This is a genomic window from Kribbella monticola (genome assembly GCF_003261635.1).
GTDB classification, from domain to species: domain Bacteria; phylum Actinomycetota; class Actinomycetes; order Propionibacteriales; family Kribbellaceae; genus Kribbella; species Kribbella monticola.
Genome location: NZ_QFXK01000003.1, coordinates 113,444 through 226,528, shown reverse-complemented (window position 1 = coordinate 226,528; position 113,085 = coordinate 113,444). Strand labels below are relative to the sequence as shown.

The following is a 113,085-nucleotide window of genomic DNA, read 5'->3' as shown; positions in this document are numbered from 1 at the left end:
GAGCGCCCGCGGTTGTGGTCGCCGGACTGCTGCTGGCCGGTCTCGGCGTCGCACCGCTGTACCCGTTGACCATCGCCGAGCTCGTCGCAACGCCTGGCATTCGGCCCGTACGGCTGGCCGCGTTAGGCGCGTTGGCCTCTGCGACAGCGATCTTGGCCGCGCCCACCATCCTGGCCGCCTTGGCGACCGTCGTGGAACTCAGCAAGGCCTTCCTGATCACGCTGCCGCTGCTGCTCGTGCTGTTCCTGATCAGCGGGCCACTGCGGCCCGGGCGACCGCAGACCGCTGTACGGCGTCAGGCGGAGGTCGGGAGTCCGTAGCGAGACAGCAGTTTGCGCAGGGCGTCCGTGCCGTTGGCCAGGTCGTAGTGCTCGGCGTGCAGACCGGCGCTCAGGGCGCCCTTCACGTTGCCCTCGTTGTCGTCGATGAAGAGCACTGACGACCCCTGCTTGCCCACCTTCGCCAGGATGGCGTGGAAGTACGCCGGGTCCGGCTTCGCGAGGCCGAGGTCGCAGGAGTAGAAGGTCTGGTCGAACCAGTCGCCGTAGTGCCGTTCGTCCTGCATGATCGCCCGCCGGTAGGCCTGCTGATTGGTCGCCAGGTGGCACCCGATACCCGCCGTACGAAGCTGCTGGATCACCTCGACCACGACCGGGTCGGCCTCGAACCAGTGCCAGGGCTGCATCGCGTCGTCGACAGAGGTTGCCGACTCCCACCGGGCCAGTACTTCGGCGACGGCCTCGCGGAAGTCGCCTTGCCCGCGCAGCGACGGCTGTTCCGAGGTCATCAGGTCTGCGATGAACTCCTCCGCCGACTGGTCCGGGCGGATGAACGTCGCCAGCGTGGAGCGCCAGTCGATGGTGGGCCGCTGGATCACTCCATCGGCGTCGAACAGGACGGTGTCGATCGCGGTGGTCGGCATGCGCCCATCCAACCAGCCGCGACCCGCCCCGAGGCGGGGTGGTCCGGATCTGGACCACCCGGCGGATGAGCCCTTGACCGGTTCAGTTGGTATGCGCTTACCTTAGCGATGTCTGAACATTTGTCGACAACTTCTCGCGCAAACAAACATCGAAAATCGTCGAAAAGTGCCCCTCCCGGTAGCGATGCGAAGGTGTAGGTGAGGCAGTCCATGGCAGTGACCAGACGGAGGTTCCTGGGCCTCGGCGCAGGAGGTGTGGCGGCGGCTGCCGGACTGACCGGATGCGGCTCGCGCAGCTCGCTCGGCGGCCGCGACGAGCTGAGCATGTGGTGCTGGACCGGTTCGGTGAACGACTCCCTGATCGCCACCGCGGAGAAGGGGATCGCGGGAACGGACAAGAAGCTCGCGATGACCCGGATCGGTGGCGACTACAAGACCAAGGTGCTGACGTCGCTGGCCGGCAAGTCGCTGGTGCCGGACATCATCGGGATCAACGACGACGTCGCCACCTACTTCCCGAACGCCGACCAGTTCCATGACCTGCGCGAACTCGGCGCCGACAAGGTCGAGGCCGACTACCTGCCGTGGAAGTGGAAGCTCGGCATCACGCCCGAGAACAAGATGATGGCCTTCCCGATGGACACCGGCCCGACCGCGCTGTTCTACCGGCGGGACGTGTTCGAGAAGGCCGGCGTACCGACCGAGCCCGCCGACGTGGCTGCGGCGGCCCCGGACTGGGACAGCTACATCCAGCTCGGCAAGAAGGTGAAGGCGGCGGTGCCGGGCTCGGCCATCACCGACAACATCACCTCGATCTTCAGCTACGCCTTGGCGCAGATGCCGAAGCGCTACATGACCGCGGAAGGCCAGTACATCGGCGACGGCGACCACATCCGCAACGCCTGGGACCTGGCCGTCCGGGTGGTCAAAGAAGGGCTGTCGGCCAACGCCCAGTCGGGCAGTACCGATGCCAATGCCGTTGTCACCAACGGCCGGCTCGTTGCCTTCATCGGGGCGGTCTGGTGGGCCCAGCTGGGTCCGAAGAACGCGGCGCCGAAGACCAAGGGCCTGTGGCGGGTCACCCCGTCGCCCGGCGGTCCCGGCAACCGCGGCGGTTCCTTCCTCGGAATCACCAAGTACTGCAAGGATCCCGAGGCGGCCTTCGCCTTCATCACCTGGCTGGAGTCGGCGAAGAACCAGGCCCAGTCGTTCCTCGACCCGGTGCTCTTCCCGTCCACGCCGGCCAGCTACACCGATTCCCGGTTGACCGCGCCCGACCCGTTCTTCGGCGGCCAGCGGATCGTCGACGTCTTCGCCGACTCCGCCAAGAAGTACCCCGGCGCCTACTTCAGCCCGTACGACACGATCATCGGTACGCCGCTGTCGGCCGAACTGGTCAATGTCGAGATCGGCAGCAAGTCGTCCGACCAGGCCTGGAAGGACGCACAGCACCAGATCAACCGCGAACTCACCCGGGCGGGGGCGATCTGAGATGGCCGTCAGCGAAACAGTGCGTGGACGAGCCGCGGATGTGAGCGCGAACAGTCCCGACGGGCCGCCGAACCGGTTCCGGCAGGCGATACCGCAGTACGCCGCCGTCTCGCCGTTCTTCATCCTGTTCGCGATCTTCGGCGCGTTCCCGGTGTTGTTCTCGATCTGGTTGTCGTTCCATTCCTGGGACGGGATCGGGACGATGAAATGGGTCGGGATCGAGCAGTACAGCTACCTTCTCACCGACCCGAGTTTCTGGAAGTCGATCACCAACACGCTGATCATCTGGGTGATCTCGACGGTGCCGATGCTGGCGCTGGCACTGGTGATCGCGAACGCGCTGCACAACGCGACCCGGTTCCGCACCTTCTACCGGATCGCCTACTTCATCCCGAACATCACCTCGGTGGTCGCCGTCACGATGGTGTTCGGCTCGATCTTCAGCAACAACTTCGGCCTGCTGAACGCGTTCCTGCAATCGGTCGGGCTGGACAAGATCGAATGGCTCAGCCAGCCGTGGGGGATCAAGGTCGCGATCGCCAGCATCGTCGCCTGGCGATGGACCGGTTACAACGCGATCATCTTCCTGGCCGGCCTGCAGGCGATCTCCTCCGACATTTACGAGGCAGCGCGGGTCGACGGCGCGTCGCCGCGGCAGATGTTCTGGCGGATCACCGTGCCGTTGCTGCGCCCGGTGATCCTGTTCACCGCGGTCACCTCGACGATCGGCGGCCTGCAGATCTTCACCGAGTCGCAGGTGCTGTTCGGCAGCAGCGGGGCGATCGGCGGTCCCGGTGACGGCGGTCTGACGATCGTGTCCTACCTGTACGACAGTGCCTTCGGGAAGAACCAGTTCGGCTACGGCGCCGCGATCGGCTGGGCGCTGTTCATCCTGATCGTGTTGTTCTCGGTGATCAACTGGCGATTGATCGGCGGCAACGACGACGAGCGGCTCACCAGTCGGGCCGCCCGGAGGGTGCAGCGCAAGATCGCTGCCGAGAGAGCCGGTGCGGGGCAGGCCGATGCCGACGCGGGGAAGGAGCACGCCGATGCGCACTGAACGAATCCGGACCGTCGTCGGTCACGTCGTCCTGATGCTCGGGGTGGTCGTCTCGATCTTCCCGTTCTACTGGATGCTGGTGATGGCCTCGAACACCACACCTGACATCTTCGCCTACCCGCCGAAGCTGGTGATCGGCTCGCACCTGTTCGAGAACATGGGCCACGTCCTGGACAACATCGACTTCTTCGGCGCGATGCTGCTCACGCTGGTCGCCTCGCTGGGGGTCACCGTGCTGGTGCTGTTCTTCGACTCGCTGGCCGCGTTCGCGTTCGCCAAGTACGAATTCCCCGGCCGGGACCTGCTCTTCGGGTTGCTGTTGGCAACTTTCATGATCCCGACCCAGCTCGCCTTGGTGCCGCAGTTCGTGACGCTGGCGGAGTTCGGCTGGATCGGGTCGCTGAAGGCGCTGATCATCCCGGGAGCCGCGAACGCGTTCGGCATCTTCTGGATGCGCCAGTACGCCAAGGGCGCGATCCCCGACGAACTGATCTCCGCCGCCAAGGTCGACGGCGCCGGTTTCTTCCGCCAGTACCTGACGGTCGGCCTGCCCGTACTGCGGCCCGGCCTGGCGTTCCTGGGCATCTTCACCTTCATCAATGTCTGGAACGACTACCTGTGGCCGTTGATCGTGATGACGGACCCGAACAAGCTCACCCTGCAGGTCGCCCTGCAGCAGCTGAACGGTGTGTACGGCACCGACTACAGCATGGTGATGGCGGGCGCGCTGATGAGCGTGATTCCCTTGATCGGTGTCTTCATCATCGGCGGCCGCCACTTCATCGCCGACATCGCCGCCGGCGCCATGAAGTTCTGATACCCGATATCCCGACTCTGTTTCCGAGGGGAATCTTTTGCCTTCCAACAAGCTCCGCTGGGGAATTCTCGGCACCGGCAACATCGCCTCCCGCTTCGCCAGTCAGGTGCCCTCGTCGGCCACCAACGAGGTCGTCGCGGTCGGCAGCCGTAGTACGGAATCGGCCGAGGCCTTCGCCGACAAGTTCGGTATCGCGAACCGGCACGGGTCGTACGACGAACTGCTGGCCGACGAGTCCGTCGACGCGGTCTACATCGCCACCCCGCACCCGCTGCACCCGGAGTGGGCGATCAAGGCCGCCGAGGCGGGCAAGCACGTGCTGTGCGAGAAGCCGCTCGCGATCAACCGGGCCTGGGCCGCCGCGATCATCGAGGCCGCGGTGCGCAACGACGTCTTCCTGATGGAGGCGTTCATGTACCGCTGCCTGCCGCAGACCAAGCTGGTCGGCCAGCTGATCCGCGACGGCGCGATCGGCAAGGTGCACCAGATCCAGGCGTCGTTCGCGTTCCAGGCATCGTTCAACGCGGAGAGCCGGATCTTCGCCAACGACCTGGCCGGCGGCGGCATCCTCGACGTCGGCGGCTATCCGGTGTCGTACGCGCGGCTGATCGCCGGCGCGGCCATCGGAGCGCCGTACGCCGATCCGGCGGCGGTGACCGCGGTCGGTCACGTCGGCGAGACCGGCGTGGACGAATGGGCCGCCGCGACCCTGTTCTTCGACTCGGGACTGACCGCGCACGTCAGCACCGGGGTCCGGCTGAACGACGAGAACCGGGTGCGCGTGCTCGGCAGCGAGGGGTACCTCGTGGTCGAGGACCCGTGGTTCGGCGGCGACGGCAAGCCGACCCACGTCACCGTGCACAAGGTGGGGGAGGAGCCGCGCGACGTCTCCGCGGAGCCTGCCTTCATCTACCAGGCCGAGGCGGAGGCGGTCGCGGCCGCTGTGGAGGCTCGGCAGGCGCCGGAGATGAGCTGGGAGGACTCGCTGGGGAACCTGGTCGTGCTGGACAAGTGGCGCGAGGCGATCGGTCAGCAGTACGAGGCCGAGCGGGACGACGTACTGATCCCGACCGCGACCGGGCGGCCGCTCGCGAAGCGCGCCGACGCGCCGATGACGTACGGCGAGGTGCCCGGGCTGGCCAAGCCGGTGTCGCGGCTGGTGATGGGCGTCGACAACCAGCCGACGCTGCCGCACGCCGCGATGATCTTCGACGACTTCTTCGAGCGCGGCGGGACCACCTTCGACACGGCGTACATCTACAGCGGTGGACGCGGCGAGAAGCTGCTCGGCCAGTGGATGAAGTCGCGCGGGAACCGCGACGACGTCGTGGTCATCGGCAAGGGCGCGCACACCCCGCACTGCGACCCGGAGTCGATCACCCGGCAGCTCGGCGAATCGCTCGACCGGCTGCAGACCGACCACGTCGACCTCTACCTGATGCACCGCGACAACGAGGAGATCCCGGTCGGCGAGTTCGTCGACGTGATGGACTCGCACTTCCGGGCCGGCCGGATCAAGGCGTACGGCGGGTCGAACTGGTCGCTGGAGCGGTTCGACGAGGCCAACGCGTACGCCGCGGCGCACGGGAAGCAGCCGTTGACGCTGCTCAGCAACCACCTCAGCCTCGCGCGGGCGTACGACGTACCCTGGGCTGGTTGCCGGCACGTCAGCGACGACGAGTCGCAGGCGTGGCTCCGGGAGCGGCAGGTCGCGTTGTTCCCGTGGTCGAGTCAGGCCCGCGGGTTCTTCACCGGCCGGGCGAAGCCGGAGGACCGCTCCGACGAGGAACTGGTGCGCTGCTTCTACTCGGACGAGAACTTCGAGCGCCTGCGGCGGGCGCGTGAACTGGCGTCCAAGCATGGTGTCGAGCCGACGGCGATCGCGCTGGCCTGGCTGCTGCACCAGCCGTACCCGGTGTTCCCGCTGATCGGGCCGCGGCAGATCTCGGAGACGCGGACCTCGACGCCGGGACTGTCGGTGGCGCTGTCGGCCGACGAAGTGGCGTGGCTTACACAGGTGTAGTCCACGGTTGGACCGAATTGGTGGAGGCTCAGACCGCTGTGTAACATGGTCTGTCGGTGTCTCGACCCTAAACACGGAGAATCATGTCTAAGAAGTGCGATGTTTGTGACAAGAAGCCGACGTTCGGCAACAGTGTTGCGCGGCTGGGTAAGGGCGCGATGATCCGTCGGGTCAAGAAGCGCACGGCCCGTCGGTTCGACCCGAATATCCAGACCATCCGGGCGACCATCAAGGGAACCCCCACCAAGCTCAAGGTCTGCACGTCCTGCATCAAGGCAGGCAAGGTCCAGCGCGTCGTCGGCTAGGACCGTCTGCCCCGATCGGGGCACAACTCCGTGTAGGGCCTGACCAGGCGCCCGGGAACCTCCCGGGCGCCTCGTCGCGTTTGCCCGTTCGTCGTCCCGCGCCGCCTGGCGCTCGGCCTGGTGTTGGCGGCTAGGGGCATTCGGCGATGACGGTGATTTCTTGGCGGTTGTGGTGGAGTTGGCGGGCGTGGAGTACGTCGTACTGTTTGCTGAGGACGTCGATGCCGCGGCGGGCTGCGTCGAGGGGGTTCTTGCCGCCGCCCTTGAGGGTGACGATCGCGAGGGCGCCGCGGCGTAGATGCGGTACGGCGTCGAGCATCACCCGGGCGCTCATCACCTGCTCCATCCGCATGTCGTTGACGACGACGTCGAAGCGGACCCGGTTGTGCCGGAAGAACTCCCCGGCGGTCGTCGCCACATGGTGCACCTGCCGATCGGCCGTCACGCGTGGATCCAGCGCACCGGGATCGACCGACCACATCTCCTGACCGTGCTGCCGCAGGATCCGCGTCCAGCCGCCCGGACTCGCACCGAGATCGAGCCCCTTCCCACCGGCCGGCAGCTCGAGCCCGAAGGTCTGGATCGCCTCCTCGAGCTTGAACTCCGACCGCGAAACCCGCTCCTCCGACCGAGCCAGCCGCATCCGCCCACCCGGCCAGTCAGACAGGCTGTACTCGAGCCTGTTCCGTCCGAAGACCACGGTCTTGCCCGAGACGAAGCACGACACCACCACGTCCTGCCCGGCCCGGCTCACCGCGATCCCGCGATCGCCCAGGGCAGCTTCGAGCAGGTGGTAGAAGGACCCGCCGCTCCCGGCCCCATCGGTCCACGTCTGCACCGCCAGCGCTTGCGGGTGCCTCGGCAACCCTTCCAGCACCAGCTCGGCCAACTCGTGCGCCGGCGGAACCTCGTCCGGCCTGAAACTCGCCAACTCCACGGTCAGATGCCGGACGAAGATGATCCGCCCCCGGTCACACGCCGCCGCCAGCTCCTCGACCGACGGCCCGCCCCCGACGATCCGCCCCAGATCCGCACTGACCCGCTCGATCCTGACCCCGCCCCCGAACTCTCCCCGGATCTCCCGCACCGCCAGGTCGTAACTGTCGGTCGCCACCGAGAACAAGATCTCCACACCCCACCCTAAGCCGCCCACCCCACCGCCCCCGATTCCCGCCGCTCACCGGCGTCCTTGTGCCTCACCCGAGCATTCCGCCCCTCCGAATCCACTCAACCCAGGCACAAGGTCGCCGTACTGCGTGGCTACGGCGCCTGCGGCCATGACGGTGGTCTGCAACAACGTGCAAATCCCTCTCCTCCCGACCGCCGTTGTTGCTACGCTCCGGCGGCTCGACCCGCCCAACGAGAGGTACACACGGTGATCACGTCACGTTTCCGGCGCCGGCTGGCGGCAACCCTGGTGGCGGTGGCAGTCGTCTTCGGGACCACCCAGGCCGCGCTGGCCGCTCCCGCCGCGACGACGGCCGCGACCGCGGCCAGTGCTGCTGCCGAGGACTGCGCCGAGTTGGCGCTGGCGCCGTTCGGAGATCCTGGCGACGCGGTGGCCCGCGGTCATCTGGACGCGTCCGGTACCACTTGCCGCTCGGTCACCCTGACGCCTGGCAGGTATTCGCTCCGGTGGTCCGCGGGCGACATCTACGGCGGTCTCTCGAACGCCGCCGGGGCGTTCATCTGCTCAGGCGGGTCGCAAGATTGTGTGGTCGACACCGCGGGCGTGTACACCGTGCGCCTGACGCACAGCGACTTCGGTTCCGACGACTACGAGCTCTCGGTGGTGTCCCTGACCGGAGTGAATGGTTGCGCACCGGAGGTCGGCACCAGCTGGGATCTCCCGGTCCTCACCCGGACGACGAGTTCGAGTCTCCAGCTGGACTGTCAGCCGATCCGGGCCGAGTCCGGTGAACGCCTGCTCGTCCGGTCCTCCGCGACGATGCTCGGCAGTGGCCATCTGACCGTCGTGGACAAGTTCGGGGTCGACGCCTGCCCGAGAGTGGGCTCGGACGTCGGCTGCGTGCTGGAAGGTACCGGACCGTACCGGGTCCTGTCCGAGGTGCCGATGCGCACCGTAGGGACCAGCTACACACTGGATCTGGGCCGGCTGTCCAACTCGGTGGGATGTACTCCCGTTCCGATGTCGAAGTTCGGCGCGACGCCGACTGCTCCGGCCGGTAGCCGCTGCCGTCTGGTCACCACGACGACACCGGGTACCTACATCATCGGCCAGGGTCTCGGCGATCAGTGGGACGGTGAGTCCTGGAGCAACGGCCTCTTCCGATCCACCGATGGGACGCTCGCCTGCCCGCTCAAGTATCGGTGTCAGCTACCCGACCCGGGTTCCTATGCTCTGATCGCGCCCGTGGGTGAGCCGTCCACCGTCTATCCGATGACGTCGTCCGAGGGGTGTGTTCTCCAGACCGCCGACACCTTGGTCGCCTACAGCGGCGCGATTCCGCGGCCGCAGTACAACTGCGTGGGACTGTCCGCGCCGGTGGGCGGCCTGGTGAAGCCGGTCAGCCCGATCGACGACCCCACCGGGACGGTCGGCTTCGTCGCCGACGCGACCGGTCAGGTTCTTTGTGAATGGGGCGGCGTCGCCGGTACGCCGTGCAAGCTGTCGGGGCAGGCGCCGTTCCGGGCTGTCTACCGGGGGACGAACACCACCTACAAGCTTTCGGTGCCGAGGATCGATGGGCCCGGCTGCGCCGCGTTCCCGCAGGGCGACTTCACCACGCCGGGCGGCGTGACGGCATCGCTGCGACCGGACCGATTCGCCGCCTGCTACCAGATTCCGGCCGGCGCGCACACTGCGGCCGAACTGGTTCAGGTGTCGCCTGCGGCGTTCGACGAAGGACAGCTCAGACTGCTCGATACGGACGGGCACGACGTCTGCTACGTCAACAGCTTCAACCACGGTCGCGAGATCTGCCGTGTCGCCGGCACGAAGAGCTACACCGCCTTGCTGACCGGTAAGGATGAAACCGCGTCCTACCAGTTGACCAGGCGAGACGTCACCTCGACTGCCAAGGGATGTACCGCGATAACGTCCAGCGTGATCGGGGCCACCGCCGGAACTGGGACGCTGGCCGACAATTCGACGGTCCGCTGCCACAAGATCACTGCCGCGGCCACCGACCAGTACCTGATCGCGTCCCGCGACCAGCGTCAGACCAGTCATGTGCTGACCGCCGGGTCGAGCGGCCAGACCGTGTGCGAGAGCTCCCGGGAGTCGCGGTGCCGCGCGACCGGCTCGACGGCGTACCAGGTGCTCGTCTGGAACGACCCGTCGCTTGGCGCGGCTGGGCCGTACACACTGGACGCGCCACGCATCGCCACCGCGGCCGGACCGGCACCCGAGTGCGTTCGGGTGTCCTCGGCCTACGGACTGGGTCCGTTGACCGGCGAGCTGACCACCGCGAAGAACACCGCCTGTTTCGTGTTCTCCTTGGCCACCGACGAGTCGATGAGCGGAACGGCCGGCAATCAGGTCGCGGGCGGGCCGGACCCCGTCGTCGCCGGAACGGCCGGCGGCTTCCCGACCTGTCTGGAACATGCGTTCGGCGGCTTCGACTGCGGCTATTCCTCGCATCCGGCCGGCAACCAGTTGCTGCTGGTGAGCCTGCCCGAGAACCAGACCACTGCCCTGAAGTACCGGATCGTGGCTGGATGTGCCAAGCCGTTGTGTGGCGGGCAGGTGTTCTCGGTCGGCAGCATCTCGCCGAAGACGGCTGTGACCGGTACGACGGTGAAGGTGACGATCAAGGGGACCGCGTTGCATCACCAGGACGTGGTGAAGTTGACCGTGGCCGGGAGGCCTGCCGTGACCGGTGTGATGCAGGCGGTCAGCTGGGATCGGACCACCTCGGTGTACTCCTTCAACCTCACCGGTGTCGCGGCGGGAGTGCGCGACTTCGTCGTGACATCGAAGTCCGGGCCGACCAAGACCTTGGCCAAGGCGTTCACCGTGGCTGCCAAGAGCTAGGCGGCTACGGTCCCCGGATGAGTGTTGTGGGTGGGCGGACCGGTTAGCCTTCCGGGCGTGGGAGAGTTGACGGTGGGGGTGCTGCGGAGCTGGGCTCGTGTTGCGTTGACGGAGTTGCGGCGGGCTCGGGCGGAGATCGACGAGCTCAACGTGTATCCGGTGCCGGACGGTGACACGGGCACCAATCTGTACCTGACCTGGGAAGCCGCGTGTGACGCGCTGCCGGACGGGGAGCTGACCTTTGCGGAGGCGGTCCAGGCGTTCGGGCGGGGCGCTTTGCTGGGCGCTCGTGGGAACTCGGGTGTGATCACCTCTCAGCTGGTCCGTGCCTGCGGTCTGCGCCTCGCCGAGAACCTGCCGCGGGACCAGGAGGCAGAGGCTGGTTCGGTCCTCGCCGATCCGCGGATGAGCGAGGCGGCTGCGTTCGCCGACGCGCTCGCGTTCGCGGCGGACGCGGCGTACGGCGCGGTCGCGCAGCCCGTCGAGGGCACGATGCTCACCGTCGCCCGGAAGGCCGCCGACAGCGCGCTCGCTGCTGCCAACGAGGGCAAGACGCTGGCCGAGGTCTGCCTGGCCGCGGCCGCCGGAGCGCGGCTGGCGTTGACGAAAACCACAGAACAGTTGGACGTACTACGACGAGCCGGCGTGGTGGACGCAGGCGGCGCCGGGCTCGTGGTGATCCTCGGCGCGATGGAGTCGGTGTTGTCGGGGAGGCCGCCCGGCAAGAGCACCGGGGTTCCGCGCAGGCTGACCGCCGCAGCAGGTCCTGGTGCGGCCGAAGCGGACGAGGCAGGAGGAACTAAAGGCGTGATCCAGGCGCCCGAGAGCGACCTCGGTGCCGACGGACCGGCGTACGAGGTCATGTACTTGCTGGATGCGCCCGATGAGCGGATCGGGGACTTTCGGCGGGCGCTGGCCGGGCTGGGGGACTCGGTGGTGGTGGTCGGTGGTGACGAGTTGTGGAACGTGCACGTCCACACCGACGACGTCGGGGCGGCGATCGAGCAGGGGATCGCGATCGGGCGTCCGCATCGGATCCGGGTGACGCACTTCGCGGATCTGCCTCCGCACGCCCCGATCGCGAGTCGCGCGGTGATCGCCGTGGCGGCCGGGGACGGATTGGCGAAGTTGTTCGTGGAAGCGGGTGCCGTGGTGGTGAAGGGCGGCCCGGGCAGGCGCTGCTCGACCGGTGAACTGCTGACCGCGATCGAACAGTCGGGCACCCCCGAGATCGTCATCCTGCCCAACGACAAGGATTCCATCGCGGTCGCCGAGGCCGCCGCGACCGCGGCCCGCCAGAACGGCATCCGGGTCGCCGTGATCCGCACACGCGCGCAGGTCCAGGGACTGGCCGCGATCGCCGTACACGATGCCGGGCTCAGCTTCGACGACGCCGTCGTACAGCTCTCCGCGGCGGCGGGGCAGACCCGGCACGGAGCGGTGACGATCGCGGTCAAGGACGCCTGGACGATGGCCGGAACCTGCCGGATCGGCGACGCGCTGGGCGTGGTGGACGGCGATTTCGCCTTGATCACCGAGGATCTCGTCGCGGCCGCGACCGGGGTGGCCGACCGGCTGCTCGGTGGCGGCGGTGAGCTGATGACCGTGGTCCGCGGCGCCAACGCGAGCCCCGACCTGGTCGACGCGCTGGTGCGGCACGTACGCCGGAACCGCAAAGATGTCGATGTCGTGGTGTACGACGGTGGTCAGGAGAGGTACCCGTTGCTGATCGGGGTGGAATGAAGACGGACATCGACCGGAAGCTTCGCGACTTCGTCGGCGCGAAGACGGCCAAGACCTTCGCCGACGTGCTCGGCATCGAGACCGTCGGGGAACTGCTGCGGCACTACCCGCGGCGGTACCTGAAGAAGGGCGAGCTGACCCCGTTCGACGAGCTGAAGGTCGGCGACCAGGCCACCGTCAGCGGGCGGGTCAAGAAGGTCACCGTCCGGTCGCTGGACTCCAAGATGGAGATCAAGCCGGAGGACGTGAACCGGTTCCGCCGGCACAAGACGATCACCAAGGTCGTCGTCAGCGACGGCCGCAACGACCTCGAGCTCGCCTTCTTCAACCAGCCCTGGCTGGCCAACAAGCTGACCGTCGGGACGGCCGCGCTGTTCTGGGGCGAGGTGACGATGTTCCGCGACATCATGCAGCTCAAGGGACCGGGCACCGAGATCCTCGACGAGGAGGACCTGAGCGAGGCCGAGATCGAGCGCCGGGCCCGCCCGTTCCGGCCGCTGTACCCGGCGACCGCGAAGCTGCCGACCGCGACGATCGAGCGCAGCATCAAGATCGTGCTGGACAACCTCGACGACGTCGAGGATCCGATCCCGGACCTGATCCTGCGCGAGGAGAAGCTGCTCGGCTTGCGCGAGGCCCTGCAGAAGATCCACCTGCCGGACACCGAGCAGGACTGGGTGACCGCGCAGAAGCGGTTCCGGTTCGAGGAAGCCCTGGTGATGCAGACGATCCTGGCCCAGCGCCGGGCCGTCACCGACGCGCTGAAGGCGATCCCACGGGCCCGCATCGACGGCGGCCTGCTGACCGACTTCGACGCCCGGCTGCCGTTCCAGCTCACCGCCGGGCAGGCCGAGGTCGGCGAGGAGATCTTCGCGGACCTGGCCCGGCCGCATCCGATGCACCGACTCCTGCAGGGCGAGGTCGGCTCCGGTAAGACGATCGTGGCGCTCCGGGCGATGCTCGCGGTCGTGGATGCCGGCGGCCAGGCGGTCCTGCTGGCCCCGACCGAGGTGCTCGCGACCCAGCACCACAAGACCCTGACGAAGATGCTCGGCGAGCTGGCCGAGGCGGGCATGCTGGGCGGCGCCGAGCGCGCGACCCGGGTGGGACTGCTCACCGGCTCGCTGAACGCGGCAGCCCGGCGTACGGCGATGTTGGACGCGGCCAGTGGTGCCGCCGGGATCGTGGTGGGGACGCACGCGTTGCTCGAGGACAAGGTGCAGTTCGCGGACCTCGGCCTGGTCGTGGTCGACGAGCAGCACCGGTTCGGGGTGGAGCAGCGGGCGGCGCTGAGCCAGAAGTCCGGCGAGAACACCCCGCATGTGCTGGTGATGACCGCGACCCCGATTCCGCGGACCGTGGCGATGACGGTCTTCGGCGACCTCTCGGTCTCCACACTCACCGAGTTGCCGGCCGGGCGGTCGCCGATCACGAGTTCGGTGGTCCCCGCCGCGGAGAAGCCGGCCTGGCTGGAGCGTGCCTGGCAGCGGGTCCGCGAAGAGGTGGGCAAGGGCCATCAGGTGTACGTCGTATGCCCGCGGATCGGTGACGAGGTGAAGAACGCCGCCGACGAGGAGGCCGACTTCGCCGAGCCGGAGCCGGAACCGGACAGCGACGGCAAGCCGGGGAAGAAGGAGCAACGCCCGCCGCTGTCGGTACTGTTCATCGCCGAGAAGCTGGCCGAGATCCTGGCCGGGCTGCGGATGGAGATCCTGCACGGGCGGCTGCCGGCCGACGAGAAGGATTCGGTGATGACCCGGTTCGCGGCGGGCGAGGTCGACGTACTGATCGCGACCACCGTGATCGAGGTCGGTGTCGACGTACCGAACGCCTCGACGATGGTCGTGATGGACGCCGACCGCTTCGGCATCTCCCAGTTGCACCAGTTGCGGGGCCGGGTCGGCCGTGGCACGGTCCCGGGCCTCTGCCTGCTCGTGACGGACAGCTGGGCGGGCAGCAAGTCCCGCGAACGCCTGGATGCGGTCGCCGCGACCACGGACGGCTTCGAGCTGTCCCGGATCGACCTGGAGACCCGCAAGGAGGGCGACGTCCTCGGCGTCGCGCAGTCGGGTGTCCGGAGCAGCCTGAAGCTGCTCAGCGTGCTTCGGGACGAGGACATCATCCTGGCCGCCCGGCACGTGGCCAAGTCGATCGTCTCGGTCGATCCCGAGCTGCTGACCTACCCGTCGTTGCGCTCGACCGTGGCGAGCGCGCTGGCGTCCGAGGCGACCGACTACCTGGAGAAGACGTGACCCGGATCATCGGCGGCGCCTCCGGCGGCCGGCGCATCGCAGTACCGGCCGGAAGTGGGACGCGGCCGACCGCGGACCGGGTGCGCGAGGCGATGTTCTCGTCGCTGGAGACCGAGTTCGGCAGCTTCCTCGGCCTCGCCGTCCTCGACCTGTACGCCGGCAGCGGCGCGCTCGGGCTGGAGGCGTTGTCCCGCGGCGCGGCTCGGGTGGTGCTGGTGGAGTCCGACCGGAAGGCCGCCGAGGTGATCGCCGCCAACGTCAAGGTGGTCGGGCTGCCCGGTGCGACGGTGCTCACCCGGCCGGCCGAGAAGGTTGCCTCGGGCGACAATCCGGCCGGGCCCTTCGACCTGGTCTGCGCCGACCCGCCGTACAAGCTGGAAACGCTGGAGCTGCAGGAGGTGCTGACCTCGTTGCGGGACAACGGCTGGCTGGCCGAGGACGCCGTCGTGGTGGTCGAGCGGGGGAAGCGGGAGCCGTGGGAGTGGCCGGACGGGTTCGCCGCGCTGCGCGATCGCAAGTACGGCGAGGCCCGGCTTTGGTACGGTCACCGCCATGACCAAGGCGGGGAGTCGGCATGACTAAGGCGGTCTTCGCGGGCACTTTCGATCCGCCCACGAACGGGCACCTCGACGTCATCGCCCGGGCTGCTGCCGCCTTCGACGAGGTGATCGTCGCGGCCGGGGTGAACCAGTCCAAGCAGCGCCTGTTCAGCGTCGAGGAGCGGGTCGCGATGCTGACCGAGCTGGTCGAGCCGTTCGGCAACGTCCGGATCGGCACCTTCGACGGCCTGGTCGTCGACTACTGCCGGGCCGAGGGCGCCGCGATGATCGTCAAGGGGCTGCGCTCCGGGGGCGACTACGACTACGAGCTGCAGATGGCGCAGATGAACCGGAAGCTGGCCGGTGTCGATACGCTCTTCCTGCCGGCCGCGCCGGAGAACGGCTACGTCTCGTCCAGCCTGGTCAAGGAGATCGCCAAGCTCGGCGGCGAGGTGGCGGACTTCCTGCCGCCGTCGGTCCACGCGGTGCTGCTGGCCAAGGTCGGCCGCGGGAACGACTGAGACACGACGGTCTGCCCCGGATTGGGCGACCGGCCGGTAAGTTGGTAATGTTGTCCACTGGTCTCGACGAGACCGAGATTCTGCCTGCCCCACGCCTGAAAGGGATGTTCTGAGCGCCTTGGACCCGCGGTCCCCACTCGTGATCGATACCCACGAGCTGTCTCGCCGCGCCGGGTCCCAGCGCGAAGTCTCCTTCACGGCACCGGCACCGGCCGATCTCGGAATCGACGTGATCGGCGTCCCCGAGGGCGACCCGATCCAGTTCGATCTGCGACTGGAAGCGGTGGTCGAAGGGGTGCTCGTGACCGGTTCGGCCACTGGCCGGCTGGTCGGGGAGTGCGCGCGGTGCCTGGTCGATGTCGAGGACGAGTTCCTCGCCGACGTCCAGGAGCTGTATGTCTACCCGGAGAGCGATGCCGAGCCTGACGAGGCCAGCCGGATGGAGGGCGATCTGATCGACCTCGAGCCGGCGTTGAGGGACCAGGTGGTGCTCGCGCTGCCGTTCCAGCCTTTGTGTGCGGACGACTGTCCGGGTCTGTGCCCCGAGTGCGGGGTGCGCCTGGTCGAGGAGCCCGGACACAAGCACGAGGACCGGGGCGACCCGCGCTGGTCCGCACTGAGTGGCCTGCTTCCGCAGGATGAAAAACCGTAAGATCGCACAGCCAATTTCCAGCCAGCCGGCCGGGTCGCAAGCCCCCGGCCGAACCGAGGAGTCATAACCGTGGCCGTTCCGAAGCGGAAGATGTCGCGCAGCAACACCCGGAGCCGCCGGGCGCAGTGGAAGGCGACTGCCGCCGCGCTGGTCACCTGCGTGAACCCCGCCTGCCGCGCCAAGCACCTGCAGCACACCGTCTGCCCGACCTGCGGCCAGTACGGCGCCAAGGGCGAGCGTCGCCAGGTCGTCGAGAGCTAAACGGCAACCCCCCAGTGAACTCTGCCAACGAAACGGGGCTCTACGCCGAGCTGAACCAACGGCTCGGCGTATCGCTGGCTGACGCATTACTGGAGCACGCCTTCACCCACCGTTCGTTCGCGTACGAGAACGGTGGGTTGCCGACCAACGAGCGGCTGGAGTTCCTCGGGGACTCCGTGCTCGGCGTCATCGTCACGGAGTCGCTGTTCCGCAACCATCCGGACCTGTCCGAGGGCCGGCTGGCCAAGCTGCGCGCGGCGGTGGTCAACATGCGTGCCCTCGCCGGTGTCGCCCGTGACCTCAAGCTGGGCAAGTACCTGCGGCTCGGCCGCGGCGAGGAAGCCACCGGTGGCCGGGACAAGTCCTCGATCCTCGCGGACTGCGTGGAGGCGCTGATCGGCGCCGTCTACCTGGACCGCGGGTTCGAGGTGGCCGGCCGGGTGGTGCACACGCTGTTCGACGAGCTGATGGAGTCGTCGGCGCGGCTCGGAGCCGGCCTGGACTGGAAGACGAGCTTGCAGGAGCTCGTCGCCCAGCTCGGGGTCGGCGTACCGGAGTACGTGATCGCCGAGTCCGGTCCGGACCACGCCAAGACGTTCGAGGCGCGGGTGCGGATCGGCGCGGACACCTACGGGCACGGCATCGGCCGGAGCAAGAAGGAAGCCGAGCAGCAGGCCGCCGAGACCGCCTGGAAGGCTCTGCGCGCGGCGCATCCCGACAGCATCGACCCCTCCCAGCAGCCGTAAGCAGTGCCCGAGCTTCCTGAGGTAGAGGTCGTTCGCCGCGGGCTCGCGGAATTCACCACCGGCAGGACCATCGACGCCGTCGAGGTCCTGCACCCGCGCCCGCTGCGCCGGCACCTGCTCGGGCCGGACGACTTCTCCTCCCGGCTGAAGGGCCAGGTCTTCGCCACGCCCGCGCGGCGCGGCAAGTACCTGTGGCTCCCGCTGGCCTCCGGCGACGCCGTACTGACCCATCTGGGCATGAGCGGCCAGTTCCGGGTCCAGCCGGTCGGCGCGGAGGACGAGAAGCATCTGCGGGTCAGATTCCGGTTCGCCGACGACCGCGGAGAGGTCCGTTTTGTGGACCAGCGGATGTTCGGTGGTCTGTCGTACTCCGAAGGTGGCGCCGAGCTGCCCGCGGAGATCGCGCACATCGCCCGCGACCCGTTCGACCCGCTGTTCGACGACGACCTCTTCGTGGCCTCGATCCGGCGCCGCAAGACTGGTCTGAAGCGGGCGCTGCTGGACCAGACGCTGATCAGCGGAGTCGGGAACATCTATGCCGACGAGGCTTTGTGGCGCGCCAAGCTGCACTACGCCAAGGCCACCGAGACCCTGAAACCCTTACAGGCAAGGGAAATCCTCAGCCACGCCCGCGAGGTGATGGGTGCCGCGCTGGACGTCGGCGGGACCAGCTTCGATGCCCTGTATGTCAACGTGAACGGGGAATCCGGCTATTTCGAGCGGGGTCTCGCGGTCTACGGGCAGGAGGGTTCGCCGTGCCCACGGGACGGCCGCCCGATCCGTCGCGAGCCGTTCATGAACCGTTCCTCGTTCCGTTGCCCGAAGTGTCAGCCGGTGCCGCGACACGCCCGGTGGTGAGCGAGATATCGTTAATTGACGTACCTCAGGTTGACCCATGGCTCAGCCGGTGTCACCCTAAAAGACGGCACACTTTTATGCGCTCCGCGCCACTTCAGGGCTCAGGGGCGCCAAACTGCCAGAACCCTTCCGGAGGACAGCACAATGGCCAAGGCTCTTCTAGGGCACCTTGGAGGCACTGACCCGCGCATGCTCGAGCAGGTTCGTCTGCTCAACCGGCGTGTCGCCGATCTGGAGGCGCACGTGATGCGCTTGCAGGCAGAGAACGATCATCTGGTCGCAGCCGTTCACGAGGAACGACTGCTCACCGTCGACGAGGCTCTGCGCGCCCCCGCTTCGGTCTGAGTTCGGCCGAAGCCGCACCACATCACCGTCCGCACCACCCACGGCGGCGGCCCCCGTCCGGGCCTCCGCCGGTTTCATGTCCGCAGTAGGTACAGTGAAGTGCGGAACTACTTCCCCGGGTAGCGGCACTGTCACCGTCTGTGCGGTGGCCGATGCAAGTTATGACGGTTCCTTTAGGTATCGTCTGTCCTTTCACGGGTTGGGAGCCTCGCTTTGTACCTCAAGAGCATGACGCTCCGAGGATTCAAGTCGTTCGCGTCGGCCACGACGATGAACTTCGAGCCGGGGATCACCTGCATCGTCGGCCCGAACGGTTCCGGGAAGTCCAACGTCGTCGACGGTCTCGCCTGGGTGATGGGCGAGCAGGGCGTGAAGTCCCTGCGCGGCGGCAAGATGGAAGACGTCATCTTCGCCGGTACGTCGGGGCGCGCGCCGCTGGGCCGCGCCGAGGTCGTGCTGACCATCGACAACTCCGACGGCGCCCTCCCGATCGACTACGCCGAGGTCACCATCTCGCGGACGATGTTCCGCAACGGTGGCTCCGACTACCAGATCAACGGCCAGAACTGCCGGTTGCTCGACGTCCAGGAACTGCTCAGCGACTCCGGTATCGGCCGGGAGATGCACGTCATCGTCGGCCAGGGCCAGCTCGACTCGATCCTGCGGGCCACGCCGGAAGGCCGCCGCGGCTTCGTCGAGGAGGCGGCCGGCGTCCTCAAGCACCGCAAGCGCAAGGAGAAAGCGCTGCGGAAGCTGGAGTCGACCGAGGGCAACGTGCACCGGCTCGGCGACCTGATCGCCGAGATCCGCCGCCAGTTGAAGCCGCTCGGGCGCCAGGCGGAGGTGGCGCGGCGGGCGGTGACGATCCAGGCCGAGGTTCGCGACGGGCGCTCCCGGCTGCTCGCCGACGACATCGTCCAGGCACAGTCCGCGCTGGAGGCCGAGCTCAAGGACGAGGCGGCGCTGACCGAGAAGCGCGCCCAGATCGAGGCGGCGCTGCGCGAGGCCCGCGATCTCGAGGCCACGCTCGAAGACGCCCTGCGGACGGATGCCCCGGCGCTGCAGGCCGCGCAGGACACGTGGTACCAGCTGTCCGGGTTCAGCGAGAAGATCAAGGGTACGGCGCGGATCGCCGCGGACCGGATCCGGTCGCTCAACGACGAGGCCGACGAGCCGCGCGCCGGGCGCGATCCCGAAGAGCTCGAGCTGGAGGCCGCGCGCGTTCGCGAGACCGAGGCGCAGATCGAGGCCGAGGTCGAGGCCCACTCCGAACTGCTGGCCGCCGCGATCGAGCGACGCCAGGATCTCGAGGCGCAGCACGCCGAGGAAGAGCGCCGGATCGCCGCGCTGGTCCGGGCCGCTGCCGACCGCCGCGAAGGGCTCGCCCGGCTGACCGGTCAGGTGAATGCGCTGAAGAGCCGCGCGGCCGCCGCCGAGTCCGAGATCGGCCGGCTGGCCGCCAACCAGCGCGAGGCCGAGCAGCGGGCCGCCAAGGCCCAGCACGACTTCACCGCTCTGGAGACCCAGGTCGCCGGCCTCGATGCCGGCGAGAAGGGTCTGGACGACCAGTACGAGGCCGCGCAGAGCGTGCTCGACGAGCTCGAGGAGCGGCTCACCAAGCTTCGCGCCGAGGAACGCGACGCCGAGCGGGAGCGGACCGGCCTGGCCGCCCGCAAGGAGGCCCTGGAGATCGGGCTGAACCGCAAGGACGGCGCGGGCGCGCTGCTGGCCGCCTCGGAGCAGGTGACCGGCCTGATGGGTTCCGTCGCCGCCCTGCTGAGCGTGCGCCCGGGATACGAGACTGCGATCGCCGCCGCGCTGGGTGAGGCCGCCGACGCCGTCGCGGTCACGCACACCTCCGCCGCCATCGAGGCGGTCGGGCACCTGAAGGAGCACGATCTCGGCCGCGCCGGGATGCTGCTCGGCGACGCGCCCGCCGAGGACTACTCGTCCTGGCCGCAGTTGCCGGGCGGCGCGACGTATGCCGTGGATGTCGTCGACTGCCCCGAGACGCTGCGGCCGGCCTTGCGCCGCCTGCTCCGCAAGGTCGCCGTGGTCGAGGACATTCCCGCGGCACGGTCCCTGATCCAGCACCTGCCCGACATCACCGCGACCACTCGCGCCGGCGACGTACTGGGTGCGCACTTCGCGTACGGCGGGTCGGACGCCGCGCCGAGCCTGATCGAGGTGCAGTCCGCGGTCGACGAGGCTTCGGAGAAGCTGATCGAGGCCACTGCGCGCAGCGAGCGGCTGCGGTTCGAGCTGGCGGCGCTGGAGCGCGAGCGGGAGCAGCAGAAGCAGTCCGTCGAGATCACCCTGGCCCGGCTGCACGAGTCGGACGCGGCGATGGCGGCGGTGGCCGAGCAGCTGGCTCAGTTCGGGTCGCTGGCGAAGGCGTCGCGCGGTGAGGCCCAGCGGATGGCCGAGGCGATCGCGGCCGCGGAGGAGGAGCGCGACCGGAACCTGTCCGGCCTCGCGGACCTCGAGCAGCGGCTGAAGGACGTCGAGCAGTACGGCGACGACGAAGGCGACGAGCCCGACTCGGACGAGCGCGACCGGCTGGCCGAAGCGGCCAAGGCCGGGCGGGCCGCCGAGATGGAGGCGCGGCTGGCGCTGCGGACCACCGAGGAGCGCGCTCGGGCGTTGTCCGGGCGAGCCGACTCGCTGGAGCGCGCGGCCCGGCAGGAGCGCGAGGCACGGGCGCGAGCGATCGCCCGCGCGGCGCGGCGAGCCCGGCAGTCCGAGGCCGCGCAAGCCGTGCACCTGGCGGCTGGACATGTGCTGGCCCGCCTGGAGAACTCCCTGCAGTTGGCGGCCGCCGAGCGGGCGGCGATCCAGGCTGAGCGCGCCGACCGCGAGCAGAGTCTGGCGCAGGCGCGTTCGGCCACGCGGAACCTGAGCAGTGAGCTGGAGCAGCTGACCAACACCGTGCACCGGGACGCGCTGGCTCGCGCGGAGCAGAAGATGCGGCTCGAGGCCTTGTACGAGAAGGCGCTCAGCGAGCTCGGTACCGAGGTGGAGACGCTGATCGCGGAGTACGGGCCTGATCAGTTGGTGCCTCCGTTGCCGTCCGCGGATGCCGACGCCGACCAGCCGGCGCTGGAGGTCGAGGGGGAGCCCTTCGACCGGGCCAAGGTGGCGAAGCGACTGAAGGCTGCCGAGCGCGCACTCGGCCAGCTGGGGCGGATCAACCCGCTCGCGCTGGAGGAGTTCGACGCGATGGAGGAGCGGCACCGGTTCCTGTCGGAGCAGCTCGAGGACCTGAAGAAGTCCCGGCGCGACCTGATGGACATCGTCAAGGAGGTCGACGACCGGGTCGAACAGGTCTTCACCGAGGCGTACCGCGATGTCGAGGTCGCCTTCGAGCACGTGTTCAGCCGGCTGTTCCCCGGCGGTGAGGGCCGGCTCGTGCTGACGGACCCGAGCGACATGCTGAGCACCGGTATCGACGTCGAGGCGCGGCCGCCGGGCAAGAAGGTCAAGCGGCTGTCGCTGCTGTCCGGTGGTGAGCGCTCGCTGGTCGCGGTCGCCTTCCTGGTCGCCCTTTTCAAGGCCCGCCCGTCGCCCTTCTACATCCTCGACGAGGTCGAGGCCGCCCTGGACGACACCAACCTCGGCCGCCTGCTGGAGATCTACGAGGAGCTCCGCGAGAACAGCCAGCTCCTGGTCATCACTCACCAGAAGCGCACCATGGAGGTCGCCGACGCCCTCTACGGCGTCACCATGCGCGGCGACGGCGTCTCAGCCGTCATCTCCCAACGAATCAGAGAACCCGAACCAGCCTGATCGGTTGTCGGGGCGAGCTGTCCCGACGGACAGGTAGTGCCGGCCGGCAACTAGTGCACTTGAGCGGGACCCGCTGCCATGCGTACGCCGTACGGAGGTGCACTACCTGTCCGTCGGGACAGAGACGCGATTTCGCGCAGCCGGCCGGAGTTGGGGACCGAGCTCAGGCGGTGATGGTCATCGAGGTGATCTGGTCGTCGGCTGTCTCGAAGGTGAAGTGGGAGGGGCCGTTGTAGCCGTTGCCGCCTACCTGGGTGGTGATGGTCAGGGGGTTGCCGGGGGTGGAGACCTCGGTGCCGGTGAAGGTGGCTTGTTTGCCGATGAGTTCGTTGTCGCTCCAGGAGCGGATGGCGGCGTGGCCCTTGAACTGGCGGCCCCAGTCGTCGACGTAGCCGTCGGGGGCGAAGGCGGCGACGAACGCGTCGTTGTCCTGGGCGTCGATGGCCGCCAGAGCGCGCTGGACCGGCTCCGGGATTCCCGCTGGTGTGGTCATAACGAGACGATAAACGGTGAACCGATCGGCCGGATCGCCCGTGTGGATGGTGTCGAACAACCGACCTCGTCCAGCCAGGGAGATCCACCATGAAGCGCTTCGCCATCGCGGCCGGGACGGCCGTCCTCGGGCTGGCCGCCCTCACCGCCTGCGGTGGCGGGAACGGCGGCTACGGCAGCAAGCCGGCGCCCGCGCAGAGCAGCACCAGCCAGCCCGCCGGCGGTCAGGCAGCCGACGCCAAGCTCGCCACGGCCGACGTCGCCAACCTCGGCAAAGTAGTTGTCGACGGCAACGGCCGGACGCTGTACGTGTTCGGCAAGGACACCACCAGCCCGCCCAAGTCCAACTGCGACGGCGCCTGTGCCGCGATGTGGCCGCCGGCGATCGCCGGTGACGGTACGCCGAAGCTGGACGGCGTGGACGCCTCGCTGGTCGGCACGGTGACCCGCACGGACGGCAGCAAGCAGCTCACGCTGGCCGGGCAGCCGCTCTACCGGTACTCCCAGGACAGCAAGGCCGGTGACGCCAACGGCCAGGCCTTCGGTGAGCTGTGGTGGGCGGTCGGCGCTGACGGCAAGAAGAACACCACGCAGGACTCCGACACCGGCAACGCCGGCTACTGAGCCTCGATGAACTCGGCCGGCTTCCTTCTGCAGGGTCCCCACCGGGGCCCTGCAGTGTGTCGTGCCGTTGACACATCGCCTATGGTACGAACGACCGTGACGATCGAGGCCGGGAGGACTGCGGTGGGTGACGTGGACCGCCGGCCCGAGTCTGCCGAGGCGCTGGTCCGTTCGCTGTACGCCGAACACGGGCGCAGCCTGCTCGCCTACGCGACCCGGTTGACCGGTGACCGGGCGGCCGCCGAGGACGTCGTACAGGAGACGCTGGTACGGGCGTGGAAGCATGCCGACGACCTCACCAGCGGCAAGGGCTCCGTTCGCGGCTGGTTGCTGACAGTCGCCCGCAACATCGTCACCGACCGGGCCAGGGCGCGAGCCGTCCGGCCGGCCGAGGTGGCGGAGATCGCGGACCGGCCGCCGGTCGAGGGCGACCACTCCGAGGCAGTCGTGAACAGCATGGTCGTGCTGGACGCGCTCGACCAGGTGTCGCCCGAGCATCGCGAAGTACTGGTGGAGCTGTACTACCGCGGCCGATCGGTGACCGAGGCGGCCAAGGAACTGGGTGTTCCGCCCGGTACCGTGAAATCGAGATCGTATTACGCCCTCCGTGCACTGCGTACGGTGATGGGACCCGGAGCGGAGGTGGCCAGATGAGCGAGCACGATCCCTCGCAGCTGGGCGCCTACGTCCTGGGCGCGCTGGAGCCGGACGAGGTCCGCGAGGTCGACGAGCACCTGGCCGGCTGCGCCGAGTGCAGGACCGAGCTGGTCGAGCTGGAGGAGATGAAGGAGTTCCTGGGCGAGGTTCCGCCCGAGGCGTTCCTGGACGGGCCGCCGACCGACGGCGACCTCCTGCTGCAGCGGACTCTGCGCGAAGTGCGTGCCGCCTCTGCGCCGCAAGAGGCTCCAGTGGTCGCTGCAGCTGCTGCGCCCAAGAAGCGCACCCGGTGGCTGGCAGTAGCCGCGGCTGTGGTCGTGCTGGCCGGAGCTGTCGGCGGCGGCGTACTGATCGGACGGCAGACGACCGACAACGCGCCGGTGGCCACCGAGACCGTCCCGGCTGGGTCGAAGCAGGTCATGGTGAGCGACGCCGGCACCGGTACGACGATGGCCGCCACCGTCGAGCCGCGAGCCGGGTGGAGCTGGGTCACCGTGACCATCGCGGGTCTGAAGGCCGGGGCCGAGTGCCAGATGTTCGTCACCGACAAGACCGGCAAGACGTATGTCGCCGGTAGCTGGGTCGTCTCCCCGAAGGCCGCGCAGGAGGGCAGCCGGTTCGGTGGGGGCGTGCTGGTGCCGACCGACCAGGTCCGGTCGGTGGAGATCAAGACCGTGCAGGGCAAGCACGTGGTGACTGCGGCGGTCTGACGCCAATTTCGGTTGCGTGGGACGAGAGGATGGTCCCGTGGCGACTACTACTGCTTCCGAAGATCTCAGGGCCCGGCGCAAGGCAGCCGGCCTCGCCTGCACGCGCTGGCTGTACGGCCGCAAGGTGCCGGCCTCAGCCGTACTGCGGACGCTCGCCGACAGCGCCGTGGACGACTGGGACGGGTACGGCAGCGGTGGTGAGGTCGAGCTGCTGGAGAAGGAGGTCGCCGAGCTGCTGGGCAAGCCCGCGGCTGTATTCGTACCCACCGGGATCCTTGCACAGCAAAGCGTGCTGCGCGTCTACGCCGACCGCGCAGGCACGCAGCGGGTCGCTCTGCACGGCCTGGCGCACTTCCTGCACCACGAGCTGAACGCCCTGGAGGAAGTGCATCACCTCCGCATCGAGCGGATGACGTCTGAGCCGCGGCAACCCCGGCCGGACGAGCTTGCGGCGATCCCCGGTCACCTGGCCGCTGTGGCACTGGAGTTGCCGCTGCGCGACGGCGGCTACGTCCTGCCGACGTGGGACGAGCTGGTGCTGTTCTCGGAGGCCTGTGCGGAGCGCGGCGTACCGCTGCATCTTGATGGCGCCCGGTTGTGGGAGAGCACGCCGTACCTCGAACACAGCCTGGCCGAGGTGGCTGAGCTGGCTTCGACTGTCTACGTGTCGTTCTACAAGGGCCTTGGTGGTCTGAGCGGTGCAGCGCTGGCCGGACCTGAGGACATCGTCGCCGAAGTACGCCGATGGCAGCGGCGACTCGGCGGCAATCCGTACACGATCTTCCCGTACGCCGCGTCGGCGCGCGCCGGTCTCCGCGACGTACTGCCGTTGATGGGGGACCTTCACCAGCGCGCGGTGGAGCTGGCCGCCGTGCTGCAGACCGCTGGGTACCGCGCGTTCCCCGAGGTGCCGCACACCAATTCGTTCCGGGTCTTCGCGCCGCGGCCGGTCGAGGAGATCGAGGTGGCCGCGATCCGCCGGATGGAGGCGACGCGCGAGTACCTCAGCTACACCTGGCAGCCGGCCGACGTACCGGGCTGGTCGTGGATCGAACTCGTGGTGACTCCGGACACCTTGCAGTGGGACGTCGACGAGGTTGGTAAAGCGTTCGCGGAACTTCTGGGAGAATAAGGGCGTTCAGAAGGCGTAGCACTGGCATGAAGCTTGTGTGGGGCAACAATCGGGGAGAAGTAAGCTGTGCTGACGTTCGTCATCACCATGATCATCCTGCTGGTTCTGTCAGGACTCGTCCTGCTCGCGGTCGCCCGGGGCGAGGGCAAGAATTTCGGCTAGCTGCCAGAGGCACGCGCGGGAGGCACTAGCCCAGGGCGTGGACGACGGCCTTCACGATCGGTGCCGCGACCGTGAAGGTCGGCACGACCAGGAGCAACACCGCGGCGGTGTAGGTGGCCGCGGATTGCAGCGGATAGCGCGGCTCGGGGTCGCCCAGTCGTTGAACGCGGAGCACCGTCGACGACTTGGCCGCGGCCATCGCCGCTTCGGGGGCGGGGGAGCCGGCCAGTGCGACCAGCGCGCGGGCAAGCGGCAGCGGACCGTTGCGCCGGCGTGCGTCGTCGTCGGCGAGCAGTTCGACCAGTGTGCGAGCCTGCTCCAGCGCAACGTCGCTGCGGACCCACCTGGGGAAGGCAGTGTGCAACGCGGTGAAGGCTTCGAGGACGAGGTCGTGCCGGGCTCGTAGGTGCGCTTGCTCATGGGCCAGTACGGCGCGCAGCTCGCCGTCGTCCAACCGGTCGAGTGCACCGACCGACACCACGACCCGCGACCCACGCAGCGCGGGCAGGCAGTAGGCCAGCGGCGTTTGCTCAGCCAGCACGCGCAGACCTGGGATCAGTCCGTCCGGTGTCGCCAGGACGTCCACCAGGTCGCGGTGTCTCTTCCGCCGTGCCCTGGTGCCGACAGCAACGCGCCCCGCTGCCCAGAGCAGCCTGACACCGACTAATGCGGTCAGTGCGAGCACTGCGGCCGCAGCGAGGTCCCGTGACGACGACGGGTCGAACCGTGGCTCCCCGGGCTGCCCAGCGGTCGAGTACGACAACGCGATCCCAGCCCCGAAAGCAGCCAGTACTGCGGCCAGCGCGACCGATTGCCACAGAGCGACCGCTGCCCGGGGGATCCGGTAGGGCCAGTCGGCGCGAGCCAGAAGCGCCGGAACCGGTCCGGCGAGCACCAGAGCGAGCGCGGCGAGCAGGATCGGGGTGATCACCCGTCCCGAGCCTCCAGCCGAGCCAGCGCGTCGCGGAGCAGTGCCGCCTCCTCGTCGCTGACCTGACCCACGAACCGGACCAGGGCCTCGCGCCGGTCGCCGGCCCGGTCGAGCGCATCTCGCATCAGGTCGGCCGCCAGCTCCTCACGGGGCGCGGCGGCCTTGTAGCGCCACGCCTTCCCGTCGCGCTCGCGCTCGGTCAGCTTCTTCTTCGCCAGCCGGTCCAGCACGGTCATCACCGTCGTGTAGGCGAGATCCCGGGTCTCCGCGAGCCGCTCGTGCACTTCGCGCACGGTCAGCGCGGCTTCGGCCGACCAGAGCTGCTCCATCACCAGCCGCTCGAGATCACCGAGCGGGCGCGGGCCCTTCGGCGTACCTGCGGCGATCTCTTCTGCGGTCACGTGACCAGTATAACTACGCGTTGTAGTAGATCGGCGCTAGGATCTACTACGTAACGTCGTAGATGCCCGGCAAGCATGTTCGGAAGGCGCTGATGGACACCCTGGATCTGGCCCGCTGGCAGTTCGCGATCACCACCGTCTACCACTTCTTCTTCGTGCCGGTGACGATCTCGCTGGTCGCGATCACGGCCGGCCTGCAGACCGCGTGGTACCGGACCGGCAAGGACAAGTACCTGCGGCTGACCAAGTTCTACGGCAAGTTGTTCCTGATCAACATCGCGATGGGCGTCGTCACCGGACTGGTCCAGGAATTCCAGTTCGGGATGAACTGGAGCGACTACTCACGCTTCGTCGGCGACGTCTTCGGCGCTCCGCTGGCACTGGAGGGGCTGCTCGCCTTCTTCCTGGAGTCCACCTTCATCGGGCTGTGGATCTTCGGCTGGGACCGGCTGCCGAAGAAGGTGCACCTGGCCTGTATCTGGATGGTGGTGCTCGGCACGCAGTTGTCGGCGTACTTCATCCTGGCCGCGAACTCGTGGATGCAGAACCCGGTCGGCTTCCGCTACAACGCCGAGCGCGGCCGGGCCGAGCTGACCGACATCTGGGCGGTGCTCACCAACAAGGTCGTCCTGGTCACCTACCCGCACACGATCTTCGCGGCGTTCATGGTCGGCGGCGCGTTTGTCGCCGGCGTCGCGATCTGGCACCTGGTCCGCCGGCCCGGCGTCGACACCGGCGCTTTCCGTACTGCGCTTCGCCTCGGCGCCGTCATTGTGATCGCGGCCGGTGCCGGGGTTGCCGTCAGCGGCGACCAGCAGGGCAAGGTGATGACCGAGGTGCAGCCGATGAAGATGGCGGCGGCCGAGGCGCTGTACGAGTCCGAGAAGCCGGCGTCGTTCTCGATCCTCACCGTCGGCACGCTCGACGGTTCGCGAGAGCTTTACTCGGTCAAGGTTCCGTACCTGCTCTCCTTCCTCGCCACGGGACACTTCCAAGGCGAGGTGCAGGGCATCAACCCCCTGCAGCAGTCCTACGAGAAGCTCTACGGACCGGGCTCGTACAAGCCGAACATCCCGCTGACCTACTGGACGTTCCGGCTGATGATCGGCGTCGGGATGACGTCGGCCGCACTCGCGGTGTTGTTGCTATGGGCAACCAGGAGGGGCCGGGCGCCGAACCGGCTGCTGGTGTGGCTCGCGCTGCCGCTGCCCCTGCTGCCGCTGTTCGCGAACGTCTTCGGCTGGGTCTTCACCGAGACCGGCCGGCAACCGTGGCTGGTGTTCGGCCTGCTGCCGACCTCGGCCGGCGTCTCGCCCGGCACCACATCGGGCGAGGTACTGACCTCGCTGATCGGTTTCACGCTCCTGTACGGCGTACTCGCGCTCGTGGAGACCAAGTTGATGTTCCGCACGATCCGGGGCGGCCTCGCGGGCACCTCGCCCGAGCCGGACGAGCCGGATGCCGCCGGCAAGCCGCTGTCGTTCGCGTACTGAGGTAGGGGATCGAGATGGAACTGACGACGGTCTGGTTCGTGCTCATCGCGGGCCTGTGGATCGGGTACTTCGTGTTGGAGGGCTTCGACTTCGGTGTCGGGATCCTGGTCCGGGTCCTCGGCCGGGACGAGCCGGAGCGACGGGCCGTGATCACCACGATCGGGCCGGTCTGGGACGGGAACGAGGTCTGGCTCATCGTCGCCGGGGCGATGACGTTCGCGGCCTTCCCCGAGTGGTACGCGACCTTGTTCAGCGGTTTCTACCTGCCCCTGTTCGGGATCCTGGTGGCGCTGATCCTGCGAGGAGTGGCGATCGAGTACCGCGGCAAGCGCGACGACCTGCAGTGGCGCTCGCGGATGGACTGGCTGATCACTATCGGCTCGGTGCTACCGGCCGTGCTGTGGGGCCTCGTCTTCGCGAACCTGGTCCGCGGCGTACCGCTGGATGCTTCACATGAGTTCGTCGGGACAGTGGGATCGCTGTTGAACCCGTTTGCCCTGTTGGGCGCAGCGACCGTCACGGTGTTGTTCGTGGCGCACGGCGCGATCTTCTTGGCTCTGAAGACGACCGGTGACTTGCGGCGCCGCGCGAACCGTCTGGCTTCCCGCTGTGGCCTAGCGGCTGCTTTACTCGCTGTCGGCTTCCTCGGCTGGACACAGGGCATCCGTGGTGACGCTGCTTCGGCAGTAGTCGCTGGTGGAGCCGCTGTGGCGCTGCTGGCAGGACTGCTCGCGAACAGGCGCGGCCGAGAGGGCTGGGCGTTCGTAGGTACCGCTGCAGCGGTCGCGCTCGCGGTGACATCCCTGTTCCTGGCGCTGTTCCCGTTGGTGACCCCTTCGAGCCTCGACCCGGCTTGGAGCCTCACGACGGTCAACGCGGCCTCGACGGCGTACACGCTGAAGCTGCTCACCGTGATCGCGGCGATCTTCACGCCACTCGTGATGCTGTACCAGGGCTGGACCTACTGGGTCTTCCGCAAGCGGGTGACGGTTTCGTGAAGCCGGTGGACCCCCGGCTACTACGCAGAGCCAAGGCCGCTCGCACGTTCCTGGCGGGGTCGGTGCTGATCGGCGTCGCCACCGGCCTGCTGATCGTCGTACAGGCCGTCCTGCTGGCCACGGCGATCGCCGATGTCGTACTGCGGGGTGAGCTGGCTGCGGTGATCGTCTGGTCGCTGGTGGCGGTGATCGCCGGACGAGCCTTGTTGTCGTGGTTGCAGGAGGTGGTCGCCCAGCGGGCAGCGGCCGCCGTGAAGTCCACGCTGCGTCGGCAGGTGCTGGAGCACTCGCTGAAGCTGGGACCTGCCTGGTTGAGCGGTGAACGGAGCAGTGCGCTCACGACGCTGCTGACGAAAGGCCTTGACGACCTGGATCCGTACTTCGCGCGGTACCTGCCGCAATTGGTCCTCGCCTCGACCGTACCCGCTGGCGTGATCGCCTGGATGGCGACCGGCGATCTGCTCGCTGCGGGAACTGTGCTGGTCACCCTGCCGCTGATCCCGATCTTCATGGCGCTGATCGGCTGGGCCACTCAGACCTACAGCAGGCGCCGGCAGCACGCTCTGGCGTTGCTGGCTCACCACTTCGCGGATGTTGTGTCCGGGCTGCCGACGCTCAAGCTGTTCGGTCGGGCCAAAGCGCAGGCGGTCGCCGTGGAGCGTGTGACCGAGCGGCACCGGATGGAGTCGATGAAGAGCCTGCGGTTGGCGTTCCTGTCGTCGCTCGTCCTGGAACTGCTGGCCAGCATCTCGGTGGCGCTGGTCGCGGTCGGTGTCGGGCTGCGACTGGTCGAGGGAAAGCTGGGGCTGGAGACCGCGTTGCTGGTCCTCATCCTGGCTCCGGAGGCCTACCTGCCGCTGCGGCAGGTCGGTGCTCAGTTCCACGCGAGCGCTGACGGGGTTGCAGCGTCCGAAGAGGTGTTCCGGGTGCTGGAGACGCCTCTGCCGGTGCAGGGCGAGCGAACCGACGTCCCGGACCTGCGAGTGACTCCGCTGCACCTGCACGACGTGACAGTGACGTACGCCGGCCGGTCGACGCCGGCCGTGGAGGGCTTCGACCTGGAGCTGTGGCCGGGCGAAGTGGTTGCGCTCACCGGGCCCAGTGGGGCAGGCAAGTCGACTGTGCTGGCGGCGCTGCTCGGGTTCGTCGTACCGGAGCGCGGGGTGGTTGTCGCGGCTGGGAGTGCGGCGGACGAGTTCGACCCGGTGTTGTGGCGACAGCAGTTCGCGTGGGTGCCACAGCGGCCGGGGCTGTTGGTGGGCAGCATCGCCGACAACGTCCGGCTCGGTCGGCCTGACGCGTCGGACGCCGAGGTACGACGGGCGCTGGATGCGGCCGGGGCCGCCGAGCTGCAGTTGGACACGGCGGTGGGGGAGCAGGGGGAGTTGCTGTCGGGCGGTCAGCGGCGGCGGGTGGCGTTGGCGCGGGCGCTGGTGACGCGTGCGCCGGTGCTGTTGCTGGATGAACCGACCGCCGGCCTGGATGCGGACGCCGAGGCTGCTGTGGTCGCGAACCTCCGAGCGACCGGGCGAACCGTACTGCTGGTCGCGCACCGGCCGGCGCTGATCGCCGCGGCCGACCGCGTGGTTGAGGTGGGCACGAAGGAGTTGGTGAGCGTATGAGCAGCCTTCAAGTCGGCCGGACGGTGATGAAGGTGGCAGGCGACCGGCGACTGGGCATGGCTGTCGTCGATCGGCTGCTGGCCGGACGGCTGGTGCTTGCGGTGATCGCCGGAGTGCTGGCCTCCGGGTCGGCCGTGGCGTTGCTGGCGACCTCTGCGTGGCTGATCACCACCGCGGCCGCTCAACCGCCGGTGTTGACGTTGATGGTGGCGATCGTGGCCGTCCGGGCCTTCGGCGTCGGCCGCGGAGTCTTCCGGTACGTCGAGCGGCTGGCCGGCCACGACGCGGCGTACCGGGTGCTGGGTGGCGTGCGGGCTCGAGTTGCCGGGCGACTCGAGGAGCTGGCGCCCGCTGGCTTGTCGCTGCGGACCGGAGACTTGCTGACCCGGCTCGTGCTCGATGTCGACGCAGTACTCGATCTCTGGTTGCGGGTGGTCCTGCCGGTGCTGGTGGCAGCGGTGACGGCGACTGCGACCGTGGCTCTGCTGGTGATCCTGCTGCCAACTGCAGGCGCCGCGGCCGCAGTGGCTGTCGTGGTGGCCTGCGCCGTGGTGCCATGGGTGACCACCGCCACGGCCCGACGGGCGGAGCGGACGATCGCCGGCGCTCGTGGTGCTGTCGCTGCCGGCGCGACTGAGGCTCTGCTGACTGCAGCCGATGTCGTTGCCTTCAACGCGGTCGACAACGTACTGGCCGGATTCAGTGCTGCCGATGCTCGGCTGGCCCAAGCAGAGCGTCGATCAGCTTGGAGTACTGGGCTCGGGAACGCACTGCTCGTGCTGTGTGTCGGCGGAGCGAGTGTTGCGGGTCTCGTACTCGGCAGCCAGTCAGACGTGTCCGGCCCGGTCCTCGCAGTACTGGTCCTGACTCCGCTCGCCCTCGCCGACGTGCTGGGCGGACTACCGGTCGCGGCCCAGCTGGCGATCCGGGTGCGGGCTTCGCTCAGTCGCTTGCAGGAGGTGATGGCCCTGCCTACGCCAGTGGCTGAGCCATCGTGTGCGGTTGACCTGCCGACTGGGCGTGACTTGGAGATCCGCGGCCTCCGGGTCGGGTACGGCGAGGCAGACGTTCTGAGCGGGCTGGATTTGGACCTTCCGGCCGGGAGTCGTGTGGTCGTGACGGGACCCAGCGGTTCGGGAAAGAGCACGCTGGCCGCAGTACTGCTGCGCTTCCTGGATCCGCGGGGTGGAGACGTGCTGCTCGACGGGGTGGACCTGCGGCAGCTGCAAGGCGACCAGGTGCGGTCCGTCATCGGGCTTCTGACCCAGGAGAGCCACGTCTTCGACACCAGCATCCGGGAGAACCTCCTGCTGGCCAGACCCGGCTCAAGCGACCTGCGGCTGTGGAAGGCCTTGTACCGCGCGCGGCTCGGCAAGTTCGTCGAGAGCCTGCCGGAGGGGCTGGACACGATGGTGGGCGAGCACGGCGCTCGCCTGTCGGGTGGAGAGCGACAGCGGCTCGCCTTTGCCCGGCTGCTCCTCGCCGACCACGACGTACTGGTGCTGGACGAGCCCACCGAGCACCTGGACGAAGAGACGGCCAAGGCGCTCCTGGCCGACCTGTACGCGGCGGCCGGCCGGCGGACCGTAGTACTGCTCACCCACCGCCCGGAACTGGCTCCCTACACAACGCAACCGGTCGCGGACCTGACGTGAGCGATGCCTGCCGAGGGCCTGGCGTCTGCCAAGATGGGGAATCGTGTCGAACCCTCAGCTAGTCACCCTGCTCACCGACCAGGCCCTGATCGCCATCATCGCGGTGATCGCCATCGTGCTGATCGGCGGTACCACCGGCCTCGTCGTCTCCCGTCGCCGCAAGGCGGAGCTGCCGGCCGCCAAGCCGGCCCCTGAGCTCACCGAGCCCAAGATCGGCGACGACGCGGAAGAGCCGCGGGACACGCCCACCCGGACACTCGAGGACACCGAGCTGCCCGAGGCCGGCGCCACCGCGACGATCGAGAAGCCGGAGTCCGCCCAAGGCCGGCTGGTCCGCCTGCGCGCTCGGCTGGCCCGCTCGCAGGGCTCGCTCGGTAAGGGCCTGCTCGCGCTGCTGTCCCGGGACACCCTCGACGAAGAGGCGTGGGAGGACATCGAGACCACGCTGATCACCGCCGACGTCGGCGTCGCGCCGACCCAGGAGCTGGTCGAGAAGCTCCGGACCCGGGTCCGCGTCGAGGGCGTGTCCGGTGACCAGGCGCGGACCATCCTGCGCGAGGAGCTGATCGCGCTGGTCAATCCCGGGCTGGACCGCACGCTGAAGGTGCAGGGCAAGGAAGATCAGCCTGCTGTCGTCCTGGTCGTGGGTGTGAACGGCACCGGCAAGACGACCACGGTCGGCAAGCTGGCCCGGGTTCTGGTCGCGGAGGACAAGCACGTGGTGCTCGGCGCGGCCGACACCTTCCGGGCCGCGGCGGCGGACCAGTTGCAGACCTGGGGCGAACGTGTCGGCGTACGGACCGTGCGCGGGCCTGAAGGCGGCGACCCGGCGAGTATCGCGTTCGACGCGGTCAAGCAGGGGATCGAGGAGAAGGCGGACGTGGTCCTGGTCGACACGGCCGGCCGGCTGCACACCAAGACCGGGCTGATGGACGAGCTCGGCAAGGTGAAGCGGGTGATCGAGAAGGCCGCCGAGGTGGACGAGGTACTGCTCGTCATCGACGCCACCACCGGCCAGAACGGGCTCACGCAGGCCCGCGTGTTCGCCGAGGTGATCAACGTGACCGGCCTGGTGCTGACCAAGCTGGACGGTACAGCGAAGGGCGGCATCGTGATCGCCGTCCAGCGAGAGCTCGGCGTACCGGTCAAGCTGGTCGGGCTCGGCGAAGGCGCCGACGACCTGGCTCCGTTCGACGCGGAGCAGTTCGTCGACGCCCTGCTCGACTGATACTGCTTGACTACGGCACTAGGGACCGCCGTGCCTGGCCGGTGCCGGGTGAGGTTGATCGACCGGGCCGGCCGAGAGGTCCGTCCACCACTCGACCTCTCCGGTGTCGGCCGGCGGCGTGTCGCCGGCCTTGTCCTGCGGGAAGTGGCCGAGACGTTCCACCTGCTCTGCAAGGGCGTCCAGCACCGAGCGCAGCTGCACATGGGCCACCTGGGTGAACGTGCGGACGTACTCGAGCTCCGCGGCCTGTGCATCCGACCGTGGCAAGTGCTTGACCGCTGATTCCACCGAGTCGTGTGCCTGCTGCAGTACGTCGCGCTGCTGGTGGCGGGCCGATTCGACCAGATCCTTGGCGTACTGCTCGGCCTCGGCGACCAGATTGTCGGCAATCTGCTGTGCCTGGCTCAGTAGCCCGACGGCGTGCGCCGTGATGTGTGCGCGCTGGTCTGCGTCCGGTGTACTGGCCCGGAGCCGCTCCAGCTCGGCCCTGAGCTCCGCGCGGTCCGCGTCGGCGTACTCGATCTGCTCCGCCAGATCGCTCAGGTAGCCCAGCACCTCGGCCGGATCCAGTCCCTTCCGCCGGGTGGGGAAGGTCTGATGCCGGATCGCGTACGGCGACTGGGCGGGTCGCCGGGCGAACGGGTCTTCGGGCGTCACTGCTGGCCCCCTGCTGAGGTTGTGGTCCCGAAGGACTCGGTGCGGATGTCAGCCGCCGGCGTACCGGCTCCGGTCAGCTCGTCGATGGTGTGCGCCACCATGGCGGGCGACCCGCAGACCAGAGCGATGTGCCCCGGCCAGGGCCCGTGCTGCGCGGCCACGGTGCCGACCAGGCCGCGCGGGCCGGGGTAGGACCCGTCGTCGGAGACCACGGGCGTGTAGCTGAACCAGGGCCGCTGGGTGAGCCGGGTGAGCTGCTTGTGTTCGTACAGGTTCCACGGCATCCGGGCGCCGTGGAACAGATGCACGTTGGGCACCGGCTGCTGGCTGCGGTCGAGCTGTTCGAGCATGGCCCGCAGTGGAGCGAGCCCGGTGCCGCCGGCCACCATCAGGAGGTTCTTGCGCTCCTTCGGCAGTTGCAGGGTGTCGCCCACCGGCGAACCGAGCCGTACGGCGTCGCCCTTGCGCAGCGAGCGCACGGCGGCGCCGCTGACCTGGCCTCCGGCGATCAGCTGGATGTGCAGCTCGATCGACCCGTCGCTCCGCGGCGCGTTGGCCGGGCTGAAGTAGCGCCAGCGCCTCGGCCGGTAGGGGATCTCCAACGCGACCGACTGGCCTGGTTGGTAATGCAGCGGCTGCTCGGGTCGCAGCTGCACGATGGTGATGTCCATCGTGCGCCGGTCCACGCCGAGCACCTCCGCCGGCCACCAAGCCGGGCTGTCCTCGGCGGATTCCTCGGCGGCCTGGACCATGACGGTCGCGACCAAGCCGTACGCCTCTGCCCAGTCGGCAGCGAGCTGCGACGTCCAGGCTGCGCCGAGGAAATGCTGCAGGGTGGCCAGCAGCGATGCACCGACGGCCGAGTAGTGCTCCGCTATCACCGAGAACCGCCGGTGGTCGCGGCCGAGCTGTTGCAGGAAGGGGACCACTTCGTCGAGCTGAGCCGCGTTGCTGACAACAGCGCCGAGGGCGCCGACCAACTTGTCCCGCTGGGCGGCCATCGAGACCGGGAACATCTCCCGGACTTCCGGATGGGACAGGAACAGGTGGGAGTAGAAGAACAGCGGTACCTCGTCGCCGGACTTGGCGACGACGGCCCAGCTGCTCTTCAGTGCGGCCGGGTCCATCCCCGGCTCAGGGCGCGGTGACGATGTCGCCCTGGGTGGCGCCGAGCGCCTGCACGACCCGGTCGGTGATGTCCTGCGGCACGCTGTGCGCCTCCAGAGCCTTGATCAGGTGCGCCACCACCAGACCGAAGTCCTCGTCGGTGATCCCGCGGCCGCGGTGCGCGGCGGCCAGGTCGGCGCCCTCGTAGGACACCGGTCCGCCCATCACCTGCGAGACGAGCTGCACCTGGTGACGCTTCAGCCGGGTCAGGTCGGTGTCGGCGAAGTAACCGGCCAGCTGCGGGTCGGCCAGAACGCTTTGGTAGAACAAATCCACCACCGAAGCGACGGCGGCACCACCCCCGACCGCGGCGTAGTCACTGGTCTTTTCGCTGCCGGCCTGTACGTGCTCAACCACGGAGCAACCACTCCCAAGAGTCTCGAACCGATCCCCGAGCGGACACCGATCCGATCACTTCGCCACGGTGCAGGTCAAGTCATCGGAAGAGATTCGAAACGTAACGTCCGTTGTTCGTTCGAGGCGTTGACAACCCTTGTCCAGATAGGGAATCTTGGCTCCGCCCCCTCTCCTCGTACTGTTGCCTGGAGCAACAGATCCGAAAAGACATCTCCCGCTGGCATCGATGCCAGCCCAGAACCGGTTCAGCTCGCGACCGGCCCGGCGGTGTGGTTCAGTGGTGCTGCGCGAAGGCCGCGGCGATCTCCTCCGGGCCCTCGTTAGTTGCCAGCAGCAACCGTAGGAGGAGCCGGGCTTTGTACGGGTCGAGGAAGCCGCCGTCGATCAGGCCGCGCCGCAGCAGGTCGGACTCGGAGCCGATCGAGCTGTAGGTGTTCCGCAGTACGGAGCCGGCGCCCGTCCGCGAGGTCAGGACGACCGGGATGCGCCGGGCGAGCTCGCCGAGCACAGGTGCGAGCGCGGACGGCACATGGCCGACCCCGTATCCCGCCACGACCAGGCCCTGGTACTTGTCGGCCAGTCCGTCGAGCAGCAAACCGTCGTCGTCCAGCGTGACGGTGTAGAGGGCCACCTTGTTGGCTTCGAGATCCTCCGGCTCCGGATGCCCCTGTACGCCGTCCTGCCGGGCTGGGCGCGTCAGGATCCGCACCTGGTCCTCGACCAGGTGCCCGATCGGCCCTGTGTTGGGGGACGCGAAGGCCGCAGTACTGGTGCTGTGCGTCTTTCGCACCCAGCGTGCCGCGTGGATCTGGTCGTTGAAGACCACCAGTGCGCCGAGGTCGCGTGCGGCGGGGGAGCAGGCGACCCGCGCGGCGGCCAGCAGGTTCGCCGGGCCGTCGGGGCCTGCCAGGGTCGGGTTCCGCATCGCGCCGGTGAGGACGAACGGGTTCGGATGCGGCCAGATCTGGTCCACCAGGAAGGCGGTCTCCTCGAGGGTGTCGGAGCCCTGCAGGACGACGACTCCGGTCGCGCCGTTGCTGATCGCCTTGGAGGCGGCGTCGACCACCTCGAGCATCTTGGCGACCGTCAGGTTCGCACTGGGCACCGCCTCGATGTCCTGGACCTCCACCGGACGTCCCAGCTCTGCAAGCCCTGGTACTGCGGCGGCCAGCTCGGCTCCGGTCAACCGGGCGGTGGTGGGTCCCGCCATGCCGATCGTGCCGCCGAGGGTGAACAGTGCGACGCTCACGGGCCGTCCTCTCCTTCGCTGACAAGCCCGGGAAGGCTACTACTTACTTGGATCGCGCGCGGACGTGCATGCGCTCGCCCTGCGGGCCGAAGAGGCAGAGCATCTCGGCCGGGCCTGGACCGGGGTTGCTGAACCAGTGCGGGATCCGGGTGTCGAACTCCGCGACCTCCCCTTCGGCCAGCACGATGTCCTTGTCGCCCAGCAGCACACGGATCCGGCCGGACAGCACGTAGAGCCAGTCGTAGCCCTCATGCGTCCGCTGGTCGGGCTCGCCGCCCGGCCAGCCCGCCTGCACGATCTGCTTGTACGCCTGCAGTCCACCGGGCCGCCGGGTCAGCGGGATCATCACCGCGCCGTCCTTCCGCTTCACCGGTCGCGCATGAATCCGTGGGTCACCTGTCGGTGGAGCATCGACCAGTTCGTCCAGCTGGACCTGGTGCGCCCGCGCCAGGGGAAGCAGCAACTCCAGCGTCGGGCGGCGCTGGCCGGCCTCCAGCCGCGACAAGGTGCTGACCGAGATCCCCGTCGCGGCCGCGAGCTCGGCCAGCGTCGTACCGCGTTCCTGGCGGAGCGCCCGCAGTCGCGTTCCGACACCTTCCAGCACACCCTCGAAATCGTCCATGTTGCCATCTTGGCAAACTTTCTTGTCGTTTTGGCGATTCCGGCCGAGGCTCGGAACCAAGCTTTCGAGAGGAGTCGACGATGAACGAGTACGACGTGGTGGTGATCGGCGGGGGAGCGGCCGGGCTCGGCGGCGCGCTGGCGCTGGTGCGGTCGCGCCGATCGGTGCTGGTGATCGACGAGGGCACGCCCCGCAACGCACCGGCCGAGCACGTCCACAACTACCTGACCCGGGACGGGGTGCCGCCTGCTGAGCTCTACGCACTCGGCCGCACCGAAGTGACCGGCTATGGCGGCGAGGTGCGCACCGGCACGGTCACGGCAGTCACACCGGCCCAGGACGGCTTCGAGGTCCTGACAGCCGACGGTACTGCGGTGCGCGCCCGCCGGCTGCTGGTGACGACGGGCCTGGCGGACCAGTTGCCCGACGTACAGGGGCTTGCTGAGCGGTTCGGGCGGGACGTGCTGCACTGCCCTTATTGCCATGGCTGGGAGGTACGCGACCAGGCGATCGGCGTACTGGCTACAGGTGCGATGGCGATTCACCAGGCGATGCTGTTCCGGCAGTTGAGCAACGACGTCACGCTGTATCTCAATGATGGTCCGGAGCCCACGGAGCAGCAGTGGGAGGAGTTGGCTGCCCGCGACATCTCCGTAGTACTGGGGAAGGTGACCGCGGTCGAGGTGGCGGACGACAAGCTGTCCGGCGTACGGCTGGACAGCGGCAGGGTCATCGCGTGTCAGGCGCTGGTGGTGCAGCCGTACGCCGCTGCCCGTGCTGCGTTCCTCGAAGGCCTCGGGCTGAAGCCGGCCGAAGTCGAGGTCAACGGAGTCTCCATGGGCACTGCTGTCCCGTCCGAGCCCGGTGGCAAGACCGCCGTGCCCGGAGTGTGGGTGGCAGGCAACGTGGCTGATCCGCGGGCTCAGGTGATCAGCTCGGCGGCGGCCGGCCTGGCAGCGGCGGCGGCCATCAACTACGACCTGATCGAAGAAGAGACCCGGCTGGCAGTGGCCGCGCGGAGTAGTTGAGGAGTTCAATAGGGGCGGGAGGGTGGATGCGCGACACTGTCGACCCAGAATTCGCCTCGTACGTCGATGCGCGGCAAGGAAAATGGCTCCGGGCGGCCTACCTGGTGTACGCCGACCTGGATCGGGCCGAGGAGCAACTTCGGCACGCCTTCACCCGGCTGGCACTGCGCTGGGGCAAGGTCGACGATCCGGACGTCTTCGTCCAGCGGATCCTCTACGACCCGGCCCTGTCGCGGTGGTCCCGGGCCAAGGCACAGCCGGTCGATGACGACGAACATCCGGTCCGGGTCGCACTGGCCGGCCTCAGCCCGGTTCAGCGTGCGGTGTTCGTGCTGCTGCATCTCGAGGAGCTCACCGAGTTCGAGGTCGCCGATGTCCTCAATCTGTCCCACACCACCGTGCACGGCCACGGGCTGAGCGCCCTGAACCAGTTCCGGTCGGCGCTCGGCGCGGGCGACCAGCGCGATACCAGGCGGAGGGACTGGCGGTGAGGCGGGAGGACGTCCGTCCCCTGCTGTCGCAGGCAGCCGACGGCACACCTGAGCCGGACCTCGCCGACGCCGCGTGGACCGCGGCGGTCGCGATCCGGCGCCGACGTAGGCGCAGTGTCGTCATCGCCCTCGTCGCGGTCCTGGTGATCGGTGCGGCGGCTGCACTGGTCGCCGCACTCGGCGGCGGCAAGGCAGCGATCACGCCGCCGACCACACCACCTTCCGGACCGCCTGGCTTCGTGCGACCGGCTGGACAGATCGCCGGCATCGACTTCTGGATCGCTCCACCCAGTGGCAGCGAGCGGTACCTGGATCCGCTCGACACTCCACTGGGGGAGACGCTGAAGCTCCCGGACGATCCGAAGAGTCTGCAGGAGGCGCCCATCGAGCGGATCGCGGCAGTCGTGCTCGGGAACCACAGCGGGGCGTACGAGCCGCTGCTGCTGGGCAACGACGGGCACTGGGCACGCGCCGAGGTACGGCTCAGTGCGATCAGTACCGGCGCTCCCCTCAGTTCGGGAGCCGTGTCGCCCAGTGGGGAGCTCGTGGCCTTCCCGCAACCGGGTGCCGTGCAGGTGCTCAGTGTCGTCAGCTCGCAAGCCCGGGAGATCAGCTTGCCGACGCAGGACCTGCGCAGTGTGAGCTGGTTGCCTGATGACAACCGGATCATTGTCAGCGGACCGGATGCCGCCTATCGCGTGCTGCTCGCCGACGGTAGCAAGGGGGAGCGCGGGGTGACCCCGGTGGAGCCCAGTGGCGACCCGGAGGAGGAGACCTCGCCGTACCGGCTGAGCGGTAGTGGCGGGCGGGTGGCGCTTGCGGGCTACTCGATCGCCAACGGCTGGACCTCCCACACCGCGGTACAGCTACCGGTGGAGTCCTGGGTCGGGCAGACCCTCGCCGGTGGCGGCACGGCCGCCCGGCTCTTCATCTCCGGTCAGCTGTCCGAGTTGCCCACCGCGGACCTCCAGCCGCAGGTCGTTGCGGCCATCTCCCTGCAGGGGGCCGAGCAGAGCCGGCTGCTGGTGCTGGGGTCCTCCCCACCACCCACGGCGGGAACAGTCGCTCCCGCCGTCGACCGGCCGCCCGGCTGCTGCCTGGTCCTCGGCTGGTACGACGACAACACCGTGCTGGTCCAGGTGCAGGGCTGGGTGATCTCCTGGGGCGTCCTGACCGGCCAGGTACGCCGGGTCACCGAGCTCGAGGTGAGCGGCGTCGCCCTCGGGCCCGGTGTCCGCGGCTGACTACTGCATGATGCCGTGCATCGTCATACCGACCAGGTGGTCGGCGTCGGTCACCGCCGGCATCGCCTCACCGGTCAGCGCTCGAAGGATCAGTACGCCGGCCAGCCACTCCACCATCAAGACGGGGTCGGCACCCGCCCGAATCGGTTCACCTCGTTCCCGGGCCCGCTCCAGGGTGGCCGCCGTCAACGCGATCCGCCGATCCAGGAAGCTGCGGTAGAGCACCGCGAACCGCTCGTCGCGGTTCAGCTCCGAGACCGCCAGCCGGACCCAGGCAAGGCCCTCCTTCGTACTGACGAACTGCAACGCCGCGGTGTAGACCTGTCGCAGGTCGCCCTCGATCGAGCCGGTGTCGGCATCGGGAATCTCGATGTCGAACAGCTCGGTCATCGCGTCGTTGGCCAGCTCCTCCTTGCTGGCCCAGCGGCGGTAGATCGTGGCCTTGCCGACGCCCGCCGCCTCCGCGACGTCGTCCACCGTCATCCCGTCGAACCCGCGCTCCAGCAGCAGCTGTACGGCGTACCGGCGGATCCTCGGCTCGGCGTCCGGGTCCCGCGGCCTGCCGCGGCGCGGCCTTTCCCCGCTTGTAGTCCCCATTTCTTCGTCCCCAGCTAGGACAGGCGCAGTGGCGCGGCTGCGGCCTGTGTGGTCAGGCCAGAGTGCCACACGTCGGCCGATGTCACGCCGATGTCACTTAAGAAGGCGCTTTGTCACATGCCTGAAACATCCCGACCGATCGGCTGAAACGGCGCGCCGACACCGTTTGCGGTGTGGCCGTGCGTGGGCTTCCCGGCGTTGTGGAGTTCCCCCTTGATGAGGACGCGGGCCACCCCCCAGATCGATGGAAGGGATGACGTTGATGGAGATCAACGCCGGCGATACCGCCTGGGTCTTGGTAAGTGCCGCGCTGGTGTTCTTGATGACACCGGGCCTGGCTTTCTTCTACGGCGGCATGGTGCGCGTCAAGAGCGTGCTGAACATGATGATGATGAGTGCCATCACCATCGCCGTGGTCACCATCTTGTGGGTGGTGGTCGGCTTCTCGCTGACCTTCACCGGTGACAACGGGCACGTGATCGGTGACTTCTCGGCGGCCGGGCTGAAGGGCCTGATCGCGCCGGACGCGGTCAGCGGAACGATTCCGACGCTCGCTTTCGTCGCCTTCCAGTTGATGTTCGCGATCATCACCCCGGCGCTGATCTCGGGCGCCATCGCGGACCGGGCCACCTTCCGTGGCTGGATCGCGTTCGTGGCGGGCTGGACCTGCCTGGTGTACTTCCCGGTCGCGCACTCGGTGTGGTTCCTCGACGACGGCAAGGGCGGCTGGATCGGCGACAAGCTGAAGGCGATCGACTTCGCCGGTGGTACCGCGGTGCACGTGAACGCCGGTGCGGCAGCGCTCGCACTGGCCCTCGTGCTCGGCCGCCGGGTCGGCTGGCGCAAGGACCCGATGCGGCCGCACAGCCTGCCGCTGGTCATCCTCGGCGCCGGGCTGCTGTGGTTCGGCTGGTTCGGCTTCAACGCGGGCTCCGCGCTGAGCGCCGGCACCACCGCCGCGGTCACCTTCGTGAACACCCAGGTCGCCACCGCCGCCGCCGTGATCGGCTGGCTGATCGTGGAGCGGATCCGGCACGGCAAGGCCACCACGCTCGGCATGGCCTCCGGCGCGGTCGCCGGTCTGGTCGCGATCACCCCGTCCTGTGGTGCGGTCACGCCGGTCGGCGCGATAATCCTCGGCGTGCTGGCCGGTGCGATCTGCGCCTTCGCGGTCTCGCTGAAGTACAAGCTCGGTTTCGACGACTCCCTCGACGTGGTCGGCGTGCACCTGGTCGGCGGTCTGTTCGGCTCGCTGGCGATCGGCTTCCTGGGTTCGGCGGCCGCCCCGTCGGCGGTGGACGGCCTGTTCTACGGTGGTGGCGCCGGCCAGCTCGGCCGGCAGGCGCTGGCGAACCTGGCGGTCGGGGTCTACTCCTTCGTGGTCGCCTTCGGGCTGGGCAAGCTGATCGACAAGACGATCGGCTTCCGCCTGACCGAGGACGACGAGGTCACCGGTGTCGACCAGGTGGAGCACGCCGAGACGGCGTACGACTTCCTGGGCGCGTCCGGCCTGCGCGGTCACAACCCGCTGGCCCGTACGACGGTCCCGGCCCCCGTTGAGGATGCACCCGCAGACACGAAGGAAGGTGCGAACGCATGAAGCTGATCACCGCTGTGGTCAAGCCGCACAAGCTGGAAGACGTCCGGGCCGCGCTGGAGACGTTCGGGGTGACCGGCATGACGGTCACCGAGGCGAGCGGCTACGGCCGGCAGAAGGGCCACACCGAGGTCTACCGCGGCGCGGAGTACGAGGTGGACCTGGTCCCGAAGGTCCGGCTCGAGGTCGTCGTCGAGGACGGTGACGGCGCCGATGTGGTGGACGTGATCGTCAAGGCGGCACAGACCGGCAAGATCGGCGACGGCAAGGTCTGGGTGACCCCGGTCGAGTCGATCGTCCGGGTCCGGACCGGCGAAGTCGACGGAGACGCCCTCTAGATGGTGAACCGGGCAGAGCAGCGGCGCGTTCGGGCCGACGAGGCGGACGCGCTGCTGCACCTGCTCCTCTCGAAAGCCTGCGACGCCCTCGGCCAGTCCGCCGAGGGCGTCGCGCTGGTCGCCGTCGGCGGCTACGGCCGGGAGGAGCTTTCGCCGTACAGCGACCTGGACGTGATGCTGCTGCACACTGCCGGGTACCCACGGATCGACGAACTGGCCGCACAGATCTGGTATCCGCTGTGGGATTCGAGGACCAAGCTCGACCACAGCGTCCGGACCGTCGAGGAAGCCCAGGCTGCCGCCGCGGACGACGTACGGGTCGCTTTGGGCCTGCTGGACGCGCGGCACGTTGCTGGGGATTCTCATCTCACGCTGCAGCTGCGATCGGTGCTGATGGCCGACTGGCGCCGTACTGCGAAGACGCGGCTGCCCGCGCTCGCCGCTGCTTGCCGGGACCGCGCCAACACGGTCGGCGAGCTGGCGCACTTGGCCGAGCCGGATCTGAAGGAGGCGTACGGCGGTCTGCGGGACGCCGTCGTACTACGGGCGCTCGTGGCGTCCTGGCTGGTCGACGTACCGCATCCCGTGGTGGAGCGGGCGCGCCTCGACCTGCTGAACATCCGCGACGAGCTGCACAACGTCGCAGGGCGCGCTACCGACCGGTTGGTCGCGGACGTCGCCGGTGAGGTCGCTGCTGGGCTGGGAATGGCAGACCGCGACGAACTGCTGCGACACGTCTACGCGACCGGGCGCACCTTGGCGCACGTGTGCGACGTGTCCTGGCGACGAGTCGAGAGCCTCGTGGCGCGACCGCCTCGCTCACGGCGGCGTGGGCGTACTGGTGGTCCACTACTGCTGGCCCTGGACGAGGGAGTCGGGCAGCACGAGGGTGAAGTCGTCCTGATGCCTGACGCGCGGCCGGAGCGTGACCCGGTGCTTGGGCTGCGCGCTGCGGCCGTGGCTGCGGACCGCTCGCTCGTACTGTCTCCTGCTGTGTGTGCGCGGTTGGCTGCTGCCTCGGCTCCGCTGCCGACGCCTTGGCCTGGCGAGGCCCGTCGGTTGCTGTGCGCTTTGCTGGGGGCTGGTCCAGGGCTTCTCGAAGTGTGGGAGGCGATGGACCAGGCTGGGTACGTGTCGCGTCTGCTGCCTGAGTGGGACTCCGTGCGGTTCCGGCCGCCGCAGTCCGCAGTACACCGCTACACCGTCGACAGGCATCTGCTGGAGACCTGTGTCGAGGCGTCGAAGATGGTGCGTGACGTACGTCGACCGGACCTGCTCCTGGTCGCCGCGCTGGTGCACGACCTGGGCAAGGCAGTCGAGGGCGACCACAGCGTCACCGGTGCCGTGATCGCTACCGCAATAGGCCGCCGACTGGGTTTCCCGGCTGCTGACGTCGAGACGATCACCCTGCTGGTGCGCCAGCACCTGATGCTCGCCCAGGTGGCGACGCGGCGAGACCTGGACGATCCGATGACGGTGGAGCTCATCTCGGGGATCGTCCGCGACACAGACACGCTGGACCTGCTGGAGGCACTCACCTACGCCGATGCGCGTGCTGCTGGGCCTGCTGCGTCGTCGCCGTGGCGAATGCGGCTGGTGGGGGAGCTGGCCCGCCGAGTGCGAGGTGAGCTGTCCGGGGGAGGCGCAGGGCTGTGGACCGAGGCTCCGCCGATCGCTGTACCCGCACTGCACCAGGTGGTCGGCATCGGCCGGGTCGGTGTGACCGTGTCGGACCACGCCGGTGACCTGCGGATCAACGTGGCCGTGCCTGACCAAGTAGGCACGCTGTCGACGGTTGCCGGCGTACTGGCGGTCGAGCGGCTCGCAGTACGGTCTGCTGTCATCACCTCTGTCGATGGGCTCGGGATCTCCCAGTGGTCGGTTGCCGGCTCACTGCCCGACCCTGTGCGGCTGCGGGATCGGCTTGCTGTCGCACTGCGCGACGATGCCGACCTGGTACGCCGGTTGGCCGCGCGAGACTCGTCCGCTACCCGGCAGGCCGTTGCGAGCAAGGTCGATTTGTTGCCTGGGGCATCGGAAACCGCGACTGTGCTGCAGGTGCGCGCACACGACCGGCCGGGTCTGCTGTACGACGTGACAGCGGCGATCGCCTCGACCGGCGCCGACATTCGCTCGGCGCATGTGAGCACGCTCGGGGCCGAGTGCGTCGACGTCTTCTACCTGACCGACCGCAACGGAGCGCCGCTGGAAGAGGAGGACGCGGAGACGACTGCCAAGTCGGTACTGGACCGGTTGACCTTCTAATGTCTTCGGTGTGGATGTTGTAGAGGCGTTCCAGCTGCAGGCTCAGGAGTGCGAGGAACTCGGCTCGCCGATGTATGCGGACCTGCTGCGGCGGATCGTGGACGACCTGGAGCTGGGCGGCGTGTCCACGAAGGTGGTGGCCGGGTACGACCCTGCGCAGTACGGACTTGCACTGCCGCTGCTGGGCGCCGTGCACCGGCTTGTGCTGACAGGGGAGGCGCCGGAGCTTGCGGCGTTCTACCCGAGTGTCGGTGGTTCGTGGGACCCGGTGCTGGGCTGGGAAGCGTTCGAGCAGGTGCTGCAGTCGCGCGGTGGGGAGCTACGAGCGCAACTCCTCCAGGCGCCGCAGACCAATGAGGTCGGACGCTCCACTGCCCTGTACGGCGGGTTGCTGCAGCTCTTCGAAGCTGTTCCTCTTCCTGTGCGACTGTTCGAGATCGGGTCGAGTGCTGGGCTCAATCTTCGCGCTGACCACTTTCGCTACAACCTTGCCGACGGCACCGGGTTCGGTCCTGCGTCGAGCCCTGTGCAGCTTGCCGATGCGTGGTCCGGTCGCGCGCTCACGCCGCACCCTGAGCTGCGGATCGCCGAGCGCGTCGGTAGCGATATCGCCCCGGTGAACGCGCTGAGCTCCGACGGGGAGCTGCTCCTGACGTCGTACGTCTGGCCGGACATGACGGCTCGGCTCGAAAGGCTCCGCGGCGCGATCGAGATCGCCCGATCGGTGCCGGCCGACGTACGGCGTGAGGACGCTGTGTCGTTCCTTCGTGCACTGGAGTTGTCGGAGGGCCACGTGACCGTCGTCTGGCACTCGGTGATGTGGCACTACCTCACTTTGTCGGAGCAGAGGGCAGCTGACGAGGCGCTTGATGCTTTGGGGCAGAGGGCTACTGCGTCGGCGCCGCTGGCTCGGTTGAGCCTCGAACACCGCCGCCGCACGCCGGATGCGCCTGTTGAGCCCTTGGTGGTCCTCCAACTCTGGCCCGGGGGAGAGCCCCGCATCCTCGGCCACACCTCGGCCCACGGCGCGCAGACGGTTTGGGAGTAACCAGCTCCCCTCTCCCTAGCTAGCCGCCGAGCGCCGCAGCCGGTTGTCGATCAGCCGCGAGCGCCGCAGCTCGGTGTTGGTCAGCTGCGGGGGCCGCAGCTCGGTGTCGGTCAGCTGCGGGGGCCGCAGCTCGGTGCGGCCAGTCGCGGGTGCCGCAGCTCGGGGTCGGTCAGCCGTGGAGCGCCGCAGTTCGGTGTCGGTCGGCTGCGGGGGCCGCAGCTCGGTGCGGCCAGTCGCGGGCGCCACAGCTCGGCGTCGGTCAGCCGTGGAGCGCCGTAGCTCGGGTCGGTCAGCCGCCGAGCGCCGCGACGAGGGTGTCGGTGAGCTCGGCGGCGTACCGCCCGTCGGGGTCCAGATCCGGGTCGAAGATGCCGACATCCAGCCCGACGCACTTCGGTGCCTTGAGCAACGGCTTCAGCAGGCTGCGCAAATGCTCGTGCTGCAGCCCACCTGGATCCGGACTGTCGACCGCCGGCATCACCTCCGCGTCGAGGATGTCGACATCGAGATGCACCCAGAACCCGTCCAGCTCGTCCCTCTCCAGGTGTTGCAGCACATCGGCAGCGGCTTTGGCCGGATCTTTCATGACGTCGAGCGCCGACCGCTCCAGAATCCCCGCTTCCCGCACGGTTTCGAGGTACGCCTCGTCCTCGCGATAACCAAGCATCGCCGCGTCCTCATCCCTGACATACGGCCGCAGCTGCTCGAGATCGGTGAGATCCGCCTGCCCGCGCCCGGTCACCAACGCCAGCGCCTCGCCACCAGCGGCCCCGACGTACTCGTCGTTATCGACAGTGCGCATATCGGAATGCCCGTCGAGATACACCACCCCATACCGCCCCCGCCGCTTCAACGCCAACGCCGGCCCCAGCAAGTTGCTGCACTCCCCACCCAGCAGCACAACGAACTTGTCCTCATCAACCAACTTCCCCACCCGATCAGCCAACCTCCGGCTGTACTCCGCGATGGCAACCGCATTGAACACGCCGTCCCCCGGCTCCCAATCCCCCCGGTCATACCGCGGCGGCGTCACCACCCCCGCGTCCTCAGCCCCAATCCTCCGCACAAACCCCCGATCCCGCACCGCCCCCGCCAACTTGTAACACCCCGGCACCACCCCTTCCTTTGGCGGCCGCAACCCCAAGTTCGACGGCCCATCCACCACAACCCGCTCCCGCACCCACCCACCCCTAACCGCTAGCCCTTCAACAATGGGTTAGATCCTGTCCATCCCCGCCCCACCCTGTCAACGCACCCCCCGGCCAATGCCCCCGCAACTCGTTCCGACGATCAGTCCGCGCCCCGATCAAGGCCGGGAGTAGCTCGGCCCGCCGATGTCCTAGTACTTCGAGACCCGTCGCCAAGGGAAGACGCTGCTGCCCGTGTCGCATGTGCAGCCGGAGCCTGCCCACTGAGAAACCGCATGGTGCCTACTTCTTGCCGCTCCGCTTCGTCCGGAGTTGCTGTGAGCAGTGAGCGAGTTGGTTCGCCCTCGGCGGGATGACGTGCGGCGTTAGGGAAGTCAGCGGGAAACGGCTGCTGCGGGCTCGTCCGGTAGTGGTGTCGAATCTCCTCAACCTTTGCGTTGAGGCTGCGTTTGATCTCGTCCGCTGTCACCCGGCCGGCGTCCTGTGGGCGTCCGGGCAACATGGGCCACATCGGATGGGTCATTGTGGCAATGAGGGCTGCGCGCGTAGCTTGCCGATCTGCCACTGGAACGACTTCTGCCAGCCGGTTCCGCAGGACGCCGTCGGCCAGCTGGTCGAAGTGCAAAGCGCCCGGTCCCCGAGTGACGACGCCGATCATCGCCTCCCATGACATGCTCGGACCGGCGCATTGATTCAGAAGGCTCGTCGCTGCGGCATGCGCACCTGGGTACGTCGGCGTCGGCATGGGCAGGTCGGGATAGCCGGCCCGCCTTGCAAAGGCGTCGAAATCCTCCACGGCACGGACCTCGGCGATACCTTCCATCAACCCTTTGCTTACTGGCGACCGCACCGCATTCCTGTCGTCCGGCGCGTCGGTCTCCATGCAGGCATGGGTTGCTTCGTGAAGCACGGTGGCCAGTGCCTGCGCCTGTCGGTCCGGGGTTGTCGTCGTCGACCTGTCGAGATGACGAAGCACCAAAGGGTCCGAAAGGCGAAGGTCGCCAGTGATCGGATCGAATCCACCCCAGGTCTCAGCCTGTGTCGCCCACAGATTTCCACTCCACCGATCGACTGCCGTCGGCCGCAGACTTCGCGCGATCTGGTAGAGGCGTACGAACTCCCGGTAGACCGGCGACTCAGGATCGACCAGTCGATCACCGGCGCCCATGAATCAGTTGCCCGTGCGAGGCGAATCTTCCGTTGGCCACGTGGGATTGCGCAGTTCGTCTTCGAGGTGCTCAAGCACTCGTGTCATCGCGCGGATGTGGGGCGCTTCGTCAGCGGCTGCCCGGTCGGCTATCTCCCATATCTTCCGCCGGGCGTCCGCAATGGCAGCGATCTGTTCATCCACGGTGCCGCCTGCCTGATACGCGGAGCCCGCCACCTCGCCGGCCTGGTGGTAGAGCGCACTCCACTGCCGTGGCGGTTCAGGAGGCTCGCCCAACAGCTCGATCAATCCCAAGGCCCACTCGCGGTCTTCTGCCGAGGCATCGTCGGGCACGAGCTCGCGAAGTCGAGCCTGCTCTCGCCCCGCATCAGCCCGCTCGTTCCGCACCCGATACCGCGCCCCCGAGAACGCCGAGTTGAACCCAGCCACGTCCAACGGCATAACCCCTCCTCAACGACGCCTTCCACCTACTGCGCGTAACGATATCGAGCAACGCGCCGCCGCGTGGGCGGTTATCCACAGGAGGCGAAGTAGGTACCGCAGGTCAGTCGCGGCCGCCACGATCTGGCGTAGGAGTGCGGCTTGCGGCTGGGCGGTTGAGCGAAGGACCACTTGGAGCACCGGCGCCTCGTGAGCCGTCGCCCAGGGACGGCGCTGTGCGGGTGGCGTGAGCGGCCGGCGCCTGGTCCTTGAGAAATCGCATGGGGTCGCCTTGTTGGCCGGCTGCACGGGTAGACGGCTGCGGACTCTTCGTGCGGCCGGCGGATGCGGGGTCGGAGGAGGATTGACCGGCCTCCGGGCGGCTCGGCGGTGTGGACTGAGTGCCGTTCGGGCTGATCTGGTCAAATCCGGTTTGCGGTCCGTGAAGACGGGTGGCTGCGTCTGGTGCGGGGAAGTTGGCCAGGTCGGCCTGGCTGCGGTCCCCTTGGGTTGCCGCACGTTGTTGTTCGCCCTGGCCGGTTTCGGCGGCTACTTCAGCGGCCGGGTTCGGCGTCTTGGCGGGGTACGGCTCGTCCGGGGTGTTCTGGTAGTGACCGCGGATCTGGGCGACGCCATTGTCCACGGCTTCGGTGGTCAGTTCGGCGGTCGTGGGTCCGAGTCCGTCGAGCTCGTGCACCACGGCCCATTCGTCGACGCCCATCTGGTTGACGAGGTGCGCTCTGGCTGCCTGCTGATGATCAGCGTCCGATGGAACCGTGTCGGCCAGTTCGTTCTGCACGATATGGCCGGCAATGGTGTCCCAGCGCATCATCACGGGTTGATCGATCGCCGCAGTCAACAGATCGGCGCGCTCGGCCTCGGATGTAGTTGCCCGGTCCAGCAGCTCGCCCGCGGCGTGGACGGCGCCGGGATACTCAGGGTCTGGGGTCGCGGTGTCGTCGTACCCAGCCAGCTGGGCAAACTGCTCGTAATCGGCGTTCGTGGCGAGCTCAGTGAGTCCCTCGTCCAGTCCGATGGACTGTGGCTTCCGCAGCGCATTGGGTTCGGACCTGGCGTCCATCGCGACCCTGGCATGCAAGGACTCGTGGAACACCGTGGCCAACGCTTGACCCTGCCGTATCGGGTCGCCACTCCCGTCGCCACCGGTCAAGTGATCGAGAACGAGTTTCTCGTTCAAGCGGAACGTGCCGTCGCGCGTCAGGCCTCCGTACTTGTCATCTGTACGCGAGTAGAGTTCGCCATTCCAACGGTCGAGACCGCCGGGGCGCATTTCCTGTGCGATTTGGTAGAGCCGGGCGACCTCCTGGTAGACCGGTGACTCCGGGGCGATCCGGGTCATCCCCTCGTAGCCGGGCATAGGTCAGTCGCCAGGGGTGTCCGGCAGCGGGTCCCAGGGGTAGCCCTCTTCGAGGTAGAGCTCTGTGGATTCGAAGCGGCGGGTGAGGTAGCGGATGCGGTCGCTGTCGGCGCCGGCGCGGTCGGCGATTGCCCAGATCTGCTTGCGGGCTTCGGCGTACGCGGCGAGGCGTTCCTCGCGGGTGCCGTCGACGAAGTTGGCTCCGTCGATGATCCGCAACGCTTCGAGCATCTCCGGGGAACGCTCCGGTGGCGGCTCCTGGGCGGCGGCGACTGCGGACGGGAGGCGGTCGATCAGCTTGGCGGCGACCTCGTGATCGCTTGCGGCAAGAGCGTCGGCCAGCAGACGAAGCTGTGCTTGTACGCCGGCGATGTCTGTCGTCTCGCCCGCGATCAGGCTCGCTCGGGACAGCTTGTACTGCCGGTTGAACTCGTTGAAGTCCATCGACGCCTTCCACGTTCGGCCTGTCTGATCGGTTTCGCTGACTTTACCGGCCGGGAAGGTGCGGGCTGCGCTTTTATCCACAGGCAGGCCTTGCCGAAGCCGGTACGCCCATCTGTCAGGCGTTGCCGTTGTTGGGAGCTAGGTCCCAGGGCGGGTCCTCGAGGTAGTTCTCGGTGGTTTCGAGGCCGCGGGTGAGGCCTCGGATGGCGACGTGATCGGTGCCTGCGCGGTCGGCGAGGGCCCAGATCCGGCGGCGGGCGTCTCGCAGCGCTGCAAGGCGTTCTTCGCGGGCGCCTTCGTCGAACTTGCCCTCGCTGAGGATCTGGAGGGCTTCGGCCATCTGTGGGGATCGTGGCGACGGGGTTGCTGCCTTGACGGCGGCGAGGAGGGCTGGCAGGCCGTCGATCAAGCGCATGGCTGCGGTCAGGTCGGTGCCAGTGAGAGCAGCGGTCAGTACGCGGAGCTGTGCTTGTGCAGCGGCGACGTCGGGGGACTCGCCTGTGGTCAGGGCTGCGCGGGTGAGTTTGTAGTGGTGGTTGAACTCGTGGAAGGTCATCGGCGGTCTTCGGTTGGGGTGGGTGAGCGGTGGGGGAGACGTTATCGGGTGTAGGTGTTGCTGGGGCGTCGTCATCCACAGGCGGGGGGAGGTCTGGGGGCCGGTAGACTCGGGGAGTTGCCTTGGGTTTGGGGTGGCGTGGGTTCCGCCGGAAGAAATGGATTGTGGCCTCGTGTTCGACACGCTTTCTGATCGCCTTTCTGCTGCGTTCAAGAATCTGCGCGGTAAGGGCAAGCTGACCGACGCCGATATCGACGCGACCGCGCGGGAGATCCGGATCGCGCTGCTGGAGGCCGATGTCGCGCTGCCGGTGGTGAAGGACTTCATCGCCGCGGTGAAGGAGCGCGCCAGCGGGGCCGAGGTACGCGGCGGGCTGAACCCGGCGCAGCAGGTCATCAAGATCGTCAACGAGGAGCTCGTCACCATCCTCGGTGGCCAGACCCGTGAGCTGCGGATGGCCAAGCGGCCGCCGACGGTGATCATGCTGGCCGGTCTGCAGGGTGCGGGTAAGACCACCCTGGCCGGCAAGCTCGCGAAGTGGCTGAAGGAGAGCAAGCACCAGACGCCCATGCTGGTCGCGGCCGACCTGCAGCGCCCGAACGCGGTGACCCAGCTCCAGGTGGTCGGCGACCGCGCCGGCGTACCGGTGTTCGCGCCTGAGCCCGGCAACGGTGTCGGCGACCCGGTGCAGGTCGCGCGGCAGGCGATGGACGAGGCGAGGACCAAGCAGTACTCCGTGGTCATCGTCGACACGGCGGGCCGCCTCGGTGTCGACGAGGAGCTGATGAAGCAGGCCGCGGACATCCGCGACGCGGTCACGCCGGACGAGATCCTGTTCGTCGTCGACGCGATGATCGGCCAGGACGCGGTCACCACCGCGCAGGCCTTCCTCGACGGCGTGGGCTTCGACGGCGTGGTGCTGTCCAAGCTCGACGGTGACGCCCGCGGTGGTGCGGCGCTGTCGATCGCGCAGGTCACCGGCCGGCAGGTGATGTTCGCCAGCAACGGCGAGAAGCTCGAGGACTTCGACGTCTTCCACCCCGACCGGATGGCGTCGCGCATCCTCGGCATGGGCGACGTGATGAGCCTGATCGAGCAGGCGGAGAAGTCGTTCGACGCCGAGGAGGCCGCCAAGACCGCCGCCAAGCTGCAGAAGCGTGGCGGCAAGGACTTCACCCTCGACGACTTCCTCGCCCAGATGCAGTCGGTCCGCAAGATGGGTCCGCTGACCAAGATCTTCGGCATGTTGCCCGGCGCGGCCCAGTTCAAGGACCAGCTGGAGAACTTCGACGAGCGCGAGATCGACCGGATCGAGGCCGTCATCCACTCGATGACGCCCGCCGAGCGCAACGACCCGAACATCATCAACGGCTCCCGCCGGGCCCGGATCGCGAAGGGCTCGGGGACGGAGGTCGCCACCGTCAGCGGCCTGGTCGAGCGGTTCTTCGAGGCCCGCAAGATGATGTCGGCGATGGCGTCCGGCAAGGGCATGCCAGGGATGCCGGGAATGCCAGGCATGCCGGGCATGGGCGGCGGCAAGAAGGCGAAGCAGCAGGCCAAGAAGGGCAAGGCCAAGCGCGGCTCGGGCAACCCGGCCAAGCGCGCGAACCAGGCCGAGCCGGCCGCTCCGCAGCCCGGTCAGCTCCCGGCGGCCTTCGGTGGCGGCGCCGGCGCCGACGGCTTCGAGTTGCCCGACGAGCTGAAGAACATGCTCGGCGGAAAATAGCCTCCAGTACTACGGACCGTGGTCGGCTGAGGCCGCTATCACGGATCATCCGCCGGGCACAAGTCCTCGCTCGGTCATGAACTCGCGCCCGGTCGTGGACGGTTGCCGGAACCGGACCGACGGCTAAGATCGTGGCTACGCCCGAAGCAACGACAGACTGCAGAACCTGGGGGACGGTTCGGATGAGGCAGCAGTTCAAGAACCTGGACACGTGGCGCGGCAAGCTGACCGCGACGTGGATCTGCCTTGCGCCGCCCGCCGCGATGGTGGCCGTTTTCGTCGCCGGCGGCGTCCCGTCGAACTCGTTCGTGGTCGACTCGCACGCGCTCAGCCTGCCCCGGCAGGACTCGGTCTTCGACGACCTGCTCAACGACGTACCGGCCCAGCCCGGCGCCGACGGCGGGGTCGGCACGGAGAAGCGCTCGTCGATCGACGTCCCGATCACCGGGGCGATCGACAACAAGCAGCCGGTGCTGCCCGGTGTCATCGGTGACGCCTCCGGCATCCCGGGCACCGTGCTCGCGGCGTACCAGAAGGCGGCCAACGACCTCGCGCTCGCCCAGCCCAACTGCCACATCACCTGGCCACTGCTGGCCGGCATCGGCAAGGTCGAGTCCTCGCACGCCAGTGGCGGCCGGGTCGACGCGGCCGGCAACACCCGCGGCAAGATCCTCGGCCCGGTCCTCGACGGTGGCCCCGGGATGGCGGCCATCGCCGACACCGACCAGGGCCGGTACGACGGGAACACCAGCTGGGATCGCGCGGTCGGCCCGATGCAGTTCATCCCGGGGAGCTGGAACGCCTTCGGCGCCGACGGCAACGGCGACGGGGTCAAGGACCCGCACAACGTGTTCGACGCGTCCCGGGCCGCCGCGGACTATCTGTGCTCGAACGGTTCCGACCTGAGCACTCCACAGGGTCTGGTCCAGGCCGTACTCCGGTACAACCACTCGATGGACTATGTGAACACGGTGCTGCGCTGGATGCAGACGTACAGCAAGTCCACGACGACGCTGCCGGACGGCGACGGCGTGATCGATCCGACGATCGGTGACGACGGCAACGTGCAGCGCGATTCCGACCCGACCCACGTGCCCGGTGACCACGACACCACGTCGGACCCGACCACGACCAGGCCGGCGACGACCCAGCCCGCCACGACGAAGCCGGCCACTCACGCGACCCAGCCGGCCACCACGCCGACAACGGCCCACCCCACTGTGACCCCGACGGTGACGCCGACCCAGACGTTGCCGACGACCACCCGGCCGACCACGCCGACGCCGCCGTGGACCGTCTCGCCGACCCCACGGCCGACGCCGACCCCGACCGAGCCGTCGACGCCGCCCACCACGCCGCCCAGCACCCCGCCGACGACGCCTCCCACGACGCCGCCGACGACGGAGACCCCGACCCCGACGCCGACCCCGACGCCGCTGCCGCAGTGCGAGGCGGGCGCCCCGACGCAGGCCCCGACCGAGACGCCGACCTGTACGCCGGTCTCCCAGCCGGCCGCGACGACGTCCGACGCCCCGAGCAACAACTCCACCCCGGACGACACACCGACCAGCCCCTGACAAACGCTGTCGACCCCGGACGCCAACCAGCCCTGACAGGTGCCGTCGGCCCCGACGGCGACCAGCTCTGACAGGTGCCGTCGGCCCCGACGGCGACCAGCTCTGCCAGGAGCAGACGGGCCCAGAGCCCGTACGGCGTACGTAGGCGGGCCGGCAACGTAAGATCCAGGCCAAGGGCCAGTCGGTTGCCCTCGGCCCCCGCAAGGCCCTTTTCCGCCTCAATCAGCGGCCATCGGACCCGAGAGCTATCTGCTCAGGTAACTTTCCGTCGCTCTTCGGTAACTTTCTGGCGCGTGGGTCGTTGGGGGAATCATGCGCCTAACCCGTAGTGGAAACCGTCGGGTCAAAATCATCATCGCTTCACTGTGCACGGCCCCGCTCCTGGTCGGGGCCATCGTGACAGTCGCCTCGGGGGGTGCCGGTGCCGCCGGTGACTTCGTGGCGGACAGCCCGGTCGCCCCATCGCCTGGGGCCGGACTGAACAGCGGTGAATTCGACGAACTGACGATGATCGTCCCGCAACGTCCCGGAGTGGACGGCCGGATCGGATCTGACAAGCCCGCCCGTGCCGACGTGCCCGTTCAGGGTGCCACCGACGGCTCGTCCGTGGTCCGGCCGGGCCGGCCCGGTGCCGTCAACGGCATCCCCCGCGGGGTCTTCCCCGCGTACCGCCGCGCCACCGCGAATCTCGCCGTGGTGCGGCCCAACTGCGGTCTCACCTGGCCGCTGCTGGCCGGTATCGGCAAGGTCGAGTCGAACCACGCCAGCGGCGGCCGGGTCGACGTGGCCGGCACGACCCGCGGCAAGCTCCTCGGCCCGGTGCTGAACGGCAAGGGCGGCACCGGCCGGATCACCGACACCGACAAGGGTCGCTACGACTCCGACAAGGTGTGGGACCGCGCAGTCGGCCCGATGCAGATCATCCCGGGCGTGTGGACCGAGTTCGGGGCCGACGGCAACGGCGACGGCTTCCGCAACCCGAACAACGTGTACGACGCGGTAACCACCGTCGCGGTCTACCTGTGCTCCGAGGGCGACGACCTGAAGCGCCCGATGGACCTCGTCTCCGCCCTGCTGCGCTACCAGCACTCCAAGGACTTCGTGGCCACCGTGCTGCGCTGGATGCGGGTCTACAGCAAGAGCGCGGTCCTGGTGCCGAATGCCAAGGGCAACCTCTCGACGCCGAAGGCCACCGGTAACGCCGATCGCAAGGTCGACCCGCGGCAGGTGCCGGACGTGCCGGACGACCCGAAGCCGGGTACCACGCCGAAGCCGACGGCAAGGCCGACCAGCAAGCCGTCGATCCCGGATCCGATCGTCACGCCGACCACCCGCCCGACCAAGCCGACGCACACGCCGACGGACGGTCCGACGAAGCCGACGACCACGCCCACCCCGACTCCGACCGACACCCCGACCCCGACGCCGACCGATACGCCGACCCCGACGCCGACCGACACCCCGAGCGGCTCGCCGTGCGGGACCGATCCGAACCCGACTCCCTGTACGCAGGGCAGCGGCTCGCACGGCTAACACGTCTGCCGTTACCGTCGGCGGTATGTCCGACGTCATCAGGCTCACCGGCACGGTCCTGCCGGCCGGTGAGCAGCAGGAGCTCTACCTCAGTGGCGGGCTGGTCGTCGACCGGCCCGCCACTGCCGACGTGACAACCGTGAGCAGCGGCGGCTGGATCGTGCCCGGTCTGGTCGACGCGCATTGTCACATCGGCCTCGATCAGCACGGCGCCGTCGACCGCGAGACCCAGGAGCGGCAGGCGTACGCCGACCGCGACGCGGGCGCGTTGCTCGTGCGCGACGCGGGATCGGCCGCGGACACCCGCTGGATCGACGACCGCGAGGATCTGCCGAAGATCATCCGGGCCGGCCGCCACATCGCCCGGTCGAAGCGGTACATCCGCAATTACGGCTGGGAGATCGAGCCGGAAGAACTGGTCGCGTACGTCGAACAGGAAGCCCTCAAGGGCGACGGCTGGGTCAAGCTGGTCGGCGACTGGATCGACCGCGACGCCGGCGACCTCACCCCCTGCTGGCCGGCCGAGGCGCTGAACGCCGCCATCGCCCGGGCCCACGAGCTCGGCGCCCGCGTCACCGCGCACGTCTTCGGTGAGCACGCCCTCCGCGATTTGTTTGCCGCAGGCATCGACTGCATCGAGCACGGCACCGGGATGCTCCCCGACATGCTCGACCAGATGGCCGCGGCCGGCGTCGCCGTCGTACCGACGATGATCCAGTTGGAGAACTTCCCCGAGTACGCCGAGCAGGCGGCCGGCAAGTTCCCGACGTACGCCGCTCACATGCGCGACCTGTACGAGCGGCGTCTCGACACGCTCCGGTCGGCCGTCGAGGCCGGAGTTCCCGTGTATGCCGGGACCGACGCCGGCGGCGTACTGGGTCATGGACTGGTTGCGTCCGAGATCCAGGCCCTCACCACGATCGGGATGTCCGGCGAGCAGGCGCTGGCCGCGGGGTCGTGGGCGGCCCGCGAATGGCTCGGCGTGCCCGGAACGCTGGTCCCGGGGAATCCGGCGGATCTGGTCGTGTACGACGAGGACCCGCGCGCCGATCCCGGCGTACTGGAGCATCCCCGACTCATCGTGTTGCGAGGCAGAGTCTGCTGATCGGCCGACGTACGGGAAAAATTCACGTAAGTACTGGCTTTTTCGCAAGATTTTGCCCTAGCGTGGCTGGAACCCGCCGACGCCCCTCGGCGGGACGCCGCAAGGGAAGGAACGATCCCGATGGGTAAGACCGCCCCACTGCCCAGATTGATCGCCGGAGTGGCCGTCGCGGCCGCCAGTGCGATCGCGTTCAGCGGAACGCTGCCGAGCACCGCCGCGCCGTACCCCGAGCCCGCCGGCTCGGTCGTGCCCGGTGAGCTCGCCAAGGCCTTCCAGAACGCATCCGTCCAGTACGACGTACCGCGCGCGATCCTGGTCGGCATCGGCTACGCCGAGTCGCACCTGGACGGCCACCACGGCCAGCCGAGTCAGGACAACGGCTTCGGCGTCATGCACCTGGCCAGCAACCCCACCAACCCCACGATGGCCGAGGCGAAGAAGCTGACCGGTCTGCCGGCCGACAAGCTCGCCAAGGACACTACCGCCAACATCCAGGGCGCTGCAGCGGTCCTGGACTCGTACGCCGACAAGGCCGGCCTCCAAGGCGCCGCCCGTAAGGACGTCGCCAAGTGGTACGAGGTCGTCGCGCAGTACCCGCACTCCGCTGACGCCCCGACCGCCCGTCTCTACACCGACGAGGTCTACCGGATCATCGGCCAGGGGGTCGGCGCGGCAGGTGTCAGCTTGGCCGCGAAGCCGGTCACCCCCGACCGCGGCCGCTACGCGAATGTCGCACCACTCGGCACCCGTACGCCGGCGTCGCTCCAGGCGGCCGACTACCCGGGCGCCATCTGGAACCCGGCCTGCACCTGCAACTACCGGGCCGGCCGGACCGCAGCCATCACCACCATCGTCATCCACGTCACCCAGGGCTCGTACGCCGGCACGATCAGCTGGTTCAAGGACCCGGCGGCCCAGGTGAGCGCGCACTACGTGATCCGCTCCAGTGACGGGCAGATCACCCAGATGGTGGCCGAGAAGGACACAGCCTGGCACGTGCGCACCGAGAACCCGTACACGATCGGCATCGAGCATGAAGGCTATGTCGACCAGCCCTCCTGGTTCACCGACGCGATGTACCGATCGTCGGCCGCGCTGACCAAGAACATCGCCGAGCGGCGTGGCATCCCCAAGGACCGGGCGCACATCAAGGGCCACAGCGAGATGCCCAACAACGACCACACCGACCCGGGTCCGAACTGGAACTGGACCTACTACATGCAGCTCGTCAACGACGGCAACCCGCCGCAGTACAACTTCACCACCTACGGCAGCGGTGTCCGGGTCCGCTCGGACGCGAAGCTGACCGCCTCGATCGTCACCACGCTGCCAGGCCCGACCCAGGTGTTCGTCGCCTGCCAGAAGCAGGGCGACACGGTGAACGCCGAAGGCACCAGCAACAACTGGTGGTCCAAGCTGCGTGACCAGGGCGGCTACATGAGCAACATCTACATCCAGGACCCCAACCCCAAGCTGCCGGGCGTCCCGGTCTGCTAGCCGCGGTACCGACCGCACCAGCCGGGCCGGGGGCCTTTCGCGGTGGCCCCCGGCCCGCTGCTCGGTAGCCTTACAGCAGATGCCCGGGCGAAGAGTAGAGCCTGCTGTACCGACTGCACCTGCCCGTTGCTTCAGGATCGTTACTGACGACAACGGAAGGCCAAGGCAATGCTCTCGAAGATCCTGACCCGCGGTGGCCCAGCCAGCCTCTACCTGATCATCAGGTACCTCAAGGGCATCACTCTGCTCGCAGCACTACCGATCAGCACGCTGCTGGGCTGGGCGATCCCCGGTGTCACCGGCGGACTGGTCCGGCTTGCCAACAGCGAGGTGTACCGCGCAGGCCGGTACCTGGAGCTGCCGGAAGAGCCGGCGCTGCCCCTGGCCGCACCCCGCAAGCCCGGCGACGTGGTTGCCTTGGTCAAGGACAGGACCTTCATCCGCAGCCTGCGCGTCCTGCTGCTGGCGGTGGTGGCGATCCCGGAGCTGCTCCTCGCGGTGATGGCGATCATGGCGGCACCTGCCGCAGTGGTGACCATGGTGCTCTGGCCGCTGGACTCGGGAGAGTTCAGCCTGCTCGGAGTAGACATCGACAGCTGGTGGAAGGCTCTGGTGCTCGGCCCCGCGCAAATTCTGTTAGGTCTCTACCTCCTGGGCTGGGTAGCGCCCGCTGTAGCGCGTGGACATGCCAATGCGACTCGCAACCTGCTGGCACCGACTGCCACAGAGCTGGAGACCGCTCGGCTCGCGCAGCGCGTGGAGGAGCTCACCAGGACGCGTGCTGGTGCGGTCGATTCGCATGGTGCCGAGCTGCGCCGGATCGAGCGCGACCTGCACGACGGTACGCAGGCACAGCTGGTCTCGCTGGCCCTGCGGATCGGTGTAGCCAAGCAGACGATGGCGAGCGACCCGGAGAAGGCAGCTCAGATCCTCGACGATGCCCGTGACGGCGCAGAGCAGGCCATGACCGAACTGCGCGGCGTACTGCGGAGCATGTACCCGCCGATCCTCGCAGACCGTGGTCTTGCCGGTGCTGTGTCGGCCCTGTGCGCACGCTGCCCCATCCCCGTCGAACTGCGACTCGGTGAGCTCGGTAGCGTCCCAGCGCCCGTCGAAGCTGCGGCGTACTTCGTGGTAGCCGAGTCACTCACCAACGTCAACAAGCACTCCGCAGCCGGCCATGTCGACGTGCTGCTCGAGCGCCGCGGGGACGAGCTCTACCTGGCGATCACCGACGACGGCATCGGCGGGGCCCGGGTCAACGAGAAGCAGGACCTGCTGGGGCGGGGGAGCGGCCTCCATGGCATGGTGCACCGCGTGGAAGCGATCGACGGACGCATGGAGCTGCAGAGCCCGATCGGTGGGCCGACGACGGTCGAGGTGATCCTCCCGTGCGGGTAGTGATTCTGGAGGACAACCCGATCCTCGCCGAGGGCCTCGGCCTGCTGCTGAACAACTCCGGGTTCGAGGTCGTGGCAGTGGCCGGGGATGCCGACGAGTTCGCCAAGGCGGTTGCCGAGCACGATCCGGAGATGACCGTGGTCGACGTACGGCTGCCGCCCACGTTCACCGACGAAGGGCTTCGGGCCGCGATCGAGGCTCGCCGGGTGCGGCCGGGGTTGCCGGTGCTCGTCTTCTCGCAGTACGTCGAGGAGGTGTACGCCGCGGAGCTTCTGGCTGCCGGGAGCGAGGGCGTCGGGTACCTGCTGAAGGACCGGGTCTCCCGGGTCGACGAGTTCCTCGAGGCCGTACGCCGGGTCGCGGCCGGCGGGACGGTGCTCGATCCCGAAGTGGTCAGCCAGCTGATGGTGAAGCGAACCGATCCGCTCGAACGACTGACGCCGCGCGAGCGCGAAGTACTGGCGTTGATGGCAGAGGGACTGGGCAACACCGCGATCGCCGAACGGCTGGTGATCAGCGAGGGCGCCGTGCACAAACACGTCGGCAACGTCTTCCTCAAGCTCGACCTCCCGCCCACCGACTCCGGCCACCGCCGAGTCCTCGCGGTCCTGGCCCACCTGGGTCTCTGACGGACAGTGCAGCCGGGATAGCGGTTGCCAGTTGGGCCGTCCATGACAACGAAGGTCATCAGGTCTTGACTGCTCGTGCTCGCTAGGCCACTCTCGGGTGCGAGAGCGCTCTCACCGCACCGATCCGCCCCCAAGGTGAGGAGAGTCCCGATGAAGATTCTGATCGCTACCGTGCTCGTCGCGAGTTCGGTAGCCGTACCAAGCCAGGCCGTCGCGGCCGGTCCCGACCAGCCGTTGGCTGTCCCGAGCCAGGCGATGGCTATGCAGAAAGACCTCGGTCTGACCGAGCAGCAGGTGAAGGACCGGCTCAAGGTCGAGTCCGCCGCCACCAAGCTGGTCCCGACCGCGCAGCGCGCTGCCGGAGCCGCCTTCGGTGGTGTCTGGTACGACAGTGCCAAGCAGAAGCTGGTCGTCGGCCTGACCAACCCGGCCACCGCGGCCGCAGTACGGGCTACTGGTGCTGACGTTGCCGCAGTACCGATCACTGCCAAGCAGCTCGATCAGCGGAAGGCTGCAGTGGACAAGCTGGCCGGAAAGGCTGTGCCGGCCGCAGTGAGTGGCTGGTCGGCGGACCCGCGCACAGGCGGCGTAGTGGTGAATGTCCAAGCAGGTAAGCGTTCTGCGGCTGTCGATGCGTTTGTTGCCAAGGTCTCCAAGGCCGGCCCTGTCACGGTTCGGGAGGTCGCAGCCCAGGCGCCGCGTACCTTCGCGGCCGGCACAGTCGGTGGAGATCCCTACTACACAGGCAATGTGCGGTGCTCGATCGGCTTCTCGGTGTACGGCGGGTTCGTCTCGGCCGGGCACTGTTCTCCCGGTGTAGGAGCCCGGACGTTCGGCTGGGACGGTTCGGCGCAGGGCGTCTTCCGGGGCTCGTCGTTCCCGGGCAACGACTACTCGTGGGTCTCGATCGACAGCGGCTGGTGGACCGTACCGGTCGTCCTGGGCTGGGGTCAGGTCAGCGACCAACTGGTCCGCGGCTCCTGGGTCGCCCCGATCGGTACGTCGATCTGCCGCAGCGGCTCGACCAGTCACTGGCACTGCGGACAGGTGCTGGCGATGAACGAGACGGTGAACTACGGCAACGGTCAGCTGTTCTACGGCGCGACCAAGACCAGCGTGTGCGCCGAGCCCGGTGACTCGGGCGGCTCGTTCATCACCGGCGACCAGGCGCAGGGCGTCACGTCCGGCGGCTGGGGCAACTGCAGCAGCGGCGGCGAGACCTGGTTCCAGCCCGTCAACGAAATCCTCAGCACCTACGGCCTGACCCTGCACACCGCCTAACCCCGACACCGTTGCGTCCGAAGGAGTGAGGGTCAGGCCCCACGATTCTTCGGACGCAACGTGGTGTTGAGGGGGAGTCACGCGGTTTCGTCGTGGACCGGTTCGAGGGTGGGCTGGTCCTTGGTGGAGAGGGATTCGATCAGCTGCTTGGCCAGGGCGAAGCCGGAGCCGCCCATCGTGATGGTCTTCACCAGGGTGTCCTCGATGCCCTGGGCACCGTTCAGGACGACCATGTTTCCGACCTTCTCGAACGAGCTCGCGGCCGCGCGGACGATCTCCGGGTACGCCTCCGCCAACTGCTGCGCGACGACCGCATCGGTGTTGGTGGCCAGCGCCTCGGCCCGCGCCTTGATACCGGCCGCCTCCGCCATCGCCTTGGCCTGTACGGCGAGCGCCTCGGCCTTACCGTTCAGCTCGGTCGCCTTCGCCTGCGCCTCACCGCGCAGGGTCACCTCGCGCGCCTGCGCCTCAGCCGCCGCGATCTGCGCGTCACGCGCGGCTGCGGCCAGCGTGCGCTGCTTGTACGCCTCGGCATCGGCCGGCTTCAGCACCGTCGACTCCAGCTGCTTCTCGGCCAGCGACGCGTTCAGCTTCGCGGTTTCCGTCTCGGCAACGACAACCTCCTGACGAGCCAGCGCCTCGGCCAGCGGGCCGGACTGCGACGCCTTCGAGTTCGCCTGGTCGACCTCGGCCTGGTAGCCGGCCTGCGCGATCGAACTCTGCCGTACTGCGGCGGCCTTCGCCGCGGCGGCGACGTGCTCGCGCTCGGTCGCCTCCTGGTCGCGCTCGGCCTGGGCGATCCGGGCCTGCGCCTCGACGGCCGCGGCCTGCGGGCGACCCAGGTTGCGGATGTAGCCGGACTCGTCGTCGATCTCCTGGATCTGCAGCGAATCCACCACCAGGCCGAGCTTCTCCATGTCGCCGGCCAGCGAGCCGCGGATGTTCGTGGTCAGCGTCTCCCGGTCGTGCAGCATCTCCTCGACCGTCGTGGAACCGACGATCGCGCGCAGGTGACCGGCGAACAGCTCGTGGATCGTGCTCATCACCTGCTCGTCGCTCTGCTCCAGGAACCGCCGGGCCGCGTTCGCGATCGAGCCGTAGTCGTCACCGACCTTGTACGCCGTGACGCCCTTGATGTGCAGCGGGATGCCCTGGCTGGACACGCAGGTGACGGTCAGCGGCGTCGCGCGGATGTCGAGCGGCAACCGGCGTACGGTCTGGAAGCCGGGCAGTACGGCGGTACCGCGGCCGACCACGATCTTGAAGCCGAGCGTGTCGTTGACCTGCTCGGAGCTGGCATGCGCGCCGAGGCCGGAGATGATCAGGGCCTCGTTCGGCTCGGCCACCCGCCAGACCATCCGGAACAGGATCAGCAGGACCACCAGCGCGACGGCGCCGGCGATCAGGTACGTCCAGAGCATTGCCCCTCCAGGGCTGCGAAAAGTGAAGGCGAGGGGATCAGAGGGCGCGGGCGACGTAGACCGTGCGGGGCGGATCGAACTCCACCACGACGATCGGCGTACCGACCTCGATCACCTCGTCGGTTGCCGGGTAAGCGTAGAAGGCCTCGGTGGCACCACGGACCGGCAACATCACTTCGCCGACGATCCCCGGCCCGACCCGCCCGATCACGCGTCCTCGCTTCCCGACCATGACGTCCCCTCCGACGCATTCGCAACCACTTCAGTTCCTGCAGCCTAGTGGCGCCGGTCGCCTGAGCCGGGGCCGCACGGCGATCCGGTGTCACGCCTTGTGATCGGCGCGGCACCAGCGCATGCTGTGAACTGACGGCCTGGGATGGGGGAGGGGCTATGGACGCAGAGGTTCGCGTCGGGGTGGTCGAAGAGGGGTCCGACGACGCGAGGCTCGAAGAGCTGGCGTTGATGCTGCGGCAGGAGTTGCTGGCACTCAACGTCCGATCGGTCGAGCCGTTCGCGGAGGGGGACGCGCCGGAGGGCTCGCGATCCGCGCTGGCGGCGCTCGCCGGCGTACTGACCGTTTCGCTGCAGCCGGGGCTGCAGGTGGTCGGCGCGGTCGTTGCCGTGGTCCGCGACTGGCTGCGCAGATCGGGCAGCGGGCGGACGGTCAAACTCGCGATCGACGGTGACGTGATCGAGCTGACCGGAGCCAGCGACGAGGTGCAACAGCAACTCGTGGACGCCTGGGTGAAGAAGCACTCGGGGACGGACGCATGAGATGGACGGCACGCGAGTCGCGCTCGTCATAGCCAACGACGAGTACGCCGATCCGGGGCTCCGCCGGCTGGTCGCGCCTGCGCAAGACGCGGCCGCACTCGCCGACGCGCTCGGCGATCCGTCGGTCGGTGGGTTCGAGGTCACCGTCCTGCAGAACCAGTCGGCGCAGGCGATCCGGCTGGCCGTCGAGGACTTCTTCGCGGATCGGGCTCCCGAGGATCTGCTGTTGCTGCATTTCTCCTGCCATGGTTTGAAGAACGCGGCCGGCGAGCTGTTCCTGGCGGTCGCTGATACGAAGCCGACCCGGCTCGCGTCGACGGCCGTGGCCGCCGACTTCGTCAACCGGCAGATGGCGGACAGCCGCGCGCAGCGGATCGCGTTGTTCCTCGACTGTTGTTACGGCGGTGCGTTCCCGCGCGGCATGGTCGTTCGTGCTGCGGGCGAGGCGCAGGTCCGCGACGCTTTCGCCGAGCAGGAGGAGGTGGGCGGTGGGCGAGGCCGGGTGATCGTGACGGCTTCCAGCGCGATGGAGTACGCCTTCGAGGGCGGTCAGCTCGCGACCGACGCGTCGAAACCGTCGCCGTCGGTGTTCACCAGCGCGGTGGTGGATGGTCTGACGACGGGCGAGGCCGATCGCGACGGCGACGGCTGGGTGGGGCTGACCGAGCTGGTCGGCTTCGTCACCGATCGGGTCCATCGCGTGACGCCCAACCAGAATCCGCAGATGTGGACCTTCGGTGCCCAGGGCGAACTGCTGATCGCCCGCAGCCGGGTCCGCCGGATCACGCCGACGCCGCTCGCACCTGAGCTGCTGCAGGCGATGGAGAGTCCGTTGCCTGCGGCAAGGTTCGGCGTCGCCGACTACCTGCGGGATCGCTTGCAGGAAACAGACCTCGGCCAGGCGTACGCCGCCTGGCAAGCGCTCCACCAGCTCGTCGACGACGACAGCCGCAAAGTCTCCCAAACAGCCCGCCGCGCGCTCGCCGACGCCGTACCTTCCACAACACCTGCCGAACTCGACCTCACCACCATCTCCGGCGACCCCGCTGAAGCAGAACTTCACCTGACCGGCCCACCCATCGCGCTGACCGCGAGCGTCACGACAACCACACTGTGGCTCCGAGTGGAACAGGTCGGACCGACCGTCCGCATCACCGCCACCCCGCCCACCCCCGGCAACCACGAAGCCACCATCACGGTCACCGGACCCACCGGCGAACGCACCATCCCCGTCACCCTCCACGCCACCGCACCCCAACCCATCGCCGCCGCCGAGCCCGCAACCCTCGCCAAGCCCAAGCCCGTCGCCGAGCCTGCAACCCTCGCCGAGCCCGAGCCCGAGCCCGAGCCCAAGGCCGAGCCCGAGACCGTCGCCGGGCCCGAGCCCGAAGCCTTTGCCGGGCCCAAGCTCGAAGCCGTCGCCGGGCCCGGGCCCGAGGCCGTCGCCGAGCCCGAGGCCGTCGCCGGGCCCGCGCCCGAAGCCGTCGCCGAGCCTGCATCCGGAACGGAGCCGGTGGCTGTCGCGGCGTCAGCGCCTGCCGGTGTGTCCGTCTCGCCTGTCACGGATCCCGAGCGGACTCCCGCTGCGGAGCCGGAGTCAGTCGCCGGTCCGGTGACTGTCCCCGAGCCGGCGGCTGTGGCGGCGTCAGCGCCTGTGGGCGTGTCCGCCTCGCCTGTCACTGGTCCCGAGCGGACTCCCGCTGCGGAGCCGGAGTCAGTCGCCGGTCCGGTGACTGCCCCCGAGCCGGCGGCACCAAAGCCTGCGGCCTCTGCCGCCCGGCAGGCCGTGTCCGTTGAGCAGTCCGAAACCCAACCACCCATGGTCTCCTGGTGGGTGGTGGGCTTGCTCGCGGTCGGTGCGCTGATGCTGATCTTCATGAACTGGCCGGGCCAGACCGAATCCCGCAAGATCTGGACCGATGAGTCGAACACCGGCTGGCGCGTCTACCGCAGCTGGTCCGACCCCGAGATCCTCTCCGCCCTCATCGCCCTCGCAGCCGCCCTGACCCTCCGCGCCTCGAGGCGCTGGACATTAGTTGCTCTAGGCATCATCCTCGGCTGCGCGGCAGGCCTCCTCCAAGACAGCCTCCTCATCCTCGGCGGCGAAATGGCCGGCGAGGAAGTAGGAGTCTGGGTGGCAACAGGCGCAGTCGCCGCCGCCATGGCAGCCGCCGTCCTCGCCACCCGCCGCCCGGCCCGGTGGCCGCTCTGGCCGGTCCACGTCGTCGGCGCCGCTCTGGTAGTCGCCGGCGGCATCATGCTTCTCATCCAAACCACCATCAAGCACGACGACGACATCTCCTTCCTCAACGTCACCAAGCTGGCCGCGCTGGAGCCACTCGTCATCGTCGCCATCGCGTGGCTCGCCCTAGCCGCAACTGACAGCACAGCTCGTGTCCTGCTCACCGTCACCACAGTCACCTACTGCGCGATCAGCATCATCGCCGCCATCCCGGCTCTCACCGAAGGCAATTCCGCCCCAGCGCTCCTGACCGCCTGGCTGGGCAATGCTCTGGTCATCGCAGGCGTGGCACTCGCCGCGCGACGCCCGCCGCAGCACGCAGTACCGGCTGCAGCTACGCCTGTACTGCGTTGGCGCCGGCGACCGTGGTTGACGACAGCAGTGGTCGGCGTCGGAGCGGTCCTGCTCGCCGTCGTGAACCTGGCTGGTCTCGATGCAGGGCAACGGCTCTGGTACAACTCCGGCTACGGCTCACCCGACCTCTACCGACACGTAGCTGACGGCACGCTGCTGTCGTCAGTCGTGGCTCTGTTCGGTGCGGCGCTTGCCTGGCGACGTGGTCGTCTCGGCCTCTACGCCACCGGTGTCGCGGTTGGCGCCACAGTGCTGTTCGCTACCGCAGGGGTCGTGATCCTCGGCGGCCGGATCTCCTACAGCGACACTGTCTACACCTGGTCCACTTCACTGTTGATCGCAGGCTTGATGTTGCTCGCCGTGCTGACCGGTTCAGGCCTCCGAACCAATGAGCCACACCGCCCCCGCGATCCGGTGACGACAGCCGTCATCGCGGCCGGCTTCGTCACCTTGCTGGTGGTCCAATTGGTACCAGACGAGAGCGGCCCCTCCGCCGCGACGTACACGAACGGCCTAGCCCTACTCCTGCCAGCCGTCGCCGCCGCACTGGTCCTCCTGGTCAGTACTACGGCCCGCAACCCGTTAGCGGTCGGCGCAGCCGCCTCCTACCTGCTCCTCATGGTCGTAGCCGCCCTCTATCCGATTGGCGTGAACACAGCCCGCACCTACTTCACCGCCATGCTCCTAGGCCATCTGCTCCTCCTAGCAGCCCTGGCCCTGAGCATGCGGCGAGTGCGAGACTCTGCGCATGGGCGAACTAGCTGAGCTCATCAGAAGCGAGCGGATGGCGCTGGCCGACTTCTTGGAGACACTGACTCCGGGGGAGTGGGCTACGCCTTCGCTGTGCAGTGAATGGCGAGTCCAGGACGTCGCCTCGCATCTCGCCTTCGCCCCGGTGCAGCCCGGACGCGAAATGCTCGCAGGCCTGCTCAGGTACGGCTTCCGGGTCGACAAGGCCAGCGCGGAGCTGTCCAAGAAGTGGGCCGAGCGCGGTCCGGTCGAGATCGTTCGACAGTTGCGCGCGAACGCCGCCGCGGGCACCAAGCCTGCCATCGTCCCCGAGATCGCCACGCTGGTGGACACGGTGATCCATACGCTCGACATCCGGGTGCCATTGGGCAAGCCCCGCACGGTCCCGGCGGAGGTCTTCGGCCCGGTGGCCGACTTCTCGGTCACCACGAAGTGGCCGATGACCATCTCGGTCGGGGGGAGTGCCCGGAAGCGGCTTCGGGGCCTGGAACTGGTTGCCGAGGACTACGACTGGTCGTACGGCGAAGGTGCGCGGGTGAGCGCGAGTGGGAGCGCCGTACTGCGGGTTCTCAACGGCCGCCGGGTCGGGCGGGGCGAGCTGACCGGTCCCGGTGCCGACCAGCTCTACGCCACGCTGCCGAAAGGCTGAAGGGGTTAGCCCCGGATCGCGCCTTCCGTTGCGCCCTTGATGAATTGGCGGGCGAAGATGGTGAAGATGACGATGAGCGGGATCATCGCCATCAACGCCCCGGTCATCACCATGCTGTAGTCGACGCCGTGGCTGCGGTTCAGCGACGACAACGCGACCTGCAGGGTCAGATGATCCGGATTGGTCAGCACGATCAGCGGCCAGAAGTAGTCGTTCCAGGACCCTACGAACGTGAAGATCCCGAGGAACGCCAAGGCCGGCCGTGCCGACGGCAGCGCAACATGCCGGTAGATACCGAGGAAGCCGCACCCGTCCAGCGTCGCGGCCTCCACGAGCTCGTCATGGATCGAGTTCTGGAAGTACTGCCGCAACCAGAAGATGCCGAAGGCGTTGGCGGCGGCCGGGATGATCAGCGCCTTCAACGACCCGACCCACCCGAAGGCGGCCATCGTCTGGAACTGCGGTACGGCGCCCAACTGGGCGGGCAGGAGCATCGTCGCCAGCAGGATCACGAACAACGCGTTCCGGCCGGGAAACCGGAACTTGGCGAACGTGAACGCTGCCAGCGAGTCGAAGAACAGCACCAGCGCGGTGGTGGAGACAGCCACGATCGCGGTATTGCCCATCGACTGGAAGAACGCGACGTTCCGCAGTACGGCGTGCACGTTGTCGTCGAACTGCGACCCGAAGGTGAACTTCGGCGGGAAGCGGTAGATGTCCGACGTCGTGTTGGTCGCCATCACCAGCGTCCAGTAGAACGGGAACAGGCACAGCACTCCGGCAATCGCCAGCAGCGCGTGCATCAGCACGCCACGCCATTTGACGGTCACTGCCGCCCCCTTCCGCCCAGCAGCTTCCAGTTGATCGCGGTGAAGAGCAGCACGAGCATGAAGATGCTCAGGGCAATCGCCCCGGCGTACCCGTAGTCGTTGTTGAAGAAGGCCTGGTTGTAGAAGTACATGACCACCGTCATGCCGCTCTGCCCGGTGCCGCCGTTGTTGCCGACCATCACCTGCGGCTCGGTGAACGTCTGCAGGCCACCGATCGTCGACATGATCACGGTGAACAGCACTACCGGGCGCAGTTGCGGCAACGTGATCGAGAAGAACGTCCGGAACGGCCCAGCACCATCGACCTTGGCTGCTTCGTACTGTTCGGTCGGGATCGCCTGCAGGCCGGCCAGGTAGATGATCGTGTTGTACCCGGCCCACTGCCACACGATCATCGTGGAGATCGCGATCTTGATCCCCCACGGTTGCCGCAGCCAGTCCTCGGTCGGCAACCCGAGCGAGCGCAGGCCGGCGTTGATCAGCCCGAAGTTGGTGCTGAAGACGGCGGCGAAGAAGATCGCCGCCGCGACCAGCGAGGTGATGTTCGGGATGAAGTACGCGATCCGGTAGATGCCCTTGAACCGTACGGCGGAGTGCAGCATCACCGCGAGCGTCATCGCGATCACCAGCGTCGGCGCTGTCGACATCACGAACAGGACGACCGTGTTCCACAACGACAGCCAGAACGTGCTGTCCTCGATCAGGAAGCGGAAGTTCTGCAGCCCGACCATCTTGCGCGGGCCGAGGCCGTCCCACTTCTGGAAGGCGAGCAGGATCGTCGACGCGACCGGGTACAGCCCGAAGACGACGAAGAGCAGATAGAACGGCGACAGGGCCAGGTAGAAACGCCAGTACGACAGGATGCCTCGGCGGCGCTGCGGCTTCGCAGTACTGGCCGGTCGGGTGGGGGCTGTCGCGGTCAGGGTCACTGCACGCCCTGACGCTTGCCGATCTGCTTCGCCTTCTGCACGGCGGAGGACCAGGCCGCGTCCGACGACTTCTTGCCGGCCTGGACCAGCTTGAGTTCGTCGGTGAACGGCGTCGCGACCGCGCTGTCCAGCGGCGCTTCGTACGCGATCGGGATGTTCTTGGCGGCTGGGCCGAAGACCTCGATCGGGACCTGGCCGCCGAAGAACGGATCGGCCGCCTTGAGCTGCGGCTTGTCGTACGCGGCCGGGGTGGCCGGGAAGATCTGCGCGTCCGCGAACGCCTTCGCCTCGTTGTCGGCGCTGAGCATGTACTTGATCACCTCGAAGGCGGCGGCCGGATCGGCGGCGTTCTTGGTGACGGCGAGGAACGACCCACCGAAGTTCGCCGGGCCGCTCGGGGTCGGTGCGACCCGCCACTTGCCGACGCTGGTCTTGCAGGCGGCCTTGATGTCCAGCGCGACCCAGGCGGCGCCAGTGACGGTGGGCACCGTGCCCTTGTCGAGGCCGGCGTTCCAGTCCGGCGAGCCGCCGAGTGTCTTGCCGTCGACCTTGAGCGTGATCGCCTTCACCGCGGTGTCCCACGCCTTGCGGATGTGGTCCTGGTCGCCGATGAACTTGTTGTCCTTGTCGATGTAGCGAGCCGTGCCCTGGTTGACGATCGTGCCGTACAGGTCGGCGGCGTCGGCGACGATGAAGGCCTTCGGATTGGACTTCTTCAGCTCCACCCCGGCGGCCAGGAAGTCGTCCCAGGTCTTCATCTGCTCAGCAACCTTGGCCGGGTCGCCGGGCAGTCCGCCGGCGGTGAAGACGTCCTCGCGGTAGAACAGCGCGGTCGGGCCGATGTCGATCGGGATGCCGAGCACCTTGCCGTCCAGCGTGGTGGCCTGCTTGACCTTCCAGTCCAGGTAGTCGCCCAGGATCGAGTCGGCGCCGATCGTCTTCAGGTCCACGAACCGGTTCGCCTGCGGCAGCATCGAGGCGATGTCCTCGCCCTTGATCCCGGTGATGTCGGGGATCGACGTACCGCCGTTGAACGTGGTCAGCAGCTTCTGCTTGAAGTCGCCGCCGACCTCGGAGTACTTGATGTGCTGGTCGGGGAAGTGCGCGATGGTGTCGTCGAGCACGGACTTGCCCAGGCCGCCCGGCCAGCACCACAAGGCGATGTTGCCGGATGCGTTCTTCTTCGTGGTGCCGGCGTCCATGCTGGACGAGCAGCCGGCCACGGTTCCGCCGAGCATGGCGGCGAAGCCCCCGGCGATCAGCGTGCGACGAGAGAGCTCCATGGTGTCTACCTTCCTAGCTGCGCACTGAGCAGTGCGTCGATTGCCCCGTCTGATGGATTGCGGTGCTGCCACGCCTCGATCTCGGCCCAGGTCGGCGCCGCGTCGGCACCGCCCAGCCGGGTCACCGAGAGCGCCGCGACCAGTGCGCCGAACCGCACGCGATCTGCCAGCGGCAGGTCCCACAAGGTGGCTGCGATGAACCCGGCAGCAAAGACATCCCCTGCGCCAGTGGTGTCAACAGCCGGTACTACGTACGCCGGTACTGCGATTTCTTCGCCGGAGCATGCGTCGATCGCCAGTGCGCCGTTGGCGCCGTCCGACACGACGACCACGGGGACTCGCTCTGCCAGTTGATGCAATGCGTCGGCGGGACTCGCAGTACGGGTGTAGTGCATCGCTTCGTCGGCGTTGGGCAGGAACACGTCACAGTGCTCGAGTTGGTCGAGTACTGCGGGGTCCCACTGCTCGGCCGGATCCCAGCCGACATCTGCGAACACCAAGCTGCCGGACGCTTTCGCCTTGGCCAGCCAGTCGTTGCCCCAGGGTCCGATGTGCGCGGCAACGGCTTTGGCCACCGGCGGCGTGGGGAGCAGGTCGTCTGCGGTGAGTGGGGGAGTGGTGCCCCGGGTCACGAGGGCACGGTCGTTGTCATAGGCAAGCGCCACGGTGAGTGGGGTGGGCCAGCCTTCTACCTTGCGCGAGTGGGTGAGGTCGATGCCCTCGCCGGTCTCGAGTCGCTGCCAGATGCTGTTGCCGAAGTGGTCGTCGCCGAACACCGCGGCCAGGCCGGTACGCAGGCCGAGCCGGGCCAGTGCGACGGCGAAGTTGGCGATCCCGCCGGGGCTCTCGGCCGAATCGCCGGCCCAGACCTCGGTGCCCGGCCGCGGAGCAGTGGGCAGACCGAGCACCAGGTCGTGGAAGACCAGGCCGGACACGACCACGTCCAGCCCTGAGTCCAGTCCTGGGTCTTGCGAAGGCAGCTGAGGCAGCTCGCCCATCGTCAGCACACTCCTGCAGGGTCGCTCAAACTCGTGCAGACAGTGTGGGTGTTCTGAGCAAACTTCGCAATAGGTGTGCATTGTGATGAGTGAGTATGACGGAGTTTGCGTGATACGGTCTCTCCGTGTTGCCAAAGCAGCGGCAGGATCAGATCGTCCGCGCGCTCAAGGCCGACGGGGCCGGGGGCGTGAAGGTGCTGGCCGCCCAGCTCGGGGTCAGTGAGGCGACGATTCGCCGCGACCTGGAGCAGTTGCACGAGCAGGGCCGGCTGACCCGCGTCTACGGCGGTGCCCTCGCGGTCGACGACGGCGACGAGCCGTTCGCCGAAGTGAGCGCGGTGCACGCTGACGAGAAGGACCGCATCGCCCGCCGCGCAGCCTCTTTGATCAGTGACGGTCAGTCGGTGCTCCTCGACATCGGTACTACGGCGCTGCGGCTGGCGCACCATCTGCACGGACGGTCGTTGACGGTGGTGACCAGCAACCTCGCAGTACTGGAGGAGTTGCAGAACGACGAGCAGATCGAGCTGGTGATCCTGGGTGGCTTCGTGCGGCGCAGCTACCGCTCGTTGGTCGGCTACCTGACGGAGGAGTCGCTGCGGCAGGTGCACGTCGACTGGCTGTTCCTGGGCACCAGCGGTGTGCGCCCGGACGGCCGGGTGATGGACAGCACGATGATCGAGGTACCGGTGAAGCGAGCCATGATCAAGGCCGCCGACCGGGTGGTCCTGCTCGCGGATGCGACCAAGTTCCCCGGCCACGGCGTGGCGAAGGTCTGTGACCCAGCAGAGCTCTCAGTGGTCGTCACCGAGCCCGGCGCCGACGAGTCGACCCGAACCCAACTGGAAGAGGCAGGAGTGCAGGTGGTGCTCGCATGAGACTGACCATCCTCGGTGGCGGTGGGTTTCGGGTGCCGCTCGTTTATCAGGCGTTGCTCGGTGATCGTGGCGAAGGCCGGATCACCTCGGTAGTGCTCTACGACACCGACCGCGGCCGGCTGCGGTCGATCGGCGCCGTACTGCGGCAGCAGGCTGCGAAGTACTCCGATGCGCCTGCTGTCACCGAGACGACTGAGCTCGACGAAGCTCTGCGCGGCGCCGACTTCGTCTTCTCGGCAATCCGCGTCGGTGGGCTCGAGGGGCGCACGGTGGACGAGCGGGTCGCGCTCGACCTCGGCGTACTGGGGCAGGAGACCGTCGGAGCTGGTGGGATCGCGTACGCGCTGCGGACCCTGCCGGTAGCGGTCGGGATCGCCCAGCGGATCGCTGAGCTCGCATCCGAGGCCTGGGTCATCAACTTCACCAACCCTGCCGGCATGGTGACCGAGGCGATGATCCCGTACCTCGGTGACCGGGTCATCGGGATCTGTGACTCGCCGTCTGGACTCGGTCGCCGTGCTGCGCTGGCGCTCGGGTTGGACGCGTCCACTGTGTTCTACGACTACGCGGGGCTGAATCACTTGGGCTGGCTGCGTGGTCTGCAGTCCGGTGGAGTCGATCGCCTCCCTGAGCTGCTGGCTGACTCGACTGCGCTCGGTGCCTTCGAGGAGGGCCGGCTGTTCGGAGTGGAGTGGCTGCGGTCGTTGGGGTCGATCCCTAACGAGTACCTGCACTACTACTACTTCGCGCGGGAGACACTGGCCGCAGTACAGGCTGTTGAGCAGACGCGGGGGACGTTCCTGTTGGAGCAGCAGTCCGCGTTCTATGCAGAGACGGCTCGGCGGCCTGATGACGCGCTGGAGCTCTGGCAGAAGACGCGGGCCGAGCGCGAGTCGACGTACATGGTCGAGAGCCGCGCTGTCGCCGACGCGGGGGAGCGGGACGAGCGGGACATGTCGGCGGGTGGTTATGAGCAGGTCGCACTGTCGCTGATGCGGGCGATCGCGCACAACGAGCGGGCCTCGCTGATCCTGAACGTCCGCAACCGCGGGACCTTACGGCATCTGGACGACGACGCGGTGGTCGAGATCCCGTGCACTGTGGACGCCAATGGCGCGCGACCGGTCACCGTTTCGCAGTTCACCGACCACCAGGCCGGCCTGGTCTGCGCGGTCAAGGCGGTGGAACGCTCGACGATCGAGGCAGCGACAACCGGCTCCCGAGCCGCCGCCGTACGAGCCTTCGCCTGGCACCCCCTGATCGACTCGGTCACCGCCGACCAACTCCTCAACGCCTACGCCACCCACCTCCCCGAACTCTCCCGCTTCCACCCCTGACCCTCCCGCCCACCCCGACCCCCTCCGCCCTGCCCCGACGCGTTCGGCCCCTGACAACTCCCGCTCCAGCCCCGGCGCTTTGTGCTCGCCTCGGCGCCTTGCGCCGGGTCCGGTGTGCCTCGGCCCGTTCGCCTTCCTTGCGCTTTTCCTGCGCTTCTGGTTGTTGGTGGGAGGCGAGAAGTGGTGGATTGGGTTGTGGGGGGTAGTTCTGGCAGAATGTTCGGCTGAGTGTCGTCAGGATCGCGTGCAGCCCTCTAACTCCACGCCCCCGCCGGCCCATCCGAGTGGTCGCCCGTTGTCCCCACGACGCCGGTGTACCACTCAACCAGACATGAATTCCCAAGGGAGACCACACAAACGTGGCAGTCAAGATCCGTTTGAAGCGCATCGGCAAGAAGCGTGCGCCGCACTACCGCATCGTCGTGATGGACGCCCGCACCAAGCGTGACGGCCGCGCCATCGAGGAGATCGGCAAGTACAACCCGAAGGCCGAGCCGTCGTTCATCCACGTCGAGTCGGACCGCGCGCAGTACTGGCTGGGCGTCGGCGCGCAGCCGACCGAGGCCGTTCAGGCGATCTTCAAGGCCAGCGGTGACTGGCAGAAGTTCAAGGGCCTGGAGGCCCCGGCGCCGCTGCGGGTCAAGGAGCCGAAGCGCGACAAGCTGGAGATCTTCAACGAGGCGCTGGCCGAGGCCCACGGCACGCTGAAGACCGAGGCCGTCACGGCGAAGAAGACCACCGCCAAGAAGGCCGCGGCCAAGAAGGACGAGCCGAAGGCCGACGAGGCCACCCCGGCCGCCGACGAGGCGCCGGCCGCTGAGGCTGCTCCGGCCGCCGAGGCTGCTGCCGACGCGCCGGCCGACGACGCCAAGGCCTGACCATGATGGAGACCGAGGCGCTGGAGCACCTGGTCCGAGGCATCGTGGACAACCCCGACGACGTCAGTGTCCGGTCCCGTAACCTGCGTCGCGGTCGCACTCTCGAGGTGCACGTGCACCCCGACGACATCGGCAAGGTGATCGGCCGCAACGGCCGGACGGCGACCGCCATCCGGACCGTGGTCGGGGCGCTCAGCTCCGAGCAGTCGGTCCGGATCGACTTCGTCGACGAGGTCAACCGGCGTCCGCGCCGCTGACTGAGCACTTCCCTGGAGGGCTGCACCCGGTCGGGTGCAGCCCTCCAGTTTTACCCAGGCGCTGCTGGTCAACATGTCCACCGGCAGTTGACAGAATGTCGCCTGACAGTGGACAAGATGTCGCCTGTCACTCGACAGCCCGCCGGCGCGGCCGGTGGCTGTAACCACGCAGAGAGGGACTAGCGGTGCTGGTGATTGTTGGCCGGATCGGCCGGGCTCACGGGATCAAGGGCGAGGTCGGCCTGGACGTACGCACCGACGAGCCGGACCGCCGGTTCGCCGACGGCGCGAAGCTCGTCACGACCACCAAGCCGCCGCGGACGCTCACGGTCGAGTCCAGCCGCTGGCACAGCGGCCGGCTGCTGGTGAAGTTCGAGGAGTCACCGGACCGGACCGCCGCCGAGCTGCTGCGAAACCTCGAACTGCAGGCCGAGATCGGCGAGGACGAGCGCCCGGAAGACCCGGACGAGTACTACGATCGCGAGCTGATCGGCCTGTCCGTCCGGACCACCGACGGCGCCGAGGCCGGTGAGGTCATCGACGTGATCCACCTGCCGTCCCAGGACCTGCTGGAGATCCGCCGGCCGGCCGGCAACGCAGTACTGGTTCCCCTGGTCGAGGAACTGGTTCCGGAGATCGATCTGGACGCCAGGTACGTCCTGGTGGCCGACCGGCCCGGCCTGCTCGATCCCGAGGGCGCAGAGGTCGTGCCCACGGACGGGGACAGCAGCGAATGAGGCTGGACGTCGTCTCGATCTTCCCGGAGTACCTGGCCGCACTGGACTTGAGTCTGGTCGGCAAGGCGGCGAAGAGCGGCCTGCTGGACGTACGGGTGCACGACCTGCGCGAGTGGACGTACGACCGGCACCGGACCGTGGACGACACGCCGTACGGCGGTGGCGCAGGCATGGTGATGAAGCCGGAGCCCTGGGGTGAGGCCCTGGACGCCGTGGCGCCTGCTGACGGCCCGTCGCAGCCTCGGTTGATCGTACCGACGCCGGCCGGCCGCCCGTTCACGCAGGAGCTGGCTTATGAGCTCGCTGCTGAGCCCTGGCTGGCCTTTGCCTGTGGGCGCTACGAGGGGATCGACGCACGGGTTGCAGAGCACGCTGCCGAGCGGATGCGAGTCGACGAGGTCTCCATCGGCGACTACGTGCTCAACGGCGGCGAGGTCGCCGTACTGGTGATCGTCGAAGCCGTTGCTCGTCTACTGCCCGGCGTGATCGGCAACCCGGAGTCCCTGGCCGAGGAGTCCCACTCGGGCGACGGGCTGCTGGAATACCCGGTCTACACGAAGCCGCCGACTTGGCGAGGCCACGCCGTACCGGACGTCCTGCTGTCGGGTAACCACGGTCTGGTGGCCCAGTGGCGACACGACGAGTCCGTACGACGTACTGCCGAGCGCCGGCCGGATCTGCTGGCTGCCTGGGGTGCTGCTGTGGCTGACAAGGACGACGCCGTCTCTGCCGTGCAGGTGCTCCCGGCAACCGTGGCGGACGCGGGGGAGATCCACACGCTCCAGCTCGCCGCTTACTTGTCGGAGGCAATGGCCTACGACGACTTCAGCATCCCGCCGATGCAGGAGGATCTGTCGGGCACTGTTGAGCGAGTGGCCGCAGGTGGCGTCTGGAAGGCAGTGGCAGGTACCCGGATCGTCGGAGCCGTCCATGTCTTGGTGGATGGCCCAGTGGCGCGTATCGGCCGCCTGATGGTCGCTCCCGACTGGCAGGGGCGAGGAGTCGGGACGAAGCTGCTGCGGGTCGCCGAGCAGACCGCGCCCGCCGGCGTCACGCAGTACGAGCTGTTCACCGGCGCCGAGAGCGAGCGCAACCTGCGGCTCTACCGGAAGGCTGGTTACCGAGAGGTACGCCGGGAGTCACAGACGGCGAAGGTCGAGCTGGTGCTGCTGGCCAAGCGACGACGGCGGCGCTGATTTCGGTTCGGCCGCGCACCTGTGGCAAACTTGGTCGCTGTTGCCAGTACGGTGCTCCTGCCACAGGGGGTGACCACCGGACGGCGGCATCTTCGACTCCTCACCACCGAGCATTCGTGGGTGACCTGTGGCACGCGCGAGAGAGAGACACCTGATGAGCAACATCCTGAACGAGCTCGACAACGCGAGCAAGCGCGACGACATCCCGGCCTTCCGCGCCGGTGACACCGTGAACGTGCACGTGAAGGTCGTCGAAGGCAACCGGTCCCGCGTCCAGGTGTTCAAGGGTGTCGTGATCCGCCGCCAGGGTGGTGGCCTGCACGAGACCTTCACGGTCCGCAAGGTCAGCTTCGGTGTCGGCGTCGAGCGGACGTTCCCGATCCACACCCCGATCGTCGAGAAGGTCGAGGTCGTCACCCGCGGTGACGTGCGTCGCGCCAAGCTGTACTACCTGCGCGAGCTGCGCGGCAAGGCAGCCAAGATCAAGGAGAAGCGGGACAACATCTCGGCCTCCTGATCGTCTAGTAACGACGGTCACAGCATGGCGCCGAGCACTGCGACTCGCGCTCGCCCGGTCGCCAGGAGAGCACGTCGCAGCAAGGGACGTCACCGTAGGCTCAAGCAGCGGAATCCGCTGCTGAGCCTGCTCGTGGAGATGACCACCGTGACGGTGCTGGCACTGGTCATCACGGTCGTCCTGAGGCTGTTCGTGGCCGAGGCCTTCTATGTGCCCTCGGAGTCGATGTACGACACGCTGACGACGAACGACCGGATCCTGGCCGAGAAGGTCAGCTATCTGCACCGCGACGTCGACCGTGGCGACATCATCGTCTTCAAGGACCCCGGCCACTGGCTGAACGAGGAGCAGAAGCCGCCCGGCACGATCCGGCAGATCGGCGAGTTCGTCGGCATCCTGCCCCGCAGCGGCGAGGGTCACCTGGTCAAGCGGGTGATCGGCGTCGCCGGCGACCGGGTGATCTGCTGCGACCGGTCCGGCCGGATCATGGTGAACAAGATCCCGCTCGACGAGCAGGAGTACCTGCTGAAGGACGCCAAGCCGTCGCTGCAGCCCTTCGACGTCATCGTGCCGCCCGGCCATCTGTGGGTGATGGGCGACAACCGGGCCGAGTCCGCCGACTCCCGTGCCCACATGGGCGGCCCCGGCGGAGGATTCGTGCCCGTGGAGAACGTGGTTGGCCGGGCCTGTTGCGTAATCTGGCCGTCTGACCGGATGACGATGCTGCGTCCTCCGGAAACCTTCAAGAAGCCGGGGCTGAAGAAGTGACTGAGACACCGACTGCGACGAAAGAGAAATCCGCCCACCGCTCGGGCCTCGCGGCTGCCACCCGTGAGTTCGTGCTGATCGTGGTCGGTGCTCTCATCGTCTCGTCGATCCTGCGGGCCTTCGTCGGCCAGATGTTCATCATCCCCAGCGAGTCGATGCAGAACACGCTGCTGGTCGGTGACCGGGTCGTGGTCGAGAAGCTCACCAACGTCGAGCGTGGTGACGTGGTCGTCTTCGAGGATCCGGGCGGCTGGCTGGGCCAGGAGGAGAGCGGTCAGAAGCGGGGTTCGGTCGGACGTTTCTTCGAGGTCGTCGGACTGCTGCCGGACTCCAGCCACGGGCACCTGATCAAGCGGCTGATCGGCATGCCGGGCGACAAGGTCGCCTGCTGCGACGCCAAGGGCCGGCTGATGGTGAACGGCAAACCCCTGGACGAGACCAGCTACCTGTACCCCGGTGACGCGCCGTCGGCGATGGACTTCCAGGTCACCGTTCCGGCCGGCCACGTCTTCGTGATGGGTGACCACCGGTCCGAGTCCGGCGACTCCCGGGTGCACCTGAGCGACACCGGGCCCAACGGTGGCGCTCCCGGCGACGCCGCCTTCGTGCCTCTCGACAAGGTCACCGGGCGCGCGATCCTGGTCGTCTGGCCGGCGAACAGGTTCGACAAACTCGAGATCCCGGACACCTTCAAGGACGTCCCCGCGGCAGCGGCCCCGCCGCCGGACCGACCTTCGATCTCCCTGACCCCACCCCCCAAGTGAGTGGTTCGCCGATGAGTGCACTGCCACGGGGCAGCACCATCCGGCGGGACGCCGGGTTGTACGGGTACGAGCGCGCCCTGCGACGAGTCGGCCTGGACCCGATCGCGGGCGTCGACGAGGCCGGCCGCGGCCCGTGCGCCGGCCCGCTGGTCGCCGCCGCGGTGATCCTGCCGGACGGCAAACGCGGCCAGATCCCCGAACTGGCCGACTCCAAGCTGCTCACCGCGAAGGCGCGGGACCGCTGCTACGACCAGATCCGCGAGCGGGCGCTGGCCTGGTCGGTGGTCTCGGTCGAGGCCGCGGAGTGCGACCGGTTGGGGATGCATGTCGCCAATGTTGAGGCGCTCCGCCGGGCGCTGTTCCGGCTCGACCTGCGCCCGTCGTACGTGCTGACCGACGGCTTCGGCGTCGACGGCCTCGGCGTACCGGGCCTCGCGATCTGGAAGGGCGACCGGGTGGCCGCCTGCATCGCGGCTGCCTCGGTGATCGCGAAGGTGACCCGGGACCGGATCATGGAGCACTGGCACGAGGTGTATCCGCAGTACGACTTCGCCGTCCACAAGGGCTACTGCACGCCCGAACACCAGGCGGCACTGGACCAATACGGCCCGTGTCCACAACATCGACGGCGGTTCGAGAATGTCCGCCGCAGTCTGCGGCCCGATATGGGACAGAATGTGACCAGTCCCACCGGAGTGGAGAGCCGATGAGCGAGCGTAGCGAGGTGAAGGCGTGAGCGCTGACGACCTCGAGAAGTACGAGACCGATATGGAGCTGCAGCTCTATCGGGAGTACAAGGACGTCGTCGGGATCTTCAAGTACGTCGTGGAGACCGAACGACGCTTCTACCTGTGCAACGCGGTCGACCTGAAGGTCCGCACCGAAGGCGGTGACGTCTACTTCGAGGTGACCATGGCCGACGCCTGGGTCTGGGACGTGTACCGCTCGGCCCGCTTCGTCAAGAACGCGAAGGTCGTCACCTTCCGCGACGTCAACATCGAAGAACTCGCCAAATCCGACCTAGAAGTCCCCAAAGACTCCGACTTCGGCCGCTAACCACCCCACCGCCGCCCCCAACCCAGCTCGGCCCCCACCCGGCCGACCGGTCACCCCGACCGGCCGGCCGTTGGTTTCGCGCCGACCGACCGCGAGGTCTCCACCGACGGGCTGCCGCTGTCCGACCGCACCCCGCGCGCATTGCGCTCAGGGTGGTGCGTTTGCTCAGTGGTGGAAGAGCCTGGCGTTGGTGCGGGTGAGTGTGATCCCGTACTCCGCGCAGGCCTGCGCCACCTCGTCGGACCGGATCGACCCGCCCGGCTCGGCGATGTACCGAACCCCGTGCCGCTGCGCATGATCCACGTTGTCCCGGAACGGCAAGGCTCCGTCGGATACGAAGGCGACGTCATCGAGCGTCCGGAGCCAATCAGCGCGCTCGAATTCTTGCGGCGCCTCAGCCAGGTCCAGCTTCATTCGCTCGAGCTCCGGCGCAGTGAGGTCGCCCTCGCACCACCGGATCTGCAAATTGATCCGCTCCTGCCGCTTCACATCGCCCCGGAACACCAGCCCGCGGATCGCCGGATGCCGCCTGAGCCACCAGATGTCCGCCTTCGCTCCGGCCAACCGAGTGCAGTCCACCCGGGACTGCTGCCCAGCCCCGATCCCGAGCGTCATACCGCCACGCACGTAGCAAACCGAATTGGACTGCGTATACCGCAAGACCGTCATCCCCAACCGCAGATCCTCCAAGGCCCCGGCCGGCAACTCCTTCGCGTCGAGCTCAGGCAGCTGCGAGCGCTCCTGGGTCAGCCGTACGCCGTACACCTCACGCACCTCTTCCCGCGGCGGCACGAACTCCCGGTCGGCCTCGATCACCAAGAACCGCCCCTTCTTCTTCCGACTGAGTCGCTCGACCGTCCCTGGCTCGTACCCCGGCGCGATGATGCCGTCGCACACCAGCCCGCCCAACACCTCAGCCAACTCCCCGTCCACCGGATCCGACACCGCGGCAAAGTCCCCGTACGACGACTTCGGGTCTGCATCCCGCGCGCGAAGGTACGCACTGGTGAGCTCAGCAACGCTCCCGCTGTCGACGCCGTACAGACCAGCAGCAACCTCATCGACAGCCCCCGCAACGGCGGCCCCTGCAGGAGACACATGCTTGAAGGACGCCGCCGCCGGCTTCCCCAGGCTCTGACTCGCCTCCCGCACCAACTGCCAACCGTTCAACGCATCAAGCATGTTGATGTACGACGGCTCCCCGTGCACCACCCGCACCGGCCACTCACCAGCCACCACCGGCAAAGCACTCGCTGCCTGCCCAGGATTGATCCCATACCGCAACTCCACGTCGAGGCCTCCTCGTCACGAACCAAGGAAGCGCCCAGGCGGTCGACGCTCACACGAACCCAAGTCGCTCCCCGGTGGTCCTCCACCCTCGCCAGTCACGACAACCGAGACCCTAACCGACTCCAGCCCCAACCGGCTCCGGTTGTGTGGGACTGCTCCCCACTGTCGGTCTGTACAGAACTAGCTCCGACGCGAGGGCCGCGACTCTCTCGAACACGAGGTCCCACCGCCGAGCGGTATCTAGCTAAGGGCTACGGGTGCAGGGTGGGGCAGTAGATGAGTTCTTGGGTGTGGTTGTCGAGGGTGCGGGTCTCGAGCAGTTCCAGGTCGAAGGCGGCCGCGTCTTCGAAGATCCGACCCAAGCCGCTCCGACCGGTGATCACGGGGAAGAGCGTGACCTGGACACGGTCGACCAGCCCGGCGGCGAGCAGTGCGCGGTTCAGCGTCAGGCTACCGTGCGAGCGCAGCGGTACGTCGGACTCCTTCTTGAGTCGGGCGATGGCCTCGACGGCGTCACCGTTCAAAATGGTTGCATCCCAGTCGAGCGGTGCATCGAGGGTGTTCGACACCACCGTCGTCGGAAGGTTCCGCATCCGGGTGACCCACGGATCCCACACCTCGGAGTCCGCGGAGGCCGAGGCGAGCATCGACGACATTCCCCGGTAGGTGTTCGCGCCGAGAACGAGCCGCTGCTCTTCGCCGTACTGGTTGAAGCGGTGCTCGAGCAGCTCCGGCCCTTGCTTGCCGAAGTACCCCCCGAACGTCGTGCTGTTGGAGTAGCCGTCAAGGCTGGAGAAGATGTCGAACGTGTAGCTGACAGTCATGATGGTGTTCTCCTGATCTCGGTGGACGCCTTCGTCGGCGCCTCATCCCCACTACGAAGGCCTCACCTTCAATCCGACAAAACTCTCGCCACCGCGTATCAACGAGTCATCGGACCGCACGTCCGAACGACACAGGCGAGGTCCACCCTGCCGCGCGCTGTCTAGTCGAGGGTTACTGTCATTCGGCGGTCGGTGCCTGTGCCGTACTCCGGGTCTCGGCCGGGGACGTGGATCGAGTGCTCGGTGATCTGCGCTCGGTACAAGCGCCACAGCTCTGGTTCACGCAATTCCGCCGCGTCGAACTGCCTGAGTCCTGGGAACCGTGTCCACCTCACGGTGTCGAGACAGCTCTCCAGCTCTTCGTCCGGGACCACCTCGGCGCGGGCAATCATGTAGACCGCCTGGCCGCTGCCGATCTCCGCGGCCGAATCGAACACCACCATGCTGACCTCGGGCCGCTCGGCGACGTTCTGCGAGTGATGCGACTCGACCGACGACACCCAGTAGACCGACGAGTAGCCGTCCGGCGCGAAGTACACCGGCGACACCCGCGGCCGCCCGTCCGGGTCCACAGTTCCGAGGACCATGTACCGATTGCTGTCGATCAAGTGCTTGGCCAGCTCCTCAGGTGTCATCCCGAAAAGCTAACCGCCCGCCGGTCCATCGCCGATGAACCATGCTCGTACGCCGATGGGCGGTCGAGCCAGCGTGGAAGGTGCTCCAGGCAACTGCCGGTACGATCACCCATCCGAGGGCTTTGCGGTCTCAGGCCGGCGTCGCGTACCAAGAGCACGTCACGCGGTGTCATGCGGTTCCCAGGGAGCGGCGGTGATTGGGGGAGAGACGCCAGCCGGAATCGGCGTACTCGATGAGGTCGGCGTCGGCGAGGGTTTCCAGGCATTCCTGGACTGTGTCGGTGTCCAGGCCGGCCGTGACGGCGATGCGTTGGGCGGGCGCTGGTCTGAGGACTGGCACGGCGTCGAGGGTGCGTTGGACCTCCAGATCCAGACCGTCGGTGGGGGCTGCGGGGGCGTGCGGGTAGGAGGTAAGGGCTGCGCCGAGTGGTGAGATTGCTTCGAGGATGTCGGCGATGCTCGTCACTAGGACCGCGTTGCGTTCGCGCACCAGAAGATGCGCGCCTTCGGACATGCGGGAGGTGATCGGTCCGGGGACTGCCAGCACGGCTCGCCCGCATTGCTCTGCCCAGCCCGCGCTATTCAGTGCACCGCTTCGTACTGCGGCCTCGACCACCAAGGTCCCGAGCGTGCTTGCTGCGATCAGCCGGTTGCGTGCGAGGAACCGCAACTTGGTGGGCGAGCAGCCGGGTGGCAACTCGCTTACGAGCAGCCCTTCAACCGCAATTCGGTCGAAGAGTGCGGTGTTGCGCTTTGGATAGCAGACGTCGACACCGCAGGCGAGTACTGCGATCGTCACACCGGAGCCGGCGAGTGCACCGCGGTGAGCAGCAGCATCGATTCCGTACGCGCCGCCTGACACCACAGTCACCTCGTTGTCGGCCAGCCCGGCGGCGAGTTCGGCGGCCGCATGTTCGCCGTACGACGAGCATGCGCGGGATCCGACGACGGCGACGGACTTCGCCAGCGCCTCTCGGAGGTTGACCGGACCTCGAACCCAGAGGCCGAACGGAACACCTCCTCGACGAGATTGCTGTCCGGCATCTGCGAGTACTTCGACCTGCTCTGGCCACTCGTCGTCGCCTGGTATGACGAATCGCCCGCCTACCGCTCGTACCCGCTCGAGGTCTCGCTCCGGATCCGTGTTCGCGAGTCGGTTGGCCCACCGCTCGACGCGAGGTACGCCGGTGCGCAGAAGGTCCCAGACCTCTCGCGCAGACAGCCCGTCGAACGCCTCCAGCGCCGCCGGATCCCCAGGCTCAACCACCCGCGACAACCCAGCTCGCGCAACCCGCTCCAACTCCCGCGCATCCCCACCCGCCGACCCCGCTGGTTCACCCCTCCCGCCAACGCGCGTCGGGACAGCAAGGGGTGGGGCATCGGCCGAGAGGCCTGGGGCGCCGGGTGCGCTGGGCTTGTCCGGCGGCGGGGTGAAGGCGAGAGGTCCGGTGGGGTCGGTGGTGGTGAGGTCGGTGGTGGCAGCGATGGGTGCGGTGGGCCCGAGGGGTGCGGTGGGGTTGGTGGGGGCGAGGTCGGTGGGGGCGAGAGGTCCGGTGGGGTCGGTGGGAGCGAGGTTGGTGGCGGCGATGGGTGCGGTGGGGACGAGGGGTGCGGTCGGGTTGGTGGGAGCGAGGTTGGTGGCGGCGATGGGTGCGGTGGGGACGAGGGGTGCGGTGGGGTTGGTAGGAGCGAGGTCGGTGGCAGCGATGGGTGCGGTCGAGGCGAGGTCGGTGGGGCCGAGGGGTGCGGTGGGGGCGAGGCTCGGGATGGTCATGTGGTCACCTGATGGGTCGTTGGTCGGACAGTGGGGTGAGGGGTTCGCCGCTGCGGAGTTGGTAGGCCTGGTGGGTTAGCTCGGGGGTTGGCCGAGCGGTGCCTTCGAGGTCGGCGAGGGTCCAGGCGAGGCGAACTACGCGGTCGAAGCCGCGGGCGGTCAGGCGGCCTTCGGTGTAGAGGTTTTCGAGCGTCTTTTGGCTGGTCGGGTCGAGCTGGAACTGTCGGCGGAGCAGCGGTCCGGGGATCTGGCTGTTCAGAAGCCAGCCGGTGTCGCGGTAGCGGAAGGCCTGACGATCGCGGGCGGCCTGCACGCGCTCGGCGACAACGGCCGTGGATTCCGGCTTCTCGCCGTCCTCGCCGCCGCGTGCGGCCGGCAAGATCTGGCGCTGGATGTCGATCCGGTCCTTGATCGGTCCACTGATCCGCTGTCGGTAGCGATGGAGAACCTGCGGAGTGCACGTGCAGAGCCCGTACGGCGTACCGGATTGGCCGCAGGGGCAGGGATTGGCCGCGAGCACGAGCATGAACCGGGCCGGGAACTTCGCAACGGCCGCTGCTCGGTGCACCTCGATGAACCCGGACTCCAGCGGCTGCCGCAGCGTGTCGAGCGTCAACGGATGCATCTCCGGCGCCTCGTCGCAAGTCGGTCTATACATCCACTGAACTGGCACGTCCAACGGTATAGCCGTCTCTGTCGGAATGGAGGAGGCCAAAAGTGACCACGCGGTCACTGCCCGTGGGCCGACATTTGTCGGTGCTGCCGAACGTTCCAACGCTCACTGTGTTCCGTGAAGCGATCTCGATTGGCGAGTCGTGAGAACCGAGGAGCACTGTCTATGAGCAACGAGTTGGAAACTCTAGCCGCGCGAATGGAGCTGTCGCCGCTCATGCGAACGCACGGCGGACTCGTGCTGTCTCGCGAGGCGAAGGAGGCGCAGGTAAGCATTCGCCGCGCCGTCTGCGACACGGTCGTCGCCGAGGTGAAGGCGTCTGGGTTGAAGCGCGTAGCGGGTCACGCCATGCGAGACGCCTCCGACTTGGATGACCTGCGCAACGACCTGGCGGGTGGCGACTCGACCAAGAACAGCGTGCTTGCCGGGATCGAGGCCAAGTACGTGCGTGGCGTCGGCAACATCATCGACGGCCTGACTGACCCCTTCAAGATCTAGGTCGTCATCATGAAGAAGCTGACGAAATCCCTCGGCCGTCTCTTGCGACGGCGGCCGAGGGTGACTGTAGTGGTGTGTTCGAGCTGTCAGCGGAAGATGACAGCCGAGACGATGCAGCGCGTCGTTCGCGACGTGTCGGATCTGGATGAGTTCCGTCACGACCTGGCGGGTGAGGATCCGGTGAAGAACCGGATCCTCACGGAGATCGAGAAGCAGTACGTGCGCGGCATGGCTGACGTCCATCGGAACTCGATCGATCCGCGATTCGGAGCCTTCTGATGGAGGATCTGGCGAGTGGTCTGTTCTTCGGGTTGTTGCTCCTTGTCGGGATCGCCTTGGCGATCCAGGGCGTGGTCTGGGTCATCGTCAACTTCTGGTTTGTCATCCTCCTCATCCTCATCGCAGTAGCGGCGACCTGTATTGGTGGCTACTTGCTGAAGGAGAAGTACAAGGTGTGGCAGCAGGCTGAGCTTCACAAGCGCGAACTACACGCGGCGATCCAGGCCGAGGAGAAGGCGCACGGTCAGATCGAGGCGACGTACCAGCAGGTGCGCGACGAAATGATCCAGACCGCCGAGCGGTGGGACGAGCGCTAGTCCGTTGCCTACGGCATCGACATTTAGGAGGTGGCGGTGATGCGGCAGGCGCGGAGCGTTCTCTTTCTGATCCTCTTAACCGCGGTGGTTGTCAGAGTGGTCTGGTGGGTCTTGGCACCGATGCTGCCGTACGTGTTGGTCGGGCTCTGCATCGTCTGGATCTTCGGTTTCGTCATTCGCCGAAGCACCCGGTGGTGAGTGGCGCACCATGATGTGGAACCGCAAACGGGAGCGCCAGACGTATCGTCTGGCGTTCCCGTCCGACTTGAAGACGGAGATGATCACCGCCTGGCTCGGCGCGATCACCGGGATGGCGCGCGCCGACATCTTCGGCTCGCCCTCGGCGGCGTTGGAGCTGTGGGCGACCGCAACGGGCATTGAGCATCGCTTGCGGGTATCTACCAACATCGCGGACTACGTCGTGAGGCAGCTCCGCACCCTCGTGCCAGGGATTCGGGTGGAGCCCAACGACATTGAGGAGGATGGCGAGTCGGTTGGACTTCGGCAATGGGACTACGCCATCGAGGTCGGCTCCACGAACCCGTCCCGGACACTGCGCATCCCCAGTGCCGAGACGCTGAGCGCGTCCCTGCTGGCGAGCGTCCAGACCTTGAAGCGCGCCGACATTGTGATGGTGCAGCTGGTGTTCACGCCGGCCGTACCGGAGAAGCCACCTGTCGAGCATCGGCCGCCTCGCACAGGCAGCTTTGCTTTGAATGTGATGCTCGGCATAGGTGCCCTGAGCAGAGATGAAGTGGCCGATCGACGCCACAAGCTGGCTGAGCCGAACTTCCACGCTGTTCTTCGTGTTGCTGGCCGTGCTGCCGTGCCAGAGCATGCTCGTCTCCTCGTACGCCGTGTCCAACACGCCTTAGCGGGCGCCAACGACGCCAACAGCCGCTTCAAGCTCCGGATGGTGCCGCCCAAGGCGCTGGAGCGACGCATCGACCAGGCGGCCGAGCCCATGCTCACCCCGATGCGCTTGACCTCGACCGAGTTGGCGGGCCTGAGCGGTCTCCCGATTGGCCAGCCGCACGTTGCCGGACTGCCACCCGGGCAAGCACGCCACCTCCCGGCGACAGCGGCGATTCCGCGCCGGGGCCGGGTCGTGGCGCGCTCCAACTTTCCCGGTGCCGAGCGACCGCTTGCCATCAGCGCCGAGGATTCCTTCAAGCACTTGCATGTCATCGGCGGCACAGGCGTCGGGAAGACGACGGTCCTTGCCAATATGATGGCCCATGACTTCGCCGCTGGGTACGGCGTCATTTTGGTCGAGAGCAAGAGGGATCTCTTTAAAGCGGCGCTCGACCTGGTGCCGAAATACCGGCTGAATGACGTCATCGTGCTCGACGTGACCGATACCGCCATGCCAGTGGGATTTAACATCCTGTCCGATGGCAACCCCCGTGGTGCCGTTGAGCGAATCTGTCAGCTGTTCGATCGTCTGTATCACGACACGCGTGGCGTCTGGACCCGCGAACTCCTCTACATGGGGCTGCGCACGATCGTCACGAACCCGAAGTACACCTTCGTTGACCTGCCGCCGCTCCTCATCCCGATGACCGCCGAGGAGAACGAGTGGCGGGATGAACTGATCGGGACGGTGGCGGACGTTGAGTTGAAGAATTTCTGGACCCGGTTCCAGAACCAACCGAAGAGCATGCAGGACCGGATCGCACAGCCGGTGATGGACCGCATTTGGCAGTTGAACGCTCGCGCCGAGATCCGCAACATCATCGGTCAGAGCGAGTCGAAGTTCGACATCGAGACCGTGCTGCGGAACGGCGGCATCGTGCTGGTGAACTTGGCTGGCGTTGGCGAGGCCACCGCGAGCTTGGCAGGGACGCTGCTATTGAACTCGGTCTGGGCCGCCGTGCAGCGCGTAAAACTGACTCACCCGACCTTTCTGTACCTCGACGAGTTTCAGTCGTTTCTAAATCTTCCGATTAGTCCCGAAGAGATGCTGGCGAAGGCGAGGTCCTTCGGGTTGGGCATGGTGCTGGCCCATCAACACTTGGCCCAATTGCCATTGGAACTTCGTGGCGCGGTTATGGCGAATGCACGCAGCAAAGTTGTTTTCCAGCTGTCAGCCGACGACGCAATGGTGTTCTCGCGCGAATTCGGACGATCGGTCGACCAGGACGACTTCATGAATCTGGGTGCGTACGAGGTCATCTGCCGTCTGGCGACGGGGGCAAGCATCAGTCAGCCGGTAACCGGGATGACGTTGCCGCCCGGCAGATCGACCGGTATGGCGAAGACCGTAAGGCACCGCTCGCGGAATCGGTACGGCCGTCCTGTGCGGGCCGTCGAACAGGAAATCGCCCAGCGCCGGTCGCCAGCTGGCGCGGGGTCTGGCAAGCAGAGGCCGCATCTAGGCCCAGTCGAGTGGAAGTAGGAGGACATGTCGAACCACAGCATGCGCGACCTCGCATCCCAGGTCGCCTACCTCGAGCGCACGACCGAGTTCGCGAAGGCACAGCTCCAGGCCGTGGGGCGGCTGGCCAACGAACGAGTAGAGCTGGACACCTATGCCGACAACGCCGTAGAGCGGGCGACGACGCGCTACGGCGTGGGGATGCGGGAGCACCTAGAGCTCGCCATCCGGTATGGCGAGGAGTGGTTCGACGCTGTGAACTCGGAACTCAGCCGTAGTACAGCGCGGTCGTGACGATGAACACCTATCTGGCCGACCCGGGAGTGTGTGGGTCGCTGTGTGTGTCGCCCCACACCGAACTTGCTCCTGACCTGGGCCAACGCGGCCAAGCGACCGGTGACTGAAGTGCCCCCGGATGCTTCTCCAGCGCTCTCGCACCGCGACCGTGCCGTCGTCGATTTCGTCGGAACCTTCAAGCAGGTGACGACGGGACAGATCCGGGACTTGTTGTACGCCGGCCTAGCGTCGAGCACTCCACTCGATCGCGCGCTCAAGCGACTCTGTGATGGCAAGTTTCTAGCCCGCCTTACATCACGGCCAGCCGGGGGAGCGGGAGGCGGCAGCGGCCAGCACGTGTACCAACTGGGCCCTAGCGGGTGGCGGCTACTGGGCCGCCCCGGCAAATGCCGGCTACACCGCGCCGTCAGCCAGCACAGCTTGGAAATCGCCGACCTGTACGTCGCCCTCCGAGGTTGTGAAGCGACCACCGGCATCGAGCTGATCCGCTTCGACCGTGAGCAAGCTGCCTGGCGCGGCGGTGGCAGTACGCATCTGACCCCGGACGCCTACGTCGAAATCGGGAACCGAGTCACCCGGACAAAGCGCCTCTACTTTATCGAAGTTGACCGGGCTACCGAAAAGGCGAACAAGATCACAGACAAGCTGGTCCGCTATCGCCGGGCGTATGAACGCCTCGGGATGGACGTTTTCCCGCATGTGCTGTTCATCGTTCCGGATAAACACCGCCTGGAGCAGATCGAGTCCCTCTTCGAGGAGGGCGGCGGCAACGACTCTGGGATGTTCATAGTCAAGCTCAATTCGGAAGTAGGTGAATCCTTGGAGAAGATGTAATGAGTCTGAAGGGTCGCGCTCTGAGCGCAGAGATGATGTTGGATAGGGCGTCAGTGCTACCAGGTGCTTGCCGTCATCAGTGACTATTGCGAGATGCAGTTAATGGAAGTCAGGGTGGGAAGAGTGTCGAAGATTCGAACAGCTCTGCTCGTTATTTTGGCGTTGGTGGCCACGGTCATCAGTGGTTCCAGTGCCCAGGCGACTGACACATTCAGGAAGGAGATCGTTGGGGGGACAAAGGCGTTCGCATTCCCTCATCGGAATGGCGCTCTGAGTGTCGGCTCCTGTGCCCCGGAAGGAACGCGTCTGCAGACCTGGCAGCTTGGCAATCTAATCAGCGACATCATGCCTCCACACGTACTGTGTGACGACATGGCTAATGCTGTCGCCGACCCGGATTCGAATTTTGTCTACGTTCCAGCGCGCGATGGAGACCTGCCGACGAGCAAGATCGTGAGTGTGCTCGCCATTAGCGAAGGTGAAGTCAAGTGGTCTGCCGACGTCCCATGCTTGATCAGGCTTGGAAGTGTGAGCATGGGAGCGGACCGTACGCTCTACCTGAATGGCGACCCTTGTTTCGGACTCGGGATCTATGGCATCAGCACGGTGACTCGCGCGGTCAAATTCCGGGTCGGAGTCGACAATGCGGTATCGGAGATTAAAGCATTCAATACCGGATTCGTCGTTCGTGCACAGTCCTCGTTCTCGCGCGAATTTGTCTACTACTCATTGGATGGACAGCAGACCGGAACCTACATAGCCCCGCAAACGGAAGGAGTTAACTGGAACGTTAGTAGTTGGGCCGTAGCACCGGATGGCATGCTGTACGTGGCCATGGATCCAGGGGGAGACAGTCGATGCGATGAAAATTGGACTGAACTTGCCATCGTAGGGAGACGAGCCAACGGCTCCGAGTTCGGATCGCTTGCTGCCCCTAACTGCATTGTTCCTCCTGAAACTCTTTCGGGACTAATCAAAGTGAGGCCGGGTGGCGGCCTCGTGACGCTTATGACACCGAACCAACTTCCGGGATTCCCGCGGCTTCCATCGACGTTGGCGCTGATTCAGGAGACAGGTGTAGCTCACTATGTTGCGCTGACCAATGACCGCTACCTGGGCGGCGTAGAGGTGGACACCAATGGCAATCTGCTCGTGGTTCGATCACTGGAATCGTTCCCCAACCCGTGTGGATGTCAGGTAGAAGCAACAATATTTGATGACACCGGCGCTACTGTTGAAACTGCTGTGACGTCGGGCTACGCGGCGAACGTTGACAAACGGTTGTTCACCCTCGTTGGCAGCCATGCTGACTTTATCGCGGGTGCTCTCAGTCTGGTCGTCGAAGAAGACTCAAAGCTGTATGCCCAGATAGTGCCCATGAGCCATCTTGGCGACGAGTTTATCTCGCATGAAGTCTTGGATCCGGCACACAGATTGCCAAGGAAGACTGTGCTTTCCTTCGGTGACTCCATCGCCGCCGGCAACGGAACGGGAGGCTCTGGCGGCTATCCTAACAATGCCAGTTCCTACCCAGCACGGCTGGGGGAGTTGCTCGATTGGCAGGTCTACAATTATGCCAAGACTGGCGCTTGCGCCGGATCCTTCCACGGAGGCGCGGATGGTACGCCGTCATCATGTCAAACGTCTATCCTCAGCGATCAGATTACGCATGTGCCGGATGCTGTTCATCCGGATCTAATTACGATCACTATCGGTGGAAATGATATTCAGTTTGCTGAGTGTCTAAAGTTCGAGATCGGCTTTGGAGGGGAAAATGTCTGCTCCGGATCGGCATTCACGCAGCATCTGCAGGCGCTGCGCAAGAATCTTCGAGAAGTCTCGAAGGTGCTGAGGCAGAGGTACGCCGGTGTTCCGATCGTAATCACGAACTACTTCGATCCTTTCCCGAGCCCCGGTCAAAGCTGCAATATCATGCCCGGGCTGTACGTTTACATCAACGCGGTGGTGAATAATAATCCGGCGAAGATCTTCAAAGATGTGGTCCTACTCAGGTTCGACGCTCAGGCAAAGAAGTTCGCCGACAAGGTTTTTACTCAAGCGCAGCGTGTCGTGGAAAGACTCAACACGGCGCTCAACGAAGTCGCGGCCGCAAAGGGACTGACCGTTGTTCCTCTGGACTTCTCTGGTCATGACCTATGCACCGACTATCCGGAGTCGGGTTCCACGGCTTGGGTATTTGGACCGCTGGTCGACGTGTTTTTTTCGGGGTACAGCAGTATTGATCACTTCGTAGTCGAGTACAAGTTCATTCCAACACATCGCTGCACCCCTACTCCCGACTGTGATACCGAAAAGGTGAATATCCCTGCTCGAACATGGGATATCGCTGGCTATCATCTCACGTTTACTGCAGTCCTCAGATCGAATGCATTGCCACATCTAACCGACGATGGCAGTCTCGAAGTAGCTCAACGAATTGAAGGTGTTGTTCAGCGGTAGTCGACAAACTGTCCCGCTGTCGGATGTGAATCTCTGGCAGTGGGACAGTTACGCCTCCATGGAAATTCATGCTAATATTTTATATAGGTATGTCATTCTTCTGGAACCGCCCTCTCGCTTCAATCAATCCGAAAAATTTGGACTGGTTGAAGTATGTCTTGTGGATCCTGGTGGCGACAAGCACTAGTCTTATCGGACCATTCGGATTTTACGGTGCGCTTGCTTCGCCGATATTTGTCGTGTTGGCCATCGTTCTCCTCTTGAGGTCTCGCTCGCGATGGTACGGACTAATCGGTCTGATTGCGTGGATACCTAGTTTCTGCTTTTTAGTGGCCGTGATGTTCTTCTTGTCAGGGGGGCTTTGGGAATTCGGCCACGGCATCACGGATGAGTTTCGCAAGTCAGGATTTGATTTCTAGGCACTAGATTTTAATGGTATAGTCGAAAACGTATATGCGCGATCCGCTCCAACGTCTCTACAAAACCAAACTCGCGTTGCTTGCGACGATCTTCGTGGTCGTCGGCGCGGCCCTGCTGGTCCTCGTTAAGTGGCCGGGTCTGCTACCGGAGTGGTTCCACAACTTACCTCTTACAGACCTAGGTTCCGCGCTGTTCACAACTGGATTGGTAGCCATTGCCTTCGCGTATGTCGATGGTAACGACAGCGAGGCCAGGGCTGAGGAGCGGATGCGAGCGACCCTTAGGTCCGAGGCGCCGGCTATTCGTGAGGCGGTCATCCGCGGCTTCGCGGTGGGCACCGAGGATCTGAAGCGGGTCGCCACGCCGGAACTCCTCGATCAGATCGCGGAGAACAGCATCGGCCTGCGGTTCGGCGATCAACAATTTGCCCGCGAGGTCTACGGAGACATCCGCGACCAGGCGATTAAGTCGGCGGAGCGGTGGTACGACGCCAAAGTTCAGATCGACATCGGGGTACCGGTTGACGCTGCCCCGGCCCAGGCGCCTGTCTTCGACATCGTCGTGCGATGGGAGTACAGCGTGGTGCCTCATCACCGGTTCCGCAGCTTTGCTGCGGTATCAGATCGCGATCGGTACGAAGAGCTGGCCGGAGAGTCGGGTGAGACGTCAGTCTGGTTCCACCCATCTGTGCCGGGGTTGCCCGCGACCGATCCCGCGGCGTTCGCACTCCAGCAGTTCACCGTCAACGGGGAGGATCGCCGAATCACCCGCCGTGAGGACAGCACTTCCCAGATCTATTCTGTCGATGTCGGAGCGGATGCTCTTGCCGCCAACGAAGCCGTCGACGTCTCGTTCACCTACGTGAGTCGACTTGCGCAAAGTGGCCACATCGTGCGCTTCGATGTCGACCGACCTACCCGAGGTCTGGCGGTCGAGATGAACTACGACAATATCGGTGTCGCGAGCATGCGTCTGTTCGACTACACGGCCAACAGACTCCGGCCGAAACCGGTTGGTGAGTCGACAACGCCGAACGGCAGGCGGCTTCGCTTCGCCTACGACGGATGGCTGTTTCCTCGCTCTGGTCTGCTCTTCGCCTGGGTGCTCGACGCTGAAGTTCAGACGACGACCCGCGGTGGACGTGGCGACGCCCGCCCGCCAAAACGACGAAGCGGGCGCGCTAGGACCCCGTTCGGGTCGACTCTCAAGGTCAGCCGCCGCCCATCTGGATCTCCTCTCCCCAGGCCGCCCAGCAGGCGGCGGAGACCCGAACCTAAGACGTAAGGTCACCAGGACGCAAGGTCATGGGACGTAAGATCTCTGGATGTAAGGACATGGGATACATGATCTTTGGTCCGTGCCCAGTCCCAAAGGCAAGGCTCCCCTTTCGCCGACGACCGCCGAGTTCGGCCGTCGCGTGCGTGAGCGCCGCAACGAGCTGGGCCTGAGTCAGGAAGCGCTGGCAGATGCGTGTGGGCTCCACTGGACGTTCATTGGGCAGGTCGAGCGGGGACAGCGGAACCTGGCGCTGCACAACATCGTGAAAGTCGCAGCCGGACTGGGTGTCGATCCCGGGCGGCTGGTGGCTGCACTGCCGGTGCCGGCCGAGCTCGACCCCGACTGACTCGTATTCGGTTGACATGGGCTGATGTGGGCGCGATGCAAGGTGAGGATTCCTTCAGGTGCGCCACTTGGTGAAACGCAACCGTGTCCTGAATCGCGGCAAGGTGCTACCTGTTCCTTGGCGGCGGTATAGAAAACCCGCCAATGAAGGGTGGCCACGGGGCGGGGTGGCGCGTACGCTGCGTAACCTAATGGGGAAGATAGCTGTGGGGGATTGGCGATCATTGGCCTAGTGCGGCGATGTGTGTGCATTGGCTCGATGGTGCTCTCTGTGGGTGGAAGGCCCTTTGGGCCGTCAGCGGGATGTATCAAGGATTCCCGTGCAGAGGGCTGTCGGTCGCGAGAGCCTTGGGGAGGGTGCTCGATGCGAGTGGTGAGCGGGTGGCGTGCGGGAGGAGCAATCCTCCCTGGGGTGAACCGTGAGATTGTTGCGGCGGGGCCTAGAGCGGAAAACCTGGCGCGGAGGGGGCGATGACTAGGCCCAGTGGACACAAGGAAAAGCGTCTGTATCAGATTGCTGACTTGCCGTTCCTCGAACGCGACAAAGTCGTCAACTACATCGAAGAGGTCGCTGGTAGTCGCCGGATTGTGATCTTCGCTGGCGCAGGTGTGACTATCGATCAGACGGGCATGACCTGGGCTGGTCTGATCGAAAAACTTCTGGAAGACAAAGCCCTGGTGCCGAGTGAGATAGTCCGTCCTGAAACTGTAAAGGCGGCGGCGCGATTGCGCCCCGTTGAGGCGGCCACGGTGCTCAAGTATGCGGCGGACAAGCACGGTCACCCGACGGGAGCTATTCCGAGAGCTATGGTAAGTAAGCTATACCATCCCTCGGATTGGAATGATGGAGGACTCTCGACGGAGGTGGCATGCCTCGCGCTTGATCTGGCGAGCAAGGGCGCCGAGGTTGTTGTCGCGACAACAAATTATGAGATCCTTATCGAACAGAGCCTTCTGCGTGTATGGGGCTTGTCGGATCACCGGCCGACCTTTTCGGTGACTGTTCAGGACAAGCCGTTTGAGAAGCACGTTGGAACCACTGGAAGCGGAAGCGTTAGACTCGAATACCTGCATGGACGAGTCGATCAGCAAGGGAACACCCGTGGAGTGATTGCAGTCGACGAGTTGGACTACTGGGGACTTCAAGCGCGAGTCTCGAAAATATTGACCCGCCTCTGTAAGGATCGCGAGATGCTGATAGTCGGTTCAAGTCTCAGCGATGTCCCCCTCCTTGCGGCACTGGCAAATACCCTCCATGTCAATAAGCGACACAGGATTGCTCTGATGCCTGTCGTGGCGCTTGGGATCCACGAGGAATATGAGGCAGCACGCGTTCAGCAGACGATCGAGTTGTTGCATATGCGCATGTCTGCTTATCGGGTTGAGCTCTTAGTTCCAGATTTCTTTGGTGAGGTCGCACAATTCATTCGAGAGGTCAGGCGGTGCATTCGAATCGGTCCCGCGGGTGCCACGGACGTGAATCGCTCGCGACATGTCCAATCGCTCCACTCCTGGTGGAGGTCCTGGGTCGATCAGAAGAGTGCGTCGGTTGACGATGGGCATCGAGAACTGGCAGGTGCGCTGAAGGTTCTCCGTGAGGTTTTGGCAACTCATACGGCCGCTCTCGTGGACGCAGGCACAAGGAAGCCGGACGCAGCAACAGAGACACTTCGCCTTGAGGCGTGGGTGCGTTGGCACCCAATCGTCGAGATGGATCGAGGTGTGAACGGGGACGATAGTGAACGCAAGCTGGTTGAACAGAATCGCGATCTGACGTTCTGGGCATCCTCTGCGAGCGTTCTGCGTGATCCGTCAGTTCAGAGGAGAGTCCCGATCTCAGTGCAGAGCCGCTATGTAAGTGTGAAGGCCCTGACAATGGGCAAGCCTCTTGTCTGGCACCTGCCGCCATTCTCGCCGAGTACTGACAGGTCCAAGGATGAGGCCGGCTTTGGCCGGTGGCGTTCGTTCTTCGCTGTCCCGATCCATGCGCAGCCGCCGGGACAGGGAGGTTTGACGGTGCCGGTTGGCGTAATAACGCTGTCGAGTCTCGAAGCTCGTGAGACCAGCGCGATCAGGGACGAACTCCAGGCCTGCATGACCGGGCTGCTGGCGGAGCTAAGAGCTGTTGGATCGCGCTTGTTTTACGTTCAGGCCTGATTCCAATTGAGCTGGCGTGCTTCTTCGACGAACTTAAAGATCATGCCTCGGTCAATCAGGGCCCGTGTCACGTCGTTCTTTCCGTCAGCTGCGGATGTGGCAGCCAGTTCACCGATGAGTAGCAGTTGCGAGTCACTCAGGTCTGGGACACGGTCGATGAGGGTCCCATCATCAACCAGGCGTTGAATCACATCGCGCACGTGCGCGATGGTTGAGAGAGTCCGGGCATCGCCCTGCAGTTCTGGCGGCAAATCTGAAGCCACGTCCGGAGTGCCGGAGGCTTGCTCTGATTCGGGCTGGGGGCGGGGAGCTGCTTCCACGTTGCCTTGAGTTAACATCTGATCACTCTCCGTGTCAAGCATTTACGCTCTGTAAGGCGTATTCAACCGCCCCGCCGGCCGCGAGTATGGGATCTTCTCTTTCGGCGTGTCCAGCGTCGAACCTTTCCAGATTGCCATGGATCCACCGTGCCGGGCTAGGGATTGTCTGGTTTTGGTTGTGGTGCCACGGGTGCTGCTTGTTCTTGAGAGGCTGTCCACATCGCCTGGAACCGCTTCACCCAGTAGTCAAACCAGCGCCCCGCGTCCTGGCGGCCGAGCACCATGTGCATGCGGTCGTTGATGTTGTCATCTTTAAAGCCTTGCAGCTCAAGGATCAGGTAGCCGTCGTGCCGATTTGGGTTGACTATCAACATGCTGAAGCCAGGGTTCATCGGTAGCAGAGCGTAGCGGATGCGCCCCGGGTGGCTAGTTTGTAGCCGAGCCAATGTGTCCACCGAAATGCGCAGTGAGCTCAGAAAGTCCAAATTGTCGTCGAGTTGGAGCTTGGTTGCGTCGACCGCTGCAGTATTCGCGGGATCCTGCACGATGACGCGGACCGATCCCGCACGTTGCAGGATGTGGCGACGGATGTCGGCGACGTTGACCAGGACGCTGTTGGCGGTCGGTCCGTAGACCCATAGCTCGTGTACGTCCGTCAGGATGTCTGAGAACGGTGTGAAGTCTTCTCGATCCCGCAGCTCGACGCCTATCGCAGCGCGGGTATCGGATAGCGTGGAGTGAAAGACGAGGAAGCTCACGCCAATCAACAGGCCGGCGAAGAGCCACCGTTGGTCACCAACCTCGAGCACGCTGAGGACCGCGAGTGCCAGCCCAAGGACGAAGATCGCGTACGCCTCGACATGACGGCCGGAGCGGAGATTGCTGCCGACGTTCTGACCAGCCTTGCGCAAGCGCGCAGGAAGTAGTCCCATTGCTCTAGCTCTCCTGCCCTGGCGTCACTGCCACAACGGCACCGAGGCGCTGTCGAAGAACTCGATCTCTAGCGGCTTCCGGTCGTCGTGTGCGAGTCGGTCGGCTTGCAACTGGTCGACGGCATGACGGGTGGCGATGTTGTCAGGGCTGGCGGGGTCGCCATAAAGGCCCACAGCCATCCTGCGAACGTTCGAACGAACGATGGCCTTCATCAGATGCCGGTCATTCGCGCCGAAGGACAGACCGTAGACAGCGAGTCCGCCGCCAATCTCGGCCAGAGAGCGCAGTCCTTTGGACAGGTAGTCACTTGTTTGAATCGTGGCGAGCTTGGCATCGCTGTCTCCTTCGGACACGTACATCGGGAAGTACCCAGCATCCAACTCGGCGCGGATCTGATCGATGAGCGGTTCGTCCGTTCGAACCCAGGTGAGCTTCCTCAGCTCGGCTTCGGCTCGGAAGAGATGGAGGGCGCCGTGGAGATAGTAGATGTTTTGTTTTTGTGGTTTGAGGTAGTCCCAGGTTACGTGCGGTGCACCCTCGTAGCCGGGATCACGGAAGCCGTCGTCAGACATGCGGCTCACCATGCTCTCCTGGGGAAAGCTCTTCATGAGAGCCCAGTAGAGAAGCAGGTCGTAGTTGGTGGTGTAGACGTAAGTAAAAGGTTGGATGAGCTGCCGGACCCGAAGGTAGGCATCGTCCGGAATATCGCCGGGTCGTTCGGGATGTACGCTCGCGAGTATCCGGGCCAATGCCTCCTTCAGATCCTTCGCTTCTCGGCGCAGTATCTCGATGGGGCCGGCGAAGCCAGCGGCATCCATGAATTCGAGAGCGTCAGCAGCGTCTTGGAGCTTCTTAACCACCAGCTCGAAGTCTTGCGTGCCGAGCTGTTGGAAGAACGAGCGTGCCATCGATCCAATGAGACCGGACTCCTCGGCCTGCTTCAGCAGCCCTGTATAGGAGAAAGTCGCGGCGCTGTAGGCAATACTGAATCCATTCCCCAGTACGAGATGTAGCCTGGCGGGACGACCTGTTGATGTTGGAGTGGCTGCCAGCCAAGCCATGATGCTTGCGAATGTTGGTAGTTCCGTCACTGTTCCCCCTAGAGGCGCTACGCAGCCGCCATCTCAACAGAGAGTGACAGGTGGTCCGCATCAAGTCCATGGTTCGCAGCTACAAAATTAGGGTTGATACTCGACCTAGTCCTGAGCGGGACGGGTATTTCGTGGCCGTCCGCAAGCCAACCGATCTCCATGGGTAAGCTAGCTGGGAAACAATTCTGCCGACCTTGATTGGATAGTGCACGCGATGGCTCAAAGAGTGGAAATCCAGCTGACGGATGACCTCGACGGTACCGTCATTGCTACCGGCAAGGGTGAGACCATCACCTTCGCCTTGGATGGCCATGCGTACGAGATCGACCTTAACAATAAGAACGCGACGGCCCTCCGGAAGACCTTGTCGCCCTATCTGTCGGCTGGCCGGCGGGTCAAGACCTCCCGAGGCGCGAGCGTGAAGCGCACCCAGATCAGCTCGGACAGTCGGACCATCAAGGAGTGGGCGCGCGCCAACGGTTACGAGGTCAACGACCGCGGCCGGATCCCGAATGACATCCGCGCGGCCTTTGAGGCGGCCAACTAGCGCGAAGCGGGGGATCGTGGTCGATCGAAAGATGGTCAAGACGGTCGGCGAGCATTGGGTATGCGCCATGCTCGCTCGGCACGGATGGGCGCCGGCACTCACGCGTGACGGGATCGCGCGTACCGACATCCTCGCTGTGGCAACGCATATCGAGGAGCGACCCTCCATCGAGATCCAGGTGAAAGCTGCTACGCGCGGCGCGAAGCACACCACCTGGCTGCTCGGCAACGCGTCCACGCTGGCCGCTTCACAGCGCGAGTGGTTCGTGTTCGTCATGGTGCCGCAGCCTCCACTGCCGCCGCGAGGATTTATCGTGCCGCGGGATCATGTCGTGGCAGCGCGCTGGATCATCCATCAAAACTGGATGACTAATCCGGACGTCGCAACCGGCCAGCGCAATACGCCCATCTCGCAAGCCCGGGTCAACGAAGAGGTGTGGGCCGGCTATGAGGATCGCTGGGACCTGCTGGAAACGCCGACCTCGAGCGTTCCGGTGTTGTTCCCGGCGTGGGTGCGTGAAAGGGCCCTGTTGGACCGAGTTGGCTTGCCGCCCGACCATCCCTGGAACGAGGCCTTGCCCGTGTGGTAGTCGAACAGCTGGTCGATGCGGACTAAGGCGCACGTCCGGTGTCCTACTTCGACTCCTTGCCCGCGTAGCTCGCTATGGCCCGCAGACGGCTGGTTGATCGAGGTGACGTGCCGGACGCGCTGGTCCAAGCATGCGGGAGTTTCGCGGCCTGCGGCAAGTAGGGTCTCGGCGGCCTGTGGATAAATCAACCGGGTCTATCAGCGGACGCCTTCGGGCCACTCTTTCCAGTCGAACGACCCTGGCCGTGAGCCGTTACCCTCCACAAACTCTCGCACCGCCTGACGAACCTGCTCGATGCTGACTACCGAGTCCTTCGGCCAGCCCTCATCGTGGGTCATGTAGAGGTAGAACATCTCTTCGCGCTCACTCGTAGCACCCGCGACGTACGCTGTCGCCTCACTGTCACCGCCTGTGTAGCGGATGCCACCGACCTTTGCCTCAGCGTCGATCGCGATGCGCAGCTCGTGATCCGGATAGCCGGATGCCGACTTCGGGCGGGTATCGGCGTAAAGCGCTGCCACCGAGTTGTCGAACGGCTGCTGGAGCAGAGCGTCCACCAAAGCGTCCGCGTCGTCTGCGGTTCGCAGGATGACGCCCTTGTCGTGATCGTGGGTGTAGTAGGCGCTCACAACAACGTCACTCATGTCAGTTCCGTTCACTCGTCGGTCGGCAGTGGGTAGGTCTCTTTGAAGCCCTTCGGCCCAAACACCGTCAGTGTCGATCCTGGCGGCAGGATATCCCGTAGCAGTTCCTCACAACCAAACTGACCCTTACAGGGCAATTTGTTGACCATAATGGTTTCGTGTTGCAATCCCCGCAGGCGCATTCGCATTGCGAATTTTGTCTCGACGTGTGACGGGGACATGATGCCAGCATCATCACGTGGTGGAATACCGCGCTCTCTCAGAAAATCCGTTACCTTCTGGAACCACTCGTCATGTTGGCCGCTGACCAGATCTTCCTTGTCGCCGTTTTCGTCAACCCAGGTGCCGCGTGTTTTCGGACGCGATAGACGGGATAGCTCCCGGTCGGGCAGCTCCTGCTGTAATCGGTATCCGTCTTCGTCCGTGATCCGTCGCCCTCGTGGCGCGGCATCCTCTGGGCTGTCGTCATCCCCAGCCCCCGCGGGCTTCCCGGACTTATTGGCTTCCGGCTTGTCGTTGTCCTCGTTCTGTCGGCGTTCCGCGGCTGGTGGGCTTCCGCCTGGGCCAGTTGGTCCCGGGGTGATCGAACCTCCGGCGGGTTCCGCTGTGCGCACGCCGCTGACCATCTGCTCCACCCAACCACGTGCTTTCGGGGGTGCTAGGACAGATAGTGGGCAGCTTCCTCGCAGCCCCGTGCAGCCTCGTCCAGCTGCATGGCGGCCAGACGGGCGCTCGGATTGTTGCTCATACTGCCGATCCACCCAGCCGACTCTCGGTACTTGCCAGCTCGGTCGTGTAAGTACGCCACCACCCGTGGAATCTCGTCGAGGGTCGCCAGCAGTTGCTTGGCGACCCGTTGCAACTCCGAGGGCACGTTTGCCGCCTGATCCGGCTAGATCTGGTCGGCGTAGCTACGGCAACCGGACTCGGCAATCTGAAGTGCCTGAACGGCCTGCTCAACCGACTTTCCGGCCGCCTCGAGCACCGCGGATATGTCGCGATCCGCGCCTGTGGCCGATCCACGGATCAGGGCTTGTACCTGCTGAGAGGACTGCTCGAAGCGCTGCTTGAACCCGGCAAGACTCGCGGCACCTTGGCGCGACTGGTCAGCGAGGCCGTGGAGCTGCATCTTCATCTGTTCGACTTGGGACATATCGGGTTGCCTCACTTCTCGGAGCGGTTAGTGAACGAGCCCACGCGCCGTCCCTCGTCGGCCGCTGATAGATAACGAGGGACGGCGGGGCTTCCCCAAGGTCTCCGTCCTGAGCCTTGGAGGTGGAACGGCTGGCGTACGCAAGGCGGATCCAGTACGCACCCAGCCGGTTTGGAGTCCCTGCCTGAGCCGTCAGGGGATACAGGGGCTCGGGGCAACTCAGACAGGGACGACTAGCAGGCGGAACCGGCACCAGGGCGGTGAGCATGTGCCGCCCCCTTGTGAGAGGTGAGGAGTGGCACCGGTTCCGCCAGATCATGGGGAATCCAGAACAAGAACACGAGCGCCAGTCGCTCGCTCGAAGCTGTCCCGAATGTCGTGCGACGCTCCGAGCACGGCGAAGTGCAGCAGGCTCGGCAGCACCACCGCGGTTACCTCGTAGCGCTTGACTGATTCGAATAGGGCTTCAAACGCTGCCGGTTGCGTTCCCGGCTTCTCGACGTAGGTGAATCCCATCGAGAAACCTTCCTTCTGAGCGAACTTCGTCATCTGGCGTTCCAGCTCGCCGACCTGTCCGTCAGTGACGAGCAGATCGCGTCGGACATATCCGAGGAGGAGCGGGCGAGTGAAGTCCTCGTCATGTGGACTCACTCGTCCCGCCACCGTCGGAAGGCGTCGTTGAGCCGCTGCCAGCACCGGGCGCACCAGGAACGCAGGCGCCGGACGTTCATGTCGCGTCAACATCTCGCACCGTCGGCTCGATAGTCACGCGGAGGCTGGCGAAGCGCCGGGTCATCGCCGCCTGGTACCTCAGAGCGGCCTCTGGCTCATCGGTGTATTCCGCGATGACGTGTTCACCGAACCAGACGCGGACGCAGCGGTCGGTTGGCAGAGGCATCTCCGTGAGCGTGGTCATTCGCCGCGCACCTCCCGAGCGATATCCCGGAGAATGACGACGTAGAGGACAGCGACGAGGATGAAGAGAGCGGTCATTTCGTTGCCTCCCCCTCTGCTGATCTGCGCCTTTCGGGCGACTTTGTTTGGCACACCACTTAGGCTGACCGAGAGCAACACCGGTACAGAAGGTGACGGGAGGTGACTAGAGGTGACTCCGCAAGGTGACGGGCTCGGACATGAGTCACCTCTCGTGCGTGCTCGTCGTCAGCGGGGATGGACCCAGGCTGCGGCCATGCGACGCTTCGAGGCGGCGGTGCTCGAACAGGGCGAACAGAGCCCAACCGGTGCTTCCCTGAAACGGATGTTCGCCTACTGGGAAAGCGGGCAACGGTCCGTCAGCGTGCCCGTCTATCGCCGGGCGTTCGTCGCGATCTATGGTCAGTCGGCCGAGGTTCTGGGATTCGAGACGGCGTCGTCAGACGTGGCAGAGCGGTCAGTACCGTCTGACCTAGAAGCCCTCCGACGCGACCTGGATCGCGCGCTGAGGGTTAACACGTCGAGCGAGTTGGTGGTCGACGACTGGGAGCAGCTTGTTGAGCGCTACGGTCGCGCCACGCGTGATCGGCCCGCAGCGCTACTGCTCGCCGACCTGAGCGACGACCTGGGCCAGTTGCAGACCACGCTGACGGGGACCCGATCGGCGATCGGCAGGCGCCGGCTTGTACGGGTAGGAGCACAGATGTCCGGCCTGATGCTGCTGACCCTCGTCAAACTAGACAACCGCACAGCATTCCGCCGCTGGGCGCGAACCGCTCGAGTGGCCTCCGCGGAAGCTGGCGATCCGTCGACACAATCGTGGATGCTCGCCCAGGAAGCCTACGGTCACTTCTACAGCAACGACCTGTCGGAGGCGATAACGGTTGCCACGCAAGCACAGGAGGCCTCCAGCGGTCCTGGTGGGGTCGGCGCACCGCTGGCCGCGGCACTGGAAGCGCGTGCTTATGCAGTCATCGGAGATAAGCAGGCCACCAGGAGTGCACTTGGACGGGCCGAAGAGTTCGTCTCGCACCTGAGCGGCGAAGCGTTGGTGCCATCGGCATTTGGCTACAACGAAGCCCAACTTGCCTTCCACGCTGGCAGCGCCTATACGAGACTGCGCGAGCTGCCCGCTGCGTTCGCAGCGCAGGAACGAGCCCTCACCCTCTGCGCCCCTGGCGATTACACCGACCGTGCGATGACGCGCCTCGATCGCGCGGCCTGCTTCGTCGCTGGCGGCGATATAACGGCATCTGCCCAGGAAATCGCTGGCACGCTCCTAGGGCTCGACGACGAGCAGCGACGCGGCATTATTGACGGGCGCGCTCGCGAAGTCATTGGTGAGATGACCGCCAAGCAGCGGCACTTACCCGTCGTGCGCGAGCTGCACGATCTTGTTCGACCAACCCGAGAGGAAGACCATCAGTGATTGCGGTCCGCCTAGCCACAGCCGCCGACGTTGAACAGCTGTTGCAGCTAACTGAGGAGATGGACCGCTTCTACGGCTCGACCGACTTCGAGTCAGTTGAGTTACGCCGTCGGCAGCTTCGCGATGCGCTGTTCGGCGACACACCAGCCGCAACGGCGCTGCTCGCCGTCGAGGAGGACACCGCGGTTGGCTTCGCCGCATACTCGTTCCTCTGGCCGGCCGCCGGCCTGACGAGGTCGCTGTACCTCAAGGAGCTCTATGTCTCGGAGGGGCAGCAGCGGCGCGGTGTCGGACGTTCCCTGATGGAAGCGCTTTTCGGCGTGGCCCGACAGCACGACTGCAGTCGCGTCGAATGGACGACTGATCGCGACAACCCGGGCGCGCAGGCGTTCTACAAGACCTTTGGCGTCGAGCCGAAGGACGGGAAGATCTTCTACCGGCTCGAGCAATAGGACGTCTGGAGGGATCACGTGACGGGGGACGAGGCAGTGGAGGTGGACGCACCACTGCGTCAAGCTCGTCTCAACGCTGCCCTGACACAAGCTGAGGCGATGCGCCGGTTTGCGGCGGCGGTGCATGACCTGGGAGAACACTCACCGACTGGTGCGTCGCTGAAGCGAATGTTCGCCTACTGGGAGAGCGGTGAGCGAGCGGTCGGGGTCGAGGCCTACCGGCGGGCGTTCGCAGCGATCTACCGAACGCCGTATGAGGCGCTCGGCTTTGTGCCTGACGACGGAACCGAGCGCGTCGCGACGCTCCGGCAGACGGACACCTCGCCCCACATCGACGGAGAGCTGGTGGCGTTGTTCGAGTCGCAGACGCAAAGTCTGCGTTTGCTTGATCGTCGGCTCGGCACGACTGCGCTGGCTCAGCAAACTGAGCTCCATGTTCGGCAGATGCAAGAGGTACTTGATCGCGGGGTGGGTGGTCAGCGGGCGGAGCTAGCAGCTGCATTGGCAGCTGCCGCCGGCCTGGCCGGATGGCAGGCGCTTGATCAGGGGGAGACGCGCCGAGCCTGGCAGCTCCATGAGACTGCGCGTACCGCTGGCCGTGAATCGGCCAATGCTGTGGTTTGGGCGCATGTCACGGCGCAGAGCGCCAACGTCTTGCTTGACGCACACCAGAATCACCTCGCGCTCAACCTCATCCAGTCAGCCCGAGCCGAACTCGGCACGAAAGCGCCACGGCTGCTGCTGAGCTGGCTGGCAGCCGCTGAGGCCGAAGCCGCTGCAGCAACTGGGGATCGCGGGCACGCCGAACGCCAGCTCGACTGGGCACAATCTCGACTCGATGGCGACGGTGCGACTGAGCTGCCTTTCCTGATGCTCGATGAGGGGCACCTGGCGCGCTGGCGTGGGCACTGCTTCGCGCGGCTCGGCCGACCCGAGGCAATCCAGGATCTGACCGCTGCCCTTGCCAACGCCGGCGATTCAGTGCGAGCGGCTACTGGCCTCCATGTCGACCTGGCCCACGCCTACCAAGTTGCTGGGCAGGCCACGGAGGCAGCGGAGCACCTTCGGACAGCCACCAGCATGGCTGACCAGTACGGCTCACGTCGCCAGCAGAACCGGCTACGCGCTCTCCGGGCCGCCGTTCAAGGCTAGATAGTGCAGCAGGCCGACCAGGGTGCCGGAGTTGCGGATGTCACCTTTGGCGACCAAGGCTGGGATCTGCGCGAGTAGCACCCACTGAAAGCGGCCTTCGTTGAGTTCGGTTGGGTCACCGACGTGTTGTGCATCTGTCGCCAGGTAGACGTGGTGCGGTGAGGTGACCATGCCAATCATCGGCTCGAAGCTCACCAGATGCTCGATGGAACCAGCCTGATATCCGGTCTCCTCGATGAGTTCGCGGGCAATCGTCTCGGCGGGCTCTTCGCCCTCGTCGACGAGGCCGCCGGGCAGTTCCCAGTTCCAGACGTCGGAGACGAAGCGGTGACGCCAGCTCATCAAGACAGCTGTGTGGTCAGGGTTGAGCAGCACTGCCATAGCTGCCGGTGGCATCGTCACGACATGGTGGCGTGGGTTGTGCTCACCAGACGGCAGCACGACGTCGGCGTGAGCGAGCTTCACCCACTTGCTGTCATAGAGCGGCGTGACGCTGCGCACCTCCCACGCTCCCTCCGAACCGGTCTGCGGGCTTTCTGAAGATGACTCAGGCATACGCACATCACGACCCTATGTCCTTGGCACAGCCTGAGTCAGGCAAGCGACCTCGCAGACGTACCCGGACCCGAGCTGAACATGACGATGTGAACGCAGCCGGTGTCGACTGTTAGTAGTGGGGTCCTGTCGACACCGTCAATCCTTTGCTGAACCATCGGCCGGAGACCTGCAGGCCGTCCAACACACCATCCTCAAGCCACTCCACGCCGGTCGGGCTGCGATGGGGACCCCGATGGAACTCACCACGGGAACAACGCTTGCCCGTTAGTCCGTGGAGACGTCCACAGATGGTCTTCGTGATTCGTAGTAGAGCCTCCACAAACTCGTCCTGTTCAGCAGATGTTGCCTCGAGTTCTGCCAGCAGGTCGTGGAGTTGGTCTGGGTTCGGCCGCCGTTTACCGGTAAGCCAGGCATGCCACGTCGTTTTCGAGACTCCGGCGATACCTTCTAGTCGGCGAACGGAGTCGTGGCCGGTTCGATACGTGAATGCAGCGAGGGCAACGGCGAACTCCGCTGGCGTCGTCACCTGGCGAAGTCGGCTCAGTAGGGCGTCTGGCTTGCGGATCGCCAACAGACCCTCCTGCCAGTGCTTTTCCGCAAGCTCCCAGTACCACTGGTCCGTGGGGTCGTGTGGTGCCTTTCTAAGCTGCTTCTCTGCACCTCGGACGGTGCTCCACAGGTCAAACCACGCGACGAGTCCATCGCCGCCCGCTCCACAGCCCGTCAGGTAGACACGGACTAGCTCCCACGTGGGCATCTTCTTGTCGGACGCCACCCGAGCCATGTGCGTGTGGTGGAATCCAACCATCCGGCCCAACTGCCGCAGCGTCAGGCCGGACTCCTCCCGTACAGCTTTCAGCAGCTCGGCGAACGCCGGCAGGTACGAGCGTGGTCCTGGGCTATCGCCAATCGGTTGTGTCTCGGCCACTGGGTCACCGCTCGATTGCAGTGTGAGTGGTGTTGCGGGTGATCGTCGTGGCGGCTGCTGCCGCGGTGGCGGCAAGCAAGGCGATCGAACTTGCGACTACGGACAGCTCTACACCCTGTATGAGCATCACACCGGCCAAGCCGACGAGCGACACGAACACGGCGGTCCTCAATAGAAGGATGACGATCACCAGGACCGGGATTGGCGCACGCTTGCGGCTGACAGGGTTGCGACTGCGGGACATGGACGTTCTCCAAGCTCCGTTCCGCGTGAGGGCGGACGACGATGTGGCACCCGACCGCGCACGGTACATCTGCACGTGCATCTGCACGATCGTTACCTCTACGTTACTGAGCGGATCGCCGCCAGTACACCTCTGTAGCGGCGCGTCCCGGTGACTGTTTTGAGGTGTTGGTGACTGAAATCGGACATCAAAGTGCTGTGACCAGCGCAATTGACCGGCGCGCTGTCCCGCCCTGTCCTCCCGGGCTCACCGGGAAGCGGGCCTGGTGGGTCCGGCGCGTGGTCGAGGTCGAGAGTAAAGTTATCCACAGGACGGCGGCGTGTATCGGATACAGCCAATGACGATGCTGTAAGGTGGCCCTCGGACGCGGAAAGACCCCGGTTCTCTGGGGTTGAGTCCAGGCCGGGGTCTTGTTCGCGTTGGCAGCGCAACTTCAAGATCCTACAGAGTACGTGACTGGTGGGCGGTCCGCCAGCGCTCTCGGGCTTGGTCTCCAGTCCCGGACTGGAGGTGATTCACGTGGCGAAGAAGCTCACGCCGGGAACCCCGGCTCCGACCTCGGGCCAGTACCGGCCGAAGGGCGGAGGGAACGAGGTGACGGTGCCGAAGGGGCACCGTCTTCCGCCGGGTCCTCGTAAGGGGACGCAGTGGGAGAACGTCGATCCGACGAAGAACGGCAGCGGTCGCGGCTGATCGCTGAAAGCGCCGGAGTCCAACCGCCTGGGCTCCGGCGTTCCTACGCCGCTACAAAGTTGGTCCGGGTCTTCGGTGGAGGAGGCTCTCGATCGGCCCCTCGCAGCAACCAAGCGCAAGCCCCCAGCGTGTAGTCCCGAGGATCAATCAGTGGCAGGTAAGGGAAAGCGGTCCAAGCAGCAGCCCGCTCAGGGCGCTGGCGACAACCAGACTCCGGCGATGTGTTACGACGACTGGGTTTGGTGGCCAAACCAGGATGGCCGGCGGTGTCGAGCTGAGGAAGAGTTCTTCGCTCTACCACCTAAGGTTCAGGGTGAGCTGGCGGATCGCATCAAGCGCTTCCTGACGGGGGCGACGCGATACAAGGATCTCGATGACCTCGGCGACGGCATCCGAGAGCTGCGCTACCGCGAGAAGAACAACCACTACAGAATCCTGTTCTCGGTCGACGGCCGCGTGTGCGTCGGGCTCACCTGCTTCTACAAGAACCAGCGAAAGACGAAGAAGCAGGATCTCGATCGCGCGCGCGAGCGTATGCGCTCGTATCGAGGGCCGTGACCAACTCTTGACAACCGCCCAGCGTGAGACAACCTTGCCAATTGACAAGCTACCTATAGTATCGGTCGTAACCGATAGGTGAGGTCACACGCATCTAACCCCGCCGCCAGGAGTCGCTCCATGAACCACGACCAGCCTCAAGCCCAGTTTTACAACTTCCTCGCCCGAGTTCTGGAAGATCCCGAAGCCCGCGCCTCGTTCGAGGATGCGCAGTCGCGCAACGCTCTTGTCGATGCTCTGATCCGAGCTCGGCACAGGCTTAGTCTGACTCAGAAGCAGCTCGCGAGTCGCATGGGGGTAAAGCAGCCAAGTGTGTCCGGGTTTGAGACGGAGGGCAGCGACCCTCGAATCTCAACGATCCAGCGGTACGCACGTGCGGTGGACGCCCACTTCTGGTGGGAGATCCGCTACAACTCTGATGCTGGCGTCCGCCAGGACGTGTATCGGCCGGGGAATGTCACCGTCGGTCATGAACTCTGTCAGGGCGAGCCGAGTCCGCGCGCGCTGTCGTGGAATCCGAAGCCTAAGAGATGTGTATCCGGCAACTTCGACTTAGCATCGTAAAGTCCATGATCGATTCTAATAGTGCTTGGATCCGCGCGGCGCGGGTAAATTCGTGCGCTGATCTACAGGATGTTCGATTGTTCAGTGTGCAGTCGAACCTGGGCCTCGTTCCGTCGAGTGATCTCACTTACTCTTTCGATGGGACCATTCAGGTTCAGATGATCCCGGACACATCGGTGCTGATTATTGATGGTACGTATAAGCTGAAGGTTTTCGCGTTGGATGATAATGCGACGCCGGATGACTCTGGAGAACCTCCGGGTGAGGAAGTCTTGTTCCTCAACTTTAAGCTTGCTGCCAACTTCTCTGTTGAAGCGCCCGGTTCAGAGCCAAATAAGTTCAGTAATGATGAGTTGGATTCTTTCGGGGAGACAACCGGCAGGCTTGCGCTGCATCCATACGCTCGGGCGTTCGTGGCTGACATCACAGGTCGCATGGGTCTTCCTTCGCTGCATATCGCAACTCTGAAGCTACCGATTGATAGGCCAAATATGGAACCCGCCTCCTAAGTTGCCGATTTGGCGGTCCGGGTGAGAAACGAGAATCATAGTGAAGATGTCACCTCCGGATGACAGTTCGGATGCCGTACCGCCGTTGGAGCCGGGCATATACGCCTTGGGTACCGTTGAGAGCGGCGCAGCCGGTTCGAATCCTCCAGAGGCTCAATACGCGAAACTTCTCCTGAGCAGCTCTGCTAACCTCGCGAACGGCTATCGATCCACGATGCTTGCGGTCGCATCGATGATGAACCGTGCGGCTGAGTTCCTGCGGCCGGCGGTCCGCGCCCTGGGGGAGTTTCTAGTATCTGAGGATTTTGCTCGGATACTAGAAGAATTCAAGAAGGTTGTTGAACGACAGCTTCCCCTCAACTGGCGTGGTGTCGACGTTCATCACTATTCGATGATGAAGGCGCTGCTGATCGATGAAGGACTACCGCTGGCTTGGGTTCCTCCGGTGGGGATCCTTGAGCGCGTCCTAGAGGCATCTTCTCCGGCCGACAGGCGCGCAGTGATTGGGCGCAACTGGCGAACTATCGCGGAAGCCTGTGCGGAGGTGCTCGATGGAGTTGGCGAGAAGAGGCTTGCTGAACATGTGGGTTTCGCAAAGGAAGCGTCCGCGGCGCTGCTGAGTAACAATATTTCCGCCAGTCAGGCACTTAGCGCGAATCTGATGGATACGATATTGCGGAAGGAATTTGATCCTGCCTATCGTGGCGTCATCGTCAGTCAGAAGACCAAGTTTGATTTCGAAGATCATGGTTTTCGAATCGCTATGGTTCTCGGACCGATCTGGGTGGCTCACGGTCAGTACTCTCCGAGTGCTGGAGAGGCGATCCCGACCAGATACAGCCGCCATGCCACCGCCCACGGAGTCTCGCGCCGCCAGTACACGCGGATCAATGCGACTCTGTCGCTCATGCACGTGACAGCTCTACTCAAGATGCTCGACGTTGACTTCGAATGGAGCGCGGAGCACGAGGCTCATTAGGACTAGTATGTCGAGGCAAAGCGCCGACGTCGGGTCGCGCATCCTGGCTCTCGGACTTGCTCCGGTCCTATCACGACTTTGGACTGGAGAGGACCCGTAGCCTGCGCCCCTCTGGGGATGGACCGCCATGTTTGTCACCGTCGACTGCGATCGGCGTCAACCCAAAGACATGACGTCGAAGCTCCTCGGGCAGAACGTTGATTTTGTCAGCAATCTCGGTTGGTCCAATGCCTTGTTCTCGCAGGGCCTTGAAGACCTTCGCCAAGACTTGCGAAGTCTCCGGGACGATAGCGCCTGACAGCTCTCCTCGCCGATACCCCATCTGCGTCAGGCGAACGCACGTGTCGCGATAGCCCCACTCAGTCAAGAGATCCAACTCGGCCAGCCGATGAGTCAGCGCCATTGCGGCAACCTTCCAGTGGCGCTTGGCAATGAGAATCTGATCGATACCAGCGTTACGCAGACCTGACGCTAGCACTGGCCGCCTGGGCATAAGAAATGCCGCCGCGAACTTTTGCGCTACTTGCTCGGCTTCCTTCCCGTGCGGTACCTCATCACCACAGTGCATGACCAGGTGTCCGAGCTCATGCGCAGCATCGAACCGGCGCCGCTCTCCGGTCTTACCTGTGTTCAGGATGACGAACGGTACGCCGTTTGTCCGAAAGCTATACGCGTCGACGCTGGCGACATCACTGGCCAGCGAGAAGACCCGAACACCGTGCATCTCTAGGAGGTGAACCATGTTGCTGATCGGCGTCTGTCCGAGTCCCCATCGCTCCCGAACGAT

General features: G+C 66.4%; 115 protein-coding genes and 1 riboswitch (2 of these 116 only partly in view). Of the genes, 75 read left to right on the top strand and 40 right to left on the bottom strand.

The window, feature by feature from the left end:
• Positions 1–320 carry the 3' end of an MFS transporter gene (locus DIZ26_RS02050; RefSeq protein WP_112237044.1) on the top strand. 835 nt of this gene lie to the left of the window's left edge, so only the last 320 of its 1,155 coding nucleotides appear in the window; its start codon lies off the left edge, out of view; the stop codon is at positions 318–320.
• Here DIZ26_RS02050 and DIZ26_RS02045 read toward each other — a convergent pair.
• Positions 296–922: an HAD family hydrolase gene (locus tag DIZ26_RS02045; protein ID WP_112237042.1), complete on the bottom strand. Its 627-nt coding sequence runs from the start codon at positions 920–922 to the stop codon at positions 296–298. The genes DIZ26_RS02050 and DIZ26_RS02045 overlap by 25 nt on opposite strands.
• A 210-nt stretch (positions 923–1,132) precedes the next feature.
• Between DIZ26_RS02045 and DIZ26_RS02040 the strand changes: the two genes are divergently transcribed.
• From DIZ26_RS02040 to rpmB, 5 genes are all read left to right on the top strand, one after another.
• Positions 1,133–2,413 (top strand): ABC transporter substrate-binding protein, encoded by a 1,281-nt coding sequence (locus DIZ26_RS02040; protein WP_112237040.1) that lies wholly within the window; start codon positions 1,133–1,135, stop codon positions 2,411–2,413.
• A gap of 1 nt (position 2,414) precedes the next feature.
• Positions 2,415–3,473, top strand: a complete 1,059-nt coding sequence (locus tag DIZ26_RS02035) for a carbohydrate ABC transporter permease (protein ID WP_112237038.1) — start codon at positions 2,415–2,417, stop codon at positions 3,471–3,473.
• Positions 3,463–4,290: a carbohydrate ABC transporter permease gene (locus DIZ26_RS02030; RefSeq protein WP_112237036.1), complete on the top strand. Its 828-nt coding sequence runs from the start codon at positions 3,463–3,465 to the stop codon at positions 4,288–4,290. Before DIZ26_RS02035 ends, DIZ26_RS02030 begins: the two co-directional genes overlap by 11 nt.
• Positions 4,291–4,327: 37 nt before the next feature.
• Positions 4,328–6,313, top strand: coding sequence for an aldo/keto reductase (locus DIZ26_RS38510; RefSeq protein WP_112237034.1), 1,986 nt, complete (start codon positions 4,328–4,330; stop codon positions 6,311–6,313).
• Between the two features lie 83 nt (positions 6,314–6,396).
• Entirely contained in the window at positions 6,397–6,618 is a 222-nt protein-coding gene (gene rpmB, locus DIZ26_RS02020; RefSeq protein ID WP_112237032.1) for a 50S ribosomal protein L28, read from the top strand.
• Between the two features lie 130 nt (positions 6,619–6,748).
• On the opposite strand, the gene DIZ26_RS02015 is transcribed toward rpmB, so the two are convergent.
• A complete protein-coding gene (locus DIZ26_RS02015; protein ID WP_232828088.1) occupies positions 6,749–7,750 on the bottom strand; it encodes an SAM-dependent methyltransferase in 1,002 nt (333 codons plus the stop codon).
• A 243-nt stretch (positions 7,751–7,993) separates the two neighbouring features.
• Between DIZ26_RS02015 and DIZ26_RS02010 the strand changes: the two genes are divergently transcribed.
• The 11 genes from DIZ26_RS02010 to smc all read left to right on the top strand — a co-directional run bounded on the left by DIZ26_RS02010 (position 7,994) and on the right by smc (position 22,318).
• Entirely contained in the window at positions 7,994–10,615 is a 2,622-nt protein-coding gene (locus tag DIZ26_RS02010; RefSeq protein ID WP_112237030.1) for a hypothetical protein, read from the top strand.
• Positions 10,616–10,672: 57 nt separating this feature from the next.
• A complete protein-coding gene (locus DIZ26_RS02005) occupies positions 10,673–12,358 on the top strand; it encodes a DAK2 domain-containing protein (protein ID WP_112237028.1) in 1,686 nt (561 codons plus the stop codon).
• Positions 12,355–14,610: an ATP-dependent DNA helicase RecG gene (gene recG / locus DIZ26_RS02000; RefSeq protein ID WP_112237026.1), complete on the top strand. Its 2,256-nt coding sequence runs from the start codon at positions 12,355–12,357 to the stop codon at positions 14,608–14,610. Before DIZ26_RS02005 ends, recG begins: the two co-directional genes overlap by 4 nt.
• Positions 14,607–15,188, top strand: a complete 582-nt coding sequence (gene rsmD, locus DIZ26_RS01995) for a 16S rRNA (guanine(966)-N(2))-methyltransferase RsmD (RefSeq protein WP_112237024.1) — start codon at positions 14,607–14,609, stop codon at positions 15,186–15,188. The genes recG and rsmD overlap by 4 nt, the downstream gene beginning before the upstream one ends.
• Positions 15,185–15,670, top strand: a complete 486-nt coding sequence (gene coaD / locus DIZ26_RS01990) for a pantetheine-phosphate adenylyltransferase (RefSeq protein WP_112237022.1) — start codon at positions 15,185–15,187, stop codon at positions 15,668–15,670. Before rsmD ends, coaD begins: the two co-directional genes overlap by 4 nt.
• A 139-nt stretch (positions 15,671–15,809) precedes the next feature.
• Complete coding sequence (locus tag DIZ26_RS01985; protein ID WP_198675835.1) at positions 15,810–16,322, top strand: YceD family protein; 513 nt, start codon at positions 15,810–15,812, stop codon at positions 16,320–16,322.
• A gap of 69 nt (positions 16,323–16,391) precedes the next feature.
• Positions 16,392–16,583, top strand: coding sequence for a 50S ribosomal protein L32 (gene rpmF / locus DIZ26_RS01980; RefSeq protein ID WP_012922375.1), 192 nt, complete (start codon positions 16,392–16,394; stop codon positions 16,581–16,583).
• A gap of 14 nt (positions 16,584–16,597) precedes the next feature.
• Positions 16,598–17,329, top strand: coding sequence for a ribonuclease III (gene rnc, locus DIZ26_RS01975; RefSeq protein WP_112237018.1), 732 nt, complete (start codon positions 16,598–16,600; stop codon positions 17,327–17,329).
• A 3-nt stretch (positions 17,330–17,332) separates the two neighbouring features.
• Positions 17,333–18,187, top strand: coding sequence for a bifunctional DNA-formamidopyrimidine glycosylase/DNA-(apurinic or apyrimidinic site) lyase (gene mutM / locus DIZ26_RS01970; protein ID WP_112237016.1), 855 nt, complete (start codon positions 17,333–17,335; stop codon positions 18,185–18,187).
• 189 nt (positions 18,188–18,376) lie between these two features.
• Complete coding sequence (locus tag DIZ26_RS01965) at positions 18,377–18,532, top strand: hypothetical protein (protein ID WP_232828087.1); 156 nt, start codon at positions 18,377–18,379, stop codon at positions 18,530–18,532.
• Positions 18,533–18,760: 228 nt separating this feature from the next.
• Positions 18,761–22,318 (top strand): chromosome segregation protein SMC, encoded by a 3,558-nt coding sequence (gene smc / locus DIZ26_RS01960; protein WP_112237208.1) that lies wholly within the window; start codon positions 18,761–18,763, stop codon positions 22,316–22,318.
• A gap of 163 nt (positions 22,319–22,481) precedes the next feature.
• Here smc and DIZ26_RS01955 read toward each other — a convergent pair whose 3' ends face one another.
• Complete coding sequence (locus DIZ26_RS01955; RefSeq protein WP_112237206.1) at positions 22,482–22,811, bottom strand: nuclear transport factor 2 family protein; 330 nt, start codon at positions 22,809–22,811, stop codon at positions 22,482–22,484.
• An 89-nt stretch (positions 22,812–22,900) separates the two neighbouring features.
• Between DIZ26_RS01955 and DIZ26_RS01950 the strand changes: the two genes are divergently transcribed.
• From DIZ26_RS01950 to DIZ26_RS01935, 4 genes are all read left to right on the top strand, one after another.
• Positions 22,901–23,434 carry a hypothetical protein gene (locus DIZ26_RS01950; protein ID WP_112237012.1) on the top strand — a complete coding sequence of 178 codons (534 nt, stop codon included), beginning with the start codon at positions 22,901–22,903 and terminating at the stop codon, positions 23,432–23,434.
• Between the two features lie 81 nt (positions 23,435–23,515).
• On the top strand, positions 23,516–24,088 hold the full coding sequence (locus DIZ26_RS01945; RefSeq protein ID WP_232828086.1) for a sigma-70 family RNA polymerase sigma factor: 573 nt from the start codon (positions 23,516–23,518) through the stop codon (positions 24,086–24,088).
• Positions 24,085–24,801, top strand: coding sequence for an anti-sigma factor family protein (locus DIZ26_RS01940; RefSeq protein WP_112237010.1), 717 nt, complete (start codon positions 24,085–24,087; stop codon positions 24,799–24,801). The genes DIZ26_RS01945 and DIZ26_RS01940 overlap by 4 nt, the downstream gene beginning before the upstream one ends.
• 37 nt (positions 24,802–24,838) lie before the next feature.
• Positions 24,839–25,933: a threonine aldolase family protein gene (locus tag DIZ26_RS01935; RefSeq protein WP_112237008.1), complete on the top strand. Its 1,095-nt coding sequence runs from the start codon at positions 24,839–24,841 to the stop codon at positions 25,931–25,933.
• Between the two features lie 187 nt (positions 25,934–26,120).
• On the opposite strand, the gene DIZ26_RS01930 is transcribed toward DIZ26_RS01935, so the two are convergent.
• Both DIZ26_RS01930 and DIZ26_RS01925 read right to left on the bottom strand, forming a co-directional pair.
• Complete coding sequence (locus DIZ26_RS01930) at positions 26,121–27,026, bottom strand: M56 family metallopeptidase (protein WP_112237006.1); 906 nt, start codon at positions 27,024–27,026, stop codon at positions 26,121–26,123.
• On the bottom strand, positions 27,023–27,427 hold the full coding sequence (locus tag DIZ26_RS01925) for a BlaI/MecI/CopY family transcriptional regulator (RefSeq protein WP_269815365.1): 405 nt from the start codon (positions 27,425–27,427) through the stop codon (positions 27,023–27,025). Before DIZ26_RS01925 ends, DIZ26_RS01930 begins: the two co-directional genes overlap by 4 nt.
• A 92-nt stretch (positions 27,428–27,519) precedes the next feature.
• Between DIZ26_RS01925 and DIZ26_RS01920 the strand changes: the two genes are divergently transcribed.
• From DIZ26_RS01920 to ftsY, 5 genes are read left to right on the top strand one after another with little or no spacing between them, the layout of a single operon-like run.
• Positions 27,520–28,920 carry a cytochrome ubiquinol oxidase subunit I gene (locus DIZ26_RS01920; RefSeq protein ID WP_112237200.1) on the top strand — a complete coding sequence of 467 codons (1,401 nt, stop codon included), beginning with the start codon at positions 27,520–27,522 and terminating at the stop codon, positions 28,918–28,920.
• A 14-nt stretch (positions 28,921–28,934) separates the two neighbouring features.
• On the top strand, positions 28,935–29,918 hold the full coding sequence (cydB, locus tag DIZ26_RS01915) for a cytochrome d ubiquinol oxidase subunit II (RefSeq protein ID WP_112237004.1): 984 nt from the start codon (positions 28,935–28,937) through the stop codon (positions 29,916–29,918).
• Positions 29,915–31,540 carry a thiol reductant ABC exporter subunit CydD gene (gene cydD / locus DIZ26_RS01910; protein ID WP_112237002.1) on the top strand — a complete coding sequence of 542 codons (1,626 nt, stop codon included), beginning with the start codon at positions 29,915–29,917 and terminating at the stop codon, positions 31,538–31,540. The genes cydB and cydD overlap by 4 nt, the downstream gene beginning before the upstream one ends.
• Positions 31,537–33,195 carry a thiol reductant ABC exporter subunit CydC gene (gene cydC / locus DIZ26_RS01905; RefSeq protein ID WP_232828085.1) on the top strand — a complete coding sequence of 553 codons (1,659 nt, stop codon included), beginning with the start codon at positions 31,537–31,539 and terminating at the stop codon, positions 33,193–33,195. Before cydD ends, cydC begins: the two co-directional genes overlap by 4 nt.
• Positions 33,196–33,238: 43 nt before the next feature.
• Positions 33,239–34,423 carry a signal recognition particle-docking protein FtsY gene (gene ftsY, locus DIZ26_RS01900; protein WP_198675833.1) on the top strand — a complete coding sequence of 395 codons (1,185 nt, stop codon included), beginning with the start codon at positions 33,239–33,241 and terminating at the stop codon, positions 34,421–34,423.
• 18 nt (positions 34,424–34,441) lie between these two features.
• On the opposite strand, the gene DIZ26_RS01895 is transcribed toward ftsY, so the two are convergent.
• The 5 genes from DIZ26_RS01895 to DIZ26_RS01875 form a co-directional block, all read right to left on the bottom strand.
• The gene (locus DIZ26_RS01895; RefSeq protein WP_112237000.1) at positions 34,442–35,080 is read right to left on the bottom strand and encodes a DivIVA domain-containing protein; all 639 of its coding nucleotides are present in this window, start codon (positions 35,078–35,080) and stop codon (positions 34,442–34,444) included.
• Complete coding sequence (locus DIZ26_RS01890) at positions 35,077–36,207, bottom strand: globin domain-containing protein (protein ID WP_112236998.1); 1,131 nt, start codon at positions 36,205–36,207, stop codon at positions 35,077–35,079. The genes DIZ26_RS01895 and DIZ26_RS01890 overlap by 4 nt, the downstream gene beginning before the upstream one ends.
• A 7-nt stretch (positions 36,208–36,214) precedes the next feature.
• On the bottom strand, positions 36,215–36,604 hold the full coding sequence (locus DIZ26_RS01885) for a group I truncated hemoglobin (RefSeq protein ID WP_112236996.1): 390 nt from the start codon (positions 36,602–36,604) through the stop codon (positions 36,215–36,217).
• 274 nt (positions 36,605–36,878) lie between these two features.
• A complete protein-coding gene (locus tag DIZ26_RS01880) occupies positions 36,879–37,853 on the bottom strand; it encodes an asparaginase (protein WP_112236994.1) in 975 nt (324 codons plus the stop codon).
• Between the two features lie 43 nt (positions 37,854–37,896).
• Positions 37,897–38,475 (bottom strand): helix-turn-helix domain-containing protein, encoded by a 579-nt coding sequence (locus DIZ26_RS01875; protein ID WP_112236992.1) that lies wholly within the window; start codon positions 38,473–38,475, stop codon positions 37,897–37,899.
• Positions 38,476–38,555: 80 nt separating this feature from the next.
• Between DIZ26_RS01875 and DIZ26_RS01870 the strand changes: the two genes are divergently transcribed.
• From DIZ26_RS01870 to DIZ26_RS01860, 3 genes are read left to right on the top strand one after another with little or no spacing between them, the layout of a single operon-like run.
• The gene (locus tag DIZ26_RS01870) at positions 38,556–39,503 is read left to right on the top strand and encodes an NAD(P)/FAD-dependent oxidoreductase (RefSeq protein WP_112236990.1); all 948 of its coding nucleotides are present in this window, start codon (positions 38,556–38,558) and stop codon (positions 39,501–39,503) included.
• Between the two features lie 26 nt (positions 39,504–39,529).
• Positions 39,530–39,994: an RNA polymerase sigma factor gene (locus tag DIZ26_RS01865; RefSeq protein WP_112236988.1), complete on the top strand. Its 465-nt coding sequence runs from the start codon at positions 39,530–39,532 to the stop codon at positions 39,992–39,994.
• Positions 39,991–41,238, top strand: coding sequence for a hypothetical protein (locus tag DIZ26_RS01860; RefSeq protein WP_112236986.1), 1,248 nt, complete (start codon positions 39,991–39,993; stop codon positions 41,236–41,238). The genes DIZ26_RS01865 and DIZ26_RS01860 overlap by 4 nt, the downstream gene beginning before the upstream one ends.
• Here the strand turns inward: DIZ26_RS01860 and DIZ26_RS01855 are convergent, their stop codons facing one another.
• Positions 41,239–41,835: a TetR/AcrR family transcriptional regulator gene (locus DIZ26_RS01855; RefSeq protein ID WP_112236984.1), complete on the bottom strand. Its 597-nt coding sequence runs from the start codon at positions 41,833–41,835 to the stop codon at positions 41,239–41,241. It abuts the gene before it with no gap.
• Between the two features lie 253 nt (positions 41,836–42,088).
• On the opposite strand from DIZ26_RS01855, the gene DIZ26_RS01850 reads away from it, so the two are divergent.
• From DIZ26_RS01850 to DIZ26_RS01835, 4 genes are read left to right on the top strand one after another with little or no spacing between them, the layout of a single operon-like run.
• The gene (locus tag DIZ26_RS01850) at positions 42,089–43,435 is read left to right on the top strand and encodes an ammonium transporter (RefSeq protein ID WP_198675832.1); all 1,347 of its coding nucleotides are present in this window, start codon (positions 42,089–42,091) and stop codon (positions 43,433–43,435) included.
• The gene (locus tag DIZ26_RS01845; RefSeq protein WP_112236980.1) at positions 43,432–43,770 is read left to right on the top strand and encodes a P-II family nitrogen regulator; all 339 of its coding nucleotides are present in this window, start codon (positions 43,432–43,434) and stop codon (positions 43,768–43,770) included. The genes DIZ26_RS01850 and DIZ26_RS01845 overlap by 4 nt, the downstream gene beginning before the upstream one ends.
• Positions 43,771–46,035, top strand: a complete 2,265-nt coding sequence (locus tag DIZ26_RS01840; protein WP_112236978.1) for a [protein-PII] uridylyltransferase — start codon at positions 43,771–43,773, stop codon at positions 46,033–46,035.
• Between the two features lie 10 nt (positions 46,036–46,045).
• Positions 46,046–47,083, top strand: a complete 1,038-nt coding sequence (locus DIZ26_RS01835; protein WP_112236976.1) for a DUF2332 domain-containing protein — start codon at positions 46,046–46,048, stop codon at positions 47,081–47,083.
• Positions 47,084–47,372: 289 nt separating this feature from the next.
• On the opposite strand, the gene DIZ26_RS01825 is transcribed toward DIZ26_RS01835, so the two are convergent.
• The 6 genes from DIZ26_RS01825 to DIZ26_RS01805 form a co-directional block, all read right to left on the bottom strand.
• Positions 47,373–48,263 carry an arginase family protein gene (locus DIZ26_RS01825; RefSeq protein WP_112236972.1) on the bottom strand — a complete coding sequence of 297 codons (891 nt, stop codon included), beginning with the start codon at positions 48,261–48,263 and terminating at the stop codon, positions 47,373–47,375.
• Positions 48,264–48,373: 110 nt separating this feature from the next.
• Positions 48,374–49,399: a hypothetical protein gene (locus DIZ26_RS37295; RefSeq protein ID WP_157979547.1), complete on the bottom strand. Its 1,026-nt coding sequence runs from the start codon at positions 49,397–49,399 to the stop codon at positions 48,374–48,376.
• A 3-nt stretch (positions 49,400–49,402) separates the two neighbouring features.
• On the bottom strand, positions 49,403–49,840 hold the full coding sequence (locus tag DIZ26_RS01820; RefSeq protein WP_112236968.1) for a hypothetical protein: 438 nt from the start codon (positions 49,838–49,840) through the stop codon (positions 49,403–49,405).
• 103 nt (positions 49,841–49,943) lie between these two features.
• Positions 49,944–51,179: a hypothetical protein gene (locus tag DIZ26_RS01815; RefSeq protein WP_157979546.1), complete on the bottom strand. Its 1,236-nt coding sequence runs from the start codon at positions 51,177–51,179 to the stop codon at positions 49,944–49,946.
• A gap of 21 nt (positions 51,180–51,200) precedes the next feature.
• Entirely contained in the window at positions 51,201–51,641 is a 441-nt protein-coding gene (locus DIZ26_RS01810) for a hypothetical protein (protein ID WP_112236964.1), read from the bottom strand.
• 115 nt (positions 51,642–51,756) lie between these two features.
• On the bottom strand, positions 51,757–52,197 hold the full coding sequence (locus DIZ26_RS01805; RefSeq protein WP_112236962.1) for a hypothetical protein: 441 nt from the start codon (positions 52,195–52,197) through the stop codon (positions 51,757–51,759).
• Positions 52,198–52,369: 172 nt separating this feature from the next.
• On the opposite strand from DIZ26_RS01805, the gene ffh reads away from it, so the two are divergent.
• From ffh to DIZ26_RS01765, 8 genes are all read left to right on the top strand, one after another.
• Complete coding sequence (ffh, locus tag DIZ26_RS01800; RefSeq protein ID WP_112236960.1) at positions 52,370–53,923, top strand: signal recognition particle protein; 1,554 nt, start codon at positions 52,370–52,372, stop codon at positions 53,921–53,923.
• Positions 53,924–54,105: 182 nt separating this feature from the next.
• Positions 54,106–55,500 (top strand): lytic transglycosylase domain-containing protein, encoded by a 1,395-nt coding sequence (locus DIZ26_RS01795; RefSeq protein WP_112236958.1) that lies wholly within the window; start codon positions 54,106–54,108, stop codon positions 55,498–55,500.
• A 396-nt stretch (positions 55,501–55,896) separates the two neighbouring features.
• Positions 55,897–57,033, top strand: a complete 1,137-nt coding sequence (locus DIZ26_RS01790; RefSeq protein WP_232828084.1) for a lytic transglycosylase domain-containing protein — start codon at positions 55,897–55,899, stop codon at positions 57,031–57,033.
• Between the two features lie 25 nt (positions 57,034–57,058).
• Positions 57,059–58,138: an amidohydrolase family protein gene (locus tag DIZ26_RS01785; protein WP_112236954.1), complete on the top strand. Its 1,080-nt coding sequence runs from the start codon at positions 57,059–57,061 to the stop codon at positions 58,136–58,138.
• 120 nt (positions 58,139–58,258) lie between these two features.
• Positions 58,259–59,635, top strand: a complete 1,377-nt coding sequence (locus DIZ26_RS01780) for an N-acetylmuramoyl-L-alanine amidase (protein ID WP_112236952.1) — start codon at positions 58,259–58,261, stop codon at positions 59,633–59,635.
• 168 nt (positions 59,636–59,803) lie between these two features.
• Complete coding sequence (locus DIZ26_RS01775; RefSeq protein WP_112236950.1) at positions 59,804–61,036, top strand: sensor histidine kinase; 1,233 nt, start codon at positions 59,804–59,806, stop codon at positions 61,034–61,036.
• On the top strand, positions 61,027–61,665 hold the full coding sequence (locus tag DIZ26_RS01770) for a response regulator (RefSeq protein ID WP_112236948.1): 639 nt from the start codon (positions 61,027–61,029) through the stop codon (positions 61,663–61,665). Before DIZ26_RS01775 ends, DIZ26_RS01770 begins: the two co-directional genes overlap by 10 nt.
• A gap of 150 nt (positions 61,666–61,815) precedes the next feature.
• The gene (locus DIZ26_RS01765) at positions 61,816–62,946 is read left to right on the top strand and encodes an alpha-lytic protease prodomain-containing protein (protein ID WP_112236946.1); all 1,131 of its coding nucleotides are present in this window, start codon (positions 61,816–61,818) and stop codon (positions 62,944–62,946) included.
• 77 nt (positions 62,947–63,023) lie between these two features.
• Here DIZ26_RS01765 and DIZ26_RS01760 read toward each other — a convergent pair whose 3' ends face one another.
• Together DIZ26_RS01760 and DIZ26_RS01755 are read right to left on the bottom strand one after the other, a co-directional pair.
• Positions 63,024–64,367 (bottom strand): flotillin family protein, encoded by a 1,344-nt coding sequence (locus DIZ26_RS01760; protein ID WP_112236944.1) that lies wholly within the window; start codon positions 64,365–64,367, stop codon positions 63,024–63,026.
• Between the two features lie 37 nt (positions 64,368–64,404).
• Positions 64,405–64,599 (bottom strand): hypothetical protein, encoded by a 195-nt coding sequence (locus DIZ26_RS01755; protein ID WP_112236942.1) that lies wholly within the window; start codon positions 64,597–64,599, stop codon positions 64,405–64,407.
• A gap of 158 nt (positions 64,600–64,757) precedes the next feature.
• Here DIZ26_RS01755 and DIZ26_RS01750 point away from each other — a divergent pair, with 158 nt between their 5' ends.
• From DIZ26_RS01750 to DIZ26_RS01740, 3 genes are read left to right on the top strand one after another with little or no spacing between them, the layout of a single operon-like run.
• Complete coding sequence (locus DIZ26_RS01750; protein WP_112236940.1) at positions 64,758–65,141, top strand: hypothetical protein; 384 nt, start codon at positions 64,758–64,760, stop codon at positions 65,139–65,141.
• Position 65,142: 1 nt separating this feature from the next.
• Complete coding sequence (locus tag DIZ26_RS01745; RefSeq protein ID WP_112236939.1) at positions 65,143–68,502, top strand: caspase, EACC1-associated type; 3,360 nt, start codon at positions 65,143–65,145, stop codon at positions 68,500–68,502.
• A complete protein-coding gene (locus tag DIZ26_RS01740; protein ID WP_112236937.1) occupies positions 68,486–69,136 on the top strand; it encodes a maleylpyruvate isomerase family mycothiol-dependent enzyme in 651 nt (216 codons plus the stop codon). Before DIZ26_RS01745 ends, DIZ26_RS01740 begins: the two co-directional genes overlap by 17 nt.
• A 5-nt stretch (positions 69,137–69,141) precedes the next feature.
• Here DIZ26_RS01740 and DIZ26_RS01735 read toward each other — a convergent pair whose 3' ends face one another.
• The 4 genes from DIZ26_RS01735 to DIZ26_RS01720 are packed head-to-tail and all read right to left on the bottom strand — an operon-like array spanning position 69,142 to position 73,176.
• Complete coding sequence (locus DIZ26_RS01735; protein WP_198675845.1) at positions 69,142–69,939, bottom strand: carbohydrate ABC transporter permease; 798 nt, start codon at positions 69,937–69,939, stop codon at positions 69,142–69,144.
• 23 nt (positions 69,940–69,962) lie between these two features.
• Positions 69,963–70,895: a carbohydrate ABC transporter permease gene (locus DIZ26_RS01730; protein ID WP_112236935.1), complete on the bottom strand. Its 933-nt coding sequence runs from the start codon at positions 70,893–70,895 to the stop codon at positions 69,963–69,965.
• Positions 70,892–72,178 carry an ABC transporter substrate-binding protein gene (locus tag DIZ26_RS01725; protein ID WP_112236934.1) on the bottom strand — a complete coding sequence of 429 codons (1,287 nt, stop codon included), beginning with the start codon at positions 72,176–72,178 and terminating at the stop codon, positions 70,892–70,894. The genes DIZ26_RS01730 and DIZ26_RS01725 overlap by 4 nt, the downstream gene beginning before the upstream one ends.
• Before the next feature lie 5 nt (positions 72,179–72,183).
• Positions 72,184–73,176 (bottom strand): carbohydrate kinase family protein, encoded by a 993-nt coding sequence (locus tag DIZ26_RS01720; RefSeq protein WP_112236931.1) that lies wholly within the window; start codon positions 73,174–73,176, stop codon positions 72,184–72,186.
• 125 nt (positions 73,177–73,301) lie between these two features.
• On the opposite strand from DIZ26_RS01720, the gene DIZ26_RS01715 reads away from it, so the two are divergent.
• The 11 genes from DIZ26_RS01715 (at position 73,302) to DIZ26_RS01665 (ending at position 81,564) form a co-directional block, all read left to right on the top strand.
• A complete protein-coding gene (locus DIZ26_RS01715) occupies positions 73,302–74,054 on the top strand; it encodes a DeoR/GlpR family DNA-binding transcription regulator (RefSeq protein ID WP_112236929.1) in 753 nt (250 codons plus the stop codon).
• Positions 74,051–75,391, top strand: a complete 1,341-nt coding sequence (locus tag DIZ26_RS01710; protein ID WP_112236927.1) for a 6-phospho-beta-glucosidase — start codon at positions 74,051–74,053, stop codon at positions 75,389–75,391. Before DIZ26_RS01715 ends, DIZ26_RS01710 begins: the two co-directional genes overlap by 4 nt.
• A gap of 359 nt (positions 75,392–75,750) precedes the next feature.
• Positions 75,751–76,269 carry a 30S ribosomal protein S16 gene (gene rpsP, locus DIZ26_RS01705; RefSeq protein ID WP_112236925.1) on the top strand — a complete coding sequence of 173 codons (519 nt, stop codon included), beginning with the start codon at positions 75,751–75,753 and terminating at the stop codon, positions 76,267–76,269.
• 5 nt (positions 76,270–76,274) lie between these two features.
• Positions 76,275–76,526, top strand: a complete 252-nt coding sequence (locus DIZ26_RS01700) for an RNA-binding protein (protein ID WP_112237192.1) — start codon at positions 76,275–76,277, stop codon at positions 76,524–76,526.
• 185 nt (positions 76,527–76,711) lie between these two features.
• The gene (gene rimM, locus DIZ26_RS01695; protein WP_112236923.1) at positions 76,712–77,263 is read left to right on the top strand and encodes a ribosome maturation factor RimM; all 552 of its coding nucleotides are present in this window, start codon (positions 76,712–76,714) and stop codon (positions 77,261–77,263) included.
• Entirely contained in the window at positions 77,260–78,459 is a 1,200-nt protein-coding gene (trmD, locus tag DIZ26_RS01690; RefSeq protein WP_112236921.1) for a tRNA (guanosine(37)-N1)-methyltransferase TrmD, read from the top strand. Before rimM ends, trmD begins: the two co-directional genes overlap by 4 nt.
• A 154-nt stretch (positions 78,460–78,613) precedes the next feature.
• A complete protein-coding gene (rplS, locus tag DIZ26_RS01685) occupies positions 78,614–78,976 on the top strand; it encodes a 50S ribosomal protein L19 (RefSeq protein ID WP_112236919.1) in 363 nt (120 codons plus the stop codon).
• Between the two features lie 138 nt (positions 78,977–79,114).
• On the top strand, positions 79,115–79,744 hold the full coding sequence (gene lepB, locus DIZ26_RS01680; protein WP_232828083.1) for a signal peptidase I: 630 nt from the start codon (positions 79,115–79,117) through the stop codon (positions 79,742–79,744).
• Complete coding sequence (lepB, locus tag DIZ26_RS01675; protein ID WP_112236915.1) at positions 79,741–80,508, top strand: signal peptidase I; 768 nt, start codon at positions 79,741–79,743, stop codon at positions 80,506–80,508. The genes lepB (DIZ26_RS01680) and lepB (DIZ26_RS01675) overlap by 4 nt, the downstream gene beginning before the upstream one ends.
• An 11-nt stretch (positions 80,509–80,519) precedes the next feature.
• Positions 80,520–81,218, top strand: coding sequence for a ribonuclease HII (locus DIZ26_RS01670; RefSeq protein WP_112236913.1), 699 nt, complete (start codon positions 80,520–80,522; stop codon positions 81,216–81,218).
• A 22-nt stretch (positions 81,219–81,240) separates the two neighbouring features.
• On the top strand, positions 81,241–81,564 hold the full coding sequence (locus DIZ26_RS01665) for a DUF2469 domain-containing protein (protein ID WP_012922325.1): 324 nt from the start codon (positions 81,241–81,243) through the stop codon (positions 81,562–81,564).
• Positions 81,565–81,729: 165 nt separating this feature from the next.
• Here DIZ26_RS01665 and DIZ26_RS01660 read toward each other — a convergent pair whose 3' ends face one another.
• The 5 genes from DIZ26_RS01660 to DIZ26_RS01635 all read right to left on the bottom strand — a co-directional run bounded on the left by DIZ26_RS01660 (position 81,730) and on the right by DIZ26_RS01635 (position 86,745).
• Complete coding sequence (locus DIZ26_RS01660) at positions 81,730–82,854, bottom strand: phosphoribosylaminoimidazolecarboxamide formyltransferase (RefSeq protein ID WP_112236911.1); 1,125 nt, start codon at positions 82,852–82,854, stop codon at positions 81,730–81,732.
• A 25-nt stretch (positions 82,855–82,879) separates the two neighbouring features.
• Positions 82,880–82,963: riboswitch (ZMP/ZTP riboswitch) on the bottom strand.
• 142 nt (positions 82,964–83,105) lie between these two features.
• Entirely contained in the window at positions 83,106–83,678 is a 573-nt protein-coding gene (locus DIZ26_RS01655) for a dihydrofolate reductase family protein (RefSeq protein WP_112236909.1), read from the bottom strand.
• Between the two features lie 161 nt (positions 83,679–83,839).
• Positions 83,840–84,313: a pyridoxamine 5'-phosphate oxidase family protein gene (locus tag DIZ26_RS01650; protein ID WP_112236907.1), complete on the bottom strand. Its 474-nt coding sequence runs from the start codon at positions 84,311–84,313 to the stop codon at positions 83,840–83,842.
• Positions 84,314–84,482: 169 nt separating this feature from the next.
• Positions 84,483–86,087, bottom strand: coding sequence for a DNA-processing protein DprA (dprA, locus tag DIZ26_RS01645; protein WP_232828082.1), 1,605 nt, complete (start codon positions 86,085–86,087; stop codon positions 84,483–84,485).
• 4 nt (positions 86,088–86,091) lie between these two features.
• Positions 86,092–86,745, bottom strand: coding sequence for an ATP-binding protein (locus tag DIZ26_RS01635; protein WP_112236905.1), 654 nt, complete (start codon positions 86,743–86,745; stop codon positions 86,092–86,094).
• Positions 86,746–86,925: 180 nt separating this feature from the next.
• Between DIZ26_RS01635 and DIZ26_RS01630 the strand changes: the two genes are divergently transcribed.
• The 10 genes from DIZ26_RS01630 (at position 86,926) to DIZ26_RS01585 (ending at position 98,022) form a co-directional block, all read left to right on the top strand.
• Positions 86,926–87,258 (top strand): hypothetical protein, encoded by a 333-nt coding sequence (locus DIZ26_RS01630; RefSeq protein ID WP_157979545.1) that lies wholly within the window; start codon positions 86,926–86,928, stop codon positions 87,256–87,258.
• A gap of 96 nt (positions 87,259–87,354) precedes the next feature.
• Positions 87,355–87,537, top strand: a complete 183-nt coding sequence (locus tag DIZ26_RS01625) for a hypothetical protein (protein WP_112236901.1) — start codon at positions 87,355–87,357, stop codon at positions 87,535–87,537.
• Positions 87,537–87,854: a hypothetical protein gene (locus tag DIZ26_RS01620; RefSeq protein WP_112236899.1), complete on the top strand. Its 318-nt coding sequence runs from the start codon at positions 87,537–87,539 to the stop codon at positions 87,852–87,854. The genes DIZ26_RS01625 and DIZ26_RS01620 overlap by 1 nt, the downstream gene beginning before the upstream one ends.
• Positions 87,855–88,062: 208 nt before the next feature.
• Entirely contained in the window at positions 88,063–90,252 is a 2,190-nt protein-coding gene (locus DIZ26_RS01615) for a type IV secretory system conjugative DNA transfer family protein (RefSeq protein ID WP_112236898.1), read from the top strand.
• A gap of 6 nt (positions 90,253–90,258) precedes the next feature.
• Positions 90,259–90,525 carry a hypothetical protein gene (locus tag DIZ26_RS01610; RefSeq protein ID WP_112236896.1) on the top strand — a complete coding sequence of 89 codons (267 nt, stop codon included), beginning with the start codon at positions 90,259–90,261 and terminating at the stop codon, positions 90,523–90,525.
• Positions 90,526–90,627: 102 nt separating this feature from the next.
• Complete coding sequence (locus DIZ26_RS01605) at positions 90,628–91,362, top strand: replication-relaxation family protein (protein ID WP_157979544.1); 735 nt, start codon at positions 90,628–90,630, stop codon at positions 91,360–91,362.
• A gap of 63 nt (positions 91,363–91,425) precedes the next feature.
• On the top strand, positions 91,426–93,822 hold the full coding sequence (locus tag DIZ26_RS01600; RefSeq protein ID WP_112236892.1) for a GDSL-type esterase/lipase family protein: 2,397 nt from the start codon (positions 91,426–91,428) through the stop codon (positions 93,820–93,822).
• A 453-nt stretch (positions 93,823–94,275) separates the two neighbouring features.
• Entirely contained in the window at positions 94,276–95,526 is a 1,251-nt protein-coding gene (locus tag DIZ26_RS01595; RefSeq protein ID WP_112236890.1) for a hypothetical protein, read from the top strand.
• A gap of 73 nt (positions 95,527–95,599) precedes the next feature.
• Positions 95,600–95,866 (top strand): helix-turn-helix domain-containing protein, encoded by a 267-nt coding sequence (locus tag DIZ26_RS01590; protein ID WP_112236888.1) that lies wholly within the window; start codon positions 95,600–95,602, stop codon positions 95,864–95,866.
• Between the two features lie 470 nt (positions 95,867–96,336).
• Complete coding sequence (locus DIZ26_RS01585; RefSeq protein WP_112236887.1) at positions 96,337–98,022, top strand: SIR2 family protein; 1,686 nt, start codon at positions 96,337–96,339, stop codon at positions 98,020–98,022.
• On the opposite strand, the gene DIZ26_RS01580 is transcribed toward DIZ26_RS01585, so the two are convergent.
• The 3 genes from DIZ26_RS01580 to DIZ26_RS01570 all read right to left on the bottom strand — a co-directional run bounded on the left by DIZ26_RS01580 (position 98,013) and on the right by DIZ26_RS01570 (position 100,366).
• Positions 98,013–98,384: a hypothetical protein gene (locus DIZ26_RS01580; RefSeq protein ID WP_112236885.1), complete on the bottom strand. Its 372-nt coding sequence runs from the start codon at positions 98,382–98,384 to the stop codon at positions 98,013–98,015. The two genes, DIZ26_RS01585 and DIZ26_RS01580, sit on opposite strands and share 10 nt — an antisense overlap.
• 113 nt (positions 98,385–98,497) lie before the next feature.
• Positions 98,498–99,274 carry a hypothetical protein gene (locus tag DIZ26_RS01575; protein WP_112236883.1) on the bottom strand — a complete coding sequence of 259 codons (777 nt, stop codon included), beginning with the start codon at positions 99,272–99,274 and terminating at the stop codon, positions 98,498–98,500.
• Positions 99,275–99,298: 24 nt separating this feature from the next.
• A complete protein-coding gene (locus tag DIZ26_RS01570; protein ID WP_157979542.1) occupies positions 99,299–100,366 on the bottom strand; it encodes a DUF4917 family protein in 1,068 nt (355 codons plus the stop codon).
• 226 nt (positions 100,367–100,592) lie between these two features.
• Here DIZ26_RS01570 and DIZ26_RS01565 point away from each other — a divergent pair, with 226 nt between their 5' ends.
• The gene (locus tag DIZ26_RS01565; protein ID WP_269815364.1) at positions 100,593–100,913 is read left to right on the top strand and encodes a histone-like nucleoid-structuring protein Lsr2; all 321 of its coding nucleotides are present in this window, start codon (positions 100,593–100,595) and stop codon (positions 100,911–100,913) included.
• A 16-nt stretch (positions 100,914–100,929) separates the two neighbouring features.
• Entirely contained in the window at positions 100,930–101,502 is a 573-nt protein-coding gene (locus DIZ26_RS01560; protein WP_198675831.1) for a hypothetical protein, read from the top strand.
• Between the two features lie 197 nt (positions 101,503–101,699).
• On the opposite strand, the gene DIZ26_RS01555 is transcribed toward DIZ26_RS01560, so the two are convergent.
• The 5 genes from DIZ26_RS01555 to DIZ26_RS01530 form a co-directional block, all read right to left on the bottom strand.
• On the bottom strand, positions 101,700–102,146 hold the full coding sequence (locus DIZ26_RS01555; protein ID WP_112236879.1) for an Imm1 family immunity protein: 447 nt from the start codon (positions 102,144–102,146) through the stop codon (positions 101,700–101,702).
• Between the two features lie 11 nt (positions 102,147–102,157).
• The gene (locus tag DIZ26_RS01550) at positions 102,158–102,772 is read right to left on the bottom strand and encodes a DddA-like double-stranded DNA deaminase toxin (protein ID WP_112236877.1); all 615 of its coding nucleotides are present in this window, start codon (positions 102,770–102,772) and stop codon (positions 102,158–102,160) included.
• A 266-nt stretch (positions 102,773–103,038) separates the two neighbouring features.
• Complete coding sequence (locus DIZ26_RS01540; RefSeq protein ID WP_232828081.1) at positions 103,039–103,281, bottom strand: hypothetical protein; 243 nt, start codon at positions 103,279–103,281, stop codon at positions 103,039–103,041.
• 333 nt (positions 103,282–103,614) lie between these two features.
• Positions 103,615–103,950 (bottom strand): hypothetical protein, encoded by a 336-nt coding sequence (locus tag DIZ26_RS01535; RefSeq protein ID WP_232828080.1) that lies wholly within the window; start codon positions 103,948–103,950, stop codon positions 103,615–103,617.
• 76 nt (positions 103,951–104,026) lie between these two features.
• Positions 104,027–104,215: a hypothetical protein gene (locus DIZ26_RS01530; protein ID WP_112236869.1), complete on the bottom strand. Its 189-nt coding sequence runs from the start codon at positions 104,213–104,215 to the stop codon at positions 104,027–104,029.
• Between the two features lie 273 nt (positions 104,216–104,488).
• Between DIZ26_RS01530 and DIZ26_RS01525 the strand changes: the two genes are divergently transcribed.
• Genes DIZ26_RS01525 through DIZ26_RS01515 form a run of 3 tightly spaced genes read left to right on the top strand, consistent with a single transcriptional unit; the run spans position 104,489 to position 107,265 of the window.
• Positions 104,489–105,661, top strand: coding sequence for an XRE family transcriptional regulator (locus DIZ26_RS01525; protein ID WP_112236867.1), 1,173 nt, complete (start codon positions 104,489–104,491; stop codon positions 105,659–105,661).
• Positions 105,658–106,113 (top strand): GNAT family N-acetyltransferase, encoded by a 456-nt coding sequence (locus tag DIZ26_RS01520; RefSeq protein WP_198675830.1) that lies wholly within the window; start codon positions 105,658–105,660, stop codon positions 106,111–106,113. Before DIZ26_RS01525 ends, DIZ26_RS01520 begins: the two co-directional genes overlap by 4 nt.
• Before the next feature lie 18 nt (positions 106,114–106,131).
• Positions 106,132–107,265, top strand: a complete 1,134-nt coding sequence (locus DIZ26_RS01515; protein WP_198675829.1) for a hypothetical protein — start codon at positions 106,132–106,134, stop codon at positions 107,263–107,265.
• On the opposite strand, the gene DIZ26_RS01510 is transcribed toward DIZ26_RS01515, so the two are convergent.
• From DIZ26_RS01510 to DIZ26_RS37290, 3 genes are all read right to left on the bottom strand, one after another.
• Entirely contained in the window at positions 107,233–107,766 is a 534-nt protein-coding gene (locus DIZ26_RS01510) for an NUDIX hydrolase (protein ID WP_198675828.1), read from the bottom strand. The genes DIZ26_RS01515 and DIZ26_RS01510 overlap by 33 nt on opposite strands.
• A 166-nt stretch (positions 107,767–107,932) precedes the next feature.
• Entirely contained in the window at positions 107,933–108,751 is an 819-nt protein-coding gene (locus tag DIZ26_RS01505) for a helix-turn-helix domain-containing protein (protein WP_157979539.1), read from the bottom strand.
• Positions 108,752–108,755: 4 nt separating this feature from the next.
• Positions 108,756–108,995, bottom strand: a complete 240-nt coding sequence (locus DIZ26_RS37290) for a hypothetical protein (protein WP_157979538.1) — start codon at positions 108,993–108,995, stop codon at positions 108,756–108,758.
• A 519-nt stretch (positions 108,996–109,514) separates the two neighbouring features.
• Here DIZ26_RS37290 and DIZ26_RS37720 point away from each other — a divergent pair.
• From DIZ26_RS37720 to DIZ26_RS01490, 5 genes are all read left to right on the top strand, one after another.
• Positions 109,515–109,688 (top strand): hypothetical protein, encoded by a 174-nt coding sequence (locus tag DIZ26_RS37720; RefSeq protein ID WP_198675827.1) that lies wholly within the window; start codon positions 109,515–109,517, stop codon positions 109,686–109,688.
• Between the two features lie 150 nt (positions 109,689–109,838).
• A complete protein-coding gene (locus DIZ26_RS01500) occupies positions 109,839–110,246 on the top strand; it encodes a type II toxin-antitoxin system RelE/ParE family toxin (RefSeq protein ID WP_112236858.1) in 408 nt (135 codons plus the stop codon).
• A gap of 120 nt (positions 110,247–110,366) precedes the next feature.
• Positions 110,367–110,810: a helix-turn-helix domain-containing protein gene (locus tag DIZ26_RS01495; RefSeq protein ID WP_112236856.1), complete on the top strand. Its 444-nt coding sequence runs from the start codon at positions 110,367–110,369 to the stop codon at positions 110,808–110,810.
• A gap of 5 nt (positions 110,811–110,815) precedes the next feature.
• A complete protein-coding gene (locus tag DIZ26_RS37285) occupies positions 110,816–111,319 on the top strand; it encodes a hypothetical protein (protein WP_157979537.1) in 504 nt (167 codons plus the stop codon).
• Positions 111,320–111,359: 40 nt separating this feature from the next.
• The gene (locus DIZ26_RS01490; RefSeq protein WP_157979536.1) at positions 111,360–112,298 is read left to right on the top strand and encodes a hypothetical protein; all 939 of its coding nucleotides are present in this window, start codon (positions 111,360–111,362) and stop codon (positions 112,296–112,298) included.
• Between the two features lie 70 nt (positions 112,299–112,368).
• Here the strand turns inward: DIZ26_RS01490 and DIZ26_RS01485 are convergent, their stop codons facing one another.
• Positions 112,369–113,085: the 3' portion of a helix-turn-helix domain-containing protein gene (locus tag DIZ26_RS01485; protein ID WP_198675826.1), read on the bottom strand. The gene runs 387 nt beyond the window's last position; 717 of the gene's 1,104 nt are visible here — the last part of the coding sequence; its start codon lies off the right edge, out of view; its stop codon occupies positions 112,369–112,371.

What these genes read in the sequence shown, in the direction of transcription:
- DIZ26_RS01735 (WP_198675845.1), bottom strand. Translation starts at nt 69,939, where the DNA reads ATGCACGCGCTGCTGGCGATTGCCGGAGTGCTGTGCCTGTTCCCGTTC.
- cydB (WP_112237004.1), top strand. Translation starts at nt 28,935, where the DNA reads ATGGAACTGACGACGGTCTGGTTCGTGCTCATCGCGGGCCTGTGGATC.
- DIZ26_RS01575 (WP_112236883.1), bottom strand. Translation starts at nt 99,274, where the DNA reads ATGGGACTACTTCCTGCGCGCTTGCGCAAGGCTGGTCAGAACGTCGGC.
- DIZ26_RS01700 (WP_112237192.1), top strand. Translation starts at nt 76,275, where the DNA reads ATGGAGACCGAGGCGCTGGAGCACCTGGTCCGAGGCATCGTGGACAAC.
- DIZ26_RS37290 (WP_157979538.1), bottom strand. Translation starts at nt 108,995, where the DNA reads ATGTCCCGCAGTCGCAACCCTGTCAGCCGCAAGCGTGCGCCAATCCCG.
- DIZ26_RS01550 (WP_112236877.1), bottom strand. Translation starts at nt 102,772, where the DNA reads ATGGTCAGCGGCGTGCGCACAGCGGAACCCGCCGGAGGTTCGATCACC.
- DIZ26_RS01920 (WP_112237200.1), top strand. Translation starts at nt 27,520, where the DNA reads ATGGACACCCTGGATCTGGCCCGCTGGCAGTTCGCGATCACCACCGTC.
- DIZ26_RS01555 (WP_112236879.1), bottom strand. Translation starts at nt 102,146, where the DNA reads ATGAGTGACGTTGTTGTGAGCGCCTACTACACCCACGATCACGACAAG.
- DIZ26_RS01870 (WP_112236990.1), top strand. Translation starts at nt 38,556, where the DNA reads ATGAACGAGTACGACGTGGTGGTGATCGGCGGGGGAGCGGCCGGGCTC.
- DIZ26_RS01765 (WP_112236946.1), top strand. Translation starts at nt 61,816, where the DNA reads ATGAAGATTCTGATCGCTACCGTGCTCGTCGCGAGTTCGGTAGCCGTA.
- recG (WP_112237026.1), top strand. Translation starts at nt 12,355, where the DNA reads ATGAAGACGGACATCGACCGGAAGCTTCGCGACTTCGTCGGCGCGAAG.
- DIZ26_RS01625 (WP_112236901.1), top strand. Translation starts at nt 87,355, where the DNA reads ATGACAGCCGAGACGATGCAGCGCGTCGTTCGCGACGTGTCGGATCTG.
- DIZ26_RS02040 (WP_112237040.1), top strand. Translation starts at nt 1,133, where the DNA reads ATGGCAGTGACCAGACGGAGGTTCCTGGGCCTCGGCGCAGGAGGTGTG.
- DIZ26_RS01805 (WP_112236962.1), bottom strand. Translation starts at nt 52,197, where the DNA reads ATGACCTTCCACGAGTTCAACCACCACTACAAACTCACCCGCGCAGCC.
- dprA (WP_232828082.1), bottom strand. Translation starts at nt 86,087, where the DNA reads ATGACCATCCCGAGCCTCGCCCCCACCGCACCCCTCGGCCCCACCGAC.
- coaD (WP_112237022.1), top strand. Translation starts at nt 15,185, where the DNA reads ATGACTAAGGCGGTCTTCGCGGGCACTTTCGATCCGCCCACGAACGGG.
- DIZ26_RS01495 (WP_112236856.1), top strand. Translation starts at nt 110,367, where the DNA reads ATGAACCACGACCAGCCTCAAGCCCAGTTTTACAACTTCCTCGCCCGA.
- DIZ26_RS01810 (WP_112236964.1), bottom strand. Translation starts at nt 51,641, where the DNA reads ATGGACTTCAACGAGTTCAACCGGCAGTACAAGCTGTCCCGAGCGAGC.
- DIZ26_RS01775 (WP_112236950.1), top strand. Translation starts at nt 59,804, where the DNA reads ATGCTCTCGAAGATCCTGACCCGCGGTGGCCCAGCCAGCCTCTACCTG.
- DIZ26_RS01890 (WP_112236998.1), bottom strand. Translation starts at nt 36,207, where the DNA reads ATGGACCCGGCCGCACTGAAGAGCAGCTGGGCCGTCGTCGCCAAGTCC.
- DIZ26_RS01710 (WP_112236927.1), top strand. Translation starts at nt 74,051, where the DNA reads ATGAGACTGACCATCCTCGGTGGCGGTGGGTTTCGGGTGCCGCTCGTT.
- DIZ26_RS01940 (WP_112237010.1), top strand. Translation starts at nt 24,085, where the DNA reads ATGAGCGAGCACGATCCCTCGCAGCTGGGCGCCTACGTCCTGGGCGCG.
- DIZ26_RS02035 (WP_112237038.1), top strand. Translation starts at nt 2,415, where the DNA reads ATGGCCGTCAGCGAAACAGTGCGTGGACGAGCCGCGGATGTGAGCGCG.
- DIZ26_RS01740 (WP_112236937.1), top strand. Translation starts at nt 68,486, where the DNA reads ATGGGCGAACTAGCTGAGCTCATCAGAAGCGAGCGGATGGCGCTGGCC.
- DIZ26_RS01540 (WP_232828081.1), bottom strand. Translation starts at nt 103,281, where the DNA reads ATGAAGATGCAGCTCCACGGCCTCGCTGACCAGTCGCGCCAAGGTGCC.
- DIZ26_RS01785 (WP_112236954.1), top strand. Translation starts at nt 57,059, where the DNA reads ATGTCCGACGTCATCAGGCTCACCGGCACGGTCCTGCCGGCCGGTGAG.
- DIZ26_RS37285 (WP_157979537.1), top strand. Translation starts at nt 110,816, where the DNA reads ATGATCGATTCTAATAGTGCTTGGATCCGCGCGGCGCGGGTAAATTCG.
- DIZ26_RS01655 (WP_112236909.1), bottom strand. Translation starts at nt 83,678, where the DNA reads ATGACTGTCAGCTACACGTTCGACATCTTCTCCAGCCTTGACGGCTAC.
- DIZ26_RS01585 (WP_112236887.1), top strand. Translation starts at nt 96,337, where the DNA reads ATGACTAGGCCCAGTGGACACAAGGAAAAGCGTCTGTATCAGATTGCT.
- lepB (WP_232828083.1), top strand. Translation starts at nt 79,115, where the DNA reads ATGACCACCGTGACGGTGCTGGCACTGGTCATCACGGTCGTCCTGAGG.
- DIZ26_RS01630 (WP_157979545.1), top strand. Translation starts at nt 86,926, where the DNA reads ATGAGCAACGAGTTGGAAACTCTAGCCGCGCGAATGGAGCTGTCGCCG.
- DIZ26_RS01755 (WP_112236942.1), bottom strand. Translation starts at nt 64,599, where the DNA reads ATGGTCGGGAAGCGAGGACGCGTGATCGGGCGGGTCGGGCCGGGGATC.
- DIZ26_RS01760 (WP_112236944.1), bottom strand. Translation starts at nt 64,367, where the DNA reads ATGCTCTGGACGTACCTGATCGCCGGCGCCGTCGCGCTGGTGGTCCTG.
- DIZ26_RS01875 (WP_112236992.1), bottom strand. Translation starts at nt 38,475, where the DNA reads ATGGACGATTTCGAGGGTGTGCTGGAAGGTGTCGGAACGCGACTGCGG.
- DIZ26_RS01955 (WP_112237206.1), bottom strand. Translation starts at nt 22,811, where the DNA reads ATGACCACACCAGCGGGAATCCCGGAGCCGGTCCAGCGCGCTCTGGCG.
- rplS (WP_112236919.1), top strand. Translation starts at nt 78,614, where the DNA reads ATGAGCAACATCCTGAACGAGCTCGACAACGCGAGCAAGCGCGACGAC.
- rpmB (WP_112237032.1), top strand. Translation starts at nt 6,397, where the DNA reads ATGTCTAAGAAGTGCGATGTTTGTGACAAGAAGCCGACGTTCGGCAAC.
- DIZ26_RS01950 (WP_112237012.1), top strand. Translation starts at nt 22,901, where the DNA reads ATGAAGCGCTTCGCCATCGCGGCCGGGACGGCCGTCCTCGGGCTGGCC.
- DIZ26_RS01725 (WP_112236934.1), bottom strand. Translation starts at nt 72,178, where the DNA reads ATGGAGCTCTCTCGTCGCACGCTGATCGCCGGGGGCTTCGCCGCCATG.
- smc (WP_112237208.1), top strand. Translation starts at nt 18,761, where the DNA reads ATGACGCTCCGAGGATTCAAGTCGTTCGCGTCGGCCACGACGATGAAC.
- DIZ26_RS01525 (WP_112236867.1), top strand. Translation starts at nt 104,489, where the DNA reads ATGCGACGCTTCGAGGCGGCGGTGCTCGAACAGGGCGAACAGAGCCCA.
- DIZ26_RS01750 (WP_112236940.1), top strand. Translation starts at nt 64,758, where the DNA reads ATGGACGCAGAGGTTCGCGTCGGGGTGGTCGAAGAGGGGTCCGACGAC.
- DIZ26_RS01620 (WP_112236899.1), top strand. Translation starts at nt 87,537, where the DNA reads ATGGAGGATCTGGCGAGTGGTCTGTTCTTCGGGTTGTTGCTCCTTGTC.
- trmD (WP_112236921.1), top strand. Translation starts at nt 77,260, where the DNA reads ATGAGGCTGGACGTCGTCTCGATCTTCCCGGAGTACCTGGCCGCACTG.
- DIZ26_RS02030 (WP_112237036.1), top strand. Translation starts at nt 3,463, where the DNA reads ATGCGCACTGAACGAATCCGGACCGTCGTCGGTCACGTCGTCCTGATG.
- DIZ26_RS01530 (WP_112236869.1), bottom strand. Translation starts at nt 104,215, where the DNA reads ATGACCACGCTCACGGAGATGCCTCTGCCAACCGACCGCTGCGTCCGC.
- DIZ26_RS01945 (WP_232828086.1), top strand. Translation starts at nt 23,516, where the DNA reads ATGGTACGAACGACCGTGACGATCGAGGCCGGGAGGACTGCGGTGGGT.
- DIZ26_RS37295 (WP_157979547.1), bottom strand. Translation starts at nt 49,399, where the DNA reads ATGGGCGCCGGTGATCGACTGGTCGATCCTGAGTCGCCGGTCTACCGG.
- DIZ26_RS01820 (WP_112236968.1), bottom strand. Translation starts at nt 49,840, where the DNA reads ATGCCGTTGGACGTGGCTGGGTTCAACTCGGCGTTCTCGGGGGCGCGG.
- DIZ26_RS01850 (WP_198675832.1), top strand. Translation starts at nt 42,089, where the DNA reads ATGACGTTGATGGAGATCAACGCCGGCGATACCGCCTGGGTCTTGGTA.
- DIZ26_RS01595 (WP_112236890.1), top strand. Translation starts at nt 94,276, where the DNA reads ATGCGCGATCCGCTCCAACGTCTCTACAAAACCAAACTCGCGTTGCTT.
- DIZ26_RS01865 (WP_112236988.1), top strand. Translation starts at nt 39,530, where the DNA reads ATGCGCGACACTGTCGACCCAGAATTCGCCTCGTACGTCGATGCGCGG.
- DIZ26_RS01845 (WP_112236980.1), top strand. Translation starts at nt 43,432, where the DNA reads ATGAAGCTGATCACCGCTGTGGTCAAGCCGCACAAGCTGGAAGACGTC.
- DIZ26_RS01815 (WP_157979546.1), bottom strand. Translation starts at nt 51,179, where the DNA reads ATGACCCGGATCGCCCCGGAGTCACCGGTCTACCAGGAGGTCGCCCGG.
- DIZ26_RS01720 (WP_112236931.1), bottom strand. Translation starts at nt 73,176, where the DNA reads ATGGGCGAGCTGCCTCAGCTGCCTTCGCAAGACCCAGGACTGGACTCA.
- cydC (WP_232828085.1), top strand. Translation starts at nt 31,537, where the DNA reads ATGAGCAGCCTTCAAGTCGGCCGGACGGTGATGAAGGTGGCAGGCGAC.
- DIZ26_RS01610 (WP_112236896.1), top strand. Translation starts at nt 90,259, where the DNA reads ATGTCGAACCACAGCATGCGCGACCTCGCATCCCAGGTCGCCTACCTC.
- DIZ26_RS01855 (WP_112236984.1), bottom strand. Translation starts at nt 41,835, where the DNA reads ATGGGGACTACAAGCGGGGAAAGGCCGCGCCGCGGCAGGCCGCGGGAC.
- DIZ26_RS01965 (WP_232828087.1), top strand. Translation starts at nt 18,377, where the DNA reads ATGCTCGAGCAGGTTCGTCTGCTCAACCGGCGTGTCGCCGATCTGGAG.
- DIZ26_RS01840 (WP_112236978.1), top strand. Translation starts at nt 43,771, where the DNA reads ATGGTGAACCGGGCAGAGCAGCGGCGCGTTCGGGCCGACGAGGCGGAC.
- DIZ26_RS01745 (WP_112236939.1), top strand. Translation starts at nt 65,143, where the DNA reads ATGGACGGCACGCGAGTCGCGCTCGTCATAGCCAACGACGAGTACGCC.
- DIZ26_RS01635 (WP_112236905.1), bottom strand. Translation starts at nt 86,745, where the DNA reads ATGTATAGACCGACTTGCGACGAGGCGCCGGAGATGCATCCGTTGACG.
- DIZ26_RS01650 (WP_112236907.1), bottom strand. Translation starts at nt 84,313, where the DNA reads ATGACACCTGAGGAGCTGGCCAAGCACTTGATCGACAGCAATCGGTAC.
- DIZ26_RS01795 (WP_112236958.1), top strand. Translation starts at nt 54,106, where the DNA reads ATGAGGCAGCAGTTCAAGAACCTGGACACGTGGCGCGGCAAGCTGACC.
- DIZ26_RS02045 (WP_112237042.1), bottom strand. Translation starts at nt 922, where the DNA reads ATGCCGACCACCGCGATCGACACCGTCCTGTTCGACGCCGATGGAGTG.
- DIZ26_RS01580 (WP_112236885.1), bottom strand. Translation starts at nt 98,384, where the DNA reads ATGCTTGACACGGAGAGTGATCAGATGTTAACTCAAGGCAACGTGGAA.
- DIZ26_RS01615 (WP_112236898.1), top strand. Translation starts at nt 88,063, where the DNA reads ATGATGTGGAACCGCAAACGGGAGCGCCAGACGTATCGTCTGGCGTTC.
- DIZ26_RS01670 (WP_112236913.1), top strand. Translation starts at nt 80,520, where the DNA reads ATGAGTGCACTGCCACGGGGCAGCACCATCCGGCGGGACGCCGGGTTG.
- DIZ26_RS01780 (WP_112236952.1), top strand. Translation starts at nt 58,259, where the DNA reads ATGGGTAAGACCGCCCCACTGCCCAGATTGATCGCCGGAGTGGCCGTC.